We start from the raw sequence: 113,929 nt of genomic DNA on the forward strand, positions 1-113,929 counted from the left end.
GCGCAGGCAGCGAATCTGCTCACCGATCGCGCCATACAGGCCGGGATCGCCGCTGTGCACCCGCGCTACGTCTTCGCCCCGGTCATGGGCTTGGCGCATCAGCTCGATGATCTGTTGCAGGTGCAGCTCGGCGCTGTTGTGAACCTGGTGCGCGGTGTGCCCTTCGAGCACCGCGTCGGGCACCAGCGAGCCTGCATAGATGATCACCGGGCAACGCCGGATCAGGCGCTGGCCCTTGACGGTGATCAGCTCCGGATCGCCCGGTCCGGCGCCGATGAAATAAACGGTCATGGGGATTCCTGACAGGCGGAGGGGTGAATGATATTCAAGTTGAACGCACAGCGCAGCTGGTCTGACCCACACTGCTGGCGATGGCCAGGGTAGCCACCGCCGTGTGCCGCCGTTTGACACGCAGCATCGCCGCAGACGCCGTGCAGTGCTCGGCCATGGCCAGGGCGGCGCTTTCAGCAACACCCTGGCAACCAGTCGCTGCGAATGAGCGCGCGGAACGATGGCTGAGTCGATCCTCAAAGGGCGCCAGCGCCTGCGCGCTGTAGGTGGAGAAGGGCAGGGCAAGACGCTCGGCCAGCAGGAGCAGCCCTGGCTCGTGTGCCTTGAGGTCGATGCTGGCCAGGCCCTGCACATCCGCCCAGTCAAGCCGGTGTTCAAGCAGGGTCTGTTGCAGCAGCTCCTGCAGCGCCTGCGCGCTGCAACCTCGGCGACACCCGAACCCTACCCACAGCGCCGTCATCGGATTCAGCTACGGGCTCGGCGAAACAACCAGGTACTGATCAGGCCCAGGGCCAGCCAGAACACCGCATTGGTTACCAGTGAAGCAATCACGAACTGCTGTTCCAGCGCTTCGGGCGCCAGGCTCGCATGCTGTTCGGGTTGGGGCGCGCCAATGAGGTGCGGTACCAGCACGATGGCCAGGCCCAGCGCCTTGAGCAGCATGCCGCGGCCGAACACCAGCAGCGCCAGGCCCGCAGCTGTCGACGCGGCTGTGCCGATCCACCAAGTTTGCCGCGATGCCAGGTCTGCCGCCTGCGTGCCGGGCAGTTCCGGCGGCAGGCCCAGGTTCGGCGCCAGGCAGAACACCGCGAATCCACCCAACCCCCACAACAGTCCCTGGGCATTGCGACCGGGTGCCCGCAGCGTATAGAGCGCGACCAGCATCAGGGCGAAGCCGACGGCCACTACCAGATTGCCCCCGGCCGTGGACAGCACGCGCTGCCAGCCGTTTTCGGGTTCCCAGGCCTCGGCGTGCTCGTGCTCGTGCTCGGCGCCTGCGGCATCGGCATGCTCATGCTGCGCGGCAGGTGTTTCATAGGTTTCACCCGCAAGGATCAGCGGGGCGACCCAGAGGGCTTGCAGAAGCGTCAACAACAAAGCGGCCAGCAGCCCGCTGAACCCGGCGGTACGTACGATGTGCCTGATCATCTCGGTATTCCTCAATGGCACGGAAAGGCGGCGCTGTGCCGGGTGTCGTGAGCGGCGTTGTGCACGGCTTCGATATGCGAGAAACCGGCGAAGCCGACCAGGCAGCAGCCCAGCAGGAACGTACCAGTCGCCAGCGCAATGCGCTGGGCGAGGGTGGCGGTATGCGTTTGGGCGTGTTCAGGGCTGGTTGAGACGGTGCTGGACATGGCGTTCCCTCTGGTGGTCCCGACGGTGGCGGCTCCACGGTATGTGGTTCCGACAATCGGGCACGCGCACGCAGAAAGCCTGGCGCAGGCGCGCCATGCTCGCAACAGCGCCCGCCCACCGCGGGTTTGTCGATCACAGACAGTCTGGGCCGGTCTCCGGGCTTGCGAGGGGCGGTATGAGCCAGCCTTGAAAGCGTCGCCTTCCCACACCCATGACAGGCGCAGTGGATCTGACACTTCTCTCGCTTACCGTTGCGGGGGCAGCACCGGACTTGCGCCAGCATCCAATCGAAGCTGGCACTCACCGGTTTCCCGTTTCACCCTGTGAAGGGCACCCAAAACGAAGCGCCTAGCAAATCATGTCGACGCGGGGCCGTCAATCCGCGCCCATGCCAGCGAGCGCCGGCGCCTGTAGAATGCTGCCGCGGTCCGCACTTTCACATCCGACAAGGAGTTCCCCATGCCCGAAGAAGGCAACATGCTACAAGCCGCCGTGGTGTTCCTGCTGGCCGCGGTGATTGCCGTGCCGTTGGCCAAACGCCTGCAATTGGGCGCGGTGCTGGGCTATCTGTTCGCCGGGGTGGTCATCGGCCCGCAAGTGCTGGGCTGGGTCGGCGACCCACAGAGCGTCAGCCACATCTCGGAACTGGGGGTAGTCCTGCTGCTGTTCATCATTGGCCTGGAGCTGTCGCCCAAGCGGCTGTGGGTCATGCGCAAGGCGGTGTTCGGGGTTGGCCTGGCACAGGTGCTGCTGACCGCAGTGGTGATCGGCGCGGTGGCATTGCTCGGCTTCGGCCAGCCGTTGAACAGTGCTGTGGTGCTGGGTCTGGGCCTGGCCTTGTCGTCCACTGCATTCGGCCTGCAAAGCCTGGCCGAACGCAAGGAGCTGAACGCTCCCCACGGTCGCCTGGCCTTTGCCATCCTGCTGTTCCAGGACATTGCCGCGATTCCACTGATCGCCATGGTGCCGTTGCTGGCCGGCAGTGGCAGCGATGCAGGCGAGGGCAGTACCCTGGATCACGGCCTGCGGGTGCTGGGCAGCATCGCCGTGGTGGTGGTCGGTGGGCGCTACCTGTTGCGTCCGGTGTTTCGCGTCGTCGCCCGCACTGGCCTGCAGGAGGTGTCCACCGCCACGGCCTTGCTGGTGGTGATCGGCACCGCCTGGCTGATGGAACTGGCCGGTGTCTCCATGGCCCTGGGCGCCTTTCTCGCTGGCTTGCTGCTGGCCGATTCGGAATACCGGCACGAGTTGGAGTCGCAGATCGAGCCGTTCAAGGGGCTGCTGCTGGGGCTGTTCTTCATCAGTGTCGGCATGGGCGCCAATCTGGGCCTGCTGCTCGAAAACCCGGCACTGGTGCTGGGGCTGACGCTGCTGTTGATCGGCATCAAGCTGCCGTTGCTGGTGTTGATCGGGCGTCTGGCCGGCGGCTTGGGCCGGCTCAGCGCCGTACGCCTGGGTATCGTGCTGGCCGCCGGCGGCGAGTTCGCCTTCGTGGTGTTCAAGATAGGCCGCGAGCAGGGCCTGTTCGACGCGCGCCTGTACGACACCTTGCTGCTGACCATCACTTTGTCGATGGCGCTCACGCCATTGCTGTTGCTGCTGTGCGCACGCCTGCTGCGGGTCAAGACCCCGCCGGTGGAAGTGCCGGACGCCTACCGCGAGATCGAAAGCGACGCGCCGCGCGTGGTGATTGCCGGCATGGGCCGGATGGGGCAGATCGTTGCGCGGATCCTGCGGGCGCAGAAGATCAGCTTCGTAGCCCTGGACACCTCGGTGGAGTCCATCGAGTTCTCGCGCAGCTTCGGCCACCTGCCGGTGTTCTATGGCGACCCGCTGCGGCCGGAGATCCTGCGCGCGGCCAAGGTCGAGCAGGCCGAGTATTTCGTCATTGCCACCGACGATCCGGAAATCAACATCAAGACCGCCGAATTGGTCAACCGCCTGTACCCGCACGTGAAGATCATCGCCCGCGCCCGCAACCGCCAGCATGTGCACCGGCTGGTCGACCATGGCGCCCAGGCGGTTCGCGAAACCTACTACTCGAGCCTGGAAATCACCCGCCGAACGCTGGTCGGCCTGGGCTTGAGCCAATCCCAGGCCGATGCGCGGATCAGCCGCTTCAAGCGCCATGACGAACAGGTGCTGCAGGCCCAGCATGCGATCTACGACGATGAAGCCAAGGTCATGCAGACCGCCCAGGAAGCACGCGCCGAGCTGGCCCGGCTGTTCGAATCCGATCGCCAGGACGAGAAGGCTGCCGCCAAGGGCGCGCCGCGGCGCTGAGAATCAAACCGGCGGCTGGCGGGCGACGTCGGCCGGCCCGTCTTCGTTGGCCGGATGCGGCGTGCGGGTCGACATTTCGGCGCGCAGCTGCGGCAGGCACTCGGGGTAGCGGTTGTTGACGAAAGTGATCAGCCGCTCGCGCACATGGCAGCGCGCATCCCAGTTGCGCGACGAATCCAGCGAGCTGAGCAGGATGCGCAACTGCATCGCCTTGTCGCTGGTATCGGTGACCTGCAGAACCACCACACGGCCGTCCCACAGGTGCGGAATTTCCTCGCACAGACGCTTGGTCTCGACGCGCAGCGCTTCCAGCGGCACCGAGTAGTCGACCCAGAGAAACACCGAGCCGATGATGCTGGACGTACTGCGGGTCCAGTTCTGGAACGGCTTCTCGATGAAGTACTGCAGAGGCACGACCATGCGCCGCTCATCCCAGATCTTCACCACCACGTAGGTGCCGGTGATCTCTTCGATACGCCCCCATTCGCCCTCGACGATGACCACGTCGTCGATGCGGATCGGCTGCGAAATGGCGATCTGCAGGCCGGCGATCAGGTTGCCCAGCACCGGTTTGGCAGCGAAGCCGGCAGCCAGTCCCGCAAGACCTGCGGACGCCAGCAGGCTGGTGCCGATCTGGCGCACCGCTGGAAACGTCATCAGGATCAGGGCGATGCCGAAAATCAGCACCAGTACGTTGAGGCACTGCACCAGCACCCGTACCTGGGTCTGGATGCGCCGGGCGGCAAGGTTGTCCTCGATGTCCAGCGGGTGCTTGAGGGTCATGGTCGTAGCCACAGCCTTGACACAGCGCAGGCCGAGCCAGGTCAGGCAGGCGGTGACCAGCATGCCGTTGAGGTGGCGCACGGTATTGATCATCAGCAGGTCGTCGGGCGCCGAAGTCCACACCGCCTGCAGGGCCATCAGCGGCATCAGCCACAGGGTCGGCTGCTCGGCACGGGCGACCAGTTGCTGCGCCAGTACGAAGGACTTGGAGACGCGTCGCAGGATGATCAGGCCGACCCAGCGGATCAGCAGAATGACGCATACGGCCAGCGCGGCGGCGATCAGCGTACTGAGCCAGGGCATCGGCACGCGGGCCAGCAAGGAATCGGGAAGGGCGTATTCCATGGGGCGGGTGCTCGCTTGAGGCATGAACTGGAGTCGACCGGCAAAGCTCGACACGGTTCCCCGTCATCCGCAGCCGATCAGTCTGCCAAGCGGGTTTCACGCGAGGGCGAGTGGCCAAAATAGCCGCTGTAGCACTTGCTGAAATGGCTCACCGAGACAAAGCCGCAGGCAATCGCCACGTCCATGATCGACAGCGTCGAATGCTGCAACAGACGACGTGCTTCGGTGACCCGCAGTTCCATATAGTAACGGTGCGGCGAAGTGCCAAGCTGGTCCTGGAACAGCCGGTCGATCTGGCGCCGCGAGCGGCCGACGAACTCGGCCAGTTGGTCCAGCGACAGCGGTTCCTCCAGATTGCTCTCCATCAGGTCAATGATGTTGCGCAGCGGCTGGCTGAGCTTGCCGGTCGCCTGGCCACCGGTGCGCTTGAAGCGCAGCCCTTCGAAGGCAAGAATGTGTTCCACCCCATTGGCCAGGGTCTCGCCGCGCTGCTGGCGGATCATTTCCATCATCATGCCGAAACCGCCGTTGGGGCTCGCGGCGGTGGCGCGGTCGCGGTCGATAACCTGGCTGGCGGGGGTGACGGTGATCTGCGGGCTGAGTTCTGCCAGCGAAGCGCGGTTTTCCGGATGCACCGCGCAGCGATAGCCATCGAGCAGGCCTGCCTGGCCGAGAAACCAGGCGCCGTTCCACAGCCCGCCCAGGGCAATGCCGCGACGCGCGCAGTCCGCCAGTATTCGACTGAGCAGCAGGGAAGGCCGCAGCGGTGTGCGAAAGCCGCCACAGATGATCAACAGGTCCACTTCGTCGTGCATGCCTGGCATCAGTGGCGCATCCGGCTGCAGCAGTATGCCCAGATCACTGATCACCTGGCCGGGCGCCAGCCCATAGGAGCGAATGGCGTAGGCCGCCGGGCTGATCAGATTGGCAGTGACCAAGGTGTCCAGGCTGGCAGTGAAGGCGGCCAGGGAAAAATGCTCCAGCAGCACGAACCCCACGCGCAGGCTTGCCTGGTCGGTGTTGCGCAGGCGCCCGTTGGCCGAGGCAAGGTACAGCAGGTTCTTGCTTTGCCCGGCACCGCTGAAAACCCGTTGCGTCATTGCTGCCTGCTCCCTGGATTGCCGCTGATCACAGCGGATATTACCGTAGTGCTGCGGCCATGGGTCTGCGAGACTGACGGCCCTTTTGCCTTGGAGCAAGCCCCATGCCCTACCTGCGCCACGCCCACTGCCTGCTGCTGTGCTGGCTGATCGGCACACCGGTGTGGGCCGACGACAGCGTGATCGTCTGGCCCGCCGACTGGGACGTGCAGATCCTGCCCGACTCGGCCGATGCGCAGGGCCAGCCCAGCGGCAGCCGCCAGCGTGCCACCAAGACCGATGCCAATGGCGATCCGTTGATGATCGTCGAGATGACCCGTGGCGCGCTGGCCCAGGACCATTCGGTCAACCTGGAAGCGGTGTTGCTGGAGATGCGCAAGGCCATCCAGATCAACTTTTCCCGCTCCGGCTACCAGAGCGTGTGCACCAAGGTCAAAGCGACCCGGCTGGGCAACCTGCCAGCTGCGCAGACCACCTGCAAGGTCACCCGCAACGGAACCCTCGCCATTACCCAGACCCTGGTCGCAGCGGTACAGCCCGGCATGGCCTACGGGTTCAGCTATGCAGGTTCTGCCGTGGGTTATCCGCAACTGGAGGCCGAGGTCATGGGCATACGCCAGGCACTGCGATTTGCCGAGCCCGAATAGCGAGGCGGGCCAGGTTGATGCTGCATATTCCCTGAAGGCATATAAAAAGCATTATTCATTCTTTTTAAATATCCGGTTGTAGGTGCAATCTCTACCTCACGCACTGCGGTGCGACCGAATGTCTAACGAGGATGACTGCATGACCATCAAAGCGATCAACGTACGCAACCAGTTCAAGGGCACCGTCAAGGAAATCATCGAAGGGCCGGTCGTCTCGGAAATCGACGTGCAGACCCCGGCCGGTATCGTCACCTCGGTGATCACCACGCGCTCGGTGCACGAGCTCGAATTGCAGATCGGCAGCGAAGTCATCGCTTTCGTGAAATCGACTGAAGTGTCCATCGCCAAACTGTAACAAACGCCTCGCATACTGATCACGCATTCACGTCTTATACCGTGGTGTCTTGTCAAGTTTGAAGCCGAAAAGATCTTGAGGGTCGTGCTCTTGCAGGGGAGCACGGCCCTTTTTTTGTCTGCACCAGGGATGGCTCAAGTCAGCGGCGTAGGCGCCAGGGTGCCGAGCAAAGCCACTGCAGCCACGGCGCCCAGCCCGCATGCCCATTCGAGTGTAACGGTACGCTTGAGCCCATGGATGTCCAGCGGGCCCCGGGCCAATTGACGCCGGTGCCACAGGGCCAGGCCGAGCATGGCCAACACCAGCGCCAGCTTGATCGCCAGTACTGTGGCGAACCCGGATTGGCCAGGCAGCGGGAGGAACGTCCCGGTCAGCGCCCGGGTGTTGATGAGTCCGGTTATCAACATCCCGGCCACCAGCACACAACCCACGCCACTGAAGCGACCGAGCACCACGCGCAAGTCTAGGTCGCCGGGTCGAGCCAGTACGAACATCAGCAACATCAGACCGCCCAGCCAGGCACCGACGCACAGCAGGTGGATCAACTGGTTGATCACCAGCCAGGTGCCAGCGGCGCCTTCGAGCATGGCTGCGTGGCCTACCGGCGCGAGCGTTGCCAGCGTCAGTGCACTCAAGGGCCTGGCCACTACTTGCAGTTTCGGATGGGGAAGGCGCAGACACACCAGGACCGCCACGCAGGCAAACAGATGCAGCGTCCAGACCTTGCCGAAGAAGGTTTCGGCCAGCACCCGGCGAACCAGCGCCATGTCCAGCGAGCCGCCCAGCTCATAAGCCACGGCGAACAGCCAGGCCACGCCGCTGATCAGGGCCAGTGCAGCCAGCAGGCACACCAACGGATCGATCAGGTTACGCAACCGACCCATCTGGCTGGGGTGCACGAGCAGCAACGGGCGAAACATGCACGCACCGAACACCAGCATCAGGCTGGTGAAATGCAGGAAACGCAGAGCGATCAATACACTCATGGTCACGGACTCACGGTGAAGCGGTATTCACCCGCACTTTTGTGGGTATCCACCGACACGACCTGCCAGTGCACCGTGTACTGACCCGCTGCCAGGGGCGCGGCAGGTTTGATCACAAGGGTCTTCGCATCGTCCGCAGCACTGGCCAAGGGCTGCAAGGCTACCGCGTCGCCGTCCGCCGCAGTCACGCTCACCTGGCTGAAACCCAGTTCAATTGCTTCGGAAAAACCCAGGCTCAATTGCGCCGGGGCAACGACGGTGGTATCCGCAGCGGGCACAGGGTGGGTCAGATGGGCGTGGGCCATGGCCAGGGGCGATACGAGAACGAGCAGGGCGGTGCTGAGCAACTTGCGAGCAGACATGGCAATGGCCTTGAACACTGAAAAAGGCCGCCAATAAAGCATGATCCTGCGCGCCGGGCAACGTCGTCGACCGGTCATGCGGTTGCAGCTGGGCGGCACCAGCCGGGCTGAACTCCCTGCGCGAGCTCAAGCCTAAGCAGCATGACTCTCTGACCAGGAGGCCTCCATGGCCAGCAAGAAAGTAGCCGACATCGTGATCCAGACCCTGCAGCAGGCCGGGGTTCGCAACTGCTACGGCATAGTCGGCGACACGCTCAACCACGTCACCGACGCGATCAAGCGCAGCGAGATCGAATGGGTCCACGTGCGCCATGAAGAAGCTGCGGCATTCGCCGCGGGCGCCGAGTCGTTCATCAGCGGTCGACTGACGGCCTGCGCCGGTTCCTGCGGCCCCGGTGGCCTGCATTTCATCAACGGTATCTTCGAAGCCCAGCGCAACAAGGCGCCCATGGTGCTGATTGCCAGCCAGATCGTGACCAGCGAGCTGGGCATGGACTTTCCCCAGGAAGTGGACTTCAAGGCCATCTACGGCAGTTGCACGGTGTTCTGCGAACAGGTGTACACGCCGGAGCAGGCGCGCCGAGTGACCACCCTGGCCGCGCAAACCGCCTTGAACGAAGGGGGAGTGGCGGTGATCATCCTGCCATCGGACATCAGTGCTGCGGAGGTCAAGAATGACCGCCCGTTCAGCGTTCACCAGCCTCGTCCGGTACTGCAACCCAGCCCCGACGAACTGGCCGAGATCGCCGCCATTCTTGCCGAAGGCAAGAAGATCGCGATCTACGCCGGGGTCGGCTGTGAAGGTGCCCACGACGAGCTGATCGAGCTGGCTCACCGACTCAAGGCGCCCATTGCCCACACCTCACGGGCCAAGGACTTCGTCGAATACGACAACCCATACAACATGGGCATGACCGGCGTGTTCGGGGTCGAATCCGGCTACCACGCGATGATGGAGTGCGACACCCTGCTGCTGCTGGGCGCCGACTTCGCCTGGGGCCAGTTCTACCCGCAGAATGCGCGGATCGTTCAAGTCGACCGCAAAGGCGCTCACTTGGGTCGTCGCCACCCGATCGAACTGGGGGTGGTGGGCGGCGTCCTGCCGACCTTGCAGGCGTTGTTGCCACTGCTGGCCGAGCGTAGCGAACACAGCTTTCTGGAAGACTGCTTGAAGGTGCGGCAGAAAACCTTAAAGACCCTGGCCCATGACCAGCGCCATACCGACGGGCATCTGATTCACCCGCAGTACCTGACCCACCTGTTGGACAAACACGCCAGCGAAGACGCGCTGTTCACCGCCGACGGTGGCTCACCCATGGTCTGGGTGCTGCGTCACATCAACACCAACGGTCAGCGCCGCACGCTCACCAGCCTGCGCCACGGCACCATGGCCAATGCCATGCCCCAGGCACTGGGCCTGCAGAAAGCCTACCCGCAACGCCAGGTCATTTCGCTGTCGGGCGACGGTGGCTTGGCCATGCTGCTGGGTGATCTGCTCACAGCCGTTCAGGAAAAGCTGCCGATCAAGGTGGTGGTGTTCAACAACAGTTCATTGAACTTCGTCCAGATCGAACAGAAGGTTGAAGGCTTGTTGGATAACTTCACCGACCTGCACAACCCGGACTTCGCCAAATTGGCTGAAGTCATGGGCTTCTACGGTGAGCAGGTGTCCGATGGCGCCAGCCTAGAAGCGGCGGTGCAGCGCTTCCTGAACCATCCTGGCCCGGCGCTGCTGGATGTAAAGGTCAATCCCGAAGAACTGGTGATGCCACCGAAGATCGAGTTCTCGCAGGTGTCCAACATGGCCCTGTACTCGGCCAAGGCCATGCTCAGCGGTCGCGCCGACGATGTGGCGCACATGCTGGTCGACAACTTCATCAAGTAGACGCTCGCGAGCGAGTGTGACCAGGCCGCCGAGTCAGACTCGGCGGCCTATTTGTTTTCCTTGCTCTCTTTATGGATCAGGTACATGACGTAACCGAACGAACCCAGGGTCGCGGTTATGATGGTCAACATGATCACACCGTCCATGACACACCTCCAGAAAATGAAATTTCGTTCAGGTGACTATGAGCGTTGAAGGCAAGTAAAAACAGATTCAGAAAGCGGTAAAAAAACCGGATCAGATGGACGTCTTGCCGCCGAGCAGTTTGCCGAAGTGGGCAATGGCCAGCTTGTAGCCGTGGGTACCGAAGCCGGCAATGACGCCCACCGCTACCTTCGATACGAATGATTGATGGCGGAATTCCTCGCGCCGATGAACGTTGGAAATATGCACTTCCAGCACTGGCACTTCGCAGGCAATCAGGGCGTCATGAATGGCGATCGAGGTATGGGTCCAGGCGCCCGGGTTGATGACGATGCCGGCAACGCGCTGGCGGGCCTGATGGATCCAGTCGATCATCTGTCCTTCATGATTGGTCTGGCGGCATTCGACCGCAAAGCCCAGTTCCTGTCCGCTCTGCACGGCCATGGCCTCGACATCGGCCAGGGTTTCATGGCCGTAGACCGCAGGTTCGCGCAAACCCAGCATGTTGAGATTGGGGCCGTTGAGTACGAGGATGATCTGGGACATGAGGCTTCCTGGTCAGATGGGATCGAGCCGTGCGGGCAGGGCGCCGCACTGGGGCGATGGGACCGGAAGAATACCGAAAAAGACGCTGTATGTGAGGGATGTGAAAACGGGTGGCATGTCCTGATGCGGTTGTACGCACCTTCTGACACCCACCCGCCTTCGATTTCGGTAACGCTGACGGCAGGGGCGGCTAATGCCCGTCTGCCTCAGGATCAGTTACCGCTGGTGCCGCCTGCGCCGCTGCCTGCACCTTTGCCCGAGCTTGCGCCGTTACCGGAACCCGAACCCATCGAGCCACTGTTGGCGCCGCTGCTGTTGCCGGTGCCGTTGCTGAATGTGCCCTGGCCGTTCGGGGTACCCGACGTGGTGCTGCCGCTGCTGCTGTTGGCATCGTTTGCGCGACCGTTGCCCATCTGGTTGCCAGTGCGGGTGTCGGTGCTGGTGCTTGGAGTCGAAGGGGTGGGTTCCTTGCCTGGAGGCACCGAACCGGCCAACGCATACATACTGGTGGCAGACAGCAGGCCAACAAGGGCAAAGCGAGTGATCGTGCGAGTGACCATGGTATTTCTCCGTTATAGGAATCGGTACGAAGATTTGGGCATCGGATTGCCATCGTCGGTGCCCTGAAGCCGACGAACGGTAGTTTGGAGATTTTCTGATGCTCCCAGGGCGGGTTATGGCTACGAACCCTTCATCGTGGGACGTTAGTCACTGCGCGGCGCCCTTTTCGCGGCCGCGGACCGCTCCTACGGGACACTCATGCCGTAAGAGCGGTCTGTGGCCGCGAAAAGAACGACGCGGTTACCAGGCCTTCGATTTCACCAGAATGGCGCGGGGGCCTGCAGGGCGGCGGCGATCACGGCAATGGCCTGGTCGACATCCTCCTGGGTGCTGTAGCGGCCCAGACTCACTCGCAAGCTGTTCACAGCCTGAGCCTGGCTCAAGCCCAGTGCCAGCAACACGTGGGATGCCGTGGCACTTGCCGAATTGCAGGCGGAGGTCGACGACACCGCGATACGGCCAGCAACGGCCTGCATTGAAAAAGACGGGCTGGCGATGCAGACGTTCAAGGTATGGGGAATCCGCTGCTCCGCGCAGCCATGGAGCGTTACACCGGTCAACGCCAGCAACCCTTCGCGCAAGCCCTGGGCCAGTTGCGCGATGTGCGCGTTATCGGCGTGCATCTGCGCCGAGGCCTGGGCAAATGCCGCACCCATGCCAACGATCTGGTGGGTGGGCAAGGTGCCCGAGCGCAGGCCCTGCTCATGGCCACCGCCATGCATCTGGGCGCGCAACGAAGGTCGCGATCGCGGTCCGACGTACAGGGCGCCGATGCCCTTGGGGCCGTAAAGCTTGTGCGCCGACAGGGACAGCAGGTCGATGGCCATGCCGGACAAATCGATGTCGACCTTGCCGGCCGCCTGGGCGGCGTCCACATGGAGCAGTGCGCCGTGGTCCTTCACCAGCTGCGCGACTCGGGCGATATCGGTCAGGGTGCCCAGTTCGTTGTTGACCCACATCAGCGACACCAGCCGGGTATTGGCTCGCAGCGCTCGAGCAACGGCCTCCGGTTGGATGAGGCCGTTGGCGTCCGGAGTGAGCCAGGTGACTTCGCAGCCAGCGGCGTGTTGCTCGCGCACGGTGTCGATGACGGCCTTGTGCTCCAGCACGCTGGTGACGATATGGTCACCCGGACGGGTGCAGCCCTTGATCGCCAGGTTGTTCGACTCGGTCGCGCCTGAAGTCCAGACGATGTCTTCGGCGGGAGCATTCAGCAGTTCCGCCACTTGCCGCCTGGCCAATTCGACGGCTTGGCGTGCCTGCTGGCCGTAGGCGTGGGCACTCGATGCAGGGTTGCCGAACAGCGCATCGCGCCCCATGCAGGCGAGCATGGCTTTGACCACGTGATCGTCGATGGGCGTGGTGGCGGCGTAATCCAGGTATACGGGGAGGGTGGGCATGGCGTGTCGACCAGGTCTGATTCGGTGCTGCCTATGTTAGCCATGCATGGAGGGAAAAAAATTGACTTCTACGCTAGCCCAACCTGATTTGGAGCAAAGAATTTGCCTAGAGTGGCCGTAAAAGAGAATAACATTGCATCCCGTGCTTACCCCTATCAACCACTCAAGCAGGCCTGACCTACCGTGGACAAGTTCGACATGGCAATCCTCGAGATACTTCAGGCCGATTGCACCCGCCCGCTGGCAGACATTGCCGAGCAGATTGGTCTGGGTGGTACCGCCTGCTGGCGCCGCATACAGAAGATGGAACAACAGGGCGTGATCACCCAGCGGGTCGCACTGCTCGATGCCAGTGCGTTGAATGTGGCCGTGACGGTGTTCGCCGAGCTGCGCACGCAGCGACATAATGCCCAGTGGCTGGCTGACTTCCACACCGTTATCGGCGAACTGCCCGAGGTCGTGGAATGCTATCGAATGGCAGGGGATACGGACTATATGCTGCGCATCGTGGTGCCTGATATCGCCGGGTACGACGCTGTGTACAAGCGACTGATCCAGGTAGAGGGCATCACCGACATCAGCTCGACCTTTGCCATGGAGCGCATCAAGTCGACCACGCTGCTACCGTTGCACTATGTCAGACGCACCTAGCCCATAACGCCTGATAGACCGCGTCGCCCGTTTCGCGGCCACAGACCGCTCCTACCTGTAGGAGCGGTCACCGGCCGCGAAGAAACAACGCGTCATTACCGGCCCAGACATCTTGGAATACCCGGACTAGAGCGCAAATCTCACTTCTTGACCGAAGACTTGTCGATCATCTCCACGATGGTGCCGTTCGGGATGTTCACGCGCACGTACTTGTCCTTGATCTCGACCCACTGTTCATTCTCTTCAGGCTGCGCCAGGCCGTGCTTGGCCGGGTCGATCGCCAGTTCCTTGCGCTTGTAGGAATCCGGCACCTTGTCGCCTTCCTTGATTTCGTGCATGCCATTGCCCGGACGATCCAGGGTCACGCTTTCTTCCTTGGTGTCGGTCTGGGCTGCGAAGGCAGGCACACTCAGCGCGCACAGGGCAGCAAGAGCGAGGCGGGGCAGCAGCTTGGAAGTGGTCATGATAATTATCCTTGATGGTCGAATAAGGCTCTGGTTCAGCCAAAATGTCAGCGTTGACATGCTATTGACCGGCGCCGGAGCCGATGTTTCCGCAGAAGTTTCAACATCCGGTTGCGACATCCTTGTCTTGGCCTGGAGCTAGTCGTCGCCCTTGATCAGGTCCGCCGCCTTGCTCCCCAGCAGCGACCCGGCCTGGAAGTAACCCATCACCGTCGCCACGCTGCGGTGCTCGGTCATCGCCATCACGTCCCCCAACGGCACGCCCTGGCGACCGGCCTCGGTGACGAAGCCCGAGCGCAAGCTGTGTGCCGCCCAATCCCCCTCCAGGCCTGCGAGTTGGGCCCGCCGCTTGACGATGCGGGCCACCTGGTCGCCGCCAAGCCCCTGGCTGGCCACCTTGTCGCCACGGTACAGACGTCGGAACAGCGGACCTGTAGTCGCCGGCGCGGCGGCCAGCCATGCGGTCAGTGCATGGGCGGCAGGGCCGCGCAAGGGTTTCTCGCGCCGTGCGCCGGCTGTATCGGTCTTGGTAGCGCCCAGGCTATAAACCCACGTGTCTACATCCAGCCGACGCACATCGCCCACCTGCAGCGCGACCACTTCGGAGCGGCGTCTGCCGCCGCCACTCCAGGCCAGCAGGAGCAGGGCGCGGTCACGTATGCCGCGCACGCCGTCCGTGCAGGTGGCCAGCATGGCCTGCAGGGGCTCCAGGGCCATGGCGGTTTTCTTGCGTACGGTCACGCCCTGACGTACCTGGGCCTTCTGCGCGCTGCGCAGCAGCGTTTTCAGCGCAGGCATATCGGTCGGGCTATCCCAGCCCTTGACCCGGTGCCACTTGCCCAGCACCGCCAGCCGATGCTGAACGGTGCTATAGGCCAGCGGGCCCAGGCGGGACTTGGCCCGGCCATCGACCAGTGCGTGGTCGATGGCAACCGGCAGCAGGTGACTCCAGCTGCCGTCCTCGACGGGTCGCGCCAGATGATCGAGGACGAACTGAATCGCCACGGCCGCAGGCAACGGCGCATCTCCCAACACCTGTCCATAGCGCAACTTCAACCACGCTGACCAATAACCCAGTGCGCTGCGATAGCTGCGGACCGTGTTGGCAGCGGTTCCTGCTGCGATGAACGCTTGAGCCGCGTGTGCAGTGTTTTCTGCCAGAAAGTGCAGATCCAGGGGCTGGGTTTCGATTAGCGCAACATCAAATGTATTTTTCATTACGTTCAGCGTATTATATTTTAGGAATTCGTTATTTAGAGTCGGATAATCTTTTATTATCATACCTAATCCAGTGGAGTGTGTGGCATGGCAGTGGGCGTACCGGAAACCGACGTATTTGCCGCAGCGGACGCCGTGCTGGCCCGCGGCGAGCGGCCGACAGTCGAGCGCGTGCGCCTCGAGCTGGGCCGGGGTAGCCCGGCGCGAGTAGGCGCGTTGCTCGATCAGTGGTGGGAGCAACTGGCGCAACGGCTGCGGGGCGAGACCCGCCTGCCGGGGCTGCCTGCCGAGGTGGCGCAGGCATTCGTGGCCGTCTGGCAACAGGCAAGCGTGCTCGCCCAAGGGGTGGTCGAACACTCGGTCGCGGCCCAGCGCGAAGTATTGGCGGCCGAATACGAGCGGGTTGCAGGGGTGGAAGAACAGGCCCGCCGCGATATCGCACTGGCCCGGCGGCAGGTGAGCGAGGCTGAAACGGCCCGGGAAAACGCCGCAACCCGGCTGGCCGACCTGGACAAGCTGTTGGCGCAGCGTCAGGTGCAGATCGAAGACTTGCAGCAGCAGCGTGTCGAACTGCAAGGCGCGCGAAGCGAGCTGCAAGCCGATGTTGCGGCCTTGCAACAGGCCTTGCGCGATCAGCGGCAGCAGGCCGAGCACAATCGCCTGGCCCAGGAGGCCTACGTGCGCGGCGTCGAGGAGCGCTCGCACCGTGAGGTGGACCGCGTCCGTGAAGACCTGAAAGCGCGCCAGCTCGAAGCTCGCGAGCAACAGAAACAGCTCGAAGCCTTGCAAAAGCGTCTGGAGGAAACCCGCAGCGCGCTCGGTGATTCGCAACTTCAGGCAGCCGCCAGAGAAGCACGGTCGGCGCTGGCCGCCGAGCAAGGGCAACACGCGCTGCAGCAGCTCGAAACCCAGCTGCGAAGTGCCCGCGAGGCGCAGGAGGCGGCGTTGCAGGCCGCCACCGCGCAGCAAGCGCGCGCCGACACCCTGGAACAACAGCTGATCCAGCAACACGCGCTCAAGCCAAGGCGCAGCAGAGTCAGGAAAGCTGATCCGGCCCCTGGTGGCTAAACCGCTCACTCAGCCTGAGCGCTGACAACATTGTCGCGAAGCCTTCCGCGGATCACTATCGAGCGGTGCCCTTGAGGTCGCAACGAGCCCAGATCAACAAGATCCCATAACAACAAGCAGGGACATGTGATGCGCGATTATTCCAGTACCGCCCAGGCTTTCGATTACCTGGACACCGCCGCGCAGGATCTGCACGGCACCCTCGATCAGCTCAACGCCTGCGTCGAATGCTGCGACCGCCACCTTGGCCAGCAGGCCGTGGCCCTGTATTGCGAGTCGCAGCACGGCGTTGCCACCCAGTACACCTTCGAACAACTCCAGGCCCATGCAGCGCAGTTCGGCAACTTTCTGCGCAACCAGGGCGTCAAGCCCGGGGATCGCATTGCCGGGCTGATGCCTCGCACCGTCGAATTGCTGATCGCCATCCTGGGTACCTGGCGCATCGGCGCCGTCTACCAGCCCTTGTTCACCGCCTTCGGCCCCAAGGCCATCGAACAGCGCCTGCAGTGCTCGCAGGCGCGCTGGGTGGTCACCGACCTGCGCAATCGGCCCAAGCTCGATGAGGTCGAATGCCGTCCCAGTGTGTTGACCGTGGGCTGCGCTTCGCCAACTGCGGATGAACAGGATTTCTGGACCGCCCTCAAGCAGCAGAGCGACGAGTGCCCGCCGACGCTGCTCGATGGCAATGCGCCGTTCATGCTGATGTGCACCTCGGGTACCACCGGCCCGGCCAAACCCCTGGAAGTGCCGCTGCGGGCGCTGCTGGCCTTCAAGGGTTACCTGCGCGACGCCGTGCAATTGCGCGCCGAAGATCGCTTCTGGAACCTGGCCGATCCGGGCTGGGCCTACGGGCTTTACTATGCGGTCGCCGGTCCGCTGGCTTTGGGGCATGCCACGCTGTTCTACGACGGCGGCTTCACCGTGGACAGCACCTGCCGGGTGATCGACAAGTACGCGATCACCAACCTCGCCGGGTCGCCCACCGCGTACCGCATGCTGATTGCGGCCGGCGAACGTTTCGCCGCCGGTGTGCGCGGCCGTCTGCGTATCGCCAGCAGTGCCGGCGAGCCGCTCAATCCGCAGGTGATCCGCTGGTTCGCCGAGCAGCTGGGTGTGGTGGTCCATGACCACTATGGCCAGACCGAGTTGGGCATGGTTCTGTGCAACCATCACGGTCTCGACCATCCCGTTCGCGAGGGCTCTGCCGGCTTTGCCGTGCCCGGCCATCGCATCGTAGTGCTCGACGCCCGGTTGCAGGAGCTGCAAGCCGGACAACCGGGCGTGCTCGCCGTGGATCGCGAACGCTCGCCGCTGTGCTGGTTCGGCGGCTACCTGGGCATGCCGACCAAGGCGTTCAAAGGCAAGTATTATCTGAGCGGTGACACGGTAGAGCTCAATGCGGACGGCAGCATCAGTTTCGTTGGCCGCAATGACGATGTCATCACCACTTCAGGCTATAGGGTGGGGCCGTTCGACGTGGAAAGCGCGTTGATCGAACACCCTGCCGTGGTCGAGGCCGCCGTTGTCGGCAAACCGGATGCCGAGCGTACCGAAGTGATCAAGGCGTTCGTGGTGTTGCAGGCAGGTTTCGAAGCCGGCCCCGAGTTGGCCGAGACCTTGCGCCTGCACGTCCGCCAGCGGCTGGCGGCCCATGCCTATCCGCGGGACATCGAATTCGTCGAGCAGCTGCCGAAAACGCCGAGTGGCAAATTGCAGCGCTTCATCCTGCGCAACCAGGAAATCGCCAAGCAGCAGGCGCCCAGCGCCTGACAGGGAGACAGCTTCATGCACATTCAAGACAAGATTTTCATGGTTAGCGGCGCCGCCTCCGGCCTGGGCGCCGCCACCGCGCGGATGCTTGCCCGGGCTGGCGCCCGTTTGCTGCTGGTGGACCTCAACGCCGAGGCGCTGCAGGCCCAGGCGAGCGAGCTGGAGGCGGCCTTTGCAGTGGCCGACATCACCCAGGCCGACGCCGCCCAGGCGGCCGTGGACATGGCTCTGCACAGCTTTGGCGAGCTGCACGGGCTGGTCAATTGCGCCGGCGTGGTCGCCGGCGAGAAGATCCTCGGCAAGCAGGGCGCCCATTCGCTGGAGAGCTTCAGTCGCATCATCAACATCAACCTGATCGGTACCTTCAACCTGCTGCGCCTGGCCGCCGAGGCCATTGCCAAGAGCACTGCAAACGCCGAGGGCGAACGCGGGGTGATCATCAACACCGCCTCGGTGGCTGCCTTCGATGGGCAGGTCGGCCAGGCAGCCTATGCCGCTTCCAAGGGCGCGGTGGCGAGCATGACCTTGCCGGCGGCGCGCGAGCTGGCCCGCTATGGCATTCGCGTGATGACCATCGCGCCAGGCATTTTCGAGACGCCGATGATGGCCGGCATGAGCGACGACGTGCGCGCCGCGCTGAGCGCCGACGTGCCGTTTCCGCCGCGCCTGGGCAAGCCGGACGAATACGCGGCACTGGTGTGCCACATCATAGAAAACAGCATGCTCAACGGCGAGGTGATCCGTCTCGACGGCGCGCTGCGCATGGCGGCCAAGTGAGCCGGGGCAGGGCAGATCGAGGGAGAACACCCATGCATGAAGATCCGATCGTCATCGTCAGTGCCGTACGCACGCCCATGGGCGGGTTCCAGGGCGATTTGCGCAGCCTGACCGCACCGCAATTGGGCGCCGCCGCCATCGCCGCCGCCGTCGAGCGTGCCGGTGTCGATGCCAATGCCGTCGACCAGGTGCTGTTCGGCTGCGTGCTGCCGGCCGGGCTCGGCCAGGCACCGGCGCGGCAGGCGGCACTGGGCGCCGGGCTGTCCCACGCTACCACCTGCACCACCTTGAACAAGATGTGCGGGTCGGGCATGCAGGCCATGATCATGGGGCATGACGCATTGTTGGCGGGCAGTGCCCGCGTGGTAGTGGCCGGTGGCATGGAAAGCATGTCCAACGCGCCGTATCTGCTGGACCGCGCGCGCGACGGCTATCGCATGGGGCATGGCCGGGTACTCGACCACATGTTCCTCGATGGCCTGGAAGACGCCTACGAGCCCGGACGACTGATGGGCACCTTCGCCGAAGACTGCGCCCAGGCCCACGGTTTCAGTCGTCAGGTGCAGGATGAATTCGCCCTGGCTTCGTTGACCCGCGCGCGCCAGGCCATCGCCGATGGCAGCTTCGCTTCGCAGATCGTGCCGGTGCAGGTGATGCGCAACAAACAGCCGCTGCTGATCAGCGACGACGAGCAACCGCCCAAGGCCAATCCGGAGAAGATCGCCTCGCTCAGGCCTGCGTTTCGCGAGGGCGGCACGGTAACCGCGGCCAATTCCAGCTCCATTTCCGATGGCGCCGCCGCGCTGGTGCTGATGCGTCGGAGCCAGGCGCAGGCACGTGGCCTCGAACCGCTGGCGATCATCCACGGGCATGCCGCCTTCGCCGACGCCCCGCACCTGTTTCCGGTCGCGCCCATCGGCGCCATCCGCAAGCTGGTGGACAGCACCGGGTGGGCGTTGGACGAGGTCGACCTGTTCGAGATCAACGAGGCCTTCGCCGTGGTCACCCTGGCCGCCATGCAAGCGCTGGAATTGCCGGCGCACAAAGTCAACGTCAATGGCGGCGCCTGCGCACTCGGTCACCCCATCGGTGCATCGGGTGCCCGTATCGTCGTCACGCTGCTGGCGGCACTGCGCCAGCGCAACCTGCGGCGCGGCATCGCCGCGATCTGTATTGGCGGCGGTGAAGCAACGGCCATTGCCGTCGAATGCGTCTACTAGGGGTTTGGGGAGCAACGGAACAGAAAGTGCACTTAAGCCCTACCAGCGTCGTTCAGTACCTTCCTCCCAGGCATCCGCCTCGATAAAGCAGTTGCGCATCTTGGCTTCCTGGCTGATCTCGCCGAGCAAGTCATGCACCGCCTTATCCAATTCCTCGTCGCTCTGATAGGGAGCTGTCAGTTCATAGTTTCCGGACTCCAGGCGCTTCACGCCCAATGGCTCTAGGCAATAGCGCTCAATGTTCTCCTTGGCCCTCTTTCGACCGCGCACGAACTTGCTGTTGTTCTCCACCGCCAAACGCAACCAGATCACCAGGGCATCGCCCGCTCGTGCGTTGGCCAGTAACTTGTCGAGTTCCGGTCGAGCACTTTTCGCTCCGCTGGCGATGTCTTGATAGATTCGTTCGCATCCGGCCTTCTGCAGAGCATCGACCTGAAGGTCGGCTTTCTGATCCCGAGTGCTCACCCGCGCGTAACCGATCTTCATGAAAAGTACCGTTTACTCGACTGTGTTAGTAATAGTTGAACTTTGATTAAGCATACCAGTTACTTGAACTGTAACGAGGCTGGATTATCATGGTGCCCGGCACCTTGCGCGACAGCCTGGTACTGCTAGCGGTTGTGCTGGAACAACAGATCGAATTACAGCCAACACAAATCATGACCGATACCGGTGCCTACAGCGATGTGGTATTCGGGTTGTCCCGCCTGCTCGGTTATCACTTCTGCCCGCGCCTGGCCGATGTTGGCGGTACCCGCTTCTGGCGCACGCGCCCAGACGCGGATTACGGCAAACTCAACGGACTGGCTCGTCAGTCGGTCAAACTCGACCTGATCGCCGAGCACTGGGATGAACTGCCGCGTCTGGCAGGTTCACTCAAACTCGGTCGAGTACCTGCTACCGGTATTATGCCCACTTGCAAACGGGTGATCGTCCGACCCGCTTGGCCCAAGCGATGGCAGAGTTTGGGCGGATAGAGAAAACCTTGCACACGCTGACCTACATCGATGACGAATCCAAGCGTCGTGCCACCCTGACCCAGCTGAATCGCGGTGAAGGCCGGCACAGCCTGGCCCGAGCTGTGTTCCATGGCAAACGCGGTGAACTTCGCCAGCGCTACCGCGAAGGCCAGGAGGATCAACTCGGTGCCTTGGGCCTGGTGGTGAACATCATCGTGCTGTGGAACACTCTCTAAATGAGAGCAGCTGTGGAACGGCTAAAGCAGCACGGCTACACAGTGCTGGAAGAGGATCTGGCTCGGCTGTCGCCGCTGATCTTCGAGCACATCAATATGTTAGGACGGTACTCCTTCGCGGTACCGGAAGAGGTCGCCCGGGGTGAGCTGCGGCCACTGCTCAATCCAGACGATGACCTGTGAGGATAACCAGGACGCGTCTTTGAAACACCCTTCTGGATGGGTATTGATTTGGTGTTAGTTTACTTTCGTAAAAACCAGCGTTTTCGTTCCCAATTAGCGGGAAGGGTACACACATGGGCAAATATCATAACAAGGGATAGCCAACCCATTACGGAGTTGTCTACGTACCCCATAAACGGCAACGTGCTATCTCGCAAAAAAAAACCGTGAATAGAAGCGCACAGTACGTTATAGATCCCAACCCCCCAAAACTTCAAAGCGGAAAAGCGACGACCTGAAAATGCGAAGTATGCCCAATAGGAAGGACAGTACAGAAGTACCGTTATCAACACGAAGACGGGATAATAAATAAAGTTACTCATTAGAAGGGTGGCACACGTCATACATGGTTTTTGCAGTCATGCCGTCCATAAATCTATCGAAGAAAAATCCCCCTCGCGTAGCTTGTTGATACCCTCTAACATAGTCCGTATTCACATATCTAAACAAGCGCCAAGCATCGGGTTTTAATACCATCCTACCTATGCCGTAGGCTGACGAACTCAAGTCAACCATTCCATAGGCCACATCGGCTTCACAATTACCTTTTCCCAGCATTCCAGAAACGGCGCGATAACCCGTTCTTAGTGGTCCTACGGTATCGGAACGATTCTCGAAAAGATTGCGCCCGCTTTCATAGGTGTTATTAGCACCGTTGAGCATCATGGGCGCACCCGCGAAAAGGCAAAGTGTGCCCACGGAGGCGTAGCATATCCCAGCGCCCGCAGCAAACTGAAGCGCTCCCGAGATAACGCTTGCTCCTCGCAAGGCAATGTCTCGTGCCTGGCTGAGCAGACTGTTTTGCTCATCCTTTAGTTCTTTTAATCCTTGTTCAGCGCTTTTATTACCCTGAGAAACGTCATTAACGATGCCTCTGGCGTAATAAGAAACCTCTCTGTTGAATTGCAGGCGCAGCGTTCCATCATTAATATATCTAGCGCCTAGTGTGCTGGCTTGACTACCCAATTTTGCGGCGGCTTGGCTAACCATCCAATAATCACAGCTACCAGGCATGCAACTTTCGACTGTTGGTTTCATTCGTTATTTCCCCATGTGCTATATCCGCTGGTGCCAGCAGCGTGGTGAGTCCACGTGATATCTCGGTAACGAATAGCAATATGCTCTTGAGGTTCTGCGTCGCTTTGCAAAATGGCATGAGGCATTTCAAGTGTCAGATCAGCGATAATTCCGCCATTGATTGAGACTGAATAAAACTTTTCCTGCATACCAAAAGAAGATACTCGATAAAAACTTATTGTGCAGTTTATTTCTTCTCTAGTTGAGAGTGCTTGGGCGAGTAGCGGCGAGGCTTTGTCAACGTTTTTGGTGATAATGATTGGGCTATGTGTTGGCTTATTAATATTTCCGATGTTGACCATATTGTGGGTGTAAGACAGCACCATGATTTCGTCGGTATGCCCGGCCTGGCACTTATTGCCAATAGAGTCTTGGGTTGAACAACCCGCTGAAATCAGTCCTTGAGCCTTGCCGGTGATGGTCATATAACCGTGGTTAGCCATACGTGACACTCCTTTTAGTCAGCCGAACATCCTATTACAAGGGTTTCAGGTGTGCTGTAGGACATTTCTGAAAAGCCATGCGAAATATTTCGAACCCGGACCACCGTCGGCTCCGTGAAAAATCTGGTCTGGTAAGTTTGTGGGTAGGTTGTGAAACCACGGGTATCCGAGCTTAAGTGCACTTTCTGTTCCGTTGCTCCCCAAACCCCTACTAGGCAGGTCTTTGGTCAGGATGCTTGCTCGGCGCCAACGGATGGATTAGAACTGACGGCCGCAAGGGTAGGGCAATGAGTGCCCTACAGGCCGTTCGGTCCGTTTCGCCCAGAAGCGGTTAGCGAGGATGAGTGAACCTGACCCGAAACCCGCTCGACGCTCCATCGCTGCGCGATACGATCTCGATTCACCTGGTGCGTGAAGCCGTGCGTGACTGTCATCTGCCCCTGCAGCCGTTGCTGCAGTCGGCAGGTATCGACCCCACGCTGCTGGGCAATGACCAGGCTCGGATCCCGGTGCACAGCTACGCTCGGCTCTGGCGACAACTGGCCAGGGCGCTCGACGACGAATTCTTCGGCATGGACGCGCGGCCCTTGCGGCGCGGCAGCTTCGCGTTTCTGTGCCGAGCCTGCATGCACCAGCCCACGGTCGGCGCGGCACTGCAACGCGCCCTGGAGTTCCTCGCGCTGATGCTGGCCGCCTACGACGGGCGTCTGGCGACCCAGCAGTCGCTGGCCGAGATCGTCATCCACGAGCACAGCGCTGAACCCAAACGGGCGTTTTCCTGCTTCACCTATTGGATGATCGTGCATGGCATCGCCTGCTGGCTGGCGGGACGGCGCATTCCGATTCTGGCCATGGAACTGCGCGGGCCGGCGCCTCGGTACGTGGGCGATTATCAGGTGATGTTCTCGCCCAACCTGCGCTTCGAACGACCCCGCACCCGGCTCATCTTCGCCGCCGAGCACCTGGACATTCCCGTGCGGCGCAGTGCGACCGAGTTGAGGCGTTTTCTTGCCCGTGCCCCGGCCAACATCCTGGTGCGCTACCGCGATCCGGACAGCCTCGGCTGGCGCATACGCCAGAGGCTGCGCAATCTGCCGGCCGCAGAGTTTCCCGCCATCGAGACCATGGCCAGCCAGTGCGGTGCTTCGGTGGCCACGCTGCGTCGGCGCCTGGCCGAGGAGGGCGCTGGCTACCAGGCGCTCAAGGACAGCGTGCGCCGGGAACGCGCAGTGCTCTGGCTGGCCGAGCCGCAAGCGACCTTCGAAGACATCGCCGAGCGCCTGGGCTTCGCCGACGCCAGTTCCTTCTACAAAGCGTTTCGTAAGTGGACCGGCGCAAGCCCCGGCCACTATCGCAGCCTCATCCTCGATGGGATTGGCCCAGACGGCGCCTAGCCAGGCCGTACCAGTGACGTGGAAAACGCCACCGTAGCGGCGAATCGTTCGCGCTTTACTGCGTTTGTCAGGGCCTGTCCGCCAAATCTGCCGGATCCACCATCGAATCAATGCAAAGCGCAGGGTGCTCGCCAGCGTTTTGCGCGCCCATAATGAAAACACAACAACAAAGGTGTCCATGCCATGTTCAAGGACCACATCGTCAAGCCCCGCGCCACCGACAACCTGACGTTCATGGGTACCGTGGCTGCCGTCACCTTCGCCGTCACGCTGTTCGCCGGCCTCGGCGAGAGCGGCCTCGGCCGTCTGATGGCGCCGATCCTGCTGGACCTGCACGCACCGCTGGCCCGTGACGTGGCCGTGGCAGTCACCTTCACCTTGACGCTGGTGCTGAACCTGTTCGTGTTGGGACGGTTCCCCTTGCGGGCGCAGATCATCACGGTGTGGTGCGAGCTGTTGCTGATGTTCCTGCTGTTCTTCGACACCTTCGACCTTTCCTACGCGTTCATCGCCACCAAAGTCGGTTTCATGATTACCCAAGGGGTATTCACGACGGTTTACGTGTCTGCAATTTCCATTGCCATCGCGTTCGTACTCGCTTTGCTGGGCGCCACCGCGCGCCTGTCGTCCAACGGTTTCGCCATCGCGATCGCCAGCTTCTACACCTCGTTCTTCCGTGGGGTGCCGCTGCTGATCCAGATCTACCTTATCTACCTGGGCATCCCGCAGCTGGGCTATGTGGTCGGCGCCGTGCCGGCGGGAATCCTGGCGCTGTCGCTGTGCTACGGCGCGTACATGACCGAAATCTTCCGCGCCGGCATCAGCAGCATTCCGCGCGGGCAGTGGGAGGCGTCCAGGGCCATCGGCCTGTCGCCACTGCAAACCATGTTGCGGGTGATTCTGCCGCAGTCCATGCGTCTGATCATCCCGCCCACCGGCAACCAGTTCATCTCCATGCTCAAGGACAGCTCGCTGGTGTCGGTGATCGGCGTCTGGGAGTTGATGTTTCTGGCACGCACCCAGGGCCGCGCGGAGTTTCGCCATCTGGAGATGCTGATCACCGCCGCGGTGCTGTACTGGTTGCTGTCGATCGTTCTGGAAACGGTCCAGGCCCGCCTGGAAAAACACTTCAACCGTGCCCACCGCTGAGCCGTCCAGGAGCTTGAGATGAATCGATCGAACGTTGCCCACGATCTTCCCCAGCAGGCCGGTGTTCGCGTGCGCAAGCTGAACAAATGGTATGGCGAGTTCCACGTGCTCAAGGATATCGACCTGCATATTGCCAGCGGCGAGATCGTGGTCATCTGCGGGCCCTCGGGCTCGGGCAAGTCGACGCTGATCCGCTGCCTGAACCTGCTGGAAGACTTTCAGCAGGGCGAGGTGATCATCGGCGACACCCCGCTCACCCGCAGTGCCGCCTGCGTGGCCGGCATACGCCGCCAGGTCGGCATGGTCTTTCAGCAATTCAACCTGTTTCCGCACCTGACCGTGCTCGACAACCTGATGCTGGGACCGCGGCTGGTCAGCCGGCTGAGCGATGCCGACGCCCGTGCCCTGGCCCATGAATACCTGGAACGCGTGCGCATCGGCAACCAGGCCGACAAATACCCGGGCCAGTTGTCCGGTGGCCAGCAACAGCGCGTGGCCATTGCCCGGGCGCTGTGCATGCGCCCGCGCATCATGCTCTTCGACGAACCCACCTCGGCGCTCGACCCCGAGATGGTCAAGGAGGTGCTCGACGTAATGGGCGAGCTGGCCGAGGACGGCATCACCATGCTCTGCGTGACTCATGAAATGGGCTTCGCCCGCCGCGTGGCCGACCGGATCATCTTCATGGACCAGGGGTGCATCATCGAAGAGGCCAAACCGCAGGATTTCTTCGATAACCCAAGACACGAACGTGCGCGCGAGTTCCTTTCGCAGATTCTCAGCCACTGAGCGCGCGAGCTGCGCGCCGGAACCGGTCACGGATTCACCCATGCTGCACACGCCACAAGAACGATAACCGCGTACCGCTGCTCTCTGGAGGTTCACCATGACGTCGCTGACCCGCTTGTTCACCGCCGCCGCACTGGCCGGCGTCTTCACGGCCGGAGCCGGGGTTGCCTGGGCAGGCACCACCCTGGACCGCATCAACTCGACCAAGGTCATGAAAGTGGCCACGGCGGCCAACTGGCCACCGCAATCGTTCCTGGGGCCGGACAATGCCCTGCAGGGCTTCGACATCGACGTGGCCACCGAGATCGGCAAGCGCCTGGGCAGCAAGGTGGCGTTCGTCACGCCCGAGTACGGCATCATCACCGCCGGGCGCTGGTCGAACCGCTGGGACATTTCGGTAGGGTCGATGACCCCGACCCGTGAGCGGGGCAGGGTGCTCGACTTCCCTGCGGTCTACTACTACACCCCGTACGTGTTCGCCGTGCACAAGGCCGCCGCCGGCACCAAGACCGCCGACCTCAACGGCAAGATCATCGGCGTCGAGGCCGGCACCACGTCCGAGGACTACATCAACCGCCGGCTGACCATCGATGCGGCCGACGTGCCGTCCTTCACCTACGACGTCGAGCCTGGCGAGGTAAAAACCTACGGCGACAGCATGGGCCCGCTGGACGACCTGCGCATGGGCAACGGGGTGCGCCTCAACGCTACCTTGTCCGCACTGCCGACCATCAGTGCCGCCATCAAGAATGGCTACCCGATCGTCCAGGTCGAGGGCAAGCCGGCCTATTACGAACCCCTGGCCATCGCCGTCGACAAGGGCGACGACGCCTTCAACGGTGCGCTGACCAAGATCGTCGATGAGATGAAAGCCGACGGCACCCTCAAGCGACTTTCCGAAAAATGGTACGGCGCCGACCTCACCAAGGTGCAGTGACCTGCCAGCGTGCCGTGTGCCGGGAGCACACGGCACGCACCCGCCCGATGAAGGATGACGGACCTCATGTTCAGCTATATCGACAACTATTACACCGCGACCATGCGCGAGGCACCCGTGCGGCCGCCGCTCGCCGGCAAGGTCTGCGTCGATGTGTGCATCGTCGGCGGCGGCCTGGCAGGGCTGAGCACCGCCTGGGAGTTGGTGTCGCGCGGCAAGTCCGTGGTGGTGCTGGAGGCGGCGAGGGTGGCCTGGGGCGCTTCCGGGCGCAACGGCGGGTTCGTCTTGCAAGGCTGGTCCGAAGGTCTCTCGGCCATCGAGCAGCGCTGCGGCAAGGATACGGCTGCCGACCTGTTCAAGCTGTCCCTGGAAGGCGTGGACAGCGTGCGCGAGACCATTGAGCGGCATTCACTGCCGGGTTGTGCACCCAGCCGGGGCAAGCTGAGCGTCAGCCGCTTCGACAACGCGGACAGCCTCCAGCGATTCAGCGAGCGCATGGAGCGAGATTTCGGCTTCACCCTGGATTACCTCAACCGCGACACCCTGCGCACCCTGCTCGATACCGATCGCTACCACCAAGGGCTGCGCGACACCCACGGTTTCCATTTCCACCCACTGAACTATTGCCTGGGCCTGGCCGACCTGATCGAGCAAAAAGGTGGGGTGATCCATGAGCAGTGCGCCATGCTCCAGGTCGACAGCCGAGCCGGGCGCTCCCAAGTGTCAACGGCCCACGGCAGCGTCGATTGCGTCGATGTGGTGTACTGCTGCGGCGGCTACGGCGGCCCGGAATTCGGCAAGTTGCACCGTGCCTTCCTGCCCATCGCCACCTACGTAGTGCTCACCGAACCGCTGGGCGCACGCCTGCAGCAGGCAGTGCGTACCACTGAAGCCGTCGGCGATTCTCGGCGAGCCTCGGATTACTACCGTATCGTGGATGGCGATCGGCTGCTGTGGGGCGGCCACATCACCACCCACAACCTGCAAGACGAGCAGCGTCTGGCGCAACTGCTCAGCGCCGATATCCTCGATGTCTACCCACAGCTGCAAGGCCTGAAAATCGACAAGGCCTGGTCTGGACTGATGGGCTACGCGAGGCACAAAATGCCCCACATCGGCCCCTTGGGCCCCGGACTGTGGTCCTGCGCATCGTTCGGCGGGCACGGCATGAACACCGCGCCGGCCGGGGGAAGGGTGATTGCCGAGGCCATCTGCGGCGAATCGGACCGCTACCGCTTGTTCGACCGCTACGGGCTGCAGTGGAACGGGGGCCCATTCGGCCCCCCGGCGGCGCAATTGGTGTATACCGGGTTGAAGATCATGGACAAGTTCCAGGAACGAAACGCCGGCGCAGGGCCGCGCTAACACTTTTACAGGCAAGGTCGACACGGCATGGACGCACACCCACCCGGCACATTGTTCAACCTCACCGAGAACGACCGGCAACTGCTGGCGTTGCTGCAAGCCAACGCCCGCGAGCCGACCGCTTCACTGGCGCGCAAGCTCGGAGTGTCGCGCTCCTCGGTGCAGGAGCGTATCCAGCGGCTGGAGAAGGCCGGCGTCATCACCGGCTACAGCGTGCGCATCGACCACGACCGGATACAGCCCACCATCAACTGCTTCACCATGACCTCCTGCACCAACAAGAGCTACACCGACGTCATGACCACCTTGCGCAAGATCGAGGCAGTGCAGGCTGTGTACGCGGTGTCTGGGGAGTCGGACTTCATCATTCACCTGGCCACCGGGACACTGGGCGAACTCAACGCCGAGCTGACCCGGATCAACATGATCAAGGGCGTGGCGCACACGGCGTCGCACATCGTGATGGAGACCAAGTTCAGCCGGAAGCTGAGCGTGTAGGAGGGTGGATGCCCGGTGAATGATTCACCGGGCAGGATGGATAACGTAAGCGCGCATTGGCGCCTGGCCATTTTTCACACAGGTAGCTAGTTCTCGGCATTATCAGCGAGCAAAACGATTATTCGTTGTCCCTTTGACACTGTCGACGAACCAAACCATCGTTCATCGGCTTTGACAATGTTGCATTCTTCGCCATACGCCGAATAGGTCACGCAAATCACATCGCCCGTGATCTTCCAACTCCCTTTAGCTTCAGGCATTCCAGTCATATTGATTTTGGCTGCTCCATCGGCTGTGAGAATCTCGGAAAAAGATTGACCATTTGACGTTACACTTTGATGTGAGCGTCCTACGAATTGGCTGGCAATGTCGTTACCGCTGAGTTTTGCGGCACTAGGGGGCGCCGGCGAGTGGGCGTCCATTGCCGGGTTGCCTCCGCTAGTGGCGCAGCCCAGCAATAATGCAGTGAGTGCAGCGGTGCAGATCGCTTTGATGAGTCATTCCTCTCTTCAAAAAAGGTATGAGCCATTTGCACTGGAGAGAACATTATCAACAACGCACCACTGACATGCCCAGAAAATCGGCTGAGCAGATATCCATACAACTGACTCGGGGTGAGTCTAGCACCCCATGTCGCACCTGCAATTTTGGGGGTAGGAGTACATCCAAGAGGCCACAGCGCAAACTCAGCCTAACCGCATAACTCTACTAAATGACTATTTAGTAGAGTTAGCGTGTTTTAGCCGATTTTAGCATCATGATAGGGTGCTTTCCACTCTATTCATGTCGCTAACGCCGACTGGCTGATCCACGCCAAGCCGCTAGCATTCAGGCGGTTAGCCATCCAAGCGGCAGAATCAGAAAACCGCCCAGTATCTCTGCGTCAAATTTCCCCTGGCCTGACCAGCACGGTTGGTGAAGGGTTGTTTGCGTTGTATGGAACGAACACTCCACAGCGTTCGTGCAGCTGGCTGATCAACGCATAGGGCTCGTGTTGTGAGCGATTGCGCATGGCTTTGGCTCATCCGGTTCAGGTGTCTGATAACGCATGCTGTAGCCTGGCGGCCATCGCTGGACCAAGCTGAACAGACGGTGCGTAGTGTGGAGGACTGCATGTTTTGGCGGACAGGCGATGCTCTCGGATCGCGCATGACAAGCTGGTTGATTAACACGCAAGGCATGGATTGATCTGCAGCTACGTATTGTGAATGTGGGCAAGAACGCTTGCACAGGTGACAAGCCTTTAGGCAACCATGAGGGTTCAGTCGAACAGCGTCTAGTGAACGTAGCGTCCGCAAGCCAAGGAATGGGCGTAGCTGGACTGCACGAATGGCGGGTTCGTGGCAAAGGCCGATCCCTGGCTTGCAGAGCCAACCCTGCTGTGGAGATTGCAAGATACCGCATTACGCATAATGTATATTATGTTAAATCGCATAAGTGTAGGCTTTCTATGAGGAACTGGCTTACCGTTCAGCGCCCACTCGTCATGAGTCTCCACGATGAATGCCCCATGACGTTTTTAGGCCCTCTGCACTGCCCCGGCTGACCTGGCAGCCATGACTTGGTTACTTGGCTAACCCAGCAGACTGGATTCCAAGATCGTCACCACAAGATGCTTTGCCCGATCATAGAGTCGATGATGCACTGGAGTTGGTCAATCCGAAGGATAGCCTTGGCTGATTGGGGCAGCGCCGACGCATGAGCTTTTATAGAGTTCATCATGAGACCGCCCATTGCCTGGGTCACGACACCGGGCTGTAGTCGGTATTCCAAAAAGACTCGGGGGAATTTTGCAGCCAAGCCTCTTGATCCGCTATGGCGTCCGATCATCCGACAGACTCTCTCTGGCGATGATCCAGGTCTGAGCTCTAAACACCATCGGATTTGATGCGCGGCGTCGATGCTTATGGTTACGGCAGCCTCATCGAAAAGAATCGGCAAAGCGCGCAGGTCTTATTCCCAACAGCTTCGTCTCGCAGGATGTCGGGTCTAACGACAGTGTTTGGCCAGATATCGGTATTTGCCAAGACATATCCAAATTCCACTGGTTTCAGACTTACTGAGGTGTACAGAGTAGATTGTCAAAGCATGGGAACCGAAGCGACTGGTTCGCCTCCTACCGTGCTATCTGAGCCTATGGCCTGGCACCCTCCTCTACGTCGGCCGCAGTGATGGATCAATGAGGCGCCCCCCCAAGGGTCGCTAGCGTGCACCTAGCTTTTGAATAGTCGATCTGAAATCCATTGGACGTTCCGGGCCGCCAGCGTCATTACTAGGAAGTTTGACGACAGAAAGGCCCCCTGCCCGTTTACCGCTTGAGCTTCAACGCTAAATCCTGCGCGCAATGGGTGATTTCGCCAGCCCTTGGGGTGTTTTCTACCGCCAGCATCAGCTTGCCTTTGAAAATGGTAGACAAATCCTCCACGCGAGAGAAATCCTGAACGGTTTCCGCCCACTCGTAGTTCGTTTCAGTCGGGTATTAGTTCTCGCCATGAATAAACACGCAGTCCTGGGCGTGGTAACCGGCACCGAGATCTAGCGAGCATCGCGCAAGCCAAGGGCGATGAGGGGCCTTTCTTTTGGCACCGTCCAGATAACTGGGAAACGAGGGTGTGACGGTGCCCCGAAGAAACACCGTCAGGCGCTGAAGAACGATTAACGGTTGATGGTTTTCATCATTTGCGCGGTATAACGCTCACCTTGTACAGGCACCTCGGCCAGAACCTCACCAAGTTCGCGAAGGTCTTCTACGGTCAACTCCACGGTTGCTCCGCCTACGTTCTCTTCAAGGCGATGCAGCTTGGTAGTACCTGGTATAGGCGCAATCCACGGCTTTTGTGCCAGCAGCCAAGCCAGCGCAATCTGGGCGGGGGTGGCTTGCTTGCGGTGGGCGATTTCACCGATCAGGGTGACGAGATGGTGGTTGGCCTCGCGGGCACCGTCAGCAAAACGAGGCAGATTGTTCCGGACATCGCCGTTGGAGAAGGTCGTGCCAGCATTAATTTTCCCGGTCAAAAAACCTTTGCCCAATGGACTGAAGGGAATGAAGCCAATCCCGAGCGCTTCGAGGGTTGGCATAATTACCTGTTCAGGCTCACGGGTGAACATTGAATACTCACTTTGAAGTGCCGACAGCGGCTGCACCGCATGGGCGCGACGGATAGCATCTACGCCGGCTTCACACATGCCAAAGTACTTGACCTTGCCTTCGGTGATGAGGTCGCGCACGGCCCCGGCAACATCTTCCATAGGCACGTTTGGATCGACGCGATGTTGGTAAAACAGGTCAATGCAGTCGGTCTTCAAGCGCTTGAGTGATTCTTCCGCCACTTGGCGGATGCGCTCAGGTCGACTGTCCAGCCCTGCGGCGGGAGTGCCGCCCTTAAAACCGAATTTTGTCGCAATGACGATCTGCTCGCGAAATGGTTGAACGGCTTCGCCAACCATTTCTTCGTTGACTTGCCCATAAGCTTCTGCCGAATCGAAGTGGGTGACGCCACGCTCAAAGGCCGCCCGGATGAGTTTGATTGCGTCCGCTTTGTCAGTGGCGGTGCCATAGCCGAATGTCAGGCCCATGCAGCCCAGGCCAATGGCTGACACTTCGAGGCCGTTGCTGCCGATTTTGCGCTTATGCATCATCCATCTCCTTTTGTGGGTGTTGGAAATCAACCCACAAATTGTTTGGTTATTGGGGATGCAGCGACTTTATAAACATCTCCCCCATTAAAGAAGTGGCATACTGCGATAACCGGTATGAGATTAATTCATAATGCCACAGAACGATTTCAACAGCCTTGCGGTGTTCATCACCGTTGCGCGCGAGCGCAGTTTCACCAAGGCTGCGGCCCATTTGGGCGTGTCCCAATCTGCTATTAGCCATAGCATTCGCAGTCTTGAGGAACGTCTTGGTATTCGCTTGCTGGCTCGAACCACACGCGGCGCGTCGCCGACCGAAGCCGGCGAGCGATTGCTTGTGAGCCTTGTGCCCTACTACGAGGGGATAGAAGCCGAAATTGCCGCGTTAGGAGAGCTGCGTGACAAACCGGCCGGAACTATCCGGATCACCTCGCCCGATCATGCGGCATCTACCATTCTCTGGCCGAAACTCTCTAGGTTGCTGCCGGAATATCCCGATCTGACTCTAGAGATCAACATCGGCTACCGGTTAATCGATATCGTCGCTGAACGCTTCGACGCCGGAGTGCGTATAGGCGATCAAGTGGCAAAGGACATGATCGCAGTCAGGATTTCCCCTGACTTTCGAATGGCTGTGGTGGGGGCGCCGAGTTACTTTGCTCATCGTGCGAAACCACAGATTCCCCAAGACCTGACAACTCATAACTGCGCGAACCTGCGTTTGCCCACTCATGGTGGTTTGTATGCCTGGGAGTTTTCCAAGGCCGGCAAGGCGCTACAGGTTCAGGTGTCTGGCCAGATGATCTTTAGCAATTCACCCCAAATAATGGCCGCCGCTCTGCAAGGATACGGGTTGGCATATGCACCGGAGGATCTTGTCCAGGCATATGTCGAGGATGGTCGGTTGATCCGTGTTCTTGAAGACTGGTCGCCAACTTTTCCTGGATATCACCTATATTATCCGAGCCGCAGGCAGTCATTGCCAGCCTTTGCACTGATAGTCAATGCGCTCCGCTACAAGAGTTAAACGACTAAGTATTTGCCTGCGCCGCCAATTGAGCGTGTGGCTCACTCAGTTCATGTAGCGCAGGGTTCGCGCATCATCGAGGCAGTGCGTAGGCCACCACGTAATCCCCCTTTGAAGTCGTGGCGGAGTTTCCGCCCGCGCTGATAACCACAAATTGCCTGCCGCTTTTCGGAGAGATGTAAGTCATCGGCGTTGCTTCCGCGCCAACAGGCAGGCGCCCTTTCCACAACTCCTTGCCGGTGCGCACGTCAAACGCGCGGATATAAAAGTCTTGCGACGCTGCAATGAACACCAGACCTGTAGAGGTTGTTATCGGCCCTCCACGTGTGGGCATGCCGATAGGCATGGGCAAGTGTGTGGCGATCCCCAGAGGACCGGTGTCTTCAGTCGTTCCTAGCGGCGTTGACCAAGCGACTTTGCGCGTTGCCAAATCGATAGCGCTGATTGTCCCATAGGGTGGCTCCTGGCAAGGAATGCCCAAGGGCGACAGGAAACGCCCCATCTCGATACCCCAGGGCGTGCCTGCCTGCGGAGCGTTACCCTCGTGGCCGCCATTTTTTACGCTTGCTTCGTCGTAGGCTTTGCGGGGGATCATGCGATTCCAGATGGCAACCCGAGTGTCATTCACAATCAGATAGCCGAGGTTCTCAGCGATTGAAACCGAACCCCAATTCATACCACCCAGCCAGCTCGGGTATTGAATCGTCAGGCGCTCACTGGGCGGCGTGAACTCGCCCTCATAGCGTGCTTTACGAAACTCGATTCGGCAGATGAGTTGATCTACCGGTGTGAGGCCCCACATGCGCTTTTCACTAAGCGGCTCAGTGCCGATTGCGGGCATGCCTACTGAATAGGGTTGGGTCGGTGAACTGCGATCATCCGGTACACCCCCCTGAGGAACAGGGCGCTCCTCAACGCTGGCTATCGGAGTACCGGTGCGCCGGTCAAGCATGAAGATCTGCCCGCGCTTGGTCGTCTGGATCAACGCCGGCACCATAGCTCCATGGCCGTCCGGAACATCATAAAGGGCTGGCTGGGAGGGCACGTCATAGTCCCATAGATCGTGATGCACGGTCTGAAAGTGCCAGCGCTCACGGCCTGTAGCGATGTCAAGTGCGACGATGGACGACGAATACTGGTCATCAGCGGGAGATCTATGACCGCCCCAGAAATCAGGCGTCGCGTTCCCCGTTGGCAGATAGATCAACCCCAACTCATCGTCAAACGCTGGTATCGACCACACGTTCGGAGTACCTGAGGTATAGCTTTGTCCTTCTGGAGGCTCGCGTGTAATCGTGGGGTTACCCAAGTCCCATGCCCAGACCAACGCGCCTGAGCGAACATCGAAGGCACGCACAACACCGGACGGTTCCCCCGTTTTCTGGTTGTCCCACACAAGCCCACCGACCACGACCAGGTCTCGGACAACGGTGGGTGCTGCGGTCGGAAAATAGAGTTCCTTGTCCGGGCTCCCCATGCCAATCCGCAAGCTGACGCTGCCATTGTCACCAAAATCTTTACAGGTCTCACCCGTCTGAGCGTCCACCGCGATCAAGCGGGCATCCACCGTTGTCGCTATGATCCGACGCGCGCAAGCCGCCACAGGTACTTGGGTGTCCGTCGTTGCTACATCAGCGGTGTCCTCGTAATAACCCACACCACGACAGCGTGGGTACACGTTATTGGCCTCAACCCTGGGGTCATGGCGCCAGATCTCCTTCCCCGTCTCATCGTCTAGGGCGAATAACTGGCTGGACTGAGTGCAGCCGTAAAGCATGCCGTTGACGTGCAGTGGCGTCACGACATGGGCCTCTTTAGCCTCCTTAGGAATCTCGCCCGTTCGGTATGTCCAGGCAACCTTGAGCTCAGCTACGTTCAGCGGGTTGAGCGTATCCAAAACAGCGTGCCGGGTGCCGGAAGGTGTACGCCCAAAGTGCCGCCAGTCGGCGGCAGGTTCGACTATGCCAACCGCTTTACCGGGGACTGGACTCGGTGCAGCGTCAGCAGTCTGAATAGGCTGCGGCTGCAGTGCTGCATAGAATGTTCCCGCGAGCGCGACAGCAACAACAAACGCGCCAGCGTATGAAAGCCTGGCCACCAAAGGCGTGCCGCCAGAAAGTAGCTTTGGGGTGCCTAGCAGTATCAGGAAAGCCAAGGCAGCCAGCGCCATCAACCTTGAAAACAAAGGCCAAAATGCGAAACCCACGTCCCATACCGACCACGCTATAGACGCAATGAACAGGGCAAGATAAAGCAACGATCCTGACAGACGCCCACGTAAAAGAAGTCCCCCGGATGCGGTCATGCCCAAGCCTGCCACGGCAAAGTACCGGGAGCCTCCCAAGTTAATCAGATAGATTCCAGCGATGAGCATGAACAACCCTGGTAGCAAGGTAATTACGCCCAGTGCGATAAGCAGCGCACGGGGTGTCCTGGACAGCTTCATTTCTGGCATAGATCATTTCCTTGATATTGTGGTGAGCGTTGGCACTCGTGGCATTGACTGGCTACAAGCGGGCGTGGCGAAGCTCGGAGGTCAACGCATGATGAAACCGCCGTCCACAGAAATGGATTGCCCTGTCACATAGCTGAGCGAACGCGTTGGCAGTTGCCCAACCAATTCCAGAGGCTGCACCTGTGACCAGTGCAACTTGGTTTTCAAATGAAAAACTCATCGAAGATCCTCAACTTTAAAGGTGATCAGATACAGGACGTGCCCACAGCACGCAGGCTGCGGCGAGCAGACAGCCAAAGCCACAAATGCCCACGACCGAGCCCATGGGCCAGGGAGTGCCATCGGCAAACCTCGCCACCAGTGCTGAGCCCAAAATACCGGCTCCGTACTGCATAGCGCCGGCGAGTGCTGATGCAGTGCCAGAAAACTGGGGAAGGCAGTTCAATGCTCCCGTGATGGCGTTGGCCAGAACAAAGCCTGTGGCAGTGACGAACACGAAACAGCCACAGATGAGCAGCGGCAGTCCGCCCCAGTCAGCCCAGGTGGTGAATGCGATCAGGGCTCCGGCACTGGCCGAGATGACCCCGCCCACAAACAGCACTGCGTCGGCGTCATAGCGATTGAGCAATCGAGCATTGAGTTGATTGGTGACCATAAGCCCAATGATGCCGGCGCCGAACAGCACGCCGTACCACTGCGGATCAACATGGTGGTAAGCGATGTACGCAAAGGGCGAGCCCGCGATGTAGGCGAAAGTACCCGCGTAGAAAAACCCGCCAGTGGCAACGTAGGCCAGAAACCTGGGCGTGCGCAGCAGCAATCCATAGCGCTGGATGATGGTTTGTAGCGAAGTGTGGCTGCGCCGGGAGGCTGGTAAGGTTTCGGGTAAAAGTACCAGACTAGCTAGCGTGGCCACCCCCAGCACTACCAGGGTCCAGAAGATGGCTTGCCAGGAGAACGAATGCAAAATCTGCCCGCCAACCGTAGGGCCCGCCAGTGGTGCGACCGCCATGATGGTCATCAAGGTGGACATTTTCTGGCCGGCTTGCCGGCCTTCATAAAGGTCACGCACCATGGCCCGTGCGAGAACCACATTGGCACAGGCCCCTAATGCTTGCACCACACGCCAGACGACCAGGGTGGTGCCATCACTGGCCAGCGCACAGCCGGCGGATCCCGCGATGAAGAGCAAGCAGCCAAGCGCGACAGGCAGCCTTCGGCCATAGCGGTCACTGAACGGCCCCCAGAACAGTTGCCCTGCGCTGAACCCAGCCAGGTAGCCGCTCACGGTCAGCGCCATCGTGCCGCCGTCTGTGTGTAAAGAGGTCGCCATAATTGGCATTGCTGGCAAATAGAGGTCGGTAGAAATCGACGCGAAGGCCAACAAGGCGCTAAGGATCAACAGAATCCGGATGCCGTGCCGCGGTTCGTGCCCCGTTTGCGCTTCTCCAGAACGAGGCTCAGCCAATGCTATTTCTCTCACCGCGCGTTGCCTTCAGGAAAAATTCGAAGAGTCGCAGCTCGCGAGCGCTCGCTGATCATAGGAGCCAGATAGCTGCTGGTGCTGTACTTGGCTCGGTAGGCGTCGTCGATGGGATCATTGACGTCACCGCTAACCGGTTCAAACCTGACGTCGATCGTCTTGCCGGCTGTGATAATCCTACCGGCCCTTTGTTCAAGTGCAGCCTGGTACCAACGGGACTGAACGCCGCTGTAAGCACGCACATAGAGGTCACCTTCCACCTCAACGCACCATATAAATGTCGGCGTACCGTAGTTCACCATGTCCTGTCGAAATACCGAGATATGTAAGTCGTCTGCTTTGACGATAGTGCCAAGCTCACGCTGATCCCACTTCATGGGTGCCTCCTTTTGCTGCGATGTGCTGACCGCATCCGCGCTTGCGGCGTCAGTGCTGAGGCCACTGCAGATAAACAACGAGCTCAATGCCATGCCTGGAAGTAGTCGAGTGCTCATATTTGATTCCTCCTCAGCGACGGTTGCGGTGGCTGACATGCGTATAAAATTCGAGTGTGCTAAAACTAATCACTGAGTCAGCCCTTGAATACCGGGCTTAAGTAGGATGCTCTACTGAGCAGCACTCATTAATGTTAGGAGAGCCGGGGTAGAGCGACCGCCCGGATAACTTTCGGACTGCTGAGCTCGGCTCACCGGATCATGTTGGTTTTGGTGGTAGTACAGAAGGCAATGCTGATCTAGCTTGTGCGCTTGAACGCCCACTAGCAGGAGCTTGTCTATGAGAGGATTTATCAAGACGTCTTCGTTGGCCGTAGTGATGTGTACCGCCATCTCTGCTCATAGCGCCGAGATTCCAAACGATCAGGTAATGGCCGTCACCCGAAATGGTGAACAACCTTCGATGATGGGAGCGCCAGCCAACTTTGTTGGAAACGCGCGCATCGACCCTCTCTTTCCGGCACGCGCACCCTCGACTGTCTCGGCAGGCGCAGTCATTTTCCAGCCCGGAGCACGAGCAGCCTGGCATACCCACCCCAAAGGCCAAACCTTGATAGTCACGGCGGGTACCGGCTGGGTACAACAGGTAGGCGGAGAGAAGATCGTTATCAAACCAGGCGACGTCATCTGGACACCGCCCGGCGTCAAACATTGGCATGGGGCTACCGCGATTACAGGGATGACTCATATGGCCATCCAGGAAGCTGTCGACGGGAAAAACGTCGAGTGGATGGAACTGGTCAGCGAAGCGCAGTACGAGGCTTCCCGATGAGCTGGGCAAAAGCAGGCGTCGCCTGCCTGACCCTATTACTGGTCGCGTGCTCGACCAAAGACCCCATGTCCGCACATCGCTCTCCGGAAGTGCCGACTCTTGAGGACATGCGTGCAGTATCTCCCGCGCTGGCTCATAACACTGAGATCACCCTCCTGGGTGAGGTGTGGAAACGCCCGGGCTTATCGCCCCGCGATCGCAGCCTAACCACACTGGCGGTGCTGATTTCCAAGCAGCAAACGGTCGAGTTGGCGTATCACCTGAATCTGGCACTGGACAACGGCGTCAAGCCTTCGGAGATTTCCGAAGTCATCAACCACCTGGCGTTCTATACCGGTTGGGGCAACGCAACCGCTACGATTCTTGTCACCAAAGAGGTATTCACCCGGCGCGGGATCACGCCGGATCAATTGCCGCCTGCCTCACCTCCCCTACTCGCTATCGACCAGGCTTCCGAAAAGGTTCGTACGGCGTATGTCGATAAGAATGTAGGGCTTGTGTCTGCGGGTCTTGTTCATTACACCAGCGCTTCTCTGTTCCACGACTTGTGGTTGCGCCCAGGCCTGGCCCCACGTGATCGAAGCCTCGTCACCGTAAGCGCCCTGATCGCCACGGGACAAGTCGCTCAGCTGGCCGCTCATCTCAATCGCGCGATGGATAACGGACTGACGCAGTCTCAAGCCTCGGAAATGTTGACTCAGTTGGCCTTCTACGCCGGGTGGCCCAACGTGTTCACCGCCGTGCCGGTAGTGCATGAGGTGTTCACGAGCCGACAAAAACCTCAGATGCAAAGGGATGGGTAAAGATAGCTGGTCGGGGCTTGCGAACGTGGGCCGCCGTAAAATGATACTGGAAGGCGGAGCGTTGTAGCGGCGCCTTTTTGTAGCCTACGGCAGATTTAGTCCTGCAGTGTCTGCCACGCAAAAGCAGTCATGTGGCTTTAGTATTACTTCCTTCCCCAGCGGCCGCGTTGAACACGAGTGGCTGCTCACGCGGCGCCTGGGTTAGGAGTGAGTTATTGGGCTGGGACTCCCTCAATCAAGTAAACATCTGTGTTAGCTGATCGCTGGCGGATTTTCCTGAGTTCGGTGTACTCCGCAGAGTTGTACCAAGCCTGGGCCTTTTCGATGCTTTCAAATTCGATAACAACGCGTCGCCGCTTCGGCGCTACACCCTCAAGCGAAATAGTCTTGCCGCCACGCACGACGAAGTGCCCGCCATAGGGTTTGAAGGTGGCTTCAACCCCTGCGCTGTAAGGCTTCATACCTTCTGGATTGGTAATTTCAAACTCGCCGACATAGTAGGCCGGGGCATGTGCGTACGAAGCCTCAGACGCCATTACCTGAAAACTATTCATTGAGACAAACGCAAGACCCGCTGCTGCAAGCGCCATCACTCTTAAACTCTTCATCACATTTCCCCCATTTGAAAAAAACTTGGCTCTGCGCACGACTCCCTAATGACCCGTCAGTTCGAACAGATCTATCATCGACCCGGCTGAATGCTGAGTTAAACCGGGAAGGTCTCGATCAACTCTTTAGACAGGATCATCGACTGAGTCGTTTTCACGTATTCTTGAAAATGCGGTGAAGCAATATGGCTTTGATATGCCGCTCCATCCGATTAGATTGCAAAGAAATGGAGCCTATTCGGGTGTCCTTTTTCTGCAACTGAGTAGAGAGTCAGCACACCCAGTTCAAGACGGACGGAGTCGGCCATTTCCTCTTTGACGGCAACTTGACAAGCCGCCAGTTGAGAAGGATCGATGACAAGCTGCGCAATACGCACAATTTGCTCAGAAGGTAGTGCGGCAACCGCTGATCCCACCCAAACACCACTAAAAAAACATGGCCTTGAGGATTGATATTCGCATTTATACTTCTCTGATGAAGGACTGCGAAGCCTTGCCTCAGCCATCGCTCACGATTGTCCCTGATTAAACCAGATAACCGTTAGGAGTGGTCAAGCCGCGGCCGGCAGCTGTATTCAATCCCCGATACCTTAATACCCGCCAATTCCGGGCCTTTGTGGACATTACTGAGCGCTACTCATGGATTCATCCTTAAAATCGCAGTTATCAGCTAGAACGCAGTGCCATAGGCTCTAGTCATGAAAATACGGCACTGCGTGCCGTCATTGCCCTCACATTAGACGTGCGCCGGTAAGTCATCAGTAACTGATACCCGCTTATGCCACACACATTGCGATCGGAGACGTTCATGAACCCCGAAAATCCCACCGCATCCGGAGCGGGAATAGAGATGTCCCGCCGACAAGTGCTCATTGGCACCGCAGGCACTGCGGTCACTGCGGTTTTGGCAAAGGTCGATCACGCCCAAGCGACCGCCAATATCAAATCGACAGCGCAAACTCCGCCAGTCAGTCATGTGACGTTTACCCTCAACGGGCGGCGAGTTGCCCTGGATGTCGACAACCGCACCACGCTTCTGGACGCCCTTCGAGAAAGGCTGCATCTGACGGGCAGCAAGAAAGGCTGTGACCACGGCCAGTGCGGCGCCTGTACGGTGATCGTTGAGGGTCGACGAATCAACGCGTGCCTGACACTTGCGGTCATGCACGAAGGCGACAGCATCACCACCATTGAAGGCCTCGGTACCCCGGACAACCTGCACCCACTGCAAGCAGCGTTCATCAAGCATGACGGATACCAGTGCGGGTACTGCACGCCTGGCCAGATCTGCTCGGCAGTCGCGATGCTTGAAGAAATAAAAGCCGGCATACCCAGTCACGTCAGCGGTGATCTGATTGCCAAGAGCCAAGTCAGCGCCGTCGAAATCCGGGAGCGCATGAGTGGGAATATCTGCCGTTGCGGTGCGTACTCCAACATCGTCGACGCCATCCAGGAATCAGCAGGAGGCGAGGCATGAAGTCCTTCACGTACGAACGCGCCGCATCTATGCAGCAAGCGGTTAACGCTTGCGTAAGCCACGAGGGAGCCCGATTCATCGCCGGTGGTACCAATTTGCTCGATCTGATGAAACTGGAGATCGAGACCCCGCAGCATCTGATTGATGTAAACGGATTGGCGCTCGACAAAATCACCGCGACGAACGAAGGCGGGCTAAGGATTGGCGCCATGGTGCGCAACACTGATCTGGCGGCTGCGCCACAGGTGCGTCGAGACTATGCCGTCCTCTCCAGGGCGCTGCTTGCCGGCGCGTCAGGACAATTGCGCAACAAAGCCACGACGGCAGGCAATCTGTTACAGCGCACCCGGTGTGCGTACTTCTACGACACTAATCAGCCCTGCAACAAGCGTCGCCCGGGAACTGGCTGCTCTGCAATGGGCGGTGCCAGTCGGCAACAAGCGGTCATAGGTGTCAGCGATGCCTGCATTGCCAGCCATCCCAGCGACATGGCGGTGGCGATGCGAGCATTGGGCGCCAAGGTAGAAACACTCAATTCAGACGGTCACGTCAGAACGATTGAGATCGACCACCTCTACAGTGCCCCAGGGAGCACCCCTCATATCGAAAACGTCCTTGGGCCAGGCGAGCTGATTACCGCTGTGACCTTGCCCAAGCCTGTTGGCGGCGAGCACATCTACTACAAGGTTCGTGACCGTGCGTCTTATGCGTTTGCGCTGGTTTCAGTCGCTGCGATCGTGCTGCCCGATGGGACGGGGCAACTAGCCCTTGGGGGTGTCTCATACAAGCCCTGGCGAAGTGAAGCGGCCGACGCTTTTATGCCTGACGGCGCTAAAGCCGTAGCAACACACTTGCTGGCTGGCGCTAATCCAACTACCCAAAACGCTTTCAAAATCAAACTGGCGGAACGGACGATCGGTCTGGCTTTGTCCAGTTCGTCTTCTTCACAACGGCCTCGCACGGCTGCGGTCGATTGACCAGGAGTATGCCTAATGAAGTTTGATACGCCCGCGAGCACAAACCCGATAGATCAGATGAAGGTGATCGGTCAGCCAAAGGATCGTGTTGAGGGCAAACTGAAGACGACCGGCACAGCCACCTATGCTTACGAACAACGAGCCGCACTAAGCCCTCCCGCCTACGGCTATGTTGTCGGCTCGGCAATCGGCAAAGGTCGGATATCGTCTATCGATTCAAGCGAGGCACGGCAAGCCAGCGGTGTCATCGCCATCGTCACCCACGAAAATGCAGGTCAATTGGACAGGGGTGAATTTTACGTTGATCGGGCACTTGCCGGGCCGAAAGTCGATCACTATCACCAAGCCGTAGCAATCGTCGTGGCAGAGACGTTCGAACAAGCCAGGGCGGCTTCGGCATTGCTGAGGGTCTACTACGTCAGAGAAACTGGCGCCTACGACCTCTCAGCACAGCGAGCGTCTGCCACTACGCCAGCGGCGGGCGCGTTTGGCCCTCCCCCACACACTGAGATCGGGGATTTTGAAGGCGCATTTACGCAGGCCGCAGTGACACTCGACGGCCATTACACCACTCCGGATCATGCGCACGCGATGATGGAACCTCACGCTACCATTGCTCAATGGCAGGGTGACAAACTGACGCTTTGGACGTCGATCCAACAGATGAATTGGGGCGTCAGAGACCTGGCTAAAACACTGGGGATTCCCAAAGGGAACATTCACCTCATTTCGCCCTACATCGGCGGCGGCTTTGGCGGCAAAGGCACTATCTTGTGCGACGCGGTATTGGCATCTCTTGCCTCGAAAGAGGCTGGACGCCCGGTGAAGGTCGCACTTCCCCGACCGCTTATGTTCAACAACCTGACCCATAGGCCTGCGACGATTCAAAGAATCAGGCTCGGTGCCAACTCCGACGGCAAGCTCACTGCCGTTGGTCATGAGAGCTGGTCGGGCAATCTGCGAGGTGGGCGCACTGAAGCCGCCACCGCATCGACCCGAACATTGTATGCGGGTGCTAACCGCATGACCCGCCTCTATCTTGCCCAACTCGACCTTGCTGAAGGGAGCGCCATGCGTGCGCCCGGTGAAGCGCCGGGCATGATGGCTCTGGAGATTGCCATGGACGAGATGGCAGAGAAACTGGGGATGGATCCCGTAAGATTTCGTGTTATCAACGACACCCAAGTAGATCCCGAGCAGCCGGATCGCCGGTTCTCTCAACGCCAGTTAGTAGAGTGCCTGAATAAGGGGGCTGATCATTTCGGCTGGGCGCGACGTAACACCCATCCGGCCAAAGAACTCCGTGACGGATGGTGGGTTGGCTTGGGAATGGCCTCCGCGATCCGAGGTGCACCTACGACAAAGTCCGCTGCTCGAGTCCGGCTTGACCGCGAAGGCATAGTCACCGTCGAAACTGACATGACCGACATCGGCACCGGCTCTTACACGATTATTGCCCAGACTGCTGCGGAAATGATGGGCGTGGATATGGACAAGGTAAACGTAAACTTGGGCGACTCGCACTTCCCGGAATCATCCGGTTCGGGCGGTCAATGGGGCGCTGCCTCATCTACGGCAGGCGTCTACGCTGCTTGTGTGAAGCTCAGGGAAGCCGTTTCGATGAAGCTGGGCCTTGATCCGACCCTCACCGAATTTGTCGCTGGCCACGTTCGTCAAGGGTCGATAAGTCTGCCATTGACCACTGCGACAAAGAACGGCGAGCTGGTGTCCGAAGACTTCATGGAGTTTGGCGACCTCGCCAAGGAGTACGCTCAGCAAACTTTTGGCGCCCATTTCGTTGAGGTTGGAGTAAATGCTGCCACTGGCGAGATCCGTATTCGTCGTCAACTGGCAGTGTGCGCAGCGGGCAGGATACTCAATCCAAAAACGGCACGAAGTCAGATCATCGGGGGAATGACCATGGGCGCCGGTGCTGCGCTCATGGAGGAAATGGTCGTGGATCATCGCCTAGGTTTTTTTGTTAATCACGATCTGGCCAGCTATGAAGTGCCGGTACATGCCGACATCCCCCATCAGGAGGTTATTTTCCTGGATGAGGTTGATCCCTATGCCACGCCGTTGAGGGCTAAAGGCGTCGGCGAGCTAGGTATTTCTGGCGCCGCTGCGGCGATTGCCAACGCTATCTATAACGCGACCGGCATTAGAGTCCGTGACTATCCCATTACGCTCGATAAGCTGATTGACCACTTGCCGGAAGTCGGCTGACCTTAACGCTTTACCATCGGAGTCATCAATGCAGCTGAGCCGCACGAACCTGGCAGATATCATTTATTTCCTTGCCATCGCTCGGCACCAGAGCTTCAGGAAAGCTGGGCTGGACGTGGGGATCAGCGCGTCTGCGCTAAGCCATGCCATGAAAGGGCTAGAGACACGGTTGGGCGTTCGACTGCTTAACCGCACAACACGAAGCGTGACGCTTACGGCAGCTGGCGAAGAGCTGCAGGGCCTCATCAGCGCGCCGGTAAATGATATCGGTCAGGCGCTGGAGGCCCTGAACCGGCTGCGCGACGAGCCTGCCGGACGCATCAGACTAAACGTCTTGAGCGACGGCGCGAAACTCATCCTCGGCCCGGTCCTCCCAGTCTTCGTTGATCGCTATCCGGATATAGAGGTTGACCTCACCGTCACGAATCGAATGGTAGATGTCATTGGTGACGGCCATGATGCGGGGATACGTTACGGCGGGACGGTGCCCGAAGACATGATCGCCCAGCGACTCTCTCCCGATGTCGCTTGGGCCGTCGTTGGCGCGCCGGATTACCTGCAGCGTTTCGGAATTCCGATGCATCCGGACGACCTGGACCATCATCGGTGTCTGCGTGTGCGCCTGGGCAATGCACGCATCTACCACTGGCAGTTCTCGAAAGGCGGTCAGCAGATGGAGATAGATGTGCCGGGGCCCATCACTATTGATGAGGGTCGCGTCGGTGTGGCGATGGCTATGCGCGGCGTAGGCTTGATGTACGTCCCGCAGAAGGTAGTCGAGCGGCAGATTGCGGAAGGATCTCTGCAGCGGGTCCTTGTGGATTGGACTCACTATGACCCAGGCTTTCACATTTACTACTCAAGTTTCAGACAGATACCTGTTGGTCTGCGCCTGCTCATTGACCTCATACGTGAGCTTGAGCCGATGGGGCCACTCCCCTAGCCGCTACTCGTTGATCCATAGAGGATAAGTCGTGCTTGATACTCGACGAAAACTCTTGGAGGTCACTGACTGCTTGTACCGACTCTTAAGCTATACAGGGATCTACTTCTCCACAAAATGACTGACACAGGTTGGGCAAAGGATTGATTCAGGAGCATCCAGAAGAACGGCGGCCTGCTCAATCCCAAGAAGGCGCTGTTGGTCAGATCCATACTTTTTACCTGGCCTATAGAATCGACCAAATTGCCCTTGTGCCTACCGATGACTTGCTTTAGCTTAGCTCGTGTGATGGCTACGGGCCATGCCTCTTCGGCATGACACCGGGTAGCAATACTTACAACGCCCTGGACTACCCATGAAAAGATTTGTCGTACTCGACAGTTTCCGCGGCCTCTGCGCGGTTGCCGTCGTGCTGTTCCACACTTACGTGGTGCAAAGCATTGCCGAACTCGAGTTTTTCAAGAACGCCTTCCTGCTTGTGGAGTTCTTTTTTATCCTCAGTGGTTTTGTCTTGTTTCACACCTATGGCCAGCGTTTGAACAACGCGACCGATTATAAAAATTTCTTCATCAGTCGTACGGCTCGCCTGTATCCCCTGCACCTGACCATGTTGGGCGTTTACCTGGTGCTGGAAATGGGTCGCTCGCTGGCTGAGAGGAAGGGCTTCAGTTTCAACGAACCGGCGTTCAGCGGCGCCACGTCGATGGACGAATTTCTGCCCAACCTGCTCCTGCTGCAATCCTGGCTGAACAGCGCCATGACCGGCTCGTTCAATTACCCCTCCTGGAGTATCAGCATCGAGTACTACCTGTACTTGATATTTGGCGTCATGGCAGTGCTGGCGCGCACCAGCAAGGTCAAGGTCTTCGCAATGGTGTCTCTGGCGGCCTTCATCACCTTGTGGAATGGTGAATCCTGGCTGAAGCTGGAAATCTTCCGCGGCGCTTCGTGCTTCTTCGCCGGTGCCTGCCTGTACGTGCTCTACGATCGCATCAAGGACCTGGATCTGGACGCCGTGGACTTCAATCTGCTGGAGATTGCCCTGGTGCTGGGCAGCTATCGTCTGCTGGTGTCGAACATCGATCACAAGGGCGTGTATGCCAGCCTGCTGTTCTGTGTCTTGATTCTGGTATTTGCGTTCGAGCGCGGCGTGATCTCGCGACTGCTGCACCAGCGCTTCTTCGTCTGGCTGGGCGCCCTGTCGTTCTCCATCTATTTGACGCACGCAGCCATTCTCTTCGTGTTCAAGAGCGCCGTGATCGTGCTGTCGAAAGTGCTGCACACCGACCTGACAGAAACCCTGCAGGGCCATGACATGCCCAACATGGTCAAGTACATCTCGACCCACAGCATATGGCTCGACAACGGCATCGTCGTCTTGCAGTTGGCGGCGGTACTGCTGGTCTCGACATTGACCTACAAGTATGTCGAGATGCCGGGCGTGCAATTGGGCAAGCGACTCACTCGCCGCAAAGGCGCAACGCCTGGCCCTACCCTGCAAGGCACCGTGCAGTAGCCTCTCAGGTATCCTCCGGCCGTCCCTTTCGAGGGACGGCCCACGTGCCATGTGCCACGACAACCCACTTGACCAACCCCATCAGCTTTTCCCTGGCCACTCCATGCCAAGGACCTTGTAAACCTCGGCAACCACCTGCATCGCTGCCTGTTCGACACTGCCGTCATTACGGCAGCAAACCCAGCCGTGATCTGCAATCGCCCGCTCGAACGCTCGCGTACAATCGACATGTTCTTGCAGCGTATGGATCACCGTACTGCTGAGTCCGCGCCGTCGTGCAGCTGCCCTCGCCCATGAAATAGCCGGGTCTGTGACAACCCCGACATGCAGGTCCGGCACTCGCACGTTTCGATCGATGTTCAGCTGCAGAATGTCTGCGAATGGGACCATCCGGCGAAAAGCGGCCTCCGATGGGTACCAGCGATCGATCAGGATGATGCTGTCGCGTGGCTGCCGGGTCAGCACGTTCTGGGAGATCCAGGCACGGCTCTGGGCAAAACGCTCACAGATCTCCCACTCCAGATCCTCACGGGGACTTCTCGCCAGTTGGTTGACCAGAATCATGGTTCCAGCCCTGAGCGGATCGCTCTTGCGCTCGCATAACCGGATCACTTTTTTGTCGTCGGCCCTCAATATTTTGGTCACGGCCTCCAACAGCGTGGTTTTACCGGTGCCCTTGGGCCCGTCGAGAGAAACGAATAATGGAAGATTCATTGTTCACGTAACGATTGATATACGGTTCATTTGCTCTCAGATGTCACTGCCCATCATGCCGGGGTGAGTGTCGAAGTCATACTGTTGAATGACTGTTGCTCCGTAAACAGTTGGAAAATATATATCTGAATCAGAGCAGTCTATTCCATTGTGATCGTTGCGATGGCTTTTATAGTGCGATTCAATCTAAGGACGCTGCACTTCGACGCTCGTTTGTCTGGTTGAAAACCCTGAATGGCAAGCTGCGTTCGAATGCGTTCTTCGCGATTGCTCGGTCGTGGGTTTGTGACTGAGTGTCCACTACAACACAGCCATCATTTGGCGCTCTGGTGAATACGATGGCAAAACACATTCAAATCCTCGACGGCGGCATGGGCCGAGAGCTGTCGCGAAACGGTGCACCGTTTCGTCAACCCGAGTGGTCTGCGCTGGCGCTGATCGAAGCCCCGGAATATGTGCGCCAGGCACATGACGCGTTCATCGCTGCCGGTGCGCAGGTCATTTCCACCAACAGCTATGCCGTGGTGCCCTTCCATATCGGCGAAGCGCGGTTCGAGAACGACGGCACCGCTTTGGCGCAGCGGGCGGGCACCCTCGCCCGCGCCGCTGCCGATGCCAGTCCTTACGCCGTTCGCGTCGCCGGGTCGCTGCCTCCCCCGCTTGGCTCGTACCGCCCGGATCTGTTCGAGCCGGTGCAGGCTGGCAAGGTCCTGCGGGTGCTGATCGACGCGCTGAGCGAGCATGTCGATCTATGGCTGGCAGAGACGCAAAGCTCCATTGCGGAAGTCAGGCTGGTGGCCGAGTTATTGAAAGACGACCCGCGACCACGCTGGTTTTCCTTCACGCTGGATGACGCGCTGGACGCCCAGGGCAAGGCTCGCCTGCGATCTGGCGAAAGCATCACCGACGCCCTGTTGGCGGCAGTCGAACTGGGCGCGGCTTCCGTGCTGTTCAACTGCAGCCCGCCGGAAGTCATGAGCGCTGCCTTGCTCGAGGCTGGCGCACACAGCAGTTTACCGCTCGGCATCTATGCCAATGCCTTCGAACCGTCGGACCATAAACGGGGTGCCAACGTCGGCATCAGCGCACTGCGCCGCGACACCCAGCCGGACAATTACCTGCGCTGGGCGCGTGAGTGGGTCGATCAGGGTGCCAGTATCGTCGGCGGTTGCTGTGGCATCGGTCCGGAACACATTCGCGCACTGTCGACCGCCCTCGCCGGCTCCGACTTCGTACCCGTTGCCCAGGATGCCCTGCATGTTTGATCGTCGCTCGTTCATCAAGGGTACCGGAGCGGCCGCGATGACAGCGGCCATGACCTCCGCCTGGCCGTTGGCCAATGCCTTCGCGCAGGAGCCACAGGGTCCCAGAAAAGGCGGCCACCTGACAATCGGCCTGGACAACGCGTCGACCACAGACCGCCTGGATCCGGCCTTCTGGTTCGAAAGCTGGATGTATTTCACCGGCAGTCAGCTGTTCAATGCTTTGGTTGAAGTCGACGATAGCGGAGCAATCGTGCCTTCACTCGCCGAATCCTGGTCCAGCGATGACGGTGGCCGCAAGTGGGTCCTGAACATCCGCAAAGGCGTGCATTTTCATGATGGACGCGCCTTGAGTGCAAAGGACGTGGTCTGGTCGCTCAACCACCACCGCAACGAGAAGTCGTCCTCCCCGGTCAAGGTCTATCTGGACCCGGTCACGAGCTTGAGAGCCACTGCGGATCACGAGGTCACTGTCACGCTGGCGGAGCCGAACGTCGAGTTCATCGCCTTGTTGTCAGCGGTGCATTTCGTGATCACAGCCGAAAACGAGGCGTTCGAAAAAGCCATCGGCACCGGCGCCTTCATTCTGGAAAGCTTCCAGCCGGGCGTGCGCATGCTGGTCAAGCGCAACCCCAACCACTGGAACCCTTCACGCGGCCATGTCGACTCCGTCGAAACCCTGGCCATGAATGACTCGACCGCCCGGGTCGCGGCGCTGGTCAGCGGTTCCGTGCAGATCATCAATCGGGTCAATCCGCGGATAGTCGGGCGCATCGAGAAGCTGCCCTCGATTCAGCTGGTGCGGGACAAGGACAGCCAGATATTCACCCTGCCCGGCCTGGCCCACGTGGCGCCGTTCGATTCCCTCGATGGGCGTCTGGCACTGAAATACGCGATAGACCGGCAACAGTTGATCGACACGGTCCTGGGCGGGTATGGCTCGCTGGGCAACGACAATCCAGTCTTCCCATCGAACCGGTACTTCGCGCAGGATATTCCCCAGCGACCTTACGACCCTGATCTGGCGCGCTTCCACTGGCAAAAAGCAGGGTTCGCAGGCCCGCTCACGCTCTTCGCGGCAGACGCGGGCTTTCCAGGGGCGGTGGATGCGGCTCAGCTGTATCAACAGTCGGCGCAAAAGGCTGGCATTCCCCTGGGCATCGAACGGGTGCCAAACGACGCATTCTGGACCGATACCTGGCTGAAAAAGCCGTTCTGCACCTCCAATTGGGGGGCGCGCCCCACTGCCGATGCATTGCTGTCCATGGTGTTCACCAGCCAGGCCCCCTGGAACGAATCCGCTTGGCGCGTCCCGGCTTTCGATCAATTGGTGAAAGCGGCGCGTGGCGAAACCGATGAAGACAAACGCCGGCAGATCTACCACGACATCCAGGTGATGCTGGTCGAGCAGAGCAGTGAAATCATCCCGCTGTACGCCGATGCGCTGGCAGCCACGCGCAAGAACGTCAAGGGTTTCACGTCGGTGCCTGGGGTGCCCCTCAGTGGCAACCGAGCCGCCGAGAAAGTCTGGCTGGAAGGATAAAGTCGATGTCGGTGACACTTTCGGTTATCGCTCGCGCGGGGGGGCAAGGCGCGCTGGCAAGCATGATTGCGCGGCGCCTGGCGGTCGGCATGGTCATGCTGCTGGCGACTTCGCTGTTGATTTTCATCGGCCTGAACCTGCTACCGGGCGATACGGCAACCGCAATTCTGGGTCAGTCCGCAACCCCTGCGGCGATCCAGGCCCTGAAGCTGCAACTGGGCCTGGACCAACCGGCCGGCTGGCGTTATGTGCAGTGGCTGGGTGGGGTGCTGCAAGGTGAGTTCGGCGTCAGCCTGAGCTCTCGGGAAACCATCTCTACGGCCCTCTTGGAACGGCTGCAAAACACCCTGTTCCTGGCAGGCATCACCGCGTTGGTCGCGGTACCGCTGGCGCTGATCATGGGGTTCGTTTCGGTACGTTTCCATGGCGGCTGGGTCGATGGCCTGTTGAGCCTGGCAAGTCGCACCACAGTGGCCTTGCCCGAATTTTTTTCCGGCTACCTGCTGATCTTCATCTTTTCGATGACCCTCGCGTGGTTGCCCAGCAACAGCAGCGTGCAGGCAGGGATGCCGTTCTCGGACCGATTGACAGCCATCGCACTTCCCATGGCCACGCTGGTACTCGCCGTGCTGGGCCACATGAGCAACATGACCCGAGCGGCGCTGCTCAATGCCCAGCGCAGCAGCTACGTCGATACCGCCGTGCTCAAGGGGCTTTCACCCATGCGGGTTTTGTGGCGGCACGTCTTGCCCAATGCCTGGGGCCCGATCATCAACGTCATCGTGTTGAACATGGCCTACCTGATGGTGGGCGTGGTGATCGTGGAAAACGTTTTCGTCTATCCCGGCCTGGGCCAATACCTGGTCGACAGCATCGGCAAACGGGACGTGCCTGTGGTCCAGGGTTGCGCGCTGGTGCTGGCAGCCATCTACATCCTGCTGAATCTGTTCGCCGACGTGATCGCCTTGTTGACCAACCCCCGTCTACGCCACGGAAAATAATTCATGCCCGCACCGAAAATCGTTCACCTGCCCGGCATCGTCGGTCTGGTTCTGTTCGTGGCCGTCGCCCTTTTCGCGCCCTGGCTGGCTCCCCATGCTCCCGACCAGGTGATTGGCACAGCCTGGGATGTCCCGTCAGCGCTGGCGCCTCTGGGCACCGACAATCTGGGCCGCGACCTGCTGTCGCGGCTGATCTGGGGCACGCGCACGTCGCTGTCGGTGACTGCCGCCGCAGCCTTGGTGGCGTTCGTCGGGGGAACGACGCTGGGCTTCATCGCTGGGGCTGCCGGGGGCTGGATCGACCAACTGATCTCGCGTATCAACGACGTGCTGATGGCGATACCGACGTTGATACTGGCGCTGGTGATTCTGGCAACGCTGCCCAAGACCCTGGCTGTGATCATTCTGGTGCTCGGGCTGCTGGAGGCCACTCGCATTCTGCGCGTGGCACGTGCCTTGGCGGCGGATATTGCAGCCATGGAGTTCATCGACGTGGCGCGCATGCGCGGAGAAAGCATGGCCTGGATTCTGTTGCGGGAAATTCTGCCCAATGCCCTGCCCATCCTGATCGCGGAATTCGCCCTGCGCTTCGTTTTCATTCTGCTGTTTCTGTCCGCGTTGTCTTTCCTCGGGCTGGGCATTCAGCCCCCTACGGCAGACTGGGGCGGATTGGCCCGGGATAACAAGGACGGCGTGTTGTTCGGTGTGTGGGCCGCGTTGATACCGGGTGCAGCGATTGCCGTGTTGGCGCTGTGCATCAATGCGCTGGCCGATTGGCTGCTGAACGGCAACACACGCCAGTGGGGAGCGCGCAACCATGACTGATTCGACCCACGCCTCTGCACCTCCACTGTTGTGCGTCGACCAGTTACGAATTGCCGCCAGAGGCGAGCCTGGGCAGATGCTGGTCGATAACCTGTCCTTCACGCTCAATGCCGGAGAAGTGCTGGGTCTGATCGGCGAGTCCGGAGCGGGGAAATCCACTGTCGGCCAGGCGATCCTGGGTCATCTGCGTGAAGGCATGACGCTTGCCGACGGGCGAGTCCTGTTCCATGGGCAGGACCTGCTGCGCCTTCCCGAACCTGGCTTGCGACGGATACGCGGCAGGCGCATCGCGTACGTCGCACAATCGGCTGGATCGGCCTTCAACCCGGCTCTGACCATCGGTGCCCAGGTGATCGAAGCTGCGCAGTTGCACGGGCCCATGGATGCGGCCACGGCCAAGGCGCGGGCACTGCAGCTGTTCACCGAGTTCAGTCTGCCGGAGCCTGAAACGTTCTACACACGTTACCCGCATCAGGTGTCGGGCGGGCAGCTGCAGCGCGCGATGATCGCCATGGCGCTGTGCAGTTCGCCCGAGCTGATCGTCTTCGACGAGCCGACGACCGCACTGGATGTCGTCACGCAACTGGGCATTCTTCAGGCCATTGCGCAGGTCATCCGCCGGGCAGGTGTAGCCGCCATCTACATCAGCCACGACCTGGCCGTGGTTGCACAACTGGCCGACCGCATCATGGTGTTGCGTCATGGCCAATGCGTGGAGCACGGGACGACGCAGCAGATTCTGCAAAGGCCGACGCAGCGCTACACCCGGGATCTGCTCGATGCCGGATGCACTTCTCGCGGTCCAGGCGTTGTTCCATCGGTGCAGAAAGAACTGCTGACCATCCGCTCACTGACCGCCAGGTATCACCATCGGCCGGTATTGGACGACGTTTCCCTGCGTCTGTGGCAAGGCTGCACGCTGGCGCTCATCGGCGAATCAGGATCAGGTAAGTCGACCTTGGGTAGAGCCATTTGCGGATTGCTCACGGACGTTGGCGGTTCCATGACGCTGAACGGCAAGGCGCTGCCGTTGACGCTCGGGAAGCGGGCCCACCATCACCTGCAGCAGGTCCAACTGGTCCATCAGATCCCCGATAGTGCGCTCAATCCCAGACTGTCGATCGGCGATCAGCTCGATCGCGCCGTGCAGAAATTTACCGGGTCAAGCCGACAGCAGCGGCAACAGCGGGTGATCGCATTGCTGGGCCAGGTGGGCCTGCCTGCAGACATCGCCAAGCGACTGCCGCACACGCTTTCCGGGGGGCAGAAACAGCGCGTATGCATTGCACGCGCGCTGGCTGCCGAGCCTGCACTGATCATTTGTGATGAACCCACTTCGGCGCTGGATCCGCTGGTTGCCCAGGAGATTCTGGCATTGCTGCGGCATCTGCAAGCCGAAACGGGCGTGTCGTACCTGTTCATCACCCACGACCTGCACGTCGCCAAGCAGATTGCCCATGAGGTGGCGGTGTTGCGCAACGGCCGTATCGTTCACCGAGGACCCACTGCTGAAGCGCTCAGCGCACCGTTTGATGACTACACACAGAGCCTTGTCGAATCGGTACCGCAAATGCGGCAAGACTGGTTGGCGCAGATGACCGGTTAATAGCGCGTCGTTTTTCCCAGAGTGCGCCAGGTGTTCAGCTGGGCCTGGCTTTGAACGTCAACGCAAAGCCCAGCAACACCACCCCGGCGAAGCCCGCCGGGAACAGCCAGATACTTTTCCAGTCATGTTGCATGCCCGTTGCATAGTGATCGGTCACCTGCCCCGCTACCCAGAAACCGATCAGCATGCCCAACCCATAGGTGGCCAGGGTGATCAGCCCCTGTGCCGAGCTGCGGAAGCGTTCAGGCGTCTTGGCGTCGGTGTAGATCTGCCCGCAGACGAAAAAGAAGTCGTAGCAGACACCATGCAGCGCGATGCCGATCAGCAGCATGGCGACTTCTTCCCCGCCGCTGCCATAGGCGAACAGCACGTAGCGCAGCACCCAGGCGAACATGCCGACCAGCAGCGCGATCTTGATGCCGAAGCGGGCAATGAACAGCGGCAGCAGGAGCATGAACAGCACTTCGGACACTTGCCCGATGGCCATCTTCGCGGTGGGATTGGCGATGCCGATCTCGGCCAGGAACGGGTTGGCATTCTGGTAGTAGAAAGCCAGTGGTATGCAGATCAGGATCGAGGCCAGGAAGAAGATCAGGTAGCTGCGATCCTTCAGAAGCCCCAAAGCATCCAGGCCCAGCACTTGACTCAGTCCCTTGCGCTCGCTGGTGGCCTGCAAAGGTGCCGTGCTGGGCAGGGTGAAGCTGTAAAGCCCCAGGAGCAGCGAAGCGACGGCCGACATCAGGAAAGTATTACGCAGTGCGCCACCGGCGATACCTTGAGCAGAATCCCAGGCGAAAACCATGCTGATCACCACGCCGGCAACGATCCAGCCGATGGTGCCCCATACCCGGATGCGGGAAAACTCGCGAGCCGGTTCTTTCATCTGGCGGAAGGCAACCGAGTTCACCAAGGCCAGGGTCGGCATGTAGGCCACCATGTAGGCCAGGACATAGGGATAGAACGCGGCGAAATCCGCTGCTCGATAGAGTTGATACAACAGCACCGCGCCCAGCAAGTGCAGCACGGCAAGGATACGTTCGGCGTTGAACCAGCGGTCGGCGATCAGACCGATGACGAAGGGCGCAATGATCGCTCCCCAGGATTGCGTCGAGAATGCCAGCCCGATCTGGCTGCCGCTGGCGCCCAGGCCCGTCGCCAGGAATGTTCCCAGGGTGACGAACCAGCCACCCCAGATGAAGAACTGCAGGAACATCATCACGCTCAGTCGGGCGTTCATCGTTTTCATTGCGCTCACCGTTTTATTGTTATGGCAGGTGTCGGTCGAAAGCTTGGGCGGTTCAGTCTTCGGGCAAACCCAGTAATCTTCGGTTGGATTGCACGTCGGCGGACACGCCGGCGAAATCATCGAAAGCGCGTTGCGTGCGCTTGATCATGTGTCGCTCGATGAAGGCAGCACCCTCACCTGCGCCTTGCGCCGAATCCTTCAGGCAGCATTCCCACTCGAGCACGGCCCAACCGTTGAAGCCGTACTGGGTCAACTTGCTGAAGATCGATTTGAAGTCCACCTGGCCGTCACCCAGCGAGCGGAAGCGGCCCGGCCGATCGACCCAGTCCTGGTAGCCGCCATACACGCCGGAGCGGGCATCGGGACGGAACTCGGCGTCCTTGACGTGGAACATGCGGATGCGCGCGTGGTAACGATCGATGAAACCCAGGTAGTCCATCTGCTGCAGCAGCAGGTGGCTGGGGTCATACAGGATGGCGGCGCGCGGATGGTGGTCGACTGCCTGCAGGAAGCGCTCGAACGAGGCACCGTCGTGCAGATCCTCACCGGGGTGAATCTCGTAGCACAGGTCGACACCGGCCTCTTCGAAACAATCGAGAATCGGCAACCAGCGCCTGGCCAGCTCGGCAAAACCCTGCTCGACCAGACCATCGGGCCGCTGCGGCCACGGGTAGACATAGGGCCATAGCAAGGCGCCGGAAAAGGTCGCGTGGGCGGTCAGGCCCAGGCGTTGGCTGGCTTGTGCGGCAAGCTTGAGCTGCTCGATGGCCCACTCGGTGCGGGCTTGTGGAGCATTACGCAAATGCACCGGCGCGAACTCGTCGAACACCGCGTCGAAGGCAGGATGCACGGCGACCAGTTGACCCTGCAGGTGGGTCGACAGCTCGCTGATCTGCACGCCGGCTTTGGCGCAGACGGCATTGAGCTCGTCGCAGTACGCCTGGCTTTGCGCTGCACGCTCCAGGTCGATGTAGCGGGTGCCTAGCGTGGGCAGTTGGATCGACTTGTAACCTTGTGACGCAGCCCAGCCAGCGATGTTGGCCAGGTTGTCGAAGGGCGCTTCGGGCGACATGAACTGCGCCAGGAATATACCTGGGCCACGCAGCCCCGTCTCGGCAGGAAGGTTCATTGTGCGGTACTCCGTGAGGAAGATGGGCAGATCAGTTCGGTCCACTTGGCGTCGCCGCGGTGGTTGATGATGGCGGCCTCGATGAAGGCCATCCCGCGCAGGCCGATGTGCATGCCGGGTACGCCGGACATCTGGTTGCCGGCCCCGCCCGCCTGGATGGCGTCGGCAAAATCCACGTACAGATTGGCCATCGCCTCCAGGTAACCTTCGGGATGCCCTGCGGGCAAACGCATCCGGCGCGTGGCGGCGGCACTGAGCCAAGGTTGGCCAAGACCCGAACGCAGGATGCGCATGGGCTGGTCCAGCGAACGGTGAATCAGACTGGACGGTTCTTCCTGCCGCCATTCCAGCCCGCCTAACTCGCCATAGACGCGAATCTTCAACGGATTCTCTTCGCCGGCGCAGACCTGGCTGGCGATCAGAACTCCGCTGGCCCCGCCGCTCATCTTGATCAGCACACTGACGTCGTCGTCCAGTTGGCGACCTTCGACATGGGAGCCGAGCATGGCGCTGAGGCAGTACACCTGCTGGTCGGCAACGAATTCAGCCAAACTAAACGCATGCGTACCGATGTCGCCGATGCAGCCGCCAATGCCGGATTGTTCCGGGTCGTCGCGCCAGTCGGCCTGCTTGTTGCCCTGGCTGGCGATGTCCTGGCTGAGCCAGCCTTGCGGGTATTCGACGATGACTTTACGCACGGCACCGATGAGGCCATTGCGCACCAGCTCGCGGGCTTCCCAGGCCATGGGGTAACCGAGGTATACGTGGGCAAGGCCATAGAGTCGGTCACTGCCGAGCAAGGTCTGGTCCAGCGCCTGCAGCTCGGCCAGGTTCAAAGCGGCGGGCTTTTCGCTGAACACATGGAAGCCTGACTGGATCGCGCGCTGTGCGACGGGCGCATGCAGATGATTGGGCGTGACGTTGACCAGCAACTGCATGCGCTGGTCTTCGGGGAGGCGCGCTTCGGCCTCGATCATCTCCCGCCAGTCGCCATAGACACGCTGTGGCGCGAGCCCCAAAGCGTTTCCAGTGCGCTGATTGTTGAGCGAATCGCGACTGAAAGCGCCGCACACCAGATCGAATCGCCCATCCAGCGCCGCCGCCCGCCGATGTGCCCGGGCAATGAACGACCCTTCCCCCCCACCGACGAAACCCATTCTGGTTTTTTGCATGACATCCAGCCTCTAGATCCTTGTCAGCTCAGCGCTGGTCAGATCAGCAATCAATGACCTAGCGATGTAACCGGTTACATTTGTTCAAGGAATCTAGGCGTCAACGCGTCCCCTGTCAAACACCACCGGGCGGATCATCGCGGTACCGGAGGCAGTGGCAAACTGAGGTAAGCTCTGCGTCGGGATTACCGGGAACGAGGTAGGCGTGTCGAATATTCGTGAAGTGGCGCGGCTGGCCGGCGTTTCGGTGGCTACGGTATCGCGTGCGCTGAAATCACCTGAACGGGTACTGCTGGCAACGCGCGAGCGGGTCAATACTGCGGTGGAACAGGCCGGGTACCGGCCAAACCTGATGGCCGTGCAGTTCCGTTCGCGACGCACGTTCAACCTGGTCATCCTCGTGCCGCATATTGCTAACAGTTTTTTTGCCCGAGTCATCAGCGGCGCGCAGAAAGCTGCCCAGTCGGCGGGCTATCGCGTATTGCTGTGCGACACGTTGGGCTGCGAAGCGACCGAGCGCGAATATGCCGACCTGGTGCACGCCCATCAAGCCGACGGCGTACTGCAGCTGCGCGCCTACGATCCATTCGCGTCGACTACCGACGCAGCCGACCTGCCCCCTATCGTCAACGCCTGCGAAATACTCGAGGGGGGCCGTCATCCCACCGTCAGTCTGGATAACCATGGCGCTGCGCGAGCGGTCACAGAACACCTGCTTGCCCTGGGCCACCGACGTGTGGGTTTGATCAACGGGCCTGCCACCAGCCCGTTGACCCGTGATCGGCGTGCGGGCTACGAGGCAGCCTTGCGTGCAGCGGGCATCACACCCGATGCCAAGTTGATTTGCCCAGGGGATTTCAGCCTGAAAGCAGGCTATAACGGAGCACTGCAGTTGCTCGGCATGCCCGAGCGTCCTACTGCATTGTTCTGTGAAAGCGATGAGATGGCCATTGGCGCATTGAAGCGCATCAAGGAAATGGGCCTGCGAGTTCCCCAGGACGTTTCCCTGGCCGGCTTCGACGACATCGAACTGGCTGCCTATTGCGACCCACCGCTGACGACCATCGCTCAGCCAGCCGAGTGCTTCGGCCAGCACGCGGTGGACATGCTGATCAGTTTGATCGAGAAACGCCCTCTTGAAGTGCGGCACGTGACGCTGCCCCACAGCCTGGTCGTTCGGCAGAGCACCGCTGGCGTGCCCAACGGTGATATCGCTAGCGGGTGACAGACACGGGCTTTGAAACATCAACCACCGGGAACCGGCTTCTTCTGCCGCCTGCAACGTTCCGAACAATAGCGGACCTCGTCCCAACAGCGCGCCCATTTCTTGCGCCAGGTGAACGCAAGCCCACATGTGACGCAGTGCTTTACCGGTAACTCACTTTTCTTCAAGACCCTCTCCATGGCAACGTTCACGGACTAACTGGGTAGCCAACCGACAGAGCTGTATAAAGATACAGTGCTCAGCTAGAATAGCGCACCTGCCCATTATCCGGACATACGCATGGATCTTCATCTCAGCCAGACCAGCGCAGCTATCGCTATGGTCAACAGGCTTCAGGCCGAACTGACCGATTTGGGCGAAGTATTGCGAACTGCAGCAGACCACGTACGTGTCGATGCCATGTTTGGTCTGGATTTCAGGCCTGAGGACGCGGTGCGCAACGAACCGATAGAAGTACGTGTACTGGAAGGTGACGAGGCGGTACAGGCGGCGTTCGAGGCCTTGACCAGTATCTGGGTCAAAGTGGGTCAGCACCCGCGGGAAACATTGCGCGTGCCTGGTGCCATCGCCCTGCCCCGCACTGCCATCGACAAGATCCTGCAGACGAATGCGACGCGTGTCGAACTGGGCAAGTTGATCGGTGCCATCGACAAAACCAACGACCGTCGCAACGTGTGGAACCGCTTCAAAGGCAGCGGAAATGGCATCGTGCCCAAGCAAGCCCTGCGTCTGACCAACGTGCTCACTGCGCCGTCGAACATCAACTTTTATTGGGATGACACCGGTTCGTCCGGCGCCCGCAAGATGGCCGGTGATCTTCTGCAAGAGTGGCACGAGCTACTCGATCAATATCATGACAAACAGGCAACGGTGCACCACTCCTCGGAAGCCGCTGCCGAGAATGCTCTCGTCTACGGCATCGACATGCTGGGCAAGCTGGACCCGCAGGAACAGGTCGCCATTCGCCGCTTGGTTCAGCCTCATATCCGGGCACGAGTCAGGAACGGCGACTCGAAGGTCAAACCCATCATCGCGCCAGTGCCCTTCGTGTATGAAACGGGTATCGCACCACCCAAGATAAAGCGGCTCCCGAGTTACGAACCCAAAGTAGTGATCCGCAAGAACACCCGCTTGGCGTTGCTGGAGGAAGAGCCTTATGTGGAGGCAATGAATCTCTATCGTTATAAGGATAGGCATCGGGTTTATGGACCTCTGCAAAAAAAGTCAGCTGAAGAGGGCTAGGGAGTTGATGCTTGAAGCCAGCTAGCAAGGAAGGCTGACGCCGTGCTGTCTATTAATAACATCATGATAGGGTAAAGATTTTTACTTAGCCCCTTCCCTCTCGACGTGGCCACATTGAATTAAAACCTGCGCCTGGCACCTTGCCCCGCTTGGTGATTACTAAGTTGATAATACGGAAATGAAAGCAACTCGTAGCGGAGCCTTGTCATGATGTTATTGTTTATGGCTAAAGGCATCCTGGTGAACGCAGCAAAGCAGCTTGGTGCTCGTTACTGATCACCTTTGCGGAAGGTTCACGGAGGAAAGCATGTGCGACGACGTGTCATGATGTTATCTATAGTTTTCCAATTAATTCAGCGAGGTTGCCGGCCCCTTCTGCATCGCCTATAAAGCTGCTCTTCACTTTGATCAGGCTCTTCAAGTGTCCGCCGCCGCCCTCTCTGCACGAGAAACTTGCCAACTGCTTCGTGACGTCGCTCTAGGTATTCGCACCTTGCACCGTCTCGACGAAACGGATTGGGCCGATCCCTACGGCACAGCGATGACCGTCGGCGCCGACGGCTGGATCATCACCTTTCACAACCATGAAAACGGGCGCTTTCATTGCGAGCGTTGTGAAAGCCCGGACGGCCGCACCTACCTCTTCGATTCATCCCACCACTACGGCACCGACCCTATCGAGCTTCTAAGTACCTGGGAGCACACCAGGCTGGCGGAAATACTGACGACTATCTAAAGCAAGGCTTCGAAGCCAGCAACTGTCAATGCGAATCGTTTGCGGATAGAATCCGCTGCCATTTCGCTAGCCTCCCCTGCCTGGAACGATGAACCCATGCGTCGCACGTTACTTTCGCTGTGCCTGCTGCAAGCTGCCCTGGTGTTTGCCTGGGCCTTTGAACCCGTCGAAGCCAGCGGAAACCTCCAGCTCGAAGCGGTGAACATCGAGGCCGACAGTGATTATGAACGCGCGGATGGTCCGGTCACGGGTTACAGAGCCACCCGCTCAATGAGTGCGACGCGCACCGACACGGCCCTGCACGAGACGCCTCAGTCGATCAGCGTAGTGCCCCGTGACGTATTGGAAGACACCGCCTCCACTCGCTTGCAGGACGCGCTGGATTACGCAGGGGGTGTCGGCCGCGCCAACAACTTCGGTGGTCAGGGCCTGACCACTTTCACCGTACGCGGCTTCACCACGGGCGAGTTCTACCGCAACGGTTTTCCAATCAATCGCGGCTACCCCAATGCGCCGGACGCCAATACCGTGGAACGCCTGGAAGTGATCCGCGGCCCGGCGACGAGCCTGTATGGCCGCGGTGATCCGGGCGGCACTTTCAACGTCGTCAGCAAGCAACCGCTGGCCGAGCGCAAGGTGACGATTGGCAGCCAGCTGAACGATCAGGGCATGCACCGCGCCACGCTGGATGCCGGCGGGCCGCTCAGCGAGGATGGGCGCCTGGCCTATCGGCTGAACGTGTTGGGCGAAGGCGGCGAGAGCTTTCGTGACCATGTGGAAACCGAACGCTACGACATCGCGCCCGTGCTCAGCTGGCAAGCCAGCGACGCTACCAAAATCGTCTTCGAAGGCGATTTCATGCGCAACAACCATCCGCTCGATCGCGGCCTGACGCGCTACGCCACCCAGCGGGGCAGCGCTTCGCGCGACACCAATGTTTGGGAGCAAGGCCGTGACAACCTGCTGCACAACGACAACGACATGGCCCAACTCAGGTTCGAGCACCGCCTCGATGACGCCTGGACCCTGGCCGGCGGGATGCAGTGGCTTGACGGCAGCCTCAAGGGCAATGCGGTCGAGGCCAACGCAGCCCCGCTGGATGGACGTACCCTGCAGCGCAACTTCAACTACCGCAAACTGGAATGGACCGACCGCGACTATCAGCTGAATCTCACCGGCCATTTCGATACCGCAGGGTTTTCCCACACCTTGCTGGCCGGCGTGGAGTATGAAGACTACGACTACCGCTCGATCATCCAGCGCTCGTCGGCCGCAGCGGGCACCTACCCCATCGACCTCTACAACCCGGTGCTGGGCCAGCCACGCCCAGCCCTCACCCGCACCACCACCCACGACACGGAAAACCTGAAAACCTGGGCCGCGTTCATTCAAGACCAGGTTGCCTTGACCGAGCGCTTCAAAGTGCTCGCAGGCGTGCGTCTGGAGCGCTTCGAACAGGACTACGACAACCGCTTGCCAGGCTCTGTGGACTGGAACGCCGCGCAGACCTCGGCAACACCACGGCTGGGTTTGATCTACGACCTCACCGATACACTGGCGCTGTACGCCAACACCGCGCGGTCGTTCAAACCCAATAGCGGTGCAAGCCGCGATGGCGGCGGCTTCGATCCGGAACAAGGCAAGTCTTACGAGTTGGGCATGAAGTGGGAAGCCCTCGATCAGCAGCTGAGCATCGACGGCGCCGTCTACCATATCGTCAAGGAAAACGTGCTCACCCGTGATCCGGTCGACCCGACCTACAGCGTCGCGGCCGGCGAAGTCACTAGCCGTGGCCTGGACATCACCATCGCCGGCAACCTCACGCCACAATGGCGGATGATCGGTGGCTACGCCTACGTCGATGCGCGGGTGACCGACGACAACAACCTGCCCAATGGCACCCGCCTTGCCAACATTCCGCGCAACAGCTTCAGCCTGCTCAACACCTACGAGTTCCAGGACGGCGCAGCCAAAGGCCTGGGCCTGGGCGTGGGCTTGAAATACATCGACGACCGCGCCGGACAGACCGCAGCCCAGACCTACACCATGGAGCGCTACAGCGTGGTCGATCTGCTGAGTTTCTATCAGGTGAACGATCACGTTCGCCTGAATTTGGAACTGCAGAATGTGTTCAACAAGGGCTACGACGAAGGCGCGTTCAACACGTACGCGTATCCTGGCGCACCGCGTACGGTTCAGGCGGGCGTGGCGTATACGTTCTGACCAAGAGCGATGACTGCCCAGGGCGAGATTTTCAGCTCATCCAATTGCCGCCATCGACATTATAGGTCTGGGCCACGACGTAGTCGCTTTCGTCGCTTGCCAGAAAGAGCGCCATGCCCACCAGGTCCTCGGCCGTGCCCATGCGACCGAAGGGGACTTCCTGGCTGACCAGACGCTTTTTCTCGCCCAGTGGGCGATTTTCGTACTTGGCGAACAACGCGTCGACGCCATCCCAGTGTTCACCCTCGACCACCCCCGGGGCGATGGCATTGACGTTGATCCGCTCCTTGATGAGATTGAGGCCGGCGGACTGGGTCAGGCTGATCACAGCCGCCTTGGTCGCACAGTACACACCTACAAGAGCCTCACCTCGCCGTCCTGCCTGACTGGCCATGTTGATGATCTTGCCCCCGTGCCCCTGGCCGATCATCTGCCTCGCGGCCGCCTGCAGGGTAAACAGCGTTCCCCCGACGTTGATCGCAAACAGCCTGTCGTAGCTCGCCCGGGTGATTTCGGTGATGGGCGCCAGGTCGAATAGCGCCGCGTTGTTGATGAGAATGTCCAGCTTGCCCGCGCGTGTCACCACACTGGCGATCGCTCGGTCGATGGAAGCTTGTTGGGTGACGTCCATTTCCACCGCGTAAGCCTGGGGACCGAGTTCGATAGCCGTTGCCTGGGCTCGGTCCAGATCAATGTCGGCGATCGCGACAATGGCACCTTCACGTATGTACGCTTGCGCGAACGAGCGACCAATGCCTCGCGCAGAGCCAGTGATCAGTGCACTTTTACCGTTTAGTCGGTTCATCGAGTCAACCTTCGAGTTCGTGGAAACAAGGGCTTCAGGGCTTGGGATAACCGGCTCGCTTCATGTCGCGCTCGGTCGTTGACTGAGCGGACGCCAAGGCCTGATCCACGGACATCTGTCCGGTGAGCGCGGCGGAGAACAGCTTGCCGACCGATGTACCGATCGACTGGAACTCGGGAATTACCACATACTGAATGCCCACGTATGGAACGGGCTGGGCGGAAGGCTGCGAAGGATCGGCATGCTGCATCATCTGCAAGGTGACCTGAGCAAACGGCGCCGCTGCCAGGTAGGCGTCGCTGTAGGTCGACATGCGAGTGCCCGGCGGAACGTTGGTGATACCGTCCTTGTCGGTGACCAGCTGGATGTACTGTTTGGACGTCGCCCAGGTGACGAACGCCTTCGCCGCGTCCTTGTGCCGAGAGGTGGCGGGAATCGCCAGCGACCAAGCGTACAACCACGATGAGCCCTTGTCGGTCACCTCAGTGGGCGCCGCAGCGAAACCAACACTGTCCACTACCCTGCTCTGCGCTTTGTCGGTGGTGAAGGAACCGGCCACGCTGGCGTCGACCCAGATCGCGCACTTGCCGCTGTTGAACAACGCCAACGTCTCGTTGAACCCATTGCTCGAAGCGCCGGGCGGCCCGTACTTCTTCAGCGTTTCGACATAGAACGTAGCAGCCGCCTTCCACTCGGGACTGTCGAGTTGAGGCTGCCATTGCTCGTTGAACCAACGCGCACCGAAGGCATTGGCCATGGTACTGAGCAAGGCCATATTCTCGCCCCAGCCAGCCTTGCCGCGCAGGCACATACCGTATTGGCCCTTGGATGCATCGGTCAACCTGGCCGCGAAACCGCCTAGCTGTGACCAGGTTGGCGCTGGCGGCATGGTCAGCCCGGCGGCCTTGAACAGGTCGGTCCGGTAGTAGGTGACCGTACTTTCGCCGTAGAACGGCAACGCGTACAGCGTGCCGTTCACCGAGAGGCCTTGGCGGACGGCGGGAAAGATGTCGTCTACGTCGTAGTCGGCTGGCAGATCCTTCATCGGTTCCAACCAGTTTTTTGCGCCCCACAGTGGCGTCTCGTAAGTACCGATCGTGAGCACGTCGAACTGGCCACCCTGCGTCGCGATATCGGTCGTCAAGCGTTGCCGCAACACGTTTTCCTCGAGCACGACCCAGTTAAGCGTGATGTCGGGGTGCTGTTGTTCGAAGAACTTGGACAGCCGCTGCATGCGGATCATGTCACCGTTGTTGACGGTGGCAATGGTCAACGTCTCAGCGGCCTGTCCGGCGACGGCGAATGAAACACTCGCGGACAGGATCAACGCATTGGTAATCTTCATGAAGTTCTCCGCGTCCAGCCGGTTCGACCGGAGCCGTTGTTATTGTTCTGGTGCGCCGAGCCGTTGGATCGGCGACAGGTCGAGTAAAGCAGCTGCCCGATCTGTACTCAAACGAACGGCGAATGGGCGATCGGTACTTTTTTGATCTTTTGCACCGTTGGGTTTCGAGGCAAAAAAGTATCGGAACGCTGTCATTGACGGGCTACCGATGGCGCGGGATTTCAGAGTATGGTTGAACCCGTCGACCTGCAGAATCATGAAAAAAACAACGATAAAAGGGGCACTCGATGCCTGATGACCGCGCCACTGTGTTCGAGTACCGTCAGCCAGATCTGGAAGTGATCCTGGCACGACCAGACCAGACCTTTCGCTGGTACGAGCATGACTACCCCTATTCCCTGGCACGCTGGAACCATCATCCCGAGTTCGAAATTCATTTGATCCGGCAAGGCAGCGGCAAGCTAGTGGCAGGTGATTACATCGGCCCCTTCGGACCCGGTCACGTCGCACTGATCGGCCCCGGTTTGCCCCACGATTGGATGGGCGATCTGGCAACGGGTGAACGGTTGGTCGCTCGCGACGTCGTACTGCAGTTCGACGGCACCACGCTGCTGGAGTGTCGTAGTGTGTGGCCCGAACTGGCGGAGCTCAAAGGCCTGTTCGACCGAGCTCAGCGCGGAATCGAGTTTCACGCGGCGACAGCGGTCGAGGCAGCGGTCCTGCTGGAACGTATAGGGCAAGCGAATGGCCTCAGGCGCCTGACGCTGTTCCTGCAGCTCATCGATACCTTGGCAAACGCGCCGGCCAGTGAATTCCGCGTTCTGGCCAGCGCCTGTTATTCCCCGTCCCTCGACGAATACAGCACACAGCGTATCAATCAGGCGTTCGACTACCTCACCCGGCAACTGACTGCCGAGGTACGCATGTCGGTGATCGCCGCGCAGCTGGGCATGAGCGAGGCGGGTTTCTCGCGTTTTTTCAAACGCATGACCGGCCATGGTTTCATCGACCTTATGCGCAAGCTGCGGGTCCAGCGAGCCTGCAGGCTGCTCGCCCAGACCCAGCGATCGGTGGCCGATATCTGCTTCGAAGTCGGCTACGAGAACTTGTCCAACTTCAACCGGCACTTTCGCCACGAGATGCAGCAGACGCCCAGCGAGTATCGACGTCTTACAGCCGTCTGACCCATACAGGAGCAAGAATCGACATGCAGTTACCTTCAGTGGTGGTGTTCGGTGAAGCACTCACCGATCTGGTCCAGACCACGCCCGGTCGCTGGCAAGGCTATCCGGGCGGCGCGCCGTGGAACGTGGCGCGGGCGATGAGCCGATTGGGGGTACCGACGGCGTTCGCGGGGTCGATCAGTACCGATTCGCTGGGCGATGAGCTGTACCGACAGTCCGAAGCTGCCGGGCTGGACCTGCGTTACCTGCAGCGCGTCGAGGCCGATCCACTGGTGGCGATCGTGCCTTCCAGCCACCCTCCCCGTTATTTTTTTGCCGGTGAGGCCGATCTGCATTTCGATGTGCAGCTGCTGCCCTCGGGGTGGCTGGCGGCTGCGCAGTTGTGTCATTTCAGCTGCATCAGCCTGGCCCGACAACCCCTGGGTGACAGGCTGGTCGAGGTCGCTCGGCAGGTGAAGCAGCACGGCAAGCTGATCAGCTATGACCCCAACTGGCGCAACCTGATGGATGCTCGATACCGCGAGGTGACGTTCCCCGCCATGGTCGCACTGGCGGACATCATCAAGCTGTCGGATGAGGATCTGCGGCAGATCTATCCTGGCTTGAGCGAAGAGCAGGCCTTGCAGCAGTTGCGCGAGATGAATGAAGGGGCACAGGTTCTGTTTACCCGCGGCGCCGAGGGCATGGTGCTGTTTACGCTAGACAGCAAGGTCGAACAGGCGGCAATCGCCGTGGAGGTAGCCGACACCGTTGGCGCCGGCGACGCGAGCATGGCCGGCTGGCTGGCGTCGAGCCTGCTGGGTATCGAAGCCCCCCAGGCACGGCTGGCGTTTGCTGCGGCCTGTGCCTCGGTGTCCTGCGCCAATGCCGGGGCCTATGCGCCCAGCCGCGCAGAAGTTGAGCAGCTGCTGTCGCGTTGAAGCGGTGTGTCAGGTAGACCGGGGTGCGCGCTTCGCGGCCACGGGCCGCTCCTACAGGAGGGCAGCGTGGTGTGTCAGGGTAATTGGGGTGCGCCCTTCGCGGTCCATGACCGCTCCGACAGGGAGGTATGCCCACAGGGCACATGCGCGGTGTGCATGTAGGAGCGGTCTGTGGCCGCGAAAAGGACGGCGCGGTGTATCAGGCTGAAGGCGCTTGAAGGTATTCGGATATCTCGACGAGGTTCAGGTCTGGATCGCGGACGTACACCGAGCGAATGGGCCCGGTGGCACCGGTACGCTTGACCGGCCCTTCGAGGATGGGCCACGGATGACCCTCAAGCCGTTCGATCACCTGCTCCAGGCTGCAACTGGCGATGAAACACAGGTCCAGTGCACCGGGCACAGGCAAGTGCGCCTTGGGCTCGAACTCATGCCCCCGCACGTGCACATTGATTTTCTGATGGCCGAAGCGAAACGCCACGCGCCCTTCCCCAAAGCTTTCCAGTCGCATGCCCAGCACGTCGATGTAGAAACCCTTGCAGGCCTCCAGATCGATGGTAGTGAGGACGATGTGGTCAAGGTGATCGATCATCTAGGGCCCTTTTCATTTACGGTACCTGACTCAACGATCCAGCGCATCGCGCTACGCTGGCCCGCGATTGATCAATCATGCCGAACGCGTTGAACCCGTGCAAAGTCAGTGCGCAGGTTACATCCCTGCACTTGATGTCTACCAATAGACCATCGCCCGCCACAGCCGTTTAATCGACGTTCACCGGCGGCGCGGTGAACGTCCATGGGCAGCCTCAACCGATTGGCAATTGACCGGTGACGATGGCCGTGACCAGGAAGATCCCGAACATCGGCAACGACCACTTGAAGAACTCCTTCTGGTATTCGCCGAAGGTCATTTCGGTGCGGTTCATCAGCAGGAACAGCCAGGCCACCGTAGGGCTGGCGTAGCGTAGCGCCTGGCCCATGAATGAGGCGACGCCGATTTCAGTGGGCGTGATGCCGAAGCTGTAGGCAATGGGCGCGACCACCGGCAGGATACCGAAGTAATAGGCGTCCACCGGCAACGCATAGCAGGCCAGGGCGCCGAGGAACGCAAAGATCAACGCCGTATGGCTGCCCATCGATTCGGGAATCAGGCTGGCCATGTGCTCGGCCACCGCACCCGCCATGCCGCTGCCGTTGAAGATCCCAAGAAAGCACCCTGCCGCCAGAATGATCGACGCCACCGCCACCGCATCGCCGCCATTGGCAGTGATCCGCTCACGCTGTTCCACTGCGGTGTAGTTGACGGTCAGCGCCAGCGCCGTGCCCAGCATGAACACCACCGCGCCACTGGCCCAGCCGGCGATCAGGATCACCAGCATGCCCACCGTCAACGCCAGGTTGAAGAGAAACAGCTTGGGCCGTTTGAGCTCTTTGTCGTGGTCTTCGATGACCGTGACCATGTCGGCAATCTGTTGCGGGGTAACGATGACTTTCTCGCCAGCGACGAAGCCCAGCCGCTTGCGCTCCTTGATGCCCATCAGGTACGCCATGCCGAACACATAGATGAACGACACCCCGAGAATCGGCAGGATCGCCACGAACAGCGTGTTCACCTCAAGGTTGAGCACTGCGGCAGCGCGCGCCAGCGGCCCGCCCCACGGCAGGCAATTGCCCAGCCCGCAAGGCAGGATGATCAGCATGGCCAGGTTGGACAGCTTCATGCCCATCTGTTTGTACAGGGGCAGAAAGGCGGTGGTGATGATCAGGATGGTGGTGGTGCCGTCGCCATCCAGGGTCACTACCGACGAGGTGAACGCGGTCACCAGAATGATCTTCAGCGGGTCGCCGTTGGCCTTGCGGATCAGGTAGGTACACAACGGATCGAACAGCCCCACGTTCATCATCAGGCTGAAGTACAGCACCGCGAACAGAATCATCACTGTAGGGTTCACGGTCCCCAGGGAGATCTTGCCGTCCGCTCCCTGGGAATAGAACAGGCCTTCCTTGATCCACTTGATGATCATGTCCAGCGGCACGCCGCTGAGCAGGCACACCAGCACGCCGACCGCCAGCGAAACCACGATCAGGCCGGTAAAGGGCGAAAGTTTTTGCTTGATCACCAACAGCAGGAACGAGGTGATCAACGTATAGCCCAGAATGGTCAGCATCCGAACGTCTCCACATATTATTTTTATCGAGAGAGGCAGCGTCTGTTGCGCAGGCTCGGTCTTGGCCACCGAGCCTGCGGGGCCCTACCGGCCCTGCAACAACTGGGTCACCCAATCAGGGGCCAGCTCAGGCAGTGGCTCGCCGTTGTCGCGGCAGCGGACGTACTGGTCGATCACCTCGCGACGCTGTTTTTCATAGATGCCTTTCTTTTCCGACGCTTCCAGCACTTCCAGCAGCCGCGCACGGGGGACCACGGTGACACCGTCGTAGTCACCGAACACCAGGTCACCGGCGGCCACCTCCACACCGGCACAGGTGACGGTGGTGTTGATCTTGCCTGGCCCCTGCTTGCCGGGGCTGCGCTGCATGAAACCCTTGGCATACACAGGAATGTCGAGCTCGGCCAGCGGCAGCTTGTCACGCACGCAACCATCGATGACCAGCCCGGCAAGGCCAACGGCCTGCGCCGCCCCCGCCATCAGATCACCGATGTACGCACGCCCGGGATAACCCTTGCCAGCGACCACCAGAACATAGCCAGGCTGCCCCTGGTACACCGCCACGTGGATCGGAAAGTTGTCGCCATCTTCGGTGTCCACGGTGTAGGCGGTGCCGAGCATGATCTTGCGGTCGTCCAGCGGCATCAGATCGGCGTCCATGGCGCCGTTGCGGGCAATGCCGAGCTTGGCCATGCCATCGCACAGCTGTGCGGGGCTGAGCTTGCGGAATCGGTCGAGCAGGTCCTGGGGAATCAGCTCGGGCAGGGGCAGGTAGTGTTCGGTATTCATGGCGTCTTCCTCAGGAATGTCTGACCAGCTGGCGAATGGCGTCGCGGTAATCGAGATCGCTGCCATCGGCACCCAGCAGGGTTTGCCAGTCGGTGGCGGCGAGCTTTTCCAGCTGCTGGTGGCTGGCCCTGGACATGGTGGCGTCGACCCCGGCGTCTTCGAGGGTGGTGACCACGTCGTCCATCTCGGCGCTGCGCCGTTTGGCGTGGATCAGCGTGCGCGCAGTGAAGGTGTTGGCCAGTTGCTCGACGGTCTTGCCGTTGAGCGATTCGCCGAGGGAATCGACCAGCGTGTCGAGCACTCCGAACTTCTCCCCTGCCTGGAAGGCTTCGAGCAGCAGTTGCGGCAGGCCTTTCATCACCACGCTTTTGAGCATCTTGATCGCCGAAGCGGCGCCGGCCTCGGCGTCCAGCACGGTTAGTTGCATGCCATAGGGAGTGAACGCGTCGGCGAACGCACGTGCACCCTCGCCGGCCAGCAGCATGGGTACGCGATGGTTGTTGCCAGGCACCGTGCCCATCACTGCAGCGTCGCAGAAGGTCACGCCGGGGGCCTTGGGCAGCGCGGCGATGGCTTGCTTGACGGTGGGCGCGGCCGAGTTCATGTCGACATAGGTCTGCCCGGCCACCAGCAGCGGCAACACGCGCTCGGCCACGGCCAGTGCGCTGCTGGCACTGGTCAGGCAGGCCACGAAACGTGCGCCCTGGCAGGCGCTTTCCAGCGAATCGAAGAGTGTGACGCGAGTGTGCTCGGCGCGCTGGCGGATCGTCGCGCCGCGCTGGGGGTCATCTGCCTGGGCATCGAAGGCGCCAATCTGCAGATCGCCCTGGGTGCGCAAGCCGGTGGCAAGGTGGTAGGCCGCTTCGCCAAACCCGATGAAAAGCAGTTCCATCAGCGTGTTCCTTGTTTGTATTGTTATTGATGGGGCTGGAGCAAGGCCTGTGCCAATTTCTGAAGAGAAATATTTTGCAATTTAAAATCAATGACTTGCAGCAACAAAGTACGAGAACGGTTTAACGACCGCATTGCAGCAATGTTGCATTTCATTGCAAAATCTTTCATCAGCCTTTAGCGTGCAATGACTACGCTCCAACAACTGCCCATCCACCAGGAGCGATTCCATGCTCGGCAAACTGGCTGTCATTTCTCCTTCCACAACCCTCACCGCGGTGATGAATCAGGTGCTGGAGAAACGTGGACTGCGCGTGGCCGTGGTGGAAGCCGCGCAGCATCAGGCGATACTGATGGCGCAACGGGCGATCGACGAAGGTGCCAGCGTCCTGATCAGCCGTGGCAAGACTGCCAGCGTGCTGCGCGAGCACTTTCAGGTACCGATCGTGGAGGTGCGCCACACGTTCTTCGACTGCATCAATGCCTACCACAAAGCCTTGGCGGTGTCGGACCGCATCGCTTTCCTGGCCACCTCCGACGGCTATGCCGCGATCCTTGCGAAGGCAAGGCCGTTCATGCCGGCGGTGACCATCTGCCCGATCGACCCGTTCGGCAGCGCGCAAAGCACCGACGCGCAACTCGACCGCTTGCAGGAACAGGGTATCGAGGTGGCTATCGGCGGCTTGTCCCTGGAGCAGGCCGTCAAAGCTCGCGGCCTGCACTACATCATGTCCGACGCCGATGCCGACGCCGCCTTCGATGCCATCGACGAAGCCCTGCACCTGCTGCGCATCGAGCAGGAACGACTGCACAAGCGTCTGGAGCTGCAGGGACGCTACGAGATGATCCGGTCGATCCTCGACTGTGTCTCCGAAGGCATCTTCAGCATCGACAGCCACGGCGTGATCACCAACATGAACAGCGTTGCCACCCACTACCTGGGCAGCGTGCGTTGTGGCGACAATGTGGCCGGCCTGCTGGCGCAGGACTACTTCGGCCGCGTGCTGGGCAAGGCCGAAGCGGTGCGCGGTGCCCTGATCAACCTGGGGCGCCTGTCACTGACCCTGAGCATCGCGCCGATCACCTTGGGCGACCAGGTGATCGGCGCCGTCGCAACCCTGCAGAAGCAGACCGAAATCAAGGCCATCGAGCAGAAGATGCGCCGTCAGCTGGCGCGCCAGCACGTGGCCGAGAATACCTTCGCGTCGATCATCGGCAGCAGCCCGGCACTGGCCAAGGCCAAGCGCCTGGCGCAGACCTTCGCCGCAGTGGACAGCACGGTGATGATCGAAGGCGAAACCGGCACCGGCAAGGAGTTGTTCGCCCAGGGTATCCACAACGCCTCGAAGCGACGCCATGGCCCGTTCGTGGCGATCAACTGCGCGGCGTTCGCCCCCGGCGTGCTGGAGAGCGAACTGTTCGGCTACGTAAAGGGGGCGTTCACCGGTGCCTTGACCGAGGGCAAGGCCGGCGTGTTCGAGCTGGCCCACACCGGGACGATCTTTCTCGACGAGATCAGCGAAACCTCGGCGGAAATCCAGCTCAAGCTGTTGCGCACGCTGCAGGAGCGCAAGGTGGTGCGTATCGGCGACGACAAGGTCACGCCAGTGGACATTCGCATCATCACGGCCAGCAACAAACGCCTGCCGCAGTTGGTGGCGCAGGGGCTGTTCCGCGAGGATTTCTTCTACCGCATCTGCGTACTCAAGCTGCAGCTGCCTGCCCTGCGCGAACGGCGCCAGGACATTCCCGAACTGGTGGCCCACTTGCTGGCCAGCTTCGGCATGCCAGCCGCCGCCCCTGGAGCAGCCCTGCTGGCGCGCCTTAGCGAGCATGAGTGGCCAGGCAACATTCGCCAGCTGGGCAACATCGTCGAGCGCCTGGCGGTCATGGGCCAGGGCCGCGAAATGACCGGAGCGTGGGTGGAAGAAGCGCTGGAAGACCTGCCCTCGCCCGCCCAGCCTCTACCTCAAGCGCCGCCAATGCTGAACCGCAGCGAACGGCAGGTCCTGCTCGAGGCGTTGCACAGCGTGCGGGGCAATCGCGAACAGGCCGCCCGCTTGTTGCAGATCAGTACCACCACGCTGTGGCGGCGCATGAAGAAGTACCAGGACCTGGACCCGGATGCATTCGCGGTGACCCGTCTGTGCGGGTCCCAGGATGCATCTGCCTAGCGCCAGGTTGCGGCGCTGGAATAGCTCAGGAGTAGGCTTGGGAAACCTGCCCCACCGGCTGTTTGTGGCGCAGCGTCTGCTGTCGCGCCAGCTGCGCCTGGACCGCGGCGACCGCCTCGAGCACGCGGTGCGTCCAGCTCTGGTCATCCGGGCGCACCACGACCACGCGAAAACCATGCTCGTGGCCTTCGCTCTGCACGCCCTCGGAGTCGTCGACGTGCAGGTCGATGTCGAAGGCCGGCGGAAACTTCGACGGCGAGAGGCTCATGCCATGGCTGGCCAGGGCACGGCTGTGGACTTCGCTGTTGACCACGCCGTCCACGCGAATACCGTGCAGCAACAGCCAGCGCTTGATATAGGCCGGTGTGCGCCCGGAAGAGGTATACACCCAGATGCTGCAGCCCTGACGACGCAGTTCCCGCGTCAGCGAGCGGGTACCGATGCGCAGCGGCTCGCCCAGCCAGCGGTGCACGAAGCCCGGCAGCCAGCTCTGTTCGGCTTCGCTGTGATGGGGCAGGCAGGCCAGGGTATCGTCGATGTCGAACGAGATACGCACGCGCGGACGGTTGAACGGATTCATCGGATCGAGACCTGTGATCGCTTGCCACATCGGATTGGGCGACGTTTGGGTTGAAGCGCTGCGGTCGCATCGGTCAGCGCGGTGTGTCTGGTTCATCGACCCCTGCCCTCGTGCAACGCCAGCTGCTTGTGGCTGAGGAAGAATTTCTTCGGGTCCGGTGCCTGCTCTTCGAGGAAGGCGGCGTATTTCTTCTTGATCTTGGGCAATTCGTAGAGCGCCTTGACGCCATGCTTGGCGGAGTTGCGGATCACCGACGAAGGGTTGAAATAACCCTGCGCATTATCCAACGACAGCACGAAAGGCGGTAGCCCGGCGCGGATCAGCAGATAGCTGACGATCAGCGAACCGGTGCGGTTGTTGCCTTCGATGAACAGCTGCGGCTTGCTGAGGATGCGCACGTAGACGCCGGCGGCGCGCTTCCACACCGACTCGCTGCGGTACGTGCAGTACCAGTTGTGCAGATCCTTGATGCCACCTTCGGTGTTGTTGAAGAAATGCTCTTCGGTGGCGGCCAGATGCTGGGCAAACTCCACACGCCGCGCCGGGTCACGCCCGCACAGCACCGTGGCATTGATTTCCAGCATCAGGTTGACCTGTTGCAGGTCGAACAGGTCAACCCCTGCTGCCACGTATTCGTCGACCAGGGCATAGCCGGCCAGGACGTTCTCCACCACCTCGTCCGTCAACGGATCACGCTGCTCGGTGAAGTGCTCGCTGAGCTCGGCGAAGCGGCCCTGCACTTCGCGCAGGGCTTCTTCGATGGCGGGCAGATCAAGACGACGCGTTGCAGACATGAATATTCCTGGACTCGATGGGTGAAACGGCATCCTGCCGCTGGCTAGCTGAACTTGCCGCTGATGTAGTCGCCAGTCATCTGTTCGCGCGGGTTTTCGAAGATCTGCGCAGTCGAGCCCATCTCCACCAGGTAGCCGGTGCGGGTCCCCTGGGAAATGTCCACCGAAAAGAACGCGGTGGTGTCGGCGACGCGTATTGCCTGCTGCATGTTATGGGTGACCAGCGCGATGGTGTAGTCCTTCTTGAGCTCCACCATCAGCTCTTCGACGCGGCGCGTGGCGATCGGATCGAGGGCCGAGCAGGGTTCGTCGAGCAGCAGCACTTCAGGCTCCGTGGCAATCGCGCGGGCGATGCACAGGCGTTGCTGCTGGCCGCCGGACAGCGACAGGCCGCTGACCTTGAGCTTGTCCTTGACCTCGTCCCACAGCGCCGCGCCCTGCAGCGCATGCTTGACCCGATCACCCAGGTCGCCCTTGTAGCGGTTCAGACGCAGACCGAAGGCGACGTTGTCGAAAATGCTCATGGAAAACGGGTTGGGCTGCTGGAAGACCATGCCGATGTAACGGCGCACCACCACCGGATCCACGCCCTTGCCATACACGTCCTGGCCGAGGAAATGCACGTGGCCTTCGAAACGGAAGCCCTTCACCAGGTCGTTCATGCGGTTCAGGCTGCGCAGCACGGTGCTCTTGCCACAACCCGAGGGACCGATGAAGCCGGTGATCTTGTTCTTCTCGATCGGTACGTGGCTGTCGCGCACGGCCATGAAGTTGCCGTAGAAAATCTTGTCGAGCTTGCAGTCCATGACCACAGGTGCCTGGGTCGCGAACGGGACGGCTTTTTGCACGGATAGTACACTCACAATATAGGTGCTCCCATTCTCAGAACTTGGGCTTGCCGAAAACACGACTGACAATGTTCACAAACAGCACGATCATCACCAACACGAGGGAGGCCGCCCAGGCGAGCTCCAACTGGTTGTCGAAGGGCATGCCGGAAAAGTTGTAGATCAGCACGGCCAGCGACGCGGTGGGGTTCATCACCGCCAGGTTGCCTTCGTGGTAGATCCAGTAGTTGCTGAACAGCGCGGTGAACAACAGCGGAGCGGTTTCGCCCGCAGCCCGTGCCACGGCGAGCATGACCCCGGTGAGGATCGCCGGCATGCCGGTGGGCAGGATGATCTTCCAGATCACCTGCGAGCGCGTGCAACCCATGCCATAAGCGGCGTCCTTCATCACCTTGGGCACCATCTTCATGGACTCCTCGGCGGTCAGCACCACGATCGGCAGCATCAGCACGGCCAGGGCCACCCCGCCCGCAGGCGCGGAATAGGTACCGGTAGTCATCACCACCAGCGCGTAGGCGAACACCCCGGCCAGAATCGACGGCAGGCCGGTGAGCATCTTCGCCGCGAACCGCGCGGCGTTGGCCAGTTTGCTGTCGGGCCCAAGCTCGGCGAGGAACACCGCTGCCATGATGCCGACAGGTACTGCGATCGCCGCCGCGATACCGACCATCACGAAGGTGCCGGCCATGGCGTTGCCGAAGCCGCCGCCGGTTTCGAAACCGGTCGGTGGCAGCTCGGTGAACACTTCCAGGCTCAGGCGCGCGCCGCCACGGGTGATCAACATGTACAGCACCGACAGCAGGGGCACGCTGGCGATCAGCGCGCCGCTCCAGACCAGTGTGGTCAATACCAGGCTGCGCAGGGCGCGGCCTTCGAACTTGCGCTGCAGGCTGGGCAACGCGGCGGTAGGAGTACTCAGGCTTGTCATTATTTGCTACCCCGTTGCGCGTAGACCATGAGCATGGAGCCGATGAGGTTGACGATCAGGGTGATCAGCATCAACACCAGTGCCGCGTACATCAGCACTTCGATCTCGCTGGGCCCGGCCTCCGGGAAGTTCAGTGCCAACAGCGCTGCCAGGGTGTTGGCCGGAGCGAACAGCGACAGCGAGATGTTGTTGGCGTTGCCCACCAGCATGGCCAGGGCCATGGTTTCACCCAGGGCTCGACCCAGGCCCAGTACCAGCGAACCGAAGATACCGGTTGCCGCCGAGGGCACCATGACCTTCAGGATCGCTTCCCAGTGGGTGGTACCCATGCCGTAGGCGGCTTGCTTGGTTTTCATCGGCACGGCGGTCAGGGCGTCCTGGGACACCGCGGCGATGGTTGGCAAAATCATGATGGCTAGCACCAGCGCAGCCGGCAGCAGCCCGGGCCCGCTCAGTGATGTGCCGAAAAAGGGAATCCAGCTCAGTTCGGTGTGCAGCCAGGTGGTCAGCGGGCGGATGGCCGGAATCACCACATAGATGCCCCACAGGCCGTAGACGACGCTTGGAATGGCCGCGAGCAGTTCGACGATTGTGCGGAATACCGCCGCCAGCTTGGCAGGCAGGAAATCCTGGGTCAGGAAGATCGCCATGCTGATGCCGAAGAAACCGGCGATGACCAGGGCGATCAAGGCGCTGTACAGCGTGCCCCAGATGGCCGGGAGAATGCCGTACTTGCCTTGGTTGACATCCCACACGGTGCCGAACAGCACGTCGAAGCCGTGTTTTTCCATGCCGGGCAGTGCCTTGCGCCCTACTTCGAATACCAGGGCAAATACCACGGCCAGAATCAGCACCACACCGACGCGCGCAAGCGCACGGAACGTGCGATCGACCAGAAAGTCCTTCGTCGAAGGCGGCTGGCAGGCTGAGTCCGGGTTATCCGGTACAACGAAAGGGCTGTTCATTGATTAATTCCGGGGTGTGGAAGTAGACCTCGCCCGACCCGGCAGCGAAGCCAGGACGGGAGAGGTCTCGCGCATGTCACTGGATATTGGCGCTGGCTTTGCGAACCTGCTCCACAACCGACGGCGGCAGCGGGATGTAGCCCATCGAATCGGCGATCTTCTGGCCTTCGGTCAGGCTGTACTCGATCATGTCGCGCATGGCCTTGGCCTTGGCCGGATCTTCGTTCTGCTTGCGGAAGATCATCCAGGTGTAGGTGGTGATCGGGTAGGACTTCTCACCTTCTGGATCCGGCAGCCAGGCCACCAGGTTTTCCGGCATCTTCACCGCGGCCAGGGCCTCGGCACCGCTTTCGGCATTCGGTACCACGTACTTGCCGGCCTTGTTCTGCAGTTCGGCGAAGTCGACCTTGGCCAGTTTGGCGAAGCCATACTCGATGTAGCCGATCGCGCCAGGGGTCTGGCGAACGGTGGCGGTCACGCCGTCGTTCTTGGGCGACTTGATGAACTTGTCACTGGCAGGCCAGTTGACGGTGTTGCCCTCGCCCAGGGTCTGCTTGAACGCCGGGTTGATGGTTGCCAGGTGCTTGGTGAACACTGCGGTGGTGCCACTGGAGTCGGCGCGCACGACCACGGTGATGGGCATGTCGGTGAGTTTCAGATCCGGGTTGGCAGCGACGATCTGCGGATCGTTCCACTTGGTGATCTTGCCCAGGAAGATGTTGGAGTAGACTTCACGCGGCAGTTTCAGGCCCTTGGGGCTGCCCGGCAGGTTGTAGGCCAGGACGATTTCGCCCGCGGTCATCGGCAGCAGTTGCGCGCCTTCGGCCACCTTGGCGATGTCTTCATCTTTCATGGCCGAGTCGCTGGCAGCGAAATCGACGGTCTTGTTCAAAAAGTCCTGTACGCCCGCACCGCTCCCTTTGGACTGGTAGTCAACGGTAACGCCAGCGGTTTTCTTGCTGAAGTCCTTGAACCAGGTGAGGTAGATCGGGGCCGGAAAGCTGGCGCCGGAGCCGGTCAGCCGCACGCTTTCGGCAGCGAAGGCCATGGAGCTGGCGCTGAGCGAAACGGCGACGGCGAGCGCGGCAGACTTCATCAAACTTTTCATCTAAGGAACTCACTGAGATAAAGGGCAACGGAACTGTGCACAGCTTTTGTTACGGTTTGATGAATCCGACGACCGGCAGTGACTCTTTCGCGGACGACGCGTGCGTAAATCTCATCGAGTTGTTGTAACCTCGCCCGGCGCCAGCGCAGGCGATGCCTGTTGCCATGGCTCAGGCCTTCATCATTTTTACGCCTGGTTGCTCGCCGGAGCTGGCAACCGCTCAAAGAGAATCCGAACATGCGGCATTCCATGATCAACCGTTGGTGCATGGGCTTGCTGGCCCTGTGCCTGTGGGCCACCCTGCCCGCCCATGCCGAGCCCGCCCCGGCACCGCCGGCCAATACCGCCAGCGCCCCGGTCGAAGTGCTGGCCACACCCGCACAGCTCAGCGACCAGCTCGACCAGATTCGCCAGAAGGTCTCGACTGCCGCCAACGACGACCTGCTTGCCAGCCTGCGCCAGGCAGCGCTGCAGGTGCAGCGTCAGGCCGATGCGTTGCTGGCTCGCCAGGGCGTGGACATGGGGCATCTGGATGACCAGCTCAACGTACTTGGCGCAGCGCAACCGGAGGAGCCGCAGACCCTGACGGCCCAGCGCCGCACGCTGACCAACCAGAAGAAGGCGTTGACCACCGACCAGGCCGATACCACGGCGTTGAGTACCTCGGCCGGTGACCTGGCGATCCAGATCCTCAACCTGCGGCGCAACCTGCTGGACACCCAGATCAGCACCCGGTCCGCCAGCCCGTTGAGTTCCGCGTTCTGGTCCAGCCTGATCCAGCCCACCGATGACGACGTCAGAAAGCTGGGCAGCCTCTGGCAGGACGTCTCTCAAGTCTTCGACAGCGCCCTGGCACCCGGCTCGCGCGGCACGTTCATCACGATCGTGCTGGGCGCCCTGCTGATATGGGTGGTGGCCCGACGGCTGATCGAGCGACTGCTGGTGCGGGCCATGATTCGCTGGTTCCCCGAAGGTCGGTTGCGCCGCAGTACGCTGGCCATGGCCACCGGGCTGACCACGGTGCTGACCATCAGCGCAGCGACCTCGCTGCTGCAGTGGGGCATCGTCAGCCATTCGCAACCCAGCGCCAATGTGTTGAACCTGATCGAACAGGTGCAGACGCTGATCCTGTTCTGCGCCTTCATCGTCGGCATGGGCCGCGCCCTGCTGATGCTGCCCAACCCGTCCTGGCGCCTGCCCAACATTCCCGACCCGATCGCCAGCGCCATTGGCAACCTGCCAGCCGTGCTCGCCCTGGCCTTGATGTTCACCGGCACCTTCGAACGGATCAACAGGGTGATCGCCAGCAGCCTGGCACTGTCGGTTGCGGTCAACGGCCTGACTGCGCTGCTGGTGGCGTCGATCTTCGTCTACGGCCTGGTGCGTGTGCGCCAGACCCGTCGCCGCTTCGCCCTCGAGCGCACCGCAGGCTTCGTCGGCCTGATCCCGTTCATCCTCTCGGTGTGGATCGGCATCATCGTGCTCGGGCTGTTGAGCGGTTACCTGACGCTGGCCTATGTACTGACCGTCAAGTTGCTGTGGATCAGCCTGGTCACCTCGACCGCGTACCTGCTGACGGTGTTCTTCGTCGACATCTGCGAAACCCTGCTCTCGCCCAAGCAGTCCGGCGGCCAGGCTCTGGGGGCCATGCTCGGCTTGTCGCCACGGCATCAGGCCCAGGCCAGCACCCTGCTGGCCGGCGTGGGCCGAACCTTGCTGCTGTGCGTTGCGCTGATTCTGGCCTTCATGCCGTCGGGGTCGAACCCCAGCGAACTGCTGGCCAGCTTCGCCCGGCTGGACGTGGGCAGCAAATCCCTCGGCGCCTTCAACATCGTGCCGGGCGATATCCTGATTGCCGTGCTGTTGCTGGTTGGCGGCCTGTTCAGTATCCGCGTCCTGAAGAACTGGCTGGGGGATCGGCTGCTGCCGGAAACCAACATGGACGCCGGCATGCGCGCCTCGCTGGTGACCCTGGTCGGCTACATCGGCTTCGTGCTGTTGGGCATCGCAGTGCTGTCGACGCTGCGCATCAGCCTGACCAACCTGACCTGGGTGGTCAGCGCGCTGTCGGTCGGTATCGGCTTTGGCCTGCAGGCAATCGTGCAGAACTTCATCTCCGGATTGATCCTGCTCACCGAGCGGCCGGTCAAGGTCGGCGACTGGGTCAGCCTGGCTGGCGTGGAGGGGGATATCCGCCGCATCAACGTACGCGCCACGGAAATCCAGATGGGCGACCGCTCGACGGTGATCGTGCCCAATTCGCAGTTCATTACCCAGAACGTGCGCAACGTGACCATGGGCAACGCGCTGGGCGTGGTGGGCATCACCCTCACCCTGCCGCTGGACACCGACGTGCTGAAAATCCGCGAGCTGTTGATGACTGCCTATGCCGAGCACGAAGCGGTCCTGGCCGAGCCGGCTCCGTCGGTCACCTTCAAGGACCTGACCAGCGCTGGCCTGCTGATCAGCGTCAGCGGCTTCGTCAACAGCCCGCGTTCGGTGGGAACCGCGCGCAGTGACCTGCTGTTCACCATCCTCGACCGCCTGCGCACCATGGGCGTAGCGCTTTCGGCGCCACAGAGCATGCTGCTGATCAACGAAAAAGGCGAAGCCAGCCCGGCGCCGGAGAATGGCTCGATCAGCTGATTGTCACCCGGTAGTGGACAGTGAAACGCTGTCCACCCGATTTATCCTCCCTCAGGTCGAAGCTAGTCTAGCCTCAGTTCCAACACACCCCCAGCGAACCGAGAGGACCCGACCATGACCCACACGACCTACAACCGCCTGAACAAAGACGATGCCGTAGTTCTGCTCGTCGACCATCAAACCGGCCTGATTTCGCTGGTGCAGGACTTCACGCCGAACGAGTTCAAGAACAACGTTCTGGCCCTGGCCGACCTGGCCAAGTTCTTCGAGCTGCCGACCATCCTCACCACCAGCTTCGAACAGGGCCCGAACGGACCGCTGGTGCCAGAGCTCAAGGAAATGTTCCCGGACGCGCCCTACATTGCGCGGCCGGGCCAGATCAACGCCTGGGACAACGAAGACTTCGTGGCCGCCATCAAGGCCACCGGCCGCCGGCAGATCATCATCGCAGGCGTGGTCACCGACGTTTGCGTCGCATTCCCGACCCTGTCGGCGCTAGCCGAGGGCTTCGAGGTGTTCGTCGTCACCGATGCGTCCGGCACCTTCAACCACACCGTGCAGCAGGCTTCCTGGGCACGGATGTCGGCAGCGGGCGCACAGTTGATGAACTGGTTCTCGGTGGCCTGCGAGCTGCACCGCGACTGGCGCAACGACATCGAGGGCCTGGGCAACCTGCTGTCCCAGCGCATTCCCAACTATCGCAACCTGATGAACAGCTACTCGGCGCTGGCCAACAAGTAAGGCAAAAAAAACGCTCCTCCTCGGCATAGGGCCGAGGAGGAGCGTTCGTGCATCCGGGGTTCGGGTTTTCAGCTCGAATGCTGTAGGAACAACGCGCTTACATCCGACGTCAGCTGGTTGGTGGCGCCCAGGTAATCGATCAATTCTGCGGCACGGCTGCCACGCAGGCCTGCGGTGGTGATCTTGCCGTCATGCACGTACGTGTACACCCCGGACACCGCGAACGCCTTGAGCTGGGCAATATGCCGAGCCTGCTCGGCCTGCGATTGCTGGAACTCGTCACTCTGGTAAAACCGTCGACGCGCCAGCGGGCTGGCGAAGGCGATCTCCAGCACGGCCAGCTGTGCCCGCACCGGTGTCGCCTTGTGCGCCACATCCGGGGCCGGTGGGTGCATGCCATCGTTCTCGAAGGGCGCACACAGGTGCAGGCGCACCTTGAGCACCGCATCGCTGGCTGCCAGCAGCGGGCCCAGCTTGTCGCGCAGGTACTGATGCAGGCTTTCCAGGGTGCCGCGCGGGCTCAGGTGCAGGTGAATGCGATCGGCCTGATCCAGGCCATTCATGACTTCGTCGCCGGTGCGGTTGACCAGATTGATCGAGCCTTCGGGCAGATCATAGGCCAGGGTTTCCTCGAACATGTTCTGTTCGTCGCTGAACAACAGCGAGCTGGCGTCCTGGAACTGCTTCTGGTCAGCCGCAGACAGGAAACCGATCTCTACCCCGCCGTCGAGCTCGTAGTCGCTGATTTCCTGGATACCTTCGGCCAGCGGCCACAGATGGGCATCCTGCTCGCGGGAAAGATGGTGCTGGATGTACAGGCCCAATCCCGGCAGCCGTGCGCACAGCGGACCATGCACGTCGCGCCAGTAGTGGGCGAATATGTCGTGCGGTACCCGTGGTCGACGTTTGACGGTGGTGTAGCTGTTGATTTGGATCATGGGGCACCCGTGGGATTGAAAACAGTGTCTGTTCAGAGCCCGGTGACGCAGCACGGGTTCAACCTGACTGGGTGCAATGACGGGCGAACGGTACGCCGCTAGGGATTGGAAATCCGGTTGACGCTGGTGATCCCGCCGTTCCAGATCATTTCGTAGTGCCCCGCCTGAATGATCGAGGCAACAGGCCTGGGCGTCATCAATGCCCAGCAATGGTTGCCCGGCGAGCGTACCGAGTGGTAGAGCAAGCCCGTGGCGCCCAGTTGCCGAACGTGCGCACCCAGCGCATTGGCGGCGCTATAGTCGTCCGGGGCATAGACCGGGTCTTGCAACGACAGCCCGGTGGCATCGCGGCAAGCGGCATCATTGAAAGCGCAGACCAGGCTGCGGAAGACGAAACGCTCGTAGTTCAAGCCGGCCACCTTTGCCCAGTAGCGGTTTTGATGGTGGTGCACTTCGGCAATCGCCGTCTCCACCGTATCGGCCAGGTACAGCACCCCATAGCTGCCATCACTGAAGCGCGAGCCATCGGCATTCACATGGGTGAACGGCGCCGTGGCGTAGGAACAACCCACGATGCCGAACGGAATCTGATCCAGGGGGATCAGCTGCAATGCGCCGACCTCGTTCTGCAGCCTGGGATTGGTCAGCGCCTGGAGCCGATAGAGCATGTCGAACTCATCGGCATCGGCGACATCGTCGAACAGCGCGATGGGCGGAAACCGCGAATTCACCAGGCGATAAGCCTGCACGGCAGCACCGGCCACGGTAGGCAATCGAGTGGCCGTCACCATTGCGCGCCACGCAAGGCGTCCACTCGACGAAAGGTTTCGTAGAGTGAGATGAAGTCGCCCTGGGCCATCACCTCGAGCGGTTTGCGGCCGTTGAAGAAAGCGTTGGCGTTCTCCATGTTGGCAAAGCCATAAACGTTTTCCGGGTTATCGAAGATCGTGCGCAAGGCCGCGTGAATGTTCAGAACGAAGCTGATGCGATGCACCTGGTCCATGTCCAGGCTCACCGACCATTGGGCATCGCCCTGCCGGCCACGGCTATAGGTGCTGCGCGAGATGCGCAGGATCTTGCAGGCCTGCTCGCCCGACGCATTCCATTTGTCCAGAATGCGCAAGGCGGTGCGCAGACCCGCCACGCATTGGTCGCGGGTGAACTCGGCGGTTTGCAGCGAGGCAGTCATGGTCAGGCCCTTTTTCTGATCTACAGAGCAGATATTAGCACTTATAGGTCTGTAGAATCAATCTTCGCACTTTATGTCCGGATATAAGCTCAGCGCGATGGCAGCTTGTCGATGTCATCCAGTGCCCGGTAGACCTCATCCACCCCGTGCTGCCAGGCTTCGCGCGGCAGCGGCCACGCCTCCAGGCGCTGCTGCAGGTGCTCTGCGGCATCGGCCAGCATCAGCGCGCCCGCCATGCGCGCGGCCCCCTCCATGCGATGGGCCAGGCCGATGGCCGCCTGCAGGCGCTGCTCCTGCAAGGCCTGGGTCAGCTCGCGCAAATCGTCTCGACAGGTCGTTAGCAGAAGCTGCTCAATCGTTCGCCGGGTCGCTGCATCGAGTGCCGGCGCAAGCGGCGCCACCGATCGCTCGGCGACCCTCAGGAACTGGCCGCAGACCCGTGCCAGCTCCGACAACTGCAAGGGCTTGAGCAACACATCGTTCATGCCGCTGGCATAGCAGCGCTGCACGTGCTCGGGATCACTGGCGGCGGAAATGGCGACGATGGGAACGTGCCCGTAGCCGCCGGGTATCTGCCGGATCTTGCGGGCCAGTGCGTAGCCATCGAGGTCCGGCAGCTGGCAATCCAGCAATACCAGACCCAAAGCGTCATGCGCACTGAGGGTGCCCAGGGCCTGCGTACCACTCCCGACCACTTCGCAGCGGTAGCCCAGCAATTCCAGTTGCTGGGCGATGACGCGTTGATTGAGCACATGGTCTTCGACCACCAGTACCGTCTTGCGCAGCGCCACCAACGTGTCCACCGCAGCGGCAGGCAGCGCCGTTTCCAGTGTCGGCGACAGCGCTTGCAGCGTCACCGGCAACCGGCAGCTGATTACGGTGCCGCAGCCCACTTCGCTGTGCAGGGCGATGCTGCCACCCATGAGCTGGATCAGCTCGCGGCAGATGGCCAGACCCAAGCCGCTGCCCCCGTAGCGCTCGGTCGTGCTGCCATTGGCCTGGGTGAATGCTTCGAACACAGCGTTGTGGCGATCCGGCGCGATGCCGACACCACTGTCGCTGACGCGGATCTCCAGCCACCCGCCTGCGCCACTGGCCGTGGGGCGGCATTCGAGGGCCAGGCTGACCTGGCCATGGTGGGTGAACTTGACCGCATTGGAGAGCAGGTTGGTGAGAATCTGCCGCACGCGCAGGCGATCGACTCCGAGCAGCGTGTGATCGAACCCCAGCGCGCGGTAATCCAGGCGCAGGCCTTTACGCTCGGCTTCCAGGCGGTACAGCTCGGCGACGCTGCGGCCCAACGCGGCCAGGTCGGTGGGCTGCAGGTGCAGACGTACCGCGCCGGCGTCCAGGCGCGTGATCTCCAGAATGTCGTCGAGCAGCTCCAGCAGGTTCACGGCCGAATCGTTGGCCAGGCCAACCCACTGTTGTTCACGGGCACCCAGGTGGCTGCGGGACAACAGTTCGATGGCCGACAGCACCGCATTCATCGGCGTGCGAATCTCGTGGCCGAGCATGGCCAAAAAGCGCGCCATGCGCCGTTCGCTGCGTTGCGCGCGGCGTTGCGCCACGCGAGCGCGGCGGACCAGCGTGGCGAGCAGCAGCAACAGCCCGAGTCCGACGACGATTTCCAGCCAGTAATACTGCGCCAGGGTCTGCCAGGTGGGTGCGCCGAAATCGGTCTGCGCCAACCAACGGTCATAGATGTCATCGGTGGCCTTGGAGGTGAGGCTGTCCAGCGCCTTGTCGACGATGGCGCGCAACAGCGGCTCGCTGGGTGTCACGCCCATGGCCAGCACCACCGGCATGTCGGCCACCACGCCGGCCAGGTGCAGGCGACCGGCATATTTGCGGCGCAACACCGGTTGCAGCACGGCGTCCAGACCGATTGCCACGTCGGCGCGTTGTTCGGCCACCGCGGCCAGGGCCTGTTCGGCATCACCGAGCAACAGCAGGCGAACGTCGGGATGGTGCTGGCGAAGGTAGTGTTCATAGCCACCACCGCCTTTCACCGCCACGGTCTGCCCTGCCAGGCGGCCGGCAGTGAACAGCATGGGCTTGCCGGCGCGGGTGATCGCCACCGTCGCGCCAAAGAAATACGGCTGGCTCAACAACAACTGGCTGCGTGGCTGTGCGTCGAGCAAACGCTCGGACACTGCCGAAGCCAGCATCAGTCGGCCGCTGGCCAGGCCCTGCTGCGTCGCCTGCCAGTCGGGACTGGGCACGCGGACCAGACGCAGGCCGGTGGTGCGCTGGATATGATCGATGTAGTCACGGGTCAGCCCCTGATGCTGGCCATTTTCCACGTACTCGATGGGCCAGTAGGGATCCACCGCATACTCCACCACCGGGTGGTCACGAATCCAGCCGCGCTCGGCCTCGGTCAACGCCAGCGTTCGAGCGTCGAGCGAAGCGCTGTAGCACAGCGCGATCAGGGGAACGGCCCAAGCCTTCATGGTGCAGCTGTCCGTGGGGTGCGTACGGGCAGACTAGCAGGGCCGAGACATGACAGGTTTTTAACGTTTCGGGGGAATGTGAACGGTTATTTTCAGCGCCGAAGCTCCCCTCCCAACAGCCCGTGGCGACGGCTATTGGCGTTGCACCACCGCCACCTCGGCAACCGGCGCCAGGCGCGCCGCAAGGTCGACGGACAGCGCCTGAGCCGCGCTCCAGCGCAAGTGAATGGCATCGACGAAGGCGGTTTCGCTGACCTGGTATTCGGTATCGGCGTTCCACAACTGCGCGCCACTGCGATCCAGGGTCTGGCGCAGGGCACTGTCGAACGCGGCCAGCAGGCGACCGTCGCCATCGTGTTCGGCCTTCCACTGCGGATGCAGCGGAGTCGCCACCACGGTCAAAGGCCGCCCTTCGCGCTTGAGACGCTGGGCCAGGCTGTCGAGCGCGGCGAAGCAGGTCGGGTCGAGCGCGTCGGGCTGGCCGTACAGCAGCGCGCGAGAATTGCGGGTGTCCAGCGGCCCGTCGCCGTAACGGTTGAACACCAACGGGTCGAACTCGACCTGCCCGGCGCGCTGGGCCTTGACCGTGCGTGCGTTGCGCAGCAGCGAGCCGGGGGTGAAGTAGCGCATGTAGGGCAGCCAGGCCGAGCCCTGTCCGTACACATAGGCATCGGCGTCGCGGCGGTCGAACACGGCCGCGGCAACCGTGCTGCAACCCGCGAAGTCCAGTGGGTCGACGATCATCAGCACTTGCTCGACGGTGGTTTCGCGGTCCAGCAGCCAGTTGGCGACGTACACCGCCTGGTTGGCGCGCAGTCCGCAGAACGCACCATTGAGAGGCCGCACCCCAGGGGCCTTGTCGGCGACCGTCTGGCCGTCGAAGTGCCGCCACGCGACCGACGAACCCACCACCAGCAGGTTCGGCGCCTGCGCCGGGTGCTCACGCATGAACGAGAGCTTTTCGTCCGCACACAGGCTGTTGGAAAACGCCGGCGGCGGCAGGTTGCCGGTGGCGCGCAGCCCCAGAATCAAGCCGGCGAAAAGCGCCAGACTGCCGAACAGCCCGACACCCATCCAGATCAGGTAGGCAGGGCCCATCGCGGCGCCCGCAGGCGGCGATGCGTGTGGCTGTGCGGTCGTTTGCATCGGTCAACTCCCGGAAAGTTTGCTTTCGATCAACTGAGTGAATTGGCCGACGTTGCGCAACGACTCCAGTTCCGCGGTGCGGAACTTGATGCCGAAGCGCTGCTCGGCGGCGACGATCAGCATCACGTGCATCTGGCTGTCCCAGCCCTCGACCTGATCGGCCGTGGTGTCGCTGCTCAGCACCAGGCCTTCGTCGTCGAACAAGTCACGGAACAGGTGGGTCAGTTCGTGCAACACGGTTGTGGTTTCAGTCATGGCGGATCTCGATATGGTGATTGAAGGTGGAGGACGCAGTCAGTGGGTAACGCCACAGCGTGGCAGGCGAATCGACATCGGGGTTCGGCGCAGGGACGAAGCCCAGTTGCGGATAATGGTCGGCGACCATCGCGTTGCGCTCGCTGGGGCGGTATTCGCCGATCAATGTGCTGTAGCCGGCGGCGGTGGCATGTTGGGCGAGTACCTGCAGGGCCGCCTGTTCGGCCTGGCGCCCCAGCACGCGGCAGCTCATCAGCCAGGTGTCGATGAACAGCTCGTCGTCGGCGCAGCTCGTGTCGGGGCGCGCCAGCACCACGCTGATCAGACCGTTGTCGCCGAATTTATCGGTCAGGCGCAGGCTCAAGGCGACCGCGCCTGGGGTGTCGGCCATCTGCTGCACCTGCACCTCGCTGTAGCGCCGCGTGCTGAGGTTGAATTGGTTGGTCTTGTTGATCAGTTGCGTCGCCCGCGCCAGCTCCGCAGCACCTATGGGGCGGGCCTGCATGACCATTTCCAGGCCCTTGAGGTAACCGGCCATGTCGGTGGCCTGACCCAGCGCCGCCTGGCGTTCGCCGTTGGCCCGGTAGGTCTGGACACGGGCGCTGTCGTCGGCAGTGAAGGCAATGGCCTCGAAGTAACCCGCGGCAGCCACCCGTGCCGGGTAGTCGGCAACGTCATCGGGCAGCTCCGGCACCGCCACCTGGGGCAATTCGCGGCGCACGATGTCGCGTTCGGCAGGGTTGTCGTCGACGAACACCAGGCTGTCCAAGCCGATGTTCAATTGCTCGGCGATGCGCCGCAGGTTGCTCGCCTTGTCTTCCCAGTTGGCCACGAAGGCGGCGATGTCGCTGCGCTTCAACGCCATTTCCGGATGATCGAACGCCGCCTCGGCTACCTGCATGTCGTTCTTGCTGCACACCGCCAGGATCACACCGCGGCGCGCCAGCTGCGCCGCGTACTGCTGGAAAGCGAGGAAGGCTTCACCGGTGGCACTGCCCTGCCCCAGGCACAGGCCGTCGACCCCGTCGTCACCCACCACGCCGCCCCACAGGGTGTTGTCCAGGTCCAGCACCAGGCACTTGCGCGAGCGACCCACCACCGCGGCAGCGATGCGCGCCAGTTGGTCGCCGTACAAGGGTGCCCAGATCGGACTCACCAGTTGCTTGGCCTGATGCCAGCGGACCGGGTTGGCCAGGCCGTCGCCGTACTGGCCACCGGCCGCACTCCAGGCCAGGTCCATGAGCAACACGCCGTCTTCGCGGGCGGCACGACGGATCTCGTTGTTCAGCCGTTCGAGCAAGGCGCGCGGCGAGCCTGGCACCAGCGCGTCGAAGTGACCGAACAGCGTCGGGGTCGCGGGCACCAGGGTTTGCTGGATGACCTGCGCAGCGTAGCGAGCACGGGCCTGGCGCCAGAGCAGGCGCAGTTCTTCAACCCGCGCCTGCACGGCGTTTTCGGCCTCTTCGGCACTGGCATGCAGGGCGCAACTGGGTGGCGAATCCATGGCGTCGAGGGCGAGCAGAATGACCTGCGGGGCAAACGCCTTCAGCGCGGGATCATCACCGAGCAACGCCTGGCGATACTGGCCATAGGGCGCCAGGTACACCGACACGCCGACCTGACGCTGCAGCGCGGCGACGCGGATACCCGGCAGCAGATGGTCGACGGTATGCGACGCCAGCACGGCCATGCGCAACGCGGTGAAGCCCGGTACGGTTTGTTCACCTTCACCAACGAGCAGCTCGATGCCCTGCTGCGCAAGGCGATCCAGGCGCAGCGTCTGGGTGAAGTCGCGACGGTAGGCGGCCAGCCTCGCCGTTTCATACAGACGCGCCAGAGGATCGCTCAGCGACTTGGCGTGGGAAATCGCCGCACCCAGGTCGGGGTGTTGGGCAAGCCAGGCTAACTGTTCCATGGTCGGCACCTTGTGATTGATCAGAACGGGGCGATTGATCAGAACTGGAAGTAAAGGAATTCGCTGGGGGCAACCGAGAACGCCGTGGCCAGCGCGAAGAAGCCCAGCACGCCGATCCCCACGCCAACGGTGGCGCTGGGTTGCCAGGCACTGGCCGGCACTCGGCGCTGCAACCAGTGAAGCTCCGGCTTGGCGTTGAGGGCGGTGCGCAAATGGCCCATCCATTGCTGGATATTCGGCAGCGTCCAGACGAACGCCAGCAAGGCGGCGATCATGATCAGACTGCGCAGGTGGTTGGCCGCCAGTTGTGCCGGCAGCTCGCTCAAGCCGAGCATGCCGCCCAGTACCGCCAGGGCACTGGCCAGGGTCGGCGCGCGGAAGAACACCATGGCCACCACCACGCAGGTGAAGGTCAGCAGCACGGCCGGTATCCGGTGCATCCAGTGATCACTGTCCACGGCCCAGCCCCGGCGAGCCTTCCAGGCGCGCCAGCCGTGTGCCACCACCAGGTAGAAGCCGTGCACCAGGCCAAACGCCACGAACTGCCAGCCCGCGCCGTGCCACACGCCGGAAATGAACATGGTCAGCACGGTCGGATAGGCCACCACCATGCAGAACGTACCCAGGCTCATCTTGCCGCGCTTGGGCATCGGCAATCCTGCCGCCATGCGTCGACGGGCGATGCGCAGCACGATCGGGTTGTAGATGTAGCTGGTGAGAAAGCGGGTCAGGGTCATGTGCCAGCGCGACCAGTAGTCGATGACATTGCGTGCCTTGAACGGGCTGTTGAAGTTGGCCGGCAGGCTGATGCCGAACAGCAGCCCCAGGCCGATGGCCATGTCGGTGTAACCGGAAAAGTCGAAATAGATCTGCAGGGTGTAGCTCAACGCTCCAATCCAGGCCTCGTGCAGGGCGGGTACGGTTCCGTCTGCCGCCATGGCGAATACCGGAGCGGCCTTCTCGCCCATGGGGTCGGCCATGATGACTTTCTTGAACAGGCCCATCAGAAAGATGCTGGCGCCAATGGATAGGTTGACCAGCCGCGGACGAAAGTTGTCGCCATGGCGAAACTGCTCGAGCATTTCCCGGTGGTGAGTGATGGGGCCGGCAATCAGATGCGGAAAGAACGTGATGAACAGGCAGTAGTTGACGAAGTCATGTTCAACCACTTCGCCGTCATGGGTGTCGACCAGGTAGGCAATCTGCTGGAAGGTGAAGAACGAGATGGCCAGCGGCAGAGTTATGTTCTGCAGTGTCCAGCCCAGACCAAACGCTTCGTTGATATTTCCGAACAGAAAACCGGTGTATTTGAAATACAGCAACAACGCCAGGTTGGCGCTGACACCCATGATCAACAGTGCTTTGGAACGCGTACGCAGTAGTTGCCCGGCCAGTACATAGTTGAAGGCGATGCTGCCCAGCAGCAAAGGGACGTTGGCGGGGTTCCACCAGCCGTAGAACACCAGCGACGCCAAAGTCAGCCATATGGCAGCCAGGCGCTGGCGTCCCGTTCCGGCAAGCAGAAAGAACCCCAGCAAGACCACCGGCAGAAACCCGGCGATGAAGACCATCGAGTTGAACAACATCGGTAATACCCCACACGTGGCGCGACATTGAAAAGTCTTTCGGAACAAACGGTCGTCCAGATGCGCACACGGCCAGACGCCCCACGCACATGTCCGGCCGGTGGCAGGTTCATGAAACGGGGCAGTAGGAAAACGGTACTTTTAACGGGGCACGAAGAAAGTTCACTGCCCCTGACGAACGGAAAGAAGAATGTCGCAAACTTATGCGCTGCGCAAGTCTTCCAATAAGAAGATAGTTCTTATCGCAAGCCGCCCTGTTAAAGCCGTTGAAATACAGCCAATTAGTTTTTTGACGCGCCTGATTTGGCGTACGGATTCTTGACAGATGGCCACGACAGAACATTGACTGCTATATAAATCAATGACTTACGAGAAACACAAGGCAAATGTAAAATTTTTGTCAAAAATCATGATTCGCTGCATTGACTTACATGCCAGCACCACCTTAAATTCGCTTCAACGCCCATGAAACCTCGTTCCAGAGACTTTCCGAAGGCAAGAAGAGCGTCTAGCCGGTTCCGGTGAAAGCGCCATTCAAATAAATGAAACACCACGCCCACTGCGTTGCATGGACCGGCGGTAGCTTTAACTTCTGATTGACGGATCCGGATTGACAGAGTTGAACTCGAAATGGAATGGGGCACAGAAATGTCGAGCACAAGTACAGAACATGCAGAGTTTTCGCCTCGCTTGAAACTCGTTTCAATGCGCTCCGCTGCAGCACGCGGAAAAAAGCATTAACCAACGGGCGGTGCAAACCCCCTCCTCTTTTCAAGCGAAGGCATCCACATGGTCGATACTCGGCAACAACACTCGACAATCCTCATTGATGGCTACTCCTACCTGGAAGTGTTCTCGGGTGAGCAAAAGAGCCCCAAAGAGGGGACGACCATCGTTACCGTGACCTACGGCGATCGCCTGGGTTACCTCGAGCAATTGGTCGGCGATGCCTTGAGCTTTGCAGAAATCGACGAAGTGCTGATCGTCAGCAACGCTGCAACCGCCCCGGTGGACCAGCTCGCCGAACGCTGGCCGGGACGCGTGCGGGTCATACAGCTGGCAGAAAACAGCGGCTCGGCCAACGGTTACGCAGTGGGCATCGAAGCCGCGCTGGCCAATGGCGCCGAGTACATCTGGATGATGGACGACGACAACACGCCAACGCCGGCCGCGGTCGAACTGCTGCACGCAGAGCTCAAACGCCTGGAAGGCGTGCACGGCAGCAGCCAGGTCGCCGTGCTGGGCTTCCGCCCCGGCCAGCAGGAGGACATCGCCCAGGGCGTGCCACTGCGTTTCGCCACGCAGCGGCCTTCGAGCTACTTCGGTTTCCACGTTGCGCAGATCCCTTACAAACTGTGGCGCCGTCGCCCCTGGGGCAAGCGTCGCAGCAAACCGGCGGCCATGCTCAGCCTGCCCTTCGCGCCTTATGGCGGCATGCTCGGCCATCGCAGCCTGTACGAAAGCATCGGCGTGCCGCGCCGCGAGTTGGTCCTGTACGTGGACGACACCGAATACACCCGGCGTATCACTGCCAACGGCGGGCACCTCTACCTGCTCACCGATGCGGTCATCGACGAGCTGGAGGATTCCTGGAACAACAAGGCCAACACTCGCAACATCTATGAATCGTTCCTGCTGGGCAACTCGGACTTTCGCGCCTACTACTCGGCGCGCAACCAGGCCTGGTTCGACAAACACGTGTGGCTGGCATCGCCATTGATGTACCGCCTGAACCGCAAGATTTTCAATTCGCTGCTGACTTACTTCGCTCGTCGCCGCAATGCCCAGGATCGCCTGGCGCTGCTGCAGCGAGCCATTCACGACGGCGAGAACTCGAAGCTGGGCATGAGTTCGACGTTCCCGCTGCGCTGATGACGTTTTACCCGGATTTTGCTTTGCCCTGATGGACCTGCACACCCCAGGCGCCGTCCCTGACCAAGGATCGCGGACGGCCTGCTGTGCCTAGCTGTTTCCTGCTGTTCAACTTTTCGAGAGTGCGCCCCATGGACAAAACGACTGTTACCAGAATCGGTGTTAGCGGTACCGGCATGATTGCACGCGCGCTGGTTCTGCTTCTGGCCAAACATTACAAGGACGTACAGGTGACGCGGGTCCTGACCCGTCGCCCGGTGCGTGAGCTGGCGAATTTTCCGTTGGACGGCGTACTCACCAACTCGCTCGACGACCTGATCGACCACAGTGATCTGATCATCGAATGCAGCGGCGATGTGTGCCACGGCACCGTGGTGATCGAGCGCGCTTTCAGTGCCGGCCTGCGGGTCATCACCGTCAACGCCGAGCTGCAGGTGACCACCGGTTCGTACCTGGCCGGCAAGGGTTTCATCACCGAAGCCGAGGGCGATCAGCCCGGCTCGCTGGCAGCCCTGCGTGAAGAGGCCATCATGATGGGCTTCGAACCGCTGGTGTACGGCAACATGAAGGGTTACCTGAACCACAACCCCAGCCACGAGGACATGGCCTATTGGTCGTCGCGTCAGGGCATCAGCATCGAGCAGACCACCTCATTCACCGACGGCACCAAGGTGCAGATCGAACAGGCGCTGGTGGCCAACGGTTTCGGCGCGACCATCACCCGCCAGGGCATGGAAGGCCTGCCTTCGACCAATCTCGACGAGAGCTCGGCCATACTGGGCGCCCTTGCCGACAGCCTGGGCCAGTCGATCGTCGACTACGTGATCCCCAGCGGCTACGCTGCCGGCGGTGTGTTCCTGGTCGGTCGCCATGACCGCGTGCAAAGCCAGGCGCTGCAGTACCTCAAGCTGGGTGCGGGCCCCTACTACGCCCTGCTGCGCCCTTTCCACCTGTGTTCGCTGGAGGTCGGCAAGACACTGCGCCGCGTACTCAACGGCGGCGGCATTCTGCTGAACAACTCGACCAACCCCACCGTTGGCGTCGCTGCCATCGCCAAGCATGCCATGCCGGCAGGCGAGCTGATCAGCCGCGGCATCGGCGGTTTCCAGCTGCGCGGCGAGAGCGTGATCATCGACCGTCACGAGGACCACGTACCGATCGGCCTGATGAGCCACGCGGTCATGAAGCGCGCCGTCGAGCCGGGCCAGATGATCACCTTCGACGACGTCGAGCTGCAGCCCAGCCGCGCGCTGGACATCGTTCTGCAACAACGCAGGGGTACACGCATCCTGGTTGAGGAGCTGTCCCTGGTGACTGGGCGCTCCGCTGCACAGCCGCTGTTCACAGGCGCCGAAGCCGTCCTGGGCTGACACGCGCCCCGCTGCAACCACAAGAACCCGCCTCGGCGGGTTTTTGCGTTTCCGGGCCTGCCGAAACACCACTGCTGACTCGGCATGAATCATTGCGAAAGCGGATCAAAAGCGCATGATTCATGCAATTGCGCTGACGCCGTTTAGCGTTTTCGGCATGATTTTGCCTGCGCCGCGCCGTAGCATTGGTTTCAAGGGGTCTGCATTGCGAGCGGTCGGCAAACGCCGACTAGACTCAACCCCAACGCTGCACCCACAACAACAAGATCAAGGGTAGTGACGACGTGAACGACTATCTTCCCCTCAGGCTGCATGTGCCTGAACCCAGCGGCCGTCCCGGCTGCAAGACCGACTTCTCCTATCTGCAGCTGAGCGCCGCAGGCGCTGTGCGCAAGCCCGCCGTCGATGTCGACCCGCAAGCCACCGCCGACCTGGCCGCAAGCCTGGTGCGGGTGCTCGACGAGGACGGCCAGGCGCAGGGGCCGTGGGCCGAAGACATTCCCGAGCAGGTGCTGCACGACGGCCTGCGCGCCATGCTCACCACGCGCATCTACGACACGCGGATGGTGACCGCCCAGCGCCAGAAGAAAATGTCTTTCTATATACAGAGCCTGGGCGAAGAAGCCATTGGCAGCGCCCATGCGCTGGCACTGCGCGCCGACGACATGTGCTTTCCCACCTACCGCCAGCAGAGCATCCTGATGGCGCGCAAGCTGCCGCTGGTGGACATGATCTGCCAGCTGTTCTCCAACGAAAAAGACCCGCTCAAGGGTCGCCAGTTGCCGGTCATGTACTCGTACAAAAACGAAGGGTTCTTCAGCATATCCGGCAACCTGGCCACCCAGTTCGTCCAGGCGGTAGGTTGGGCCATGGCCTCGGCCATCCAGGGCGACACGCGCATCGCGTCGGCGTGGATCGGCGACGGTTCCACCGCCGAGGCCGACTTCCATACCGCCTTGACGTTCGCCCACGTCTACCGCGCGCCGGTCATTCTCAACGTGGTCAACAACCAGTGGGCGATCTCGTCGTTCCAGGGTATCGCTGGCGGTGAAGCCACCACCTTCGCCGGGCGCGGCGTGGGCTGTGGCATAGCCTCGCTGCGGGTGGACGGCAACGATTTCCTCGCGGTGTTCGCCGCCTCGCGCTGGGCCGCAGAGCGCGCACGGCGCAACCACGGGCCGACCTTGATCGAATGGGTCACCTACCGCTCCGGCCCCCACTCCACCTCAGACGACCCTTCCAAATACCGCCCTGCCGACGATGGCCAGCACTTTCCGCTGGGCGATCCGATCGCCCGCCTCAAGCAGCATTTGATCGTTACCGGTGTCTGGAGCGAAGAGCGCCACGCCGCCCTGGAAAGCGAGATCGAGGCACAGGTCATTGCAGCGCTGAAGGCGGCCGAACAATTCGGCACGCTGGTCAGTGGTCGGGTCGCAAGCGCCGCGACCATTTTCGAAGACGTGTACAAGGACATGCCCGAGCATCTGCGTCGGCAACGTCAGCAGATGGGAGCCTGACATCATGAACATGCCTACAGAAACACCGGTCGAGAAAGCAAACAGCACGGCCATCATGAGCATGGTCCAGGCCATCCGGTCGGCCATGGACGTCATGCTCGAGCGCGACCCCAACGTGGTCGCCTTCGGCCAGGACATCGGCTACTTCGGCGGGGTGTTCCGTTGCACCGAAGGGCTGCAAGCCAAGTACGGGCGCTCGCGGGTGTTCGACACGCCGATTTCCGAAAGCGGCATCGTCGGCATCGCGGTCGGCATGGGCGCCTATGGCCTGCGCCCGGTGGCCGAGATCCAGTTCGCCGACTACGTCTACCCCGCCTACGACCAACTGGCATCGGAGGCCGCGCGCCTGCGCTTTCGCTCGGCCGGGCAGTTCAGCGCGCCGATGACCGTACGCATGCCCTGCGGCGGCGGCATCTACGGCGGCCAGACGCACAGCCAGAGCCCGGAAGCGATCTTCACCCAGGTCTGCGGTCTGCGCACCGTCATGCCCTCCAACCCCTACGACGCCAAAGGGCTGCTGATCGCCGCGATCGAGAACGACGATCCGGTGATTTTCCTGGAGCCCAAGCGACTCTACAACGGCCCCTTCGACGGCCATCACGACCGGCCCGTGACGCCGTGGTCCAAGCACGCCGCCAGCGCGGTACCCGAGGGCTACTACAGCGTGCCACTGGACAGCGCCGCCATCGTGCGGCCGGGCAGCGAAGTCACGGTGCTGACCTACGGCACCACCGTCTACGTGGCGGTCACCGCCGCCGAGGAGACCGGGATCGACGCCGAGGTGATCGACCTGCGCAGCCTGTGGCCGCTGGACCTGGACACCATCGTCGCTTCGGTGCAGAAAACCGGACGCTGCGTGGTGGTCCACGAAGCCACCCGCACCTGCGGCTTCGGCGCCGAGCTGGTGGCGCTGGTGCAGGAACATTGCTTCCACCATCTGGAGGCGCCCATCGAACGCGTCACCGGCTGGGACACGCCGTACCCGCACGCCCAGGAATGGGCCTATTTCCCAGGCCCTGCGCGTGTCGGCGCTGCCTTGCAACGTGTGATGGAGGTCTGAATGGGCACGCATGTAATCCGTATGCCGGACATCGGCGAAGGCATCGCCCAGGTCGAGCTGGTGGAATGGTTCGTCAAGGTCGGCGACACCGTCAGTGAAGACCAGGTATTGGCCGATGTGATGACCGACAAGGCGACCGTGGAAATTCCCAGCTCGGTGGCCGGCACCGTGGTCGCCCTGGGGGGCGTGCCGGGTGAAGTCATGGCGGTAGGGGCCGAGTTGATCCGCATCGAGGTCCAGGGCACCGGCAATCATCACGAGGCCCAGCCCCCGGTAGCCGTGGACGCAAGCGACGACGTCGAAGTGGCGGTTGCGGCTGTACCGGGCAGCGCGCCGACGAACCCCGTACCGATGGCCAGGGCCGCTTGCAACAAGCCCACCGCCGAAGCGACCTCGCGGCCTCTGGCCTCGCCGGCCGTGCGTCAGCGCGCGCGCGACGAAGGCATCGACCTGGCCGGGCTGCGCGGTACCGGCCCTGCCGGGCGCATTCGGCATGCAGACCTGGACGCATTCCTGAGTGGCAGCCGCACCGCGCCACAGGCGGCAATCGGCACGCCGCGAATCGACGAGGAACGCATCCCCGTCATCGGCCTGCGCCGCAAGATCGCCCAGCGCATGCAGGAAGCCACGCGGCAGGTGGCGCACTTCAGCTATGTCGAGGAGATCGACGTTACTGCGCTGCTGTCGCTGCGCGCCGACCTCAACGCGCAGTTCGGTGAGAGCCGCGGCAAGCTGACCCTGCTGCCGCTGTTGATCCGGGCATTGGTCGTGGCGTTGCGCGAGTTCCCGCAGATCAACGCACACTACGACGACCAACAGCAGGTCATCACTCGCCACGGTGCCGTGCACATGGGCATTGCCACGCAAAGCGACAACGGTTTGATGGTGCCGGTGCTGCGCCATGCCGAAGCTGCAGACCTGTGGTTCACGGCAGGGGAAATCAACCGCCTGGCCCATGCCGCGCGCAGTGGCAAGGCGGCGCGCAACGAGCTGTCCGGCTCGACCATCACCCTGACCAGCCTGGGCGCCCTGGGCGGCATCGCGTCGACACCCGTGATCAACCGGCCTGAAGTGGCCATCGTCGGCGTCAACCGCGTGGTGGAACGGCCCATGGTCGTCAATGGCCAGATCGCGATCCGACAGATGATGAACCTCTCCAGCTCCTTCGATCACCGCGTGGTCGACGGCATGGACGCGGCGCGCTTCATCCAGGCGGTCAAGCGCCTGCTGGAGCAGCCGGCGATGCTCTTCGTCTAGCGCTGCTGGCGTGAACTATGCCGGGTAGCGGCGGGTCGACATCCCCATCGACTCACCGCTATCAGGAGCAACCTCCCATGCCACATGCACCACTGATCACCCTCAACGACGGCGTGCAGATTCCACAACTGGGTCTGGGCGTCTGGCAGCTCGATGACAATCAGGCCTACGCGTCGAGCGTGGCCGCCCTCAAGGCCGGCTACCGCCACATCGACACCGCCATGATCTACGGCAACGAGGCCGGCGTCGGCCGCGCCGTGGCCGAAAGCGGACTGGCGCGCGACGAGATCTTCATCACCACCAAACTGTGGAACACCGCCCAGGGCTACGACAGCACCCTGCGCGCGTTCGACGCGAGCATGGCCAAGCTGGGCCTGGAGCAGCTCGACCTGTACCTCATCCACTGGGCGCTGCCCAAGAAGGCCGCCTACCGCGACACCTGGAAAGCTTTCGTACGGCTCCAGGAAGAAGGCCGCGTGCGCTCTATCGGCGTGTCCAACTTTCATCCAGAGCACCTGCAGCACATCATTGCCGATACCGGGGTGACGCCGTCGGTCAACCAGATCGAACTGCACCCCGATTTCGCCCAGATCGAGTTGGTCGAATTCTGCAAGGGCCTGAACATCGTGACCGAGTCGTGGAGCCCACTGGGCCAGGGCGGCGCCCTGCTCTCCCAGCCGGTGCTGTCGCAGATCGCCGAGAAGCATGGCAAGAGCGCTGCCCAGGTGATCCTGCGCTGGCATATCCAGAACCAGCACGTGGTCATTCCGCGCTCGAGCAACCCGGAGCGCATCGCGCAGAACCTCGACGTGTTCGATTTCGTGCTCGACGAGCAGGACATGCAGGCCATCGCCCACATCCCGCAGACCGGGCGGCTTGGCCCCAACCCCGACACCTTCGACATGGGCGCCTGACTCGGGCGCTCGACAGACACACCCCGCAACACCTGTTAAACTGATCGTCTCCCAAAACAACGCTAGACACACCCCACGGCTGCCAAGCCGCGGGGTGTTTGTGCTGATAGGTATTGCATGTCCTTGACCGATATTCGCCGTAACGTACTGGCTGGCCTGACGTCCTCTTTCGCGCTGGTGCCCGAGTGCATCGCCTTTGCCCTGGTGGCCCAGGTCAACCCATTGATGGGTTTATATGGCGCCTTCATCATCTGTACTCTCACCGCGTTGCTGGGCGGCCGACCGGCGATGATTTCCGGCGCTGCCGGGTCGATGGCCGTGGTCATCGTGGCGCTGGTGGTACAGCACGGCGTGCAGTACCTGTTGGCCACCGTCGTGCTCAGCGGCCTGATCATGGCGATTTTCGGCGTGCTGCGGCTCGGCAAGCTGGTGCGCATGGTGCCTCACCCGGTCATGCTGGGCTTCGTCAACGGGCTGGCGATCGTCATTGCGATGTCGCAGCTCGAACACTTCAAGACCCACGACGGCCAATGGCTGCCGCTCGGTGAGCTGGGCATCATGACCGGGCTGGTGGTGCTGACCATGGCCGTGGTCTACCTGCTGCCGCGGCTGACCAAGGCCGTACCCGGCGCGCTGGTGGCGATCATCGGCGTCAGTCTGCTGGTGCAATGGCTGCACTTGCCCACGCGCACCCTGGCCGACATGGCGACCATCGCCGGCGGCCTGCCCAGCTTCGAGTGGCCCAGCGTCCCGCTGGACCTGGCGACGCTGAAAATCATTGCCCCCTATGCCCTGCTGATGGCCATGGTCGGATTGCTGGAAACCTTGCTGACCTTCAACCTCACCGACGAGATCACCGAGACCCGTGGCCAGCCCAACCGCGAATGCGTGGCGCTGGGCGTGGCCAACATCACTTCGGGCCTGTTCGGCGGCATGGGGGGGTGCGCAATGATCGGGCAGACCGTGATCAACCTGAGTTCCGGGGGGCGCGGGCGGCTGTCCGGGATCGTCAGCGGGGTGATGATCCTGCTGTTCATTCTGTTCCTGTCACCGCTGATCGAGCGCATCCCGCTGGCCGCCCTGGCCGGGGTGATGTTCGTGGTCGCGCAGCAGACCTTTGCCTGGGGTTCGGTGAGGGTGCTGGGCAAGGTGCCCGCCAACGATGCCGTGGTGATCATTGCGGTGACCATCATCACCGTGTTCACCGACCTCGCCACTGCCGTGCTGTGCGGCATCCTGATCGCGGCGCTGGCCTTCGCCTGGCAGCACTCGCGCGACATGCGCAGCGATGTCCACGACAGCGACGAGGCACGCGTCTACACCCCGCATGGCACATTGTTCTTCGCCTCGACCACGCATTTCCAGGCGCTGTTCGACCCGCAGAACGACCCGGACCAGGTCTACATCGACTGCCGTCATCTGCACCTGGTGGATCATTCGGCCATCGCCACCATGGAGAATCTCGCCGCCCGCTACAGCAAGTTCGGCAAGCAGCTCCAGCTGCGCCAGCTGTCCTCGCGCAACCAGCGCCTGCTGGAAAAGGCTCACGCCGCCGTGACCATCGGCTGAGTTCATCTGCGCCGCTCAAGCAGGGTACCTCTGTCCGGCTTTCCTACAAGGCTCGATCCTTGAGCCTTGAGAGTCGCCGGGCGAGGATGGGTCCAGTGCCGCTGGTTGCGGCTCCAGACCCGAGGCGAGGTGCCAAGTGCTTGAACAATACGGATCGTGCCATTGCGACGGGTCACCGGCCCCGGGGGACGCGTCATGAATCAGGACACTCTGGTCGCTGGCGCCGCCGCGGCATCGGGCCTGGCACTGGGTGCGACAGCTTCCTGGCCAGCCTTCGATAACCTGCTGGGCGCGGCACTGGGCGCCTGCCTGGTGATCAGCCGACAACAAGGCGCGAGCTGCACACGGAAATTGACCAACCTGCTGCTGTCCGCCGGTGTCGGTCTGCTGTTCGCGCCGATGGTGCACGATCAGGTACCGCAACTTACCGGGGGCATTGCCGCTTTCGGCTGCGCACTGCTGGTGATTCCGCTGAGCGTGAAGTTGCGAGACTGGGTTCGGCGGCTGGACATCGAGGACATTCTGCGCCGTTTCAGAGGTTCCTGAGCCCGTCAGTTCGAGCGCCGCAGGCTGGCAACTTCCCGTTCCAATTCACGCAGCCGTTTGCGCTCGAGCGCAACCTGGTGAACATGCTCCAGGTCCTGGGCACACAGCCCTTGCAGGGTGGCCAGCACCGCAACCACCGCATCGTCGGCGAGCAGGGTCTGCGGTTCGAGCAGCATGGCACCGCGGCCCAACAGCAACCAGTCGAGGGAGATGCCGTCGGTGCGCGCCAGGTCCATGCACAACGCGTAAGGAATGCTGCAGCGAGCGCGCCAGCTGGCCAGTGTTTGCGGGCTGATGCTCAGGGCCTTGGCCAGCGCTGCGTCGTTGGAAGCCGCCAACAGATGCTTGAGCCGATTCAGCACTTCGGTTGTTTCAGAGGTACACACGTTGGGAACTTCCGCTTGACCCACTCAATTTGAGTATATTAATTTATTCGAATTGCATATAAATATTAACCCTAGTTCATAAATCAAGGATATCCAAGATGCAGCCCTACAACTTACATACATCATAACGAAATTTCCTACATGGCGTGGCTACTCAGACTCAATGTATTTAGCCGCCCGTTGTGCAAAGGCAAGACGCAGGTAGCGCCAGCAGTTCACTCAAGGAAGACTTACTTAAAATTTTGTAGTTGATCCCGGTGTCTCGGTGGTACGAGCGGCGCGGGTCATAAGGTTTGAAGAATGAGCACTTACAAGATGGTTTGCCCTCACTGCAAGAACAGAATGCGCATCCGCACCAGCGAGGGCACCCATGTGTTCCTGCGCGTGGCGTACCTGCAGTGTACGAACGAGATCTGTGGCTGGTCGGTGCGGGCGGAGTTCGAGATGACCCATGAGTTGTCGCCCAGCGGGGTGGCGAATCCTGATATCCATTTGCCCAGCGCGCCCATCGCCCTGCGTCGCGCGGCAAGTAAGCCGGCCGAGACGGCTGGCGCCGCCTGACCGCCTGCCTGCGCCGGGCACCCGATCAGGGCGACCGGCGCCGGTGCAAACAAGCAAACAAGCAAACAAGCAAACAAGCAACCATCGGCATGCCCGCGTTGCGCGGGTAGCTTTCGGATGTGTATCAGCCTACCGGCGTCAGCACTTTGCGCTCGTCGTGAAAATAACCCTGAATATTGCTCCACACCAGGTCGCCCATGGCCTGGCGTGTCTCGTGAGTGCCGCTGGCCAGGTGTGGCAGCAGGACGACGTTGTGCAGGTCGATGAGCGCCTGGGGCACATTGGGCTCGTCTTCATAGACATCCAGGCCGGCGCCAGCAATCCGACCCTCGCGCAGCGCCTCGATCAGCGCCGGTTGGTCGACCACGCTGCCGCGGGCGATATTGACCAGGAACCCCTTGCTGCCCAACAGGCCGATGCGCTTGGCATCGATCAGGCCTTCGGTGGACTTGCCACCGGGCACCGCCAGCACCAGCACGTCACAGTCGGCGATCATCGTATCCAGGTCGGCGTAATACTGGTAGGCGACACCGGCCTTGGGTTTGCGATTGTGGTAGAGCACCTGCATGTCGAACGCCGCGGCGCGCCTGGCGATGGACTCGCCGATGTTGCCCAGGCCGACGATGCCGATCTTCTTGCCGCCGATCTTGCTGGCGAGCGGAAACTTGCCTTGGGTCCACTTGCCCGCGCGCACGAAGCGGTCGGCCTCGCTGTAGCGGCGCATCACATCCAGGGTCAGGGCCATGGCCGTATCGGCAACGCAATCATCCAGCACCGCCGGGGTGTTGGTGACCACGATGCCGCGGTCACGGGCGGCATCGACGGCGATCGAATCGTAGCCGACACCGAAGCTGAAGATGGCCTCGAGCTTGGGCAGGCGGGCGATCACTTGGCTGCTGGCGCCCAGGGCACCCGAGGTGACGATCGCCTTGATTCGCTCGCCGTGCTGCGCCAGCCAGGCGTCCTGATCGGGCAGTTCCCAAAAGCGGGTCGCGTCGAAGTGGGTTTCCACGGCCTCCTGCAGGCTGGGCAGCAGCGCGCCAATGATCAAGACGGGAACGTCGCGGGTCGATGGCTGTGTCATGAAACCTCCTGTTTGCATCGTTGGATTTGTTATCGAAGCCAGGCGTGGCGCAACGACGCCACGCAGCCCGTATGATGGACGACCAAGGTCATCGTACAACCTGCTCCAATGTGATTACAACCACACAGGCCTGCATCGCAGACAGCGGTTGTATGCTGAGCGTAACCCACTAGACTGCACCTACCTGCCGATCAAGAAGCCCCTGATGCCAGACGACGCACAGTATCGACCCGCCCTGAAGTCCGACAGTTCGGCCCAGCGCATGGCTATCCTCTTCGTGGCGCTGGTGGTCGTCTCGCTGATCGTGCTGGATGTATGGCAGACCCTCACCGCGCGCGCGCAGGCCATGCATGTCAGCGAGATCACCACGTCCAACCTGGCCCGCTCGCTGGCGCAGCATGCCGAAGACACCATCAAGCAATCGGACACGGTGCTGCTGGGCCTGATCGAGCGTATCCAGGTCGACGGCACGGCGCCTGCCGAAGTGCAGCGTCTGCGCAACCTGATGCAGGGCTGGACGCGCTCGATGGAGCAGTTGCAGGGGCTGTTCATCTATGACAGCCAAGGGCGCTGGGTGGCCAGCTCCAATCTCGCGGATCCGCCAGGCATCAACAACGCCGACCGAGAATACTTCCGCTTTCACCAGGACAATCCCGACCCCGGGGTGCATGTCGGGCCGGTCATTCGCAGTCGTTCCACCAACGCCTTGGTGATTCCTGTCTCCAGGCGCCTGAGCAGTGCCGACGGCAAGTTTGCCGGCGTGGTGCTGGCTACCTTGAAAGTGGAATATTTCAACCAGTTCTACGCCGGCTTCGACCTGGACGAGCGCGGGGTCATCGCCCTGCTGCTCAACGACGGCACCATTTTGTTGCGCCGCCCGTTCGATGAGAACGTGATCGGCAGCAGCATGGCCAAGGGCAGGATCTTCAGCGAGATGTTGCCGCAATCCAGCCATGGCACGCTGATGCAGCGCTCGCTGGTGGACGATGTCGAGCGGATGTACAGCTACCAGGCGCTGCGCAATTACCCGCTGGTGCTGGAAACCGCCGAATCCAAGGCGTCACTGCTGGCCAACTGGTACGAGAACCTGCTGCGTTCGGCAGTCTTCGTGCTGGTGGTCGGGATAGCCCTGGGTCTATGCGCGATGACACTGATCCGGCAGATTCGCCATGGCCTGCGCACCGAGGCGGAACTGCGCAATGCCCACGCCGCGCTGCAGAAGCTGGCGATGCAGGACGGCTTGACTGGCCTGGCCAACCGCCGCCAGCTGGACGCGGCGCTGCCCGACGAGATCGGTCGGGCGCGACGCAACGCCCGCCCACTGGGCGTGATCATGCTCGACATCGACCATTTCAAGCGCTTCAACGACCTGTATGGACATCCCGCAGGGGATGAGTGCATCAAGGCCGTGGGCCAGGCGGTGCTGAGCTGTGTGGGCCGTTCGGGGGACCTGGTGGTGCGCTACGGCGGCGAGGAAATTCTGGTGCTGCTGCCCGAGAGTGACGAGGCCGGTGCCTGGCAGGTCGCCGAGAAGGTACTGCTGGCGGTGCGCGCGCTGGCGATTGCCCATGCGGGCAGCGACCTGGGAATCGTAACCATCAGCGCCGGTGTTCACGTGTGGCGCAACAGCGACCCGGACGTACGCGCGCAGAGCCTGGTGGAAGCGGCGGATCAGGCGCTTTACCGGGCCAAGAGCTCGGGCCGCAACCGGGTCTATCCGCTGCAACCGCTGGTGGTCTAGCGCAAGGCCGCTTCAGAGCATCTGCTGGTTGGCGGCCATGGACTCGATGACCATGCTTTTCTGATCTTCGGACAGCGCGTCCCAGATATGCACCTTGGCGTAGACGCCCAGGCTGCCGAGGATATAGAAGCTCAGAACGGCGATGGTCAGCAGCGTCAACCACGACCAACGGCCACCCTCCTCGGCTTCTTCATAGGTCGAGTAGGCGTTTTCGATGCGCTGATCGCGCATGGAGGCCAGGCTGGTGGTGACGCGTTTGTAGCAATAGGACAGCAACAGCAGAAACAGGCGCAACATGGAAAAAAGGCCTCGGTGGGTGGCGATGTGTGAGCGGCAGCCTGGAAAAAGGCGCGCTGGAAACGCAAAAAGCCCGTCTTGGACGGGCTTTTTTTATGGGTAGCGTGCTGTCGACCGGTCAGGCCCCGACGCTTGGGGTGAATTTTAGGCAGCTGCTTGGGCGCTGTAAACCGCACGGAGGCGCAGATGTATGACAACCAAGCCGGCTCGTCTGCGCAATCGCGCGGCCCAGAGCGGTGGGCGCCGGCACTGCGGCACGCTGTCACACCGGCCACGACAGGCCTCCTGTGGGAGCGATCGGTGGCCGCGAACCGGGGGCCGAGGTGCATCAGCCCATCGGCGGCGCCTTTTCGCGGCCGCTGACCGCTCCTACGGGAAACACATCCTTGGCAACCATGGACAACCTCTGTAGGAGCGGTCCGTGGCCGCGAACCGGGGACCGAGGTGTATCAGCCCGTCGGCGGCGCCCTTTTCGCGGCCGCTGACCGCTCCCACGGGAAATGTGCGAGCACTGATTCCCCGCGCGGCGCTTCTTGCTAGGCTTTTTGCGAAGGCAGCCTTTATCATGGCCACAGTTCCACACCAGAGCCGACCATGAAGTTTGCCATCGCTGTCTATTCGCCCGCCCACTCGCCGGCCTCGCGGCGCGCGCTGCTGTTCGCCCAAGCGGTCTTGGCTCAAGGCCATCAACTGCTGCGGGTGTTCTTCTACCAGGACGGCGTGCACACAGCTTCCAGCAACATCGTCACCGCGCAGGATGAAACCGACACGGCCGCACAGTGGCGCGCCTTTGTCGTCGAACATCAGATAGACGCGGTGGTGTGCATCGCCGCCGCCCTGCGGCGCGGTGTGCTCGACGACGAAGAAGCACGTCGCTACCAGCGCCCGGCCGCCAACCTGAGCGAACCCTGGCAGCTGTCCGGGTTGGGGCAATTGCACGAAGCCGCCCAGCAGGCCGATCGGCTCGTCAGCTTCGGGGGACATTGACATGGCCAAGTCCATGCTGATCATCAGCCGCCAAGCCCCCTGGGCAGGCCCCGCCGCGCGCGAGGCGCTGGACATCGCCCTGGCCGGCGGTGCCTACGACCTGCCGCTGGCCATGCTGTTTCTCGACGACGGTGTCTACCAGTTGCTGGACACCCAGGCGCCGGATGCCGTGCAACAAAAGAATCTTGCGGCCAACCTGCAGGCGCTGCCGCTGTTCGGTGTCGAGGAGGTGTTCGTCTGCAGCGCCAGCCTCGCCCAACGTGGCCTGGCCTCATCGGGGCTGGCCCTGCCCGCGCAGGCACTTGCAGATGCGCAATTGCGCGAGCTGCTGGCGCGCTTCGACCTTGTGGTGACCTTGTAATGAGTACTCTTCACGTATTGTCACACTCGCCGTTCGGCGACCAGCGCCTGCACAGTTGCCTGCGTCTGCTGGGCGACGACGACGCCATTCTGCTCAGCGGCGATGCGGTCTACGCCCTGGCGCCCGGCAGCGAGCCCTGGGCAGCGCTGGCCAGCGCCGGCGTCGCCGTCTTTGCCCTGGCCGAAGATGCGCAGGCACGCGCTTTGCCGAACAACCCCGGGGTCGAGCTGCTCGATTACCCGGCGTTCGTCGAGCTGACGCTGGCCTATGAAAAGGTCAATAGCTGGCTATGACGACACTCATCGTCGACGGGCGCACCATCGCGCTGGATCAGGACGGCTACCTGCAGTCGCTCGCCGACTGGAGTCCGCAAGTCGCCCAGGCGCTGGCCGGCGCCGAGGATCTGCAACTGACCCCTGACCATTGGCAGATCATCGAGCTGCTGCGCCGCTTCCATGCCCAGTACCAGCTTTCGCCTGCCACCCGGCCGCTGATCAAGTACGTCGCGCAGCAACTGGGCGCTGACAAGGGCAACAGTCTGCACCTCAATCGCCTGTTCAATGGCACTCCTGCCAAACTCGCTGCCAAGCTGGCGGGCCTGCCCAAACCGACCAATTGCATATGACCGACTACCCTGCACTGATGCTGGAAACCCCCGAAGAGCACCCGTTCGCCCAATTCGTGCGAGCCCTGGGCAAGGGTAAGCGCGGCGCACGCAACCTCACCGGTGAGGAAGCCCGCGAGGCCATGGGCATGCTGCTCGATGGCCGGGTGGAAGACGCACAGCTGGGTGCCTTCCTCATGCTGCTGCGGCACAAGGAAGAAAGCGCCGAGGAACTCGCCGGTTTCACCCTCGCCCTGCGCGAACGCCTGCAGGCGCCGGCGCTGGCAGTCGATCTGGACTGGCCGACCTACGCTGGCAAGAAGCGCCACTTGCCGTGGTACCTGCTGGCTGCGAAATGCCTGGGCGGCAGCGGCCGGCGCATATTCATGCACGGCGCGGGCGCCCACACCGCCGGGCGGCTGTACAGCGAACAACTGCTCGGGACCTTGAACATCGCGCTGTGTCGGGACTGGGATTCCGTCGGCCAGGCGCTCGACCAGCACGGCCTGGCGTTTTCCCCGTTGATGGACTGGGCAGCGCCACTGCAACGCATGATCGACCTGCGCAACACCTTGGGCCTGCGCTCGCCCATTCATTCGCTGGCGCGGATTCTCAACCCGCTCGGGGCACGCTGTGGCCTGCAGAGCATCTTCCACCCTGGCTACCAGGCAGTGCATCGCGATGCCAGCGGCCTGCTCGGCGACACGGCGATCGTGGTCAAGGGCGACGGTGGCGAAATCGAGATCAACCCGGACAGCGCCAGCCATCTCTATGGCACCGGCGACCACCTGCCCTGGGATGAGGAATGGCCTGCCCTGGCCGCCCAGCGCCACGTGAAGCCGCCGACTCTCGAAGTCGGCCACCTGGTTGAGTTCTGGCAGGGTGAGCGCCAGGACAGCTACGGCGAAATGGCCTTGATCTCCACCATGGCCCTGGCCCTGCGAGGGCTGGGCAGCTCCCGCGAGCAGGCCTTCGACGAAGCCCGCGCGCTGTGGGCGGCACGTGACCTGGCGGCATGCACGAAGTCCTTGTAACGGCACCGGCGTGATGTCAGACCTACCGCACATGCCGCCGACGCGGCTCGCGCCGCTGCTACAGGGTTCATGCCGCCGCGACGGCGCCCCCCCTGCCCGGAATACCCATGTAGCAGCGGCGCAAGCCGCGTCGGCGGTACACCCGGTGTGCCCGGAATACCTGTGCAGCAGCGGCGCAACCGCGTCAGCGGTACACGCGCTGTGCCCTGATTACGCGTGTAGCAGCGGCGCAAGCCGCGTCGGCGGCACACCCGGTATGGGCCGCTGCGGCGGAGCAGCGTGATACAGTTCGCCGATACGCACTCGGGAGACGACCATGGGTTTGCTGATCGAAGGACGCTGGCACGACCAGTGGTACGAAAGCAGCGAGGACGGCGCGTTTCAGCGCGAAACCTCGCAGCGCCGCCATTGGGTCACGGCCGACGGCCAACCCGGCCCCAGTGGCCAGGGCGGCTTCAAGGCCGAAGCCGGTCGCTACCATCTGTACGTCTCGCTGGCTTGCCCGTGGGCCCATCGCACCCTGATCGTGCGCAAGCTCAAAGCCCTGGAAGCGCTGATCGATGTGTCGGTGGTGAGCTGGCACATGGGCGAGCACGGCTGGACGTTCGACAGCCAGACAGGCTCGAGCGGTGATCACCTCGAGCCTTTGCGCTACCTGCACGAACGCTACACCCGCGACGATCCGCGCTACACCGGCCGGGTCACGGTGCCGGTGCTGTGGGACAAGCAACAGAGCCGTATCGTCAGCAACGAGTCGGCCGAGATCATTCGCATGTTCAACAGCGCCTTCGATGCCCTCACCGGCAATCGCCTGGACCTCTATCCCGAGTCGCTGCGCCCAGCCATAGACCGCGTCAACGACGCGGTCTACCCGAATGTGAACAACGGCGTCTACCGCGCCGGCTTTGCCACTTCGCAGCAGGCTTACGCCAGTGCGTTCGACGATGTATTCGCCGAACTCGACCGCCTCGAAGCCACGCTGGACACCCAGCGCTACCTGACCGGGGAGTCCCTGACCGAAGCCGACTGGCGCCTGTTCACCAGCCTGATCCGCTTCGACGCGGTGTACCACGGACACTTCAAGTGCAACCTGCGGCGCATCGCCGATTACCCGAACCTGTCGAACTGGCTGCGCGAGCTGTACCAATGGCCGGGCATCGCCCAGACGGTGGACTTCGAACACATCAAAGGCCACTACTACACCAGCCATCCGACCATCAACCCGACCGGTATCGTGCCCAAGGGGCCCGCGCAGGATTTCAACGCTGCCCATGACCGTGAGCGCCTTCACGGCCGGGGTATCTGGCAACACGGCGAGGGGTGAGCCCGGTGCAGTCCTCACTGTTCGATGAGCCACAACAACCCAGTCGTCGCGAATCCCTGGGCGAGCAGACCTTCGTCCTGCGTGGCTTCGCCCTGCCCTGGCTGGACGACATCCTGCCGGCCTTGCGCGAAGTGCTCAAGGCAGCCCCGTTTCGGCGCATGGAAACGCCCGGTGGGCACACCATGTCGGTGGCGTTGAGCAACTGCGGGCAGTTCGGTTGGAGCACGGATGCGCGAGGATATCGCTACGTCAGCGACGATCCTCTCACCGGCCGCCCGTGGCCGGTGCTGCCCGAGGTGCTGCGCACGCTGGCTCGGGAAGCAGCGGCAGCGGCCGGTTTCGATGATTTCATACCCGATGCCTGCCTGCTCAACCGCTACGTGCCCGGCGCCAGGATGTCCCTGCACCAGGACCGCGATGAACGTGACTACGGCGCGCCCATCGTTTCGGTTTCACTGGGCCTCGCGGCGATGTTCCAGCTCGGTGGCCTGCAGCGCAGCGACCGCCCGCTGCGCGTGCCTCTGCTGCACGGCGATGTAATGGTATGGGGCGGTGTCGACCGTCTGCGCTTTCACGGCGTGCTGCCGCTCAAGGAAGGCGTGCACCCGGTGATGGGCCCACAACGGATCAACTTCACCCTGCGCAAGGCTGGCTGAGCGCAAGCAGCGGAGTGTCAGTGCCCGCAGCAACGGCTAACATGGCTGCTTCGACGATCCACGGAATCGCGCCATGCTCACCCCTACCGCTCACCATAGCCAACTGGTTGCCGCCGCCTGCCGCCAGATCGAGGCCAGCGACGCTCTGCCCGAGTTGAGCGCGCTGGCCGAACGGGCCGGCTTGAGCCCATGGCACTTCCACCGGGTGTTCAAGGCCGTGACCGGGCTGACGCCGCGCAGCTACGCCAGTGCCCGACGGGCGCAGAAGGTCCGCGAGCAGCTTCAGCAGGGCAAATCCGTCACCGAAACCCTGTACGCCAGCGGCTTCAATTCATCCGGGCGGTTCTACGAGGCCGCCAACGGCATGCTCGGCATGACCCCGGCGGCGTTCCGCCAAGGGGGCAGCAAGGCTTCGATCCATTTCGCCCTTGCCCAATGCAGCCTGGGCGCGGTGCTAGTGGCCTGCAGCGAGCGCGGTGTGTGCGCGATCCTGCTCGGTGACGAGCCGCAAGCCTTGCTCGATGATCTGCAACGGCGCTTTCCCAAGGCAGCACTGATAGGCGCCGACTCAGACTTCGAAGCGATCGTGGCCAAGGTGCTGGGCTTCATCGAGGCGCCGAGGGCGGGTCTGGACTTGCCCCTGGACATTCGCGGCACGGCTTTCCAGCAACGGGTATGGCAAGCACTGGGCAAGATCGAACCGGGCACTACCGCCAGCTACGCGCAGGTTGCGGCCAGCATCGGCGCGCCGAGCGCGGTACGTGCGGTGGCCGGGGCCTGCGCGGCGAACGCCCTGGCCGTGGCGGTGCCCTGTCATCGAGTGGTACGCACCGACGGTGGGCTTTCCGGATACCGCTGGGGTATCGAGCGCAAGCGCGAACTGCTCGAACGCGAGCGTCGGCCTGACACGCCTTGACGCTGATCTCGTCAGTGGACTTCTCGCAGGCTGCGGACACCAGCGTGCAGGACTGGCAAAGCGCTATATATTTTGCTATATGACGGTAGTCTTTTTTCCCACAGAGCGCCGTCCAATGAAGTTCACCACCCGCCTGCTTGCCCTCGGCGCCGCCATGGCCCTCAACAGTGCGTACGCCGATGAGGTACAGGTGGCTGTCGCCGCCAATTTCACCGCCCCCATACAGGCCATCGCCAAAGCCTTCGAGGCCGACACCGGGCACAAGCTCGTCGCTGCCTATGGCTCGACCGGCCAGTTCTATACCCAGATCAAGAACGGCGCGCCGTTCGAAGTGTTCCTGGCCGCCGACGACAGCACCCCGGCAAAACTGGAAAGCGAGCAGGAAACCGTTCCGGGCTCACGCTTTACCTACGCCACCGGCACCCTGGCGCTGTGGTCGGCCAAGCCTGGCTACGTCGACGCCGAAGGCGCCGTGCTCAAGGGCAACAGCTATCAGCACCTGTCCATCGCCAACCCCAAGGCCGCACCCTACGGGCTGGCGGCGACCCAGGTGTTGGCGAAGATGAACCTGACTCAGGCCACCCAGCCCAAACTGGTCGAAGGGCAGAACATCACCCAGGCCTTCCAGTTCGTCTCGACCGGCAATGCCGAGCTGGGTTTCGTGGCACTGTCGCAGATCTACAAGGATGGCAAAGTCGAACAAGGATCGGCCTGGATCGTCCCGGCCGCCTTGCATGATCCGATCAAGCAGGACGCGGTGATTCTCAACAAAGGTCGTGACAGCGAAGCCGCCAAGGCGCTCATGCAATACCTGAAAGGCCCGGCAGCTGCGGCCATCATCAAGTCGTACGGCTACCAGATCTGATGCCGCTGGACGCCAGCGACCTGGGTGCGATCTGGCTGACGGTGAAGCTGGCCAGCCTGACCACGGTGATTCTGCTGCTGGTCGGTACGCCCGTCGCCTGGTGGCTGGCGCGCACCGCGTCGCCCTGGCGCGGTGCTGTCGGCGCAGTGGTCGCCCTGCCCCTGGTATTGCCGCCGACGGTCATCGGCTTCTACCTGTTGCTGCTGCTGGGCCCCCACGGTTTCATCGGCCAGGCAACGCAAGCGCTGGGTCTGGGCTCGGTGGTGTTCAGCTTCACCGGGCTGGTGATCGGTTCGGTGATCTACTCCATGCCTTTCGTGGTCCAGCCCCTGCAGAACGCTTTCAAAGCCATCGGCGAGCGACCTCTGGAAGTGGCGGCGACCTTGCGTGCAAGCCCTTGGGATTGTTTCTTCACCGTGGTGCTGCCGCAGGCCAAGCCTGGTTTCGTCACGGCCAGCATTCTCGGCTTTGCCCATACTGTGGGTGAATTCGGCGTGGTGCTGATGATCGGCGGCAACATACCGGACAAGACGCGGGTGGTGTCGGTGCAGATCTTCGACCATGTCGAAGCCATGGAATACACCCAGGCGCACTGGCTGGCCGGCGCCATGCTGGTGTTTTCCTTCGCCGTGCTGCTGTTGCTGCACCGCGGCCGCCAATCGCGCTCGGCGTGGAGTTGATGGAATGATCCGTGCCCGTATCGACATGACCTATGGCGCGTTTTCGCTGGACGTCGACCTGCAACTGCCCGGACGTGGTGTCAGCGCGCTGTTCGGTGACTCCGGATCCGGCAAGACCACCTGCCTGCGCTGCCTGGCCGGGTTGGTGAAAGCGCCCGATGCCTGCATCGAAGTCAATGGCGAGGTCTGGCAGGACAGCGCCAGGGGAATTTTCCTGGCGCCGCACAAACGTGCGCTCGGCTATGTATTCCAGGAAGCCAGCCTGTTCGAGCACCTGTCGGTGCGCGGCAATCTTGAATACGGCTGGCGGCGGATCAAGCCTGGTCAACGCAAGG

108 protein-coding genes, 2 pseudogenes and 1 riboswitch (2 of these 111 only partly in view) are annotated in these 113,929 nt (G+C 61.4%); of the genes and pseudogenes, 59 read left to right on the forward strand and 51 right to left on the reverse strand.

Features of this window, described 5'->3' with window-relative positions:
- The 4 genes in view from cobM to IFT44_RS02195 are tightly spaced (at most 34 nt apart) and all read right to left on the reverse strand, a layout consistent with a single transcriptional unit that may run on beyond the window.
- Positions 1–291, reverse strand: the beginning of a protein-coding gene (gene cobM / locus IFT44_RS02180) for a precorrin-4 C(11)-methyltransferase (RefSeq protein WP_122478107.1). Its footprint begins 456 nt before the window's first position; only the first 291 of its 747 coding nucleotides appear in the window; its start codon is at positions 289–291; its stop codon lies off the left edge, out of view.
- Between the two features lie 34 nt (positions 292–325).
- Positions 326–751: a cobalamin biosynthesis protein gene (locus IFT44_RS02185; protein WP_192175332.1), complete on the reverse strand. Its 426-nt coding sequence runs from the start codon at positions 749–751 to the stop codon at positions 326–328.
- A 5-nt stretch (positions 752–756) separates the two neighbouring features.
- Positions 757–1,440: a CbtA family protein gene (locus IFT44_RS02190; RefSeq protein WP_192057086.1), complete on the reverse strand. Its 684-nt coding sequence runs from the start codon at positions 1,438–1,440 to the stop codon at positions 757–759.
- An 11-nt stretch (positions 1,441–1,451) separates the two neighbouring features.
- Complete coding sequence (locus IFT44_RS02195) at positions 1,452–1,646, reverse strand: CbtB domain-containing protein (RefSeq protein ID WP_122478101.1); 195 nt, start codon at positions 1,644–1,646, stop codon at positions 1,452–1,454.
- A gap of 130 nt (positions 1,647–1,776) precedes the next feature.
- Positions 1,777–2,000, reverse strand: a riboswitch (cobalamin riboswitch).
- A 106-nt stretch (positions 2,001–2,106) separates the two neighbouring features.
- Between IFT44_RS02195 and IFT44_RS02200 the strand changes: the two genes are divergently transcribed.
- Positions 2,107–3,930, forward strand: coding sequence for a monovalent cation:proton antiporter-2 (CPA2) family protein (locus tag IFT44_RS02200; RefSeq protein ID WP_192175333.1), 1,824 nt, complete (start codon positions 2,107–2,109; stop codon positions 3,928–3,930).
- Between the two features lie 3 nt (positions 3,931–3,933).
- Here the strand turns inward: IFT44_RS02200 and IFT44_RS02205 are convergent, their stop codons facing one another.
- Together IFT44_RS02205 and IFT44_RS02210 are read right to left on the reverse strand one after the other, a co-directional pair.
- Positions 3,934–5,058, reverse strand: a complete 1,125-nt coding sequence (locus IFT44_RS02205) for a mechanosensitive ion channel family protein (protein ID WP_185793339.1) — start codon at positions 5,056–5,058, stop codon at positions 3,934–3,936.
- Between the two features lie 77 nt (positions 5,059–5,135).
- Complete coding sequence (locus tag IFT44_RS02210; protein ID WP_122478096.1) at positions 5,136–6,158, reverse strand: GlxA family transcriptional regulator; 1,023 nt, start codon at positions 6,156–6,158, stop codon at positions 5,136–5,138.
- 104 nt (positions 6,159–6,262) lie between these two features.
- Here IFT44_RS02210 and IFT44_RS02215 point away from each other — a divergent pair, with 104 nt between their 5' ends.
- Both IFT44_RS02215 and IFT44_RS02220 read left to right on the forward strand, forming a co-directional pair.
- Entirely contained in the window at positions 6,263–6,805 is a 543-nt protein-coding gene (locus tag IFT44_RS02215) for a DUF4946 domain-containing protein (protein ID WP_192056022.1), read from the forward strand.
- 139 nt (positions 6,806–6,944) lie between these two features.
- Positions 6,945–7,160: a TOBE domain-containing protein gene (locus tag IFT44_RS02220; protein WP_043189662.1), complete on the forward strand. Its 216-nt coding sequence runs from the start codon at positions 6,945–6,947 to the stop codon at positions 7,158–7,160.
- A 134-nt stretch (positions 7,161–7,294) separates the two neighbouring features.
- On the opposite strand, the gene copD is transcribed toward IFT44_RS02220, so the two are convergent.
- Positions 7,295–8,146, reverse strand: coding sequence for a copper homeostasis membrane protein CopD (copD, locus tag IFT44_RS02225; RefSeq protein WP_192175334.1), 852 nt, complete (start codon positions 8,144–8,146; stop codon positions 7,295–7,297).
- 2 nt (positions 8,147–8,148) lie between these two features.
- Positions 8,149–8,508 carry a copper homeostasis periplasmic binding protein CopC gene (copC, locus tag IFT44_RS02230; RefSeq protein WP_192175335.1) on the reverse strand — a complete coding sequence of 120 codons (360 nt, stop codon included), beginning with the start codon at positions 8,506–8,508 and terminating at the stop codon, positions 8,149–8,151.
- Positions 8,509–8,674: 166 nt separating this feature from the next.
- Here copC and IFT44_RS02235 point away from each other — a divergent pair, with 166 nt between their 5' ends.
- The gene (locus tag IFT44_RS02235) at positions 8,675–10,393 is read left to right on the forward strand and encodes a thiamine pyrophosphate-dependent enzyme (protein ID WP_192175336.1); all 1,719 of its coding nucleotides are present in this window, start codon (positions 8,675–8,677) and stop codon (positions 10,391–10,393) included.
- A 237-nt stretch (positions 10,394–10,630) separates the two neighbouring features.
- Here the strand turns inward: IFT44_RS02235 and aroQ are convergent, their stop codons facing one another.
- The 3 genes from aroQ to IFT44_RS02250 form a co-directional block, all read right to left on the reverse strand.
- Positions 10,631–11,083, reverse strand: coding sequence for a type II 3-dehydroquinate dehydratase (gene aroQ / locus IFT44_RS02240; RefSeq protein WP_192175337.1), 453 nt, complete (start codon positions 11,081–11,083; stop codon positions 10,631–10,633).
- 212 nt (positions 11,084–11,295) lie between these two features.
- Positions 11,296–11,643 carry a hypothetical protein gene (locus IFT44_RS02245; protein WP_122478087.1) on the reverse strand — a complete coding sequence of 116 codons (348 nt, stop codon included), beginning with the start codon at positions 11,641–11,643 and terminating at the stop codon, positions 11,296–11,298.
- A gap of 258 nt (positions 11,644–11,901) precedes the next feature.
- A complete protein-coding gene (locus tag IFT44_RS02250; RefSeq protein ID WP_192175338.1) occupies positions 11,902–13,044 on the reverse strand; it encodes a cysteine desulfurase family protein in 1,143 nt (380 codons plus the stop codon).
- 183 nt (positions 13,045–13,227) lie between these two features.
- Here IFT44_RS02250 and IFT44_RS02255 point away from each other — a divergent pair, with 183 nt between their 5' ends.
- Positions 13,228–13,695: an Lrp/AsnC ligand binding domain-containing protein gene (locus IFT44_RS02255; RefSeq protein ID WP_192175339.1), complete on the forward strand. Its 468-nt coding sequence runs from the start codon at positions 13,228–13,230 to the stop codon at positions 13,693–13,695.
- Between the two features lie 140 nt (positions 13,696–13,835).
- Here the strand turns inward: IFT44_RS02255 and IFT44_RS02260 are convergent, their stop codons facing one another.
- A complete protein-coding gene (locus tag IFT44_RS02260; RefSeq protein WP_163007563.1) occupies positions 13,836–14,159 on the reverse strand; it encodes an RcnB family protein in 324 nt (107 codons plus the stop codon).
- 138 nt (positions 14,160–14,297) lie between these two features.
- A complete protein-coding gene (locus IFT44_RS02265) occupies positions 14,298–15,377 on the reverse strand; it encodes a site-specific integrase (RefSeq protein WP_192175340.1) in 1,080 nt (359 codons plus the stop codon).
- Positions 15,378–15,464: 87 nt separating this feature from the next.
- On the opposite strand from IFT44_RS02265, the gene IFT44_RS02270 reads away from it, so the two are divergent.
- From IFT44_RS02270 to IFT44_RS02285, 4 genes are all read left to right on the forward strand, one after another.
- The gene (locus tag IFT44_RS02270; RefSeq protein WP_192175341.1) at positions 15,465–16,445 is read left to right on the forward strand and encodes a DNA-binding protein; all 981 of its coding nucleotides are present in this window, start codon (positions 15,465–15,467) and stop codon (positions 16,443–16,445) included.
- Positions 16,446–16,574: 129 nt separating this feature from the next.
- Positions 16,575–18,215, forward strand: a complete 1,641-nt coding sequence (locus tag IFT44_RS02275) for an AMP-binding protein (RefSeq protein ID WP_192175342.1) — start codon at positions 16,575–16,577, stop codon at positions 18,213–18,215.
- A gap of 15 nt (positions 18,216–18,230) precedes the next feature.
- Complete coding sequence (locus IFT44_RS02280; RefSeq protein WP_192175343.1) at positions 18,231–18,992, forward strand: SDR family NAD(P)-dependent oxidoreductase; 762 nt, start codon at positions 18,231–18,233, stop codon at positions 18,990–18,992.
- A 32-nt stretch (positions 18,993–19,024) separates the two neighbouring features.
- Positions 19,025–20,212, forward strand: coding sequence for an acetyl-CoA C-acyltransferase (locus tag IFT44_RS02285; RefSeq protein ID WP_192175344.1), 1,188 nt, complete (start codon positions 19,025–19,027; stop codon positions 20,210–20,212).
- Between the two features lie 39 nt (positions 20,213–20,251).
- Here IFT44_RS02285 and IFT44_RS02290 read toward each other — a convergent pair whose 3' ends face one another.
- The gene (locus IFT44_RS02290) at positions 20,252–20,698 is read right to left on the reverse strand and encodes a recombinase family protein (RefSeq protein ID WP_192136821.1); all 447 of its coding nucleotides are present in this window, start codon (positions 20,696–20,698) and stop codon (positions 20,252–20,254) included.
- An 86-nt stretch (positions 20,699–20,784) separates the two neighbouring features.
- Here IFT44_RS02290 and IFT44_RS02295 point away from each other — a divergent pair.
- Positions 20,785–21,590, forward strand: a pseudogene (locus IFT44_RS02295) (Tn3 family transposase); the annotation flags it as partial.
- Positions 21,591–21,944: 354 nt separating this feature from the next.
- Here IFT44_RS02295 and IFT44_RS02300 read toward each other — a convergent pair.
- Both IFT44_RS02300 and IFT44_RS02305 read right to left on the reverse strand, forming a co-directional pair.
- Positions 21,945–22,667 carry a DUF4225 domain-containing protein gene (locus IFT44_RS02300; protein WP_244652069.1) on the reverse strand — a complete coding sequence of 241 codons (723 nt, stop codon included), beginning with the start codon at positions 22,665–22,667 and terminating at the stop codon, positions 21,945–21,947.
- On the reverse strand, positions 22,664–23,149 hold the full coding sequence (locus IFT44_RS02305; RefSeq protein WP_192136822.1) for an Hcp family type VI secretion system effector: 486 nt from the start codon (positions 23,147–23,149) through the stop codon (positions 22,664–22,666). Before IFT44_RS02305 ends, IFT44_RS02300 begins: the two co-directional genes overlap by 4 nt.
- A gap of 344 nt (positions 23,150–23,493) precedes the next feature.
- Here IFT44_RS02305 and IFT44_RS02310 point away from each other — a divergent pair, with 344 nt between their 5' ends.
- The 6 genes from IFT44_RS02310 (at position 23,494) to IFT44_RS02335 (ending at position 29,281) form a co-directional block, all read left to right on the forward strand.
- The gene (locus tag IFT44_RS02310) at positions 23,494–24,543 is read left to right on the forward strand and encodes an AraC family transcriptional regulator (RefSeq protein ID WP_342214252.1); all 1,050 of its coding nucleotides are present in this window, start codon (positions 23,494–23,496) and stop codon (positions 24,541–24,543) included.
- Between the two features lie 183 nt (positions 24,544–24,726).
- Entirely contained in the window at positions 24,727–25,692 is a 966-nt protein-coding gene (locus IFT44_RS02315) for an amino acid ABC transporter permease (protein ID WP_122478073.1), read from the forward strand.
- A gap of 18 nt (positions 25,693–25,710) precedes the next feature.
- Positions 25,711–26,481: an amino acid ABC transporter ATP-binding protein gene (locus IFT44_RS02320; protein WP_192057077.1), complete on the forward strand. Its 771-nt coding sequence runs from the start codon at positions 25,711–25,713 to the stop codon at positions 26,479–26,481.
- 97 nt (positions 26,482–26,578) lie between these two features.
- Positions 26,579–27,418 carry a transporter substrate-binding domain-containing protein gene (locus tag IFT44_RS02325; RefSeq protein WP_122797613.1) on the forward strand — a complete coding sequence of 280 codons (840 nt, stop codon included), beginning with the start codon at positions 26,579–26,581 and terminating at the stop codon, positions 27,416–27,418.
- A gap of 66 nt (positions 27,419–27,484) precedes the next feature.
- Positions 27,485–28,783, forward strand: a complete 1,299-nt coding sequence (locus IFT44_RS02330; protein WP_192057076.1) for an NAD(P)/FAD-dependent oxidoreductase — start codon at positions 27,485–27,487, stop codon at positions 28,781–28,783.
- A 27-nt stretch (positions 28,784–28,810) separates the two neighbouring features.
- Positions 28,811–29,281, forward strand: coding sequence for an Lrp/AsnC family transcriptional regulator (locus IFT44_RS02335; protein ID WP_122478066.1), 471 nt, complete (start codon positions 28,811–28,813; stop codon positions 29,279–29,281).
- 86 nt (positions 29,282–29,367) lie between these two features.
- Here the strand turns inward: IFT44_RS02335 and IFT44_RS02340 are convergent, their stop codons facing one another.
- Positions 29,368–29,703 (reverse strand): hypothetical protein, encoded by a 336-nt coding sequence (locus IFT44_RS02340; protein ID WP_192175345.1) that lies wholly within the window; start codon positions 29,701–29,703, stop codon positions 29,368–29,370.
- Between the two features lie 2,233 nt (positions 29,704–31,936).
- Positions 31,937–32,917, reverse strand: coding sequence for an aldo/keto reductase (locus IFT44_RS02345; RefSeq protein WP_192057075.1), 981 nt, complete (start codon positions 32,915–32,917; stop codon positions 31,937–31,939).
- Between the two features lie 133 nt (positions 32,918–33,050).
- Here IFT44_RS02345 and IFT44_RS02350 point away from each other — a divergent pair, with 133 nt between their 5' ends.
- On the forward strand, positions 33,051–33,944 hold the full coding sequence (locus IFT44_RS02350) for a LysR family transcriptional regulator (RefSeq protein WP_192057074.1): 894 nt from the start codon (positions 33,051–33,053) through the stop codon (positions 33,942–33,944).
- Positions 33,945–34,017: 73 nt separating this feature from the next.
- Here the strand turns inward: IFT44_RS02350 and IFT44_RS02355 are convergent, their stop codons facing one another.
- From IFT44_RS02355 to IFT44_RS02365, 4 genes and pseudogenes are all read right to left on the reverse strand, one after another.
- Positions 34,018–36,399 carry a membrane-bound PQQ-dependent dehydrogenase, glucose/quinate/shikimate family gene (locus IFT44_RS02355; protein WP_192101983.1) on the reverse strand — a complete coding sequence of 794 codons (2,382 nt, stop codon included), beginning with the start codon at positions 36,397–36,399 and terminating at the stop codon, positions 34,018–34,020.
- Positions 36,400–36,535: 136 nt separating this feature from the next.
- Positions 36,536–36,619: pseudogene (locus IFT44_RS21055) on the reverse strand (oxidoreductase); the annotation flags it as partial.
- A 15-nt stretch (positions 36,620–36,634) separates the two neighbouring features.
- Positions 36,635–37,867, reverse strand: coding sequence for a multidrug effflux MFS transporter (locus tag IFT44_RS02360; protein WP_192175346.1), 1,233 nt, complete (start codon positions 37,865–37,867; stop codon positions 36,635–36,637).
- An 11-nt stretch (positions 37,868–37,878) separates the two neighbouring features.
- Entirely contained in the window at positions 37,879–38,259 is a 381-nt protein-coding gene (locus IFT44_RS02365; RefSeq protein WP_192101981.1) for a DUF2255 family protein, read from the reverse strand.
- Positions 38,260–38,695: 436 nt separating this feature from the next.
- On the opposite strand from IFT44_RS02365, the gene IFT44_RS02370 reads away from it, so the two are divergent.
- Positions 38,696–39,148 carry a (R)-mandelonitrile lyase gene (locus IFT44_RS02370; protein WP_446730938.1) on the forward strand — a complete coding sequence of 151 codons (453 nt, stop codon included), beginning with the start codon at positions 38,696–38,698 and terminating at the stop codon, positions 39,146–39,148.
- Positions 39,145–39,951, forward strand: a complete 807-nt coding sequence (locus tag IFT44_RS02375; RefSeq protein ID WP_192101979.1) for a carboxymuconolactone decarboxylase family protein — start codon at positions 39,145–39,147, stop codon at positions 39,949–39,951. Before IFT44_RS02370 ends, IFT44_RS02375 begins: the two co-directional genes overlap by 4 nt.
- A 212-nt stretch (positions 39,952–40,163) precedes the next feature.
- Here the strand turns inward: IFT44_RS02375 and IFT44_RS02380 are convergent, their stop codons facing one another.
- Positions 40,164–40,559: a DUF1330 domain-containing protein gene (locus IFT44_RS02380; RefSeq protein WP_192057070.1), complete on the reverse strand. Its 396-nt coding sequence runs from the start codon at positions 40,557–40,559 to the stop codon at positions 40,164–40,166.
- Between the two features lie 808 nt (positions 40,560–41,367).
- Here IFT44_RS02380 and paoA point away from each other — a divergent pair.
- The 5 genes from paoA to IFT44_RS02405 all read left to right on the forward strand — a co-directional run bounded on the left by paoA (position 41,368) and on the right by IFT44_RS02405 (position 47,698).
- Positions 41,368–42,036, forward strand: coding sequence for an aldehyde dehydrogenase iron-sulfur subunit PaoA (gene paoA, locus IFT44_RS02385; protein WP_185793322.1), 669 nt, complete (start codon positions 41,368–41,370; stop codon positions 42,034–42,036).
- The gene (locus IFT44_RS02390; protein ID WP_192057069.1) at positions 42,033–43,013 is read left to right on the forward strand and encodes an FAD binding domain-containing protein; all 981 of its coding nucleotides are present in this window, start codon (positions 42,033–42,035) and stop codon (positions 43,011–43,013) included. The genes paoA and IFT44_RS02390 overlap by 4 nt, the downstream gene beginning before the upstream one ends.
- A 15-nt stretch (positions 43,014–43,028) precedes the next feature.
- Positions 43,029–45,239, forward strand: a complete 2,211-nt coding sequence (gene paoC / locus IFT44_RS02395) for an aldehyde oxidoreductase molybdenum-binding subunit PaoC (protein WP_192175347.1) — start codon at positions 43,029–43,031, stop codon at positions 45,237–45,239.
- A gap of 28 nt (positions 45,240–45,267) precedes the next feature.
- The gene (locus IFT44_RS02400; RefSeq protein ID WP_192057067.1) at positions 45,268–46,182 is read left to right on the forward strand and encodes a LysR family transcriptional regulator; all 915 of its coding nucleotides are present in this window, start codon (positions 45,268–45,270) and stop codon (positions 46,180–46,182) included.
- 355 nt (positions 46,183–46,537) lie between these two features.
- On the forward strand, positions 46,538–47,698 hold the full coding sequence (locus IFT44_RS02405) for an acyltransferase family protein (RefSeq protein ID WP_192175348.1): 1,161 nt from the start codon (positions 46,538–46,540) through the stop codon (positions 47,696–47,698).
- Positions 47,699–47,779: 81 nt separating this feature from the next.
- On the opposite strand, the gene IFT44_RS02410 is transcribed toward IFT44_RS02405, so the two are convergent.
- Entirely contained in the window at positions 47,780–48,412 is a 633-nt protein-coding gene (locus IFT44_RS02410) for a dTMP kinase (RefSeq protein WP_192175349.1), read from the reverse strand.
- Between the two features lie 338 nt (positions 48,413–48,750).
- Here IFT44_RS02410 and IFT44_RS02415 point away from each other — a divergent pair, with 338 nt between their 5' ends.
- Genes IFT44_RS02415 through IFT44_RS02435 form a run of 5 tightly spaced genes read left to right on the forward strand, consistent with a single transcriptional unit; the run spans position 48,751 to position 54,649 of the window.
- A complete protein-coding gene (locus IFT44_RS02415; RefSeq protein WP_192175350.1) occupies positions 48,751–49,677 on the forward strand; it encodes a homocysteine S-methyltransferase family protein in 927 nt (308 codons plus the stop codon).
- Positions 49,670–51,217: an ABC transporter substrate-binding protein gene (locus tag IFT44_RS02420; RefSeq protein ID WP_122478013.1), complete on the forward strand. Its 1,548-nt coding sequence runs from the start codon at positions 49,670–49,672 to the stop codon at positions 51,215–51,217. The genes IFT44_RS02415 and IFT44_RS02420 overlap by 8 nt, the downstream gene beginning before the upstream one ends.
- Positions 51,218–51,222: 5 nt before the next feature.
- A complete protein-coding gene (locus IFT44_RS02425; RefSeq protein WP_192057062.1) occupies positions 51,223–52,218 on the forward strand; it encodes an ABC transporter permease in 996 nt (331 codons plus the stop codon).
- A 3-nt stretch (positions 52,219–52,221) separates the two neighbouring features.
- A complete protein-coding gene (locus tag IFT44_RS02430) occupies positions 52,222–53,043 on the forward strand; it encodes an ABC transporter permease (RefSeq protein WP_192101972.1) in 822 nt (273 codons plus the stop codon).
- Positions 53,036–54,649 (forward strand): ABC transporter ATP-binding protein, encoded by a 1,614-nt coding sequence (locus IFT44_RS02435; RefSeq protein ID WP_192175351.1) that lies wholly within the window; start codon positions 53,036–53,038, stop codon positions 54,647–54,649. Before IFT44_RS02430 ends, IFT44_RS02435 begins: the two co-directional genes overlap by 8 nt.
- 34 nt (positions 54,650–54,683) lie before the next feature.
- On the opposite strand, the gene IFT44_RS02440 is transcribed toward IFT44_RS02435, so the two are convergent.
- Genes IFT44_RS02440 through IFT44_RS02450 form a run of 3 tightly spaced genes read right to left on the reverse strand, consistent with a single transcriptional unit; the run spans position 54,684 to position 58,196 of the window.
- A complete protein-coding gene (locus IFT44_RS02440) occupies positions 54,684–55,895 on the reverse strand; it encodes a nucleoside permease (protein WP_192137165.1) in 1,212 nt (403 codons plus the stop codon).
- A gap of 52 nt (positions 55,896–55,947) precedes the next feature.
- On the reverse strand, positions 55,948–57,024 hold the full coding sequence (locus IFT44_RS02445) for a sugar phosphate isomerase/epimerase family protein (protein ID WP_192175352.1): 1,077 nt from the start codon (positions 57,022–57,024) through the stop codon (positions 55,948–55,950).
- The gene (locus tag IFT44_RS02450; protein ID WP_244652071.1) at positions 57,021–58,196 is read right to left on the reverse strand and encodes a Gfo/Idh/MocA family protein; all 1,176 of its coding nucleotides are present in this window, start codon (positions 58,194–58,196) and stop codon (positions 57,021–57,023) included. The genes IFT44_RS02445 and IFT44_RS02450 overlap by 4 nt, the downstream gene beginning before the upstream one ends.
- 205 nt (positions 58,197–58,401) lie before the next feature.
- Here IFT44_RS02450 and IFT44_RS02455 point away from each other — a divergent pair, with 205 nt between their 5' ends.
- The gene (locus IFT44_RS02455; RefSeq protein ID WP_192101968.1) at positions 58,402–59,421 is read left to right on the forward strand and encodes a substrate-binding domain-containing protein; all 1,020 of its coding nucleotides are present in this window, start codon (positions 58,402–58,404) and stop codon (positions 59,419–59,421) included.
- A gap of 20 nt (positions 59,422–59,441) precedes the next feature.
- Here the strand turns inward: IFT44_RS02455 and IFT44_RS02460 are convergent, their stop codons facing one another.
- On the reverse strand, positions 59,442–59,588 hold the full coding sequence (locus IFT44_RS02460; RefSeq protein ID WP_192057058.1) for a DUF2256 domain-containing protein: 147 nt from the start codon (positions 59,586–59,588) through the stop codon (positions 59,442–59,444).
- Between the two features lie 112 nt (positions 59,589–59,700).
- Between IFT44_RS02460 and IFT44_RS02465 the strand changes: the two genes are divergently transcribed.
- The 3 genes from IFT44_RS02465 (at position 59,701) to IFT44_RS02475 (ending at position 63,622) form a co-directional block, all read left to right on the forward strand.
- Complete coding sequence (locus IFT44_RS02465) at positions 59,701–60,663, forward strand: DNA replication terminus site-binding protein (RefSeq protein ID WP_192175353.1); 963 nt, start codon at positions 59,701–59,703, stop codon at positions 60,661–60,663.
- A 421-nt stretch (positions 60,664–61,084) separates the two neighbouring features.
- A complete protein-coding gene (locus IFT44_RS02470) occupies positions 61,085–61,399 on the forward strand; it encodes a DUF7693 family protein (RefSeq protein WP_192101966.1) in 315 nt (104 codons plus the stop codon).
- Positions 61,400–61,495: 96 nt separating this feature from the next.
- On the forward strand, positions 61,496–63,622 hold the full coding sequence (locus IFT44_RS02475; RefSeq protein ID WP_192101965.1) for a TonB-dependent siderophore receptor: 2,127 nt from the start codon (positions 61,496–61,498) through the stop codon (positions 63,620–63,622).
- A gap of 31 nt (positions 63,623–63,653) precedes the next feature.
- On the opposite strand, the gene IFT44_RS02480 is transcribed toward IFT44_RS02475, so the two are convergent.
- Entirely contained in the window at positions 63,654–64,427 is a 774-nt protein-coding gene (locus IFT44_RS02480) for an L-iditol 2-dehydrogenase (RefSeq protein ID WP_192101964.1), read from the reverse strand.
- 34 nt (positions 64,428–64,461) lie between these two features.
- Entirely contained in the window at positions 64,462–65,772 is a 1,311-nt protein-coding gene (locus IFT44_RS02485) for an ABC transporter substrate-binding protein (protein WP_192055984.1), read from the reverse strand.
- A gap of 287 nt (positions 65,773–66,059) precedes the next feature.
- Here IFT44_RS02485 and IFT44_RS02490 point away from each other — a divergent pair, with 287 nt between their 5' ends.
- Together IFT44_RS02490 and IFT44_RS02495 are read left to right on the forward strand one after the other, a co-directional pair.
- Complete coding sequence (locus tag IFT44_RS02490) at positions 66,060–66,956, forward strand: AraC family transcriptional regulator (RefSeq protein WP_122477991.1); 897 nt, start codon at positions 66,060–66,062, stop codon at positions 66,954–66,956.
- Between the two features lie 23 nt (positions 66,957–66,979).
- A complete protein-coding gene (locus IFT44_RS02495; RefSeq protein ID WP_192101962.1) occupies positions 66,980–67,876 on the forward strand; it encodes a carbohydrate kinase family protein in 897 nt (298 codons plus the stop codon).
- Positions 67,877–68,075: 199 nt separating this feature from the next.
- On the opposite strand, the gene IFT44_RS02500 is transcribed toward IFT44_RS02495, so the two are convergent.
- The 4 genes from IFT44_RS02500 to IFT44_RS02515 form a co-directional block, all read right to left on the reverse strand.
- Positions 68,076–68,468 carry a VOC family protein gene (locus IFT44_RS02500; RefSeq protein WP_192175354.1) on the reverse strand — a complete coding sequence of 131 codons (393 nt, stop codon included), beginning with the start codon at positions 68,466–68,468 and terminating at the stop codon, positions 68,076–68,078.
- Between the two features lie 214 nt (positions 68,469–68,682).
- On the reverse strand, positions 68,683–70,044 hold the full coding sequence (locus IFT44_RS02505) for a CitMHS family transporter (RefSeq protein ID WP_122797520.1): 1,362 nt from the start codon (positions 70,042–70,044) through the stop codon (positions 68,683–68,685).
- 84 nt (positions 70,045–70,128) lie between these two features.
- On the reverse strand, positions 70,129–70,833 hold the full coding sequence (locus IFT44_RS02510; RefSeq protein ID WP_192101961.1) for an RraA family protein: 705 nt from the start codon (positions 70,831–70,833) through the stop codon (positions 70,129–70,131).
- A 10-nt stretch (positions 70,834–70,843) separates the two neighbouring features.
- Positions 70,844–71,725 (reverse strand): DUF1932 domain-containing protein, encoded by an 882-nt coding sequence (locus IFT44_RS02515; protein WP_192101960.1) that lies wholly within the window; start codon positions 71,723–71,725, stop codon positions 70,844–70,846.
- A 229-nt stretch (positions 71,726–71,954) separates the two neighbouring features.
- Between IFT44_RS02515 and IFT44_RS02520 the strand changes: the two genes are divergently transcribed.
- Positions 71,955–73,898 carry a sigma 54-interacting transcriptional regulator gene (locus tag IFT44_RS02520; protein ID WP_192101959.1) on the forward strand — a complete coding sequence of 648 codons (1,944 nt, stop codon included), beginning with the start codon at positions 71,955–71,957 and terminating at the stop codon, positions 73,896–73,898.
- A gap of 25 nt (positions 73,899–73,923) precedes the next feature.
- Here IFT44_RS02520 and IFT44_RS02525 read toward each other — a convergent pair whose 3' ends face one another.
- The 6 genes from IFT44_RS02525 to pstS form a co-directional block, all read right to left on the reverse strand.
- Positions 73,924–74,478 carry a hypothetical protein gene (locus IFT44_RS02525; protein WP_244650958.1) on the reverse strand — a complete coding sequence of 185 codons (555 nt, stop codon included), beginning with the start codon at positions 74,476–74,478 and terminating at the stop codon, positions 73,924–73,926.
- 92 nt (positions 74,479–74,570) lie between these two features.
- A complete protein-coding gene (locus IFT44_RS02530; protein ID WP_192101958.1) occupies positions 74,571–75,272 on the reverse strand; it encodes a hypothetical protein in 702 nt (233 codons plus the stop codon).
- A gap of 44 nt (positions 75,273–75,316) precedes the next feature.
- Positions 75,317–76,078, reverse strand: coding sequence for a phosphate ABC transporter ATP-binding protein PstB (pstB, locus tag IFT44_RS02535; protein ID WP_244652093.1), 762 nt, complete (start codon positions 76,076–76,078; stop codon positions 75,317–75,319).
- A gap of 76 nt (positions 76,079–76,154) precedes the next feature.
- The gene (gene pstA, locus IFT44_RS02540) at positions 76,155–77,048 is read right to left on the reverse strand and encodes a phosphate ABC transporter permease PstA (RefSeq protein WP_122477974.1); all 894 of its coding nucleotides are present in this window, start codon (positions 77,046–77,048) and stop codon (positions 76,155–76,157) included.
- Positions 77,048–78,013 carry a phosphate ABC transporter permease subunit PstC gene (pstC, locus tag IFT44_RS02545; RefSeq protein ID WP_122477973.1) on the reverse strand — a complete coding sequence of 322 codons (966 nt, stop codon included), beginning with the start codon at positions 78,011–78,013 and terminating at the stop codon, positions 77,048–77,050. The genes pstA and pstC overlap by 1 nt, the downstream gene beginning before the upstream one ends.
- 76 nt (positions 78,014–78,089) lie before the next feature.
- Positions 78,090–79,121: a phosphate ABC transporter substrate-binding protein PstS gene (gene pstS / locus IFT44_RS02550; protein WP_122477972.1), complete on the reverse strand. Its 1,032-nt coding sequence runs from the start codon at positions 79,119–79,121 to the stop codon at positions 78,090–78,092.
- Between the two features lie 237 nt (positions 79,122–79,358).
- On the opposite strand from pstS, the gene IFT44_RS02555 reads away from it, so the two are divergent.
- A complete protein-coding gene (locus tag IFT44_RS02555; protein WP_192175355.1) occupies positions 79,359–81,767 on the forward strand; it encodes a DUF3772 domain-containing protein in 2,409 nt (802 codons plus the stop codon).
- Positions 81,768–81,881: 114 nt separating this feature from the next.
- The gene (gene ycaC / locus IFT44_RS02560; RefSeq protein WP_122477968.1) at positions 81,882–82,508 is read left to right on the forward strand and encodes an isochorismate family cysteine hydrolase YcaC; all 627 of its coding nucleotides are present in this window, start codon (positions 81,882–81,884) and stop codon (positions 82,506–82,508) included.
- 68 nt (positions 82,509–82,576) lie between these two features.
- Here the strand turns inward: ycaC and IFT44_RS02565 are convergent, their stop codons facing one another.
- From IFT44_RS02565 to IFT44_RS02600, 8 genes are all read right to left on the reverse strand, one after another.
- Positions 82,577–83,446, reverse strand: a complete 870-nt coding sequence (locus IFT44_RS02565) for an EthD domain-containing protein (protein ID WP_192175356.1) — start codon at positions 83,444–83,446, stop codon at positions 82,577–82,579.
- 98 nt (positions 83,447–83,544) lie between these two features.
- A complete protein-coding gene (locus IFT44_RS02570) occupies positions 83,545–84,237 on the reverse strand; it encodes an RES family NAD+ phosphorylase (protein ID WP_192175357.1) in 693 nt (230 codons plus the stop codon).
- Entirely contained in the window at positions 84,231–84,635 is a 405-nt protein-coding gene (locus IFT44_RS02575) for an antitoxin Xre-like helix-turn-helix domain-containing protein (RefSeq protein WP_192175358.1), read from the reverse strand. The genes IFT44_RS02570 and IFT44_RS02575 overlap by 7 nt, the downstream gene beginning before the upstream one ends.
- Before the next feature lie 89 nt (positions 84,636–84,724).
- On the reverse strand, positions 84,725–87,091 hold the full coding sequence (locus tag IFT44_RS02580; protein ID WP_192175359.1) for an ATP-binding protein: 2,367 nt from the start codon (positions 87,089–87,091) through the stop codon (positions 84,725–84,727).
- Positions 87,092–87,223: 132 nt separating this feature from the next.
- Positions 87,224–88,237, reverse strand: coding sequence for a hypothetical protein (locus IFT44_RS02585; protein ID WP_122477960.1), 1,014 nt, complete (start codon positions 88,235–88,237; stop codon positions 87,224–87,226).
- Positions 88,238–88,240: 3 nt separating this feature from the next.
- Entirely contained in the window at positions 88,241–88,492 is a 252-nt protein-coding gene (locus IFT44_RS02590; protein ID WP_192175360.1) for an acyl carrier protein, read from the reverse strand.
- Entirely contained in the window at positions 88,485–90,407 is a 1,923-nt protein-coding gene (locus tag IFT44_RS02595) for an HAD-IIIC family phosphatase (RefSeq protein WP_192175361.1), read from the reverse strand. Before IFT44_RS02595 ends, IFT44_RS02590 begins: the two co-directional genes overlap by 8 nt.
- A 38-nt stretch (positions 90,408–90,445) precedes the next feature.
- A complete protein-coding gene (locus IFT44_RS02600) occupies positions 90,446–91,993 on the reverse strand; it encodes an MBOAT family O-acyltransferase (RefSeq protein ID WP_192175362.1) in 1,548 nt (515 codons plus the stop codon).
- 789 nt (positions 91,994–92,782) lie between these two features.
- Between IFT44_RS02600 and IFT44_RS02605 the strand changes: the two genes are divergently transcribed.
- The 8 genes from IFT44_RS02605 (at position 92,783) to IFT44_RS02640 (ending at position 102,098) form a co-directional block, all read left to right on the forward strand.
- On the forward strand, positions 92,783–93,865 hold the full coding sequence (locus IFT44_RS02605) for a glycosyltransferase (protein WP_192175363.1): 1,083 nt from the start codon (positions 92,783–92,785) through the stop codon (positions 93,863–93,865).
- A gap of 176 nt (positions 93,866–94,041) precedes the next feature.
- The gene (locus IFT44_RS02610) at positions 94,042–95,235 is read left to right on the forward strand and encodes an NAD(P)-dependent oxidoreductase (protein ID WP_244652094.1); all 1,194 of its coding nucleotides are present in this window, start codon (positions 94,042–94,044) and stop codon (positions 95,233–95,235) included.
- 284 nt (positions 95,236–95,519) lie between these two features.
- Positions 95,520–96,752, forward strand: coding sequence for a 3-methyl-2-oxobutanoate dehydrogenase (2-methylpropanoyl-transferring) subunit alpha (locus IFT44_RS02615; protein ID WP_122477952.1), 1,233 nt, complete (start codon positions 95,520–95,522; stop codon positions 96,750–96,752).
- 10 nt (positions 96,753–96,762) lie between these two features.
- A complete protein-coding gene (locus tag IFT44_RS02620) occupies positions 96,763–97,812 on the forward strand; it encodes an alpha-ketoacid dehydrogenase subunit beta (RefSeq protein WP_122478262.1) in 1,050 nt (349 codons plus the stop codon).
- Complete coding sequence (locus tag IFT44_RS02625; RefSeq protein ID WP_192175364.1) at positions 97,813–99,069, forward strand: dihydrolipoamide acetyltransferase family protein; 1,257 nt, start codon at positions 97,813–97,815, stop codon at positions 99,067–99,069.
- 77 nt (positions 99,070–99,146) lie between these two features.
- On the forward strand, positions 99,147–99,983 hold the full coding sequence (locus IFT44_RS02630) for an aldo/keto reductase (RefSeq protein ID WP_192175365.1): 837 nt from the start codon (positions 99,147–99,149) through the stop codon (positions 99,981–99,983).
- Between the two features lie 117 nt (positions 99,984–100,100).
- On the forward strand, positions 100,101–101,552 hold the full coding sequence (locus tag IFT44_RS02635) for a SulP family inorganic anion transporter (RefSeq protein ID WP_192175366.1): 1,452 nt from the start codon (positions 100,101–100,103) through the stop codon (positions 101,550–101,552).
- A 195-nt stretch (positions 101,553–101,747) separates the two neighbouring features.
- Positions 101,748–102,098: a putative holin gene (locus IFT44_RS02640; protein ID WP_192137205.1), complete on the forward strand. Its 351-nt coding sequence runs from the start codon at positions 101,748–101,750 to the stop codon at positions 102,096–102,098.
- Positions 102,099–102,103: 5 nt separating this feature from the next.
- Here the strand turns inward: IFT44_RS02640 and IFT44_RS02645 are convergent, their stop codons facing one another.
- A complete protein-coding gene (locus tag IFT44_RS02645; RefSeq protein WP_192057036.1) occupies positions 102,104–102,484 on the reverse strand; it encodes a helix-turn-helix domain-containing protein in 381 nt (126 codons plus the stop codon).
- 300 nt (positions 102,485–102,784) lie between these two features.
- Here IFT44_RS02645 and IFT44_RS02650 point away from each other — a divergent pair, with 300 nt between their 5' ends.
- Complete coding sequence (locus IFT44_RS02650) at positions 102,785–103,045, forward strand: ogr/Delta-like zinc finger family protein (protein ID WP_122477941.1); 261 nt, start codon at positions 102,785–102,787, stop codon at positions 103,043–103,045.
- 124 nt (positions 103,046–103,169) lie between these two features.
- Here IFT44_RS02650 and IFT44_RS02655 read toward each other — a convergent pair whose 3' ends face one another.
- Entirely contained in the window at positions 103,170–104,129 is a 960-nt protein-coding gene (locus IFT44_RS02655; protein ID WP_192101949.1) for a 2-hydroxyacid dehydrogenase, read from the reverse strand.
- 205 nt (positions 104,130–104,334) lie between these two features.
- Between IFT44_RS02655 and IFT44_RS02660 the strand changes: the two genes are divergently transcribed.
- Positions 104,335–105,870 carry a sensor domain-containing diguanylate cyclase gene (locus IFT44_RS02660; RefSeq protein ID WP_185793287.1) on the forward strand — a complete coding sequence of 512 codons (1,536 nt, stop codon included), beginning with the start codon at positions 104,335–104,337 and terminating at the stop codon, positions 105,868–105,870.
- Positions 105,871–105,882: 12 nt separating this feature from the next.
- On the opposite strand, the gene IFT44_RS02665 is transcribed toward IFT44_RS02660, so the two are convergent.
- Entirely contained in the window at positions 105,883–106,167 is a 285-nt protein-coding gene (locus IFT44_RS02665) for a hypothetical protein (protein ID WP_185793286.1), read from the reverse strand.
- Between the two features lie 594 nt (positions 106,168–106,761).
- On the opposite strand from IFT44_RS02665, the gene tusD reads away from it, so the two are divergent.
- The 11 genes from tusD to modC form a co-directional block, all read left to right on the forward strand.
- Entirely contained in the window at positions 106,762–107,154 is a 393-nt protein-coding gene (gene tusD / locus IFT44_RS02670; protein WP_192175367.1) for a sulfurtransferase complex subunit TusD, read from the forward strand.
- A 1-nt stretch (position 107,155) separates the two neighbouring features.
- Positions 107,156–107,515, forward strand: a complete 360-nt coding sequence (gene tusC, locus IFT44_RS02675) for a sulfurtransferase complex subunit TusC (protein ID WP_192175368.1) — start codon at positions 107,156–107,158, stop codon at positions 107,513–107,515.
- A complete protein-coding gene (tusB, locus tag IFT44_RS02680) occupies positions 107,515–107,808 on the forward strand; it encodes a sulfurtransferase complex subunit TusB (protein WP_192175369.1) in 294 nt (97 codons plus the stop codon). The genes tusC and tusB overlap by 1 nt, the downstream gene beginning before the upstream one ends.
- Complete coding sequence (locus tag IFT44_RS02685; RefSeq protein WP_122477929.1) at positions 107,805–108,140, forward strand: TusE/DsrC/DsvC family sulfur relay protein; 336 nt, start codon at positions 107,805–107,807, stop codon at positions 108,138–108,140. The genes tusB and IFT44_RS02685 overlap by 4 nt, the downstream gene beginning before the upstream one ends.
- A complete protein-coding gene (locus IFT44_RS02690; RefSeq protein ID WP_192175370.1) occupies positions 108,137–109,153 on the forward strand; it encodes a glycosyl transferase family protein in 1,017 nt (338 codons plus the stop codon). The genes IFT44_RS02685 and IFT44_RS02690 overlap by 4 nt, the downstream gene beginning before the upstream one ends.
- 316 nt (positions 109,154–109,469) lie before the next feature.
- Positions 109,470–110,477, forward strand: a complete 1,008-nt coding sequence (locus tag IFT44_RS02695) for a glutathione S-transferase family protein (RefSeq protein WP_192175371.1) — start codon at positions 109,470–109,472, stop codon at positions 110,475–110,477.
- Between the two features lie 5 nt (positions 110,478–110,482).
- The gene (gene alkB, locus IFT44_RS02700) at positions 110,483–111,133 is read left to right on the forward strand and encodes a DNA oxidative demethylase AlkB (protein WP_192175372.1); all 651 of its coding nucleotides are present in this window, start codon (positions 110,483–110,485) and stop codon (positions 111,131–111,133) included.
- A 73-nt stretch (positions 111,134–111,206) separates the two neighbouring features.
- Complete coding sequence (gene ada / locus IFT44_RS02705) at positions 111,207–112,049, forward strand: bifunctional DNA-binding transcriptional regulator/O6-methylguanine-DNA methyltransferase Ada (RefSeq protein WP_192175373.1); 843 nt, start codon at positions 111,207–111,209, stop codon at positions 112,047–112,049.
- A gap of 115 nt (positions 112,050–112,164) precedes the next feature.
- A complete protein-coding gene (modA, locus tag IFT44_RS02710; protein ID WP_185793278.1) occupies positions 112,165–112,914 on the forward strand; it encodes a molybdate ABC transporter substrate-binding protein in 750 nt (249 codons plus the stop codon).
- The gene (gene modB / locus IFT44_RS02715) at positions 112,914–113,594 is read left to right on the forward strand and encodes a molybdate ABC transporter permease subunit (protein WP_192101943.1); all 681 of its coding nucleotides are present in this window, start codon (positions 112,914–112,916) and stop codon (positions 113,592–113,594) included. Before modA ends, modB begins: the two co-directional genes overlap by 1 nt.
- A 4-nt stretch (positions 113,595–113,598) precedes the next feature.
- A protein-coding gene (gene modC / locus IFT44_RS02720) for a molybdenum ABC transporter ATP-binding protein (protein WP_192137217.1) crosses the window boundary here: on the forward strand, positions 113,599–113,929 show its 5' portion. 749 nt of this gene lie beyond the right edge of the window; 331 of the gene's 1,080 nt are visible here — the first part of the coding sequence; it begins with the start codon at positions 113,599–113,601; its stop codon lies beyond the right edge, outside the window.

This window comes from Pseudomonas sp. CFBP 13710, assembly GCF_014842235.1.
Classification (GTDB): domain Bacteria; phylum Pseudomonadota; class Gammaproteobacteria; order Pseudomonadales; family Pseudomonadaceae; genus Aquipseudomonas; species Aquipseudomonas baltica.

Coding starts and splice junctions, on each gene's coding strand:
- IFT44_RS02600 (WP_192175362.1), bottom strand. CDS start 91,993: ATGTTGTTCAACTCGATGGTCTTCATCGCCGGGTTTCTGCCGGTGGTC.
- ycaC (WP_122477968.1), top strand. CDS start 81,882: ATGACCCACACGACCTACAACCGCCTGAACAAAGACGATGCCGTAGTT.
- aroQ (WP_192175337.1), bottom strand. CDS start 11,083: ATGTCCCAGATCATCCTCGTACTCAACGGCCCCAATCTCAACATGCTG.
- IFT44_RS02595 (WP_192175361.1), bottom strand. CDS start 90,407: ATGGAACAGTTAGCCTGGCTTGCCCAACACCCCGACCTGGGTGCGGCG.
- IFT44_RS02490 (WP_122477991.1), top strand. CDS start 66,060: ATGCCTGATGACCGCGCCACTGTGTTCGAGTACCGTCAGCCAGATCTG.
- IFT44_RS02610 (WP_244652094.1), top strand. CDS start 94,042: ATGATTGCACGCGCGCTGGTTCTGCTTCTGGCCAAACATTACAAGGAC.
- IFT44_RS02505 (WP_122797520.1), bottom strand. CDS start 70,044: ATGCTGACCATTCTGGGCTATACGTTGATCACCTCGTTCCTGCTGTTG.
- ada (WP_192175373.1), top strand. CDS start 111,207: ATGCTCACCCCTACCGCTCACCATAGCCAACTGGTTGCCGCCGCCTGC.
- IFT44_RS02650 (WP_122477941.1), top strand. CDS start 102,785: ATGAGCACTTACAAGATGGTTTGCCCTCACTGCAAGAACAGAATGCGC.
- IFT44_RS02335 (WP_122478066.1), top strand. CDS start 28,811: ATGGACGCACACCCACCCGGCACATTGTTCAACCTCACCGAGAACGAC.
- IFT44_RS02350 (WP_192057074.1), top strand. CDS start 33,051: ATGCCACAGAACGATTTCAACAGCCTTGCGGTGTTCATCACCGTTGCG.
- tusC (WP_192175368.1), top strand. CDS start 107,156: ATGGCCAAGTCCATGCTGATCATCAGCCGCCAAGCCCCCTGGGCAGGC.
- IFT44_RS02250 (WP_192175338.1), bottom strand. CDS start 13,044: ATGCCCACCCTCCCCGTATACCTGGATTACGCCGCCACCACGCCCATC.
- IFT44_RS02580 (WP_192175359.1), bottom strand. CDS start 87,091: ATGAAGGCTTGGGCCGTTCCCCTGATCGCGCTGTGCTACAGCGCTTCG.
- IFT44_RS02405 (WP_192175348.1), top strand. CDS start 46,538: ATGAAAAGATTTGTCGTACTCGACAGTTTCCGCGGCCTCTGCGCGGTT.
- IFT44_RS02420 (WP_122478013.1), top strand. CDS start 49,670: ATGTTTGATCGTCGCTCGTTCATCAAGGGTACCGGAGCGGCCGCGATG.
- IFT44_RS02270 (WP_192175341.1), top strand. CDS start 15,465: ATGGCAGTGGGCGTACCGGAAACCGACGTATTTGCCGCAGCGGACGCC.
- IFT44_RS02190 (WP_192057086.1), bottom strand. CDS start 1,440: ATGATCAGGCACATCGTACGTACCGCCGGGTTCAGCGGGCTGCTGGCC.
- IFT44_RS02525 (WP_244650958.1), bottom strand. CDS start 74,478: ATGAATCCGTTCAACCGTCCGCGCGTGCGTATCTCGTTCGACATCGAC.
- IFT44_RS02620 (WP_122478262.1), top strand. CDS start 96,763: ATGCCTACAGAAACACCGGTCGAGAAAGCAAACAGCACGGCCATCATG.
- pstC (WP_122477973.1), bottom strand. CDS start 78,013: ATGAACAGCCCTTTCGTTGTACCGGATAACCCGGACTCAGCCTGCCAG.
- IFT44_RS02205 (WP_185793339.1), bottom strand. CDS start 5,058: ATGGAATACGCCCTTCCCGATTCCTTGCTGGCCCGCGTGCCGATGCCC.
- IFT44_RS02520 (WP_192101959.1), top strand. CDS start 71,955: ATGCTCGGCAAACTGGCTGTCATTTCTCCTTCCACAACCCTCACCGCG.
- IFT44_RS02345 (WP_192057075.1), bottom strand. CDS start 32,917: ATGCATAAGCGCAAAATCGGCAGCAACGGCCTCGAAGTGTCAGCCATT.
- IFT44_RS02450 (WP_244652071.1), bottom strand. CDS start 58,196: ATGCAAAAAACCAGAATGGGTTTCGTCGGTGGGGGGGAAGGGTCGTTC.
- IFT44_RS02510 (WP_192101961.1), bottom strand. CDS start 70,833: ATGAATACCGAACACTACCTGCCCCTGCCCGAGCTGATTCCCCAGGAC.
- IFT44_RS02635 (WP_192175366.1), top strand. CDS start 100,101: ATGTCCTTGACCGATATTCGCCGTAACGTACTGGCTGGCCTGACGTCC.
- IFT44_RS02500 (WP_192175354.1), bottom strand. CDS start 68,468: ATGATCGATCACCTTGACCACATCGTCCTCACTACCATCGATCTGGAG.
- IFT44_RS02630 (WP_192175365.1), top strand. CDS start 99,147: ATGCCACATGCACCACTGATCACCCTCAACGACGGCGTGCAGATTCCA.
- IFT44_RS02285 (WP_192175344.1), top strand. CDS start 19,025: ATGCATGAAGATCCGATCGTCATCGTCAGTGCCGTACGCACGCCCATG.
- IFT44_RS02320 (WP_192057077.1), top strand. CDS start 25,711: ATGAATCGATCGAACGTTGCCCACGATCTTCCCCAGCAGGCCGGTGTT.
- IFT44_RS02410 (WP_192175349.1), bottom strand. CDS start 48,412: ATGAATCTTCCATTATTCGTTTCTCTCGACGGGCCCAAGGGCACCGGT.
- modA (WP_185793278.1), top strand. CDS start 112,165: ATGAAGTTCACCACCCGCCTGCTTGCCCTCGGCGCCGCCATGGCCCTC.
- IFT44_RS02390 (WP_192057069.1), top strand. CDS start 42,033: ATGAAGTCCTTCACGTACGAACGCGCCGCATCTATGCAGCAAGCGGTT.
- IFT44_RS02480 (WP_192101964.1), bottom strand. CDS start 64,427: ATGAACCGACTAAACGGTAAAAGTGCACTGATCACTGGCTCTGCGCGA.
- IFT44_RS02555 (WP_192175355.1), top strand. CDS start 79,359: ATGCGGCATTCCATGATCAACCGTTGGTGCATGGGCTTGCTGGCCCTG.
- IFT44_RS02565 (WP_192175356.1), bottom strand. CDS start 83,446: ATGATCCAAATCAACAGCTACACCACCGTCAAACGTCGACCACGGGTA.
- IFT44_RS02425 (WP_192057062.1), top strand. CDS start 51,223: ATGTCGGTGACACTTTCGGTTATCGCTCGCGCGGGGGGGCAAGGCGCG.
- IFT44_RS02570 (WP_192175357.1), bottom strand. CDS start 84,237: ATGGTGACGGCCACTCGATTGCCTACCGTGGCCGGTGCTGCCGTGCAG.
- IFT44_RS02530 (WP_192101958.1), bottom strand. CDS start 75,272: ATGTCTGCAACGCGTCGTCTTGATCTGCCCGCCATCGAAGAAGCCCTG.
- IFT44_RS02365 (WP_192101981.1), bottom strand. CDS start 38,259: ATGAAGTGGGATCAGCGTGAGCTTGGCACTATCGTCAAAGCAGACGAC.
- tusB (WP_192175369.1), top strand. CDS start 107,515: ATGAGTACTCTTCACGTATTGTCACACTCGCCGTTCGGCGACCAGCGC.
- IFT44_RS02415 (WP_192175350.1), top strand. CDS start 48,751: ATGGCAAAACACATTCAAATCCTCGACGGCGGCATGGGCCGAGAGCTG.
- IFT44_RS02280 (WP_192175343.1), top strand. CDS start 18,231: ATGCACATTCAAGACAAGATTTTCATGGTTAGCGGCGCCGCCTCCGGC.
- IFT44_RS02440 (WP_192137165.1), bottom strand. CDS start 55,895: ATGAAAACGATGAACGCCCGACTGAGCGTGATGATGTTCCTGCAGTTC.
- tusD (WP_192175367.1), top strand. CDS start 106,762: ATGAAGTTTGCCATCGCTGTCTATTCGCCCGCCCACTCGCCGGCCTCG.
- IFT44_RS02400 (WP_192057067.1), top strand. CDS start 45,268: ATGCAGCTGAGCCGCACGAACCTGGCAGATATCATTTATTTCCTTGCC.
- IFT44_RS02585 (WP_122477960.1), bottom strand. CDS start 88,237: ATGCAAACGACCGCACAGCCACACGCATCGCCGCCTGCGGGCGCCGCG.
- copC (WP_192175335.1), bottom strand. CDS start 8,508: ATGTCTGCTCGCAAGTTGCTCAGCACCGCCCTGCTCGTTCTCGTATCG.
- IFT44_RS02200 (WP_192175333.1), top strand. CDS start 2,107: ATGCCCGAAGAAGGCAACATGCTACAAGCCGCCGTGGTGTTCCTGCTG.
- pstB (WP_244652093.1), bottom strand. CDS start 76,078: ATGGACTGCAAGCTCGACAAGATTTTCTACGGCAACTTCATGGCCGTG.
- paoC (WP_192175347.1), top strand. CDS start 43,029: ATGAAGTTTGATACGCCCGCGAGCACAAACCCGATAGATCAGATGAAG.
- IFT44_RS02300 (WP_244652069.1), bottom strand. CDS start 22,667: ATGAAACCAACAGTCGAAAGTTGCATGCCTGGTAGCTGTGATTATTGG.
- IFT44_RS02290 (WP_192136821.1), bottom strand. CDS start 20,698: ATGAAGATCGGTTACGCGCGGGTGAGCACTCGGGATCAGAAAGCCGAC.
- IFT44_RS02235 (WP_192175336.1), top strand. CDS start 8,675: ATGGCCAGCAAGAAAGTAGCCGACATCGTGATCCAGACCCTGCAGCAG.
- IFT44_RS02575 (WP_192175358.1), bottom strand. CDS start 84,635: ATGACTGCCTCGCTGCAAACCGCCGAGTTCACCCGCGACCAATGCGTG.
- IFT44_RS02515 (WP_192101960.1), bottom strand. CDS start 71,725: ATGGAACTGCTTTTCATCGGGTTTGGCGAAGCGGCCTACCACCTTGCC.
- IFT44_RS02185 (WP_192175332.1), bottom strand. CDS start 751: ATGACGGCGCTGTGGGTAGGGTTCGGGTGTCGCCGAGGTTGCAGCGCG.
- IFT44_RS02625 (WP_192175364.1), top strand. CDS start 97,813: ATGGGCACGCATGTAATCCGTATGCCGGACATCGGCGAAGGCATCGCC.
- IFT44_RS02695 (WP_192175371.1), top strand. CDS start 109,470: ATGGGTTTGCTGATCGAAGGACGCTGGCACGACCAGTGGTACGAAAGC.
- IFT44_RS02220 (WP_043189662.1), top strand. CDS start 6,945: ATGACCATCAAAGCGATCAACGTACGCAACCAGTTCAAGGGCACCGTC.
- IFT44_RS02665 (WP_185793286.1), bottom strand. CDS start 106,167: ATGTTGCGCCTGTTTCTGCTGTTGCTGTCCTATTGCTACAAACGCGTC.
- modB (WP_192101943.1), top strand. CDS start 112,914: ATGCCGCTGGACGCCAGCGACCTGGGTGCGATCTGGCTGACGGTGAAG.
- IFT44_RS02495 (WP_192101962.1), top strand. CDS start 66,980: ATGCAGTTACCTTCAGTGGTGGTGTTCGGTGAAGCACTCACCGATCTG.
- IFT44_RS02465 (WP_192175353.1), top strand. CDS start 59,701: ATGGATCTTCATCTCAGCCAGACCAGCGCAGCTATCGCTATGGTCAAC.
- IFT44_RS02430 (WP_192101972.1), top strand. CDS start 52,222: ATGCCCGCACCGAAAATCGTTCACCTGCCCGGCATCGTCGGTCTGGTT.
- IFT44_RS02380 (WP_192057070.1), bottom strand. CDS start 40,559: ATGAAGAGTTTAAGAGTGATGGCGCTTGCAGCAGCGGGTCTTGCGTTT.
- IFT44_RS02685 (WP_122477929.1), top strand. CDS start 107,805: ATGACGACACTCATCGTCGACGGGCGCACCATCGCGCTGGATCAGGAC.
- pstA (WP_122477974.1), bottom strand. CDS start 77,048: ATGACAAGCCTGAGTACTCCTACCGCCGCGTTGCCCAGCCTGCAGCGC.
- IFT44_RS02340 (WP_192175345.1), bottom strand. CDS start 29,703: ATGGACGCCCACTCGCCGGCGCCCCCTAGTGCCGCAAAACTCAGCGGT.
- paoA (WP_185793322.1), top strand. CDS start 41,368: ATGAACCCCGAAAATCCCACCGCATCCGGAGCGGGAATAGAGATGTCC.
- IFT44_RS02215 (WP_192056022.1), top strand. CDS start 6,263: ATGCCCTACCTGCGCCACGCCCACTGCCTGCTGCTGTGCTGGCTGATC.
- copD (WP_192175334.1), bottom strand. CDS start 8,146: ATGAGTGTATTGATCGCTCTGCGTTTCCTGCATTTCACCAGCCTGATG.
- pstS (WP_122477972.1), bottom strand. CDS start 79,121: ATGAAAAGTTTGATGAAGTCTGCCGCGCTCGCCGTCGCCGTTTCGCTC.
- IFT44_RS02640 (WP_192137205.1), top strand. CDS start 101,748: ATGAATCAGGACACTCTGGTCGCTGGCGCCGCCGCGGCATCGGGCCTG.
- IFT44_RS02370 (WP_446730938.1), top strand. CDS start 38,696: ATGTGTACCGCCATCTCTGCTCATAGCGCCGAGATTCCAAACGATCAG.
- IFT44_RS02260 (WP_163007563.1), bottom strand. CDS start 14,159: ATGACCACTTCCAAGCTGCTGCCCCGCCTCGCTCTTGCTGCCCTGTGC.
- IFT44_RS02330 (WP_192057076.1), top strand. CDS start 27,485: ATGTTCAGCTATATCGACAACTATTACACCGCGACCATGCGCGAGGCA.
- IFT44_RS02485 (WP_192055984.1), bottom strand. CDS start 65,772: ATGAAGATTACCAATGCGTTGATCCTGTCCGCGAGTGTTTCATTCGCC.
- IFT44_RS02275 (WP_192175342.1), top strand. CDS start 16,575: ATGCGCGATTATTCCAGTACCGCCCAGGCTTTCGATTACCTGGACACC.
- IFT44_RS02315 (WP_122478073.1), top strand. CDS start 24,727: ATGTTCAAGGACCACATCGTCAAGCCCCGCGCCACCGACAACCTGACG.
- IFT44_RS02210 (WP_122478096.1), bottom strand. CDS start 6,158: ATGACGCAACGGGTTTTCAGCGGTGCCGGGCAAAGCAAGAACCTGCTG.
- IFT44_RS02605 (WP_192175363.1), top strand. CDS start 92,783: ATGGTCGATACTCGGCAACAACACTCGACAATCCTCATTGATGGCTAC.
- IFT44_RS02245 (WP_122478087.1), bottom strand. CDS start 11,643: ATGGTCACTCGCACGATCACTCGCTTTGCCCTTGTTGGCCTGCTGTCT.
- IFT44_RS02690 (WP_192175370.1), top strand. CDS start 108,137: ATGACCGACTACCCTGCACTGATGCTGGAAACCCCCGAAGAGCACCCG.
- IFT44_RS02265 (WP_192175340.1), bottom strand. CDS start 15,377: ATGAAAAATACATTTGATGTTGCGCTAATCGAAACCCAGCCCCTGGAT.
- IFT44_RS02660 (WP_185793287.1), top strand. CDS start 104,335: ATGCCAGACGACGCACAGTATCGACCCGCCCTGAAGTCCGACAGTTCG.
- IFT44_RS02445 (WP_192175352.1), bottom strand. CDS start 57,024: ATGAACCTTCCTGCCGAGACGGGGCTGCGTGGCCCAGGTATATTCCTG.
- IFT44_RS02305 (WP_192136822.1), bottom strand. CDS start 23,149: ATGGCTAACCACGGTTATATGACCATCACCGGCAAGGCTCAAGGACTG.
- IFT44_RS02475 (WP_192101965.1), top strand. CDS start 61,496: ATGCGTCGCACGTTACTTTCGCTGTGCCTGCTGCAAGCTGCCCTGGTG.
- IFT44_RS02325 (WP_122797613.1), top strand. CDS start 26,579: ATGACGTCGCTGACCCGCTTGTTCACCGCCGCCGCACTGGCCGGCGTC.
- IFT44_RS02590 (WP_192175360.1), bottom strand. CDS start 88,492: ATGACTGAAACCACAACCGTGTTGCACGAACTGACCCACCTGTTCCGT.
- IFT44_RS02355 (WP_192101983.1), bottom strand. CDS start 36,399: ATGCCAGAAATGAAGCTGTCCAGGACACCCCGTGCGCTGCTTATCGCA.
- IFT44_RS02195 (WP_122478101.1), bottom strand. CDS start 1,646: ATGTCCAGCACCGTCTCAACCAGCCCTGAACACGCCCAAACGCATACC.
- IFT44_RS02435 (WP_192175351.1), top strand. CDS start 53,036: ATGACTGATTCGACCCACGCCTCTGCACCTCCACTGTTGTGCGTCGAC.
- IFT44_RS02375 (WP_192101979.1), top strand. CDS start 39,145: ATGAGCTGGGCAAAAGCAGGCGTCGCCTGCCTGACCCTATTACTGGTC.
- IFT44_RS02655 (WP_192101949.1), bottom strand. CDS start 104,129: ATGACACAGCCATCGACCCGCGACGTTCCCGTCTTGATCATTGGCGCG.